Raw genomic sequence first — 115,343 nt, forward strand, 5'->3', positions numbered from 1 at the left:
GCTCTCCTCGATTCCCAGGTTGTATTTCTCGTTGAGATACTTCACCTCCAGACGGCACGAAAGCACATACTCGTCGGGCCCGACCTGTTTTTCCGTAAGGTCCGGAATGTCGTGTTCGTCCTCGATCTCGCCGAATATCTGCTCCAGCACGTCCTCCAGCGAGATGACGCCCGCCGTACCGCCGAACTCGTCGATCACGACGGCGATGTTCGAGCGGTGCTTGATGAAATTTTCGAGCATCGATTGCAGAGGCATGGTCTCGGGCACGAAGTTGACCTCCATCATCACGTCGGCGATCTGCGCCGGGCGCGTGAAAAGGCTCTTCGAATTGACATAACCGATGATGTTGTCAACCGACTTGCGCCAGACGAAGATGCGCGAATATTTCGAATCGACGAACCGTGCCGTCAACTGTTCGATCGTGGTGTCGTCAACGTCCACCGACTCGATGTCCACGCGCGGGACCATGCAGTCCCTCACCCGCAGGTCGGCGAAATCCAGCGCGTTCTGGAACAGTTTCAGTTCGTTGTCGGGCTCGGAGTGCGGCTCCGAATTGTTCGTGTCGAGCAGCGCCGCAAGGTCCTCGCGGTCGAAACTCGGCGTGATGTCCTTCTCCTCGACGCGGCGCCCCATCAGGCGCAGGATGCCGTGCGAAAGCAGCGTCGTAAAACGCGCGACCGGGTAAAGCAGGATGTAGAAAAAGTAGATCACCGGCGCCAGCGCCCGGTAATAGAAGTTGGGGTTGTTGCGGAAGACCGATTTGGGCAGGAACTCGGCGCAGAAGATGATGATGACGGTCGATATGGCGGTATCCGCCACCACCGAACCGCTCTGCGCGAGCCGGTCCCAGCCCAGGGCGCCGTAAAGGGTGCGCAGAAGCAGCGACATTGCGAGCGAATAGACGACCAGCGCGATGTTGTTGCCCACGAGGATCGTGGTGATGTACTGTCCCGGGTGGCGGGCGAAAACCGCGGCGATCCGGTCGAACAGGCGGCTCTGCTTGCGGTCGATCTCCAGCTTGAGGCGGTTCTTGCTCGTAAAGGCAATCTCCATCCCCGAGAAAAAGGCCGACAGCAGGAGCATCACGACGATCAGGATGACAGTGGATAGCATCGTTTCTGATTTAGGGTTTTCCGGACCGCCCGTTCTCCGGGAGCGGTTCCTTGCGAGGTTTCGGCAGGGAGTCCGCGGGCAGGGGTTCATGCCGTTCCCGCTCCCCCGCCGGCCGCGCGGCCGCGGAATCCGTCGCCGCGGAATCGGCGCGCTGCTTCATTTCGACCTCCATGCGGCCCTTCATCCGGCGGAAACGCCAGTCCTTGAACTCCTCGTCCGACTCGAAGCCTTCGCCGATAAAGACATCGCGGCCGTTGTTCTGCACGATCTTCGAATCGACGTTCGAATAAATCTTCTTGGTCCGCGAGTTCCAGAACAGCTGCTGGGTATAAAGGGTCTTGCCGTCGGATTTCTCGACCACGACATTTCCCTTGGCCTCCCACAGTTCGCGGTTGACGTAATAAATGGCGTAATTGGCCGTCAGCACGGCATCGACCTCCGACAGCGAATCGTTCTGGTAGGTGGTGATCTTCACCCCCTTGCGGAATTCACGATAGGGTTCGCGGGCCTGCGAATAGCCTTCGAGCAGCGGCGTGACGAAATGGTACGAACGCCGTCCGTTCTGCGACATGACCACCGAGAGATTCTCGCTGTATTCGGTCATCATCGTCTCCCCGGAACCCGAAGCGCCCTCGCCCTGCCGCTCCCCGCACGAGAATAGCAAGATAGCACTCCCCGCTGCGGAGAGTGCTACCCTGAGATATCTTGCAGTGCGTTTTCCCATCGGAAACCCGTCGGAAAGATTTTAGCGGGCACGTACGGTGGTCGAGATACCGGCGGCGGTACCGCAGTTCACCGTGTAGCGTGCGCCCTCCTGAAGCTCGTTGAAGAAGCACTCCTCCGAGCTCGGGAAACGGCTGCGGAAAGCGCTGAGCGAAGTCTTGGCGTGTTCGAGGTATTCCGAATCGCTCGGCAGCAGCTCGATGGCCTTGGCCATCGTGTCGTAAGCGGCCCAGTAGGTGGCCTGTCCGGCGAACCCGCCGCAAGCTCCGGCCGACGAAGCGTAGCACTGTCCCAGCACGAAATAGGGAACGCCGTCCTCGGGATTCAGGTCACGGGCCTGACGCGCAGCGGCGGCAGCGCCCTGGATGTCGTTGGAAACGAGACCCACCAGCGCAATGCGCACGAGCAGTTTCTGACGCTCGGCGGGGTCCTGCTCAACGGCCAGCGCCTCGTTCAGATAGGTCTTGGCCTTCGGATAGTCGCCCTTGTTCTGGAAAGCCTGCGCCAGGAACATCGCGGTCTCCGACGAGGGTTTCACCTGATAGTATTTCTCGGCGATCGAGAAGTAGAATTCGCCGTCGCACTTGGCGCGCGACATCAGTGCCACGGCCTGTGCCAACAGAGCCTCGTCGTTGGGAGCGGCCTCCAGCTTGCCGCGGAAGAGCTTTTCGAGGTTCTCGCAGCTGGCGGCGCCGCTCAGTCCGAACGCAGCGTCGAACTGGCCCTTGTACTCGCCGGCCTCGGGATTCTTCTCGAAGAACGGCGTCAGACGGTCGTACTCGGCGATGATCTCGTCGGGCATCACCTCGTCGGTGTTCTTGTAGTCGTCGCAAAGATTCGAGAAATAAGCCACGACGGTCTCGGGATCGGTGTTGTCGCCGCCGGCCTCGATAGCCGCGCGGAACGCCTCCCGGATGCCCTTGCGGTCCGAAGGCTTGTAGGTCAGGTACTCGCGGGCCTTCCGGTCGAGGATATAGGCCGTACCGCGCTTCGGATGGTCTCCGAAATACTCGTTGCGCAGGTCGTAGAGCAGCATCAGCGAGTCGATGTACACGTTTTTCTCGGCGAGACTTTTGGCCCGGTTGATCTTGTTCTTATAGAGCGTGGTGCCGCGCACGAAGGTGTTCTCCGAAGCCTTCGGGCACTTGTCGAGCAGCTCTTTGAGGTAGTGAGCGGCGGCGTTGTAATCCTTGTTGTCGCACGACTCCTTCAGGAAGTTGCTGTTCAGGATGTTCTGCTGACGCGCCTCAGGCGTATCGCCCCAGACCGCATACTTCGGGTCGCTGAAATCTTGTTGAGCCATCGCCGCGACTGCAAAAAGCGCGCAGGCAGCGGAAAGCAGGAATTTAACGTTTTTCATCGGTCAGATTAATTTTTGTTTTGTGTTGTTTGCCTGTCTTATTCGTATTTGGGACGCATGAACCAGTATTCGCCGTTCTCCTGGCCCGCGAAGAGCGTGAAGCCGACCGCGAATTTGAAATACTGCTGCCGGACCAGTCCCAGCCGGTCGGCCACGTTGTAGCCGCGGCGTCCGTACTCGACGCCCACGTCGATTCCGGAGACGGCCCACAGCTTCACCGGAATCCCGATGCCCGCCGTCACGGCGTACTGCGCGAGCCGGTCGCCGTTGAACGTCTGGTTGTAGCTGCCGTAGCGGAAGCCCGCACGGTAGGACCAGCGTTTCAGGAAATGGCGGATGTCGTATCGGTTCGGGGTGTACTCCACGCCCACCTTGAACGTGCTCGTATTGGTGTATTCGACCTTGTAGGAGGTCTTGTCCTTGCCGCTCACGCCCGTCATCTCATAGCCCTTGTTGCGGCCGCCCCAGTTCTGGTAGACGTAATCCGCGCTGATGATCAGTTTCGGGGTCTCGTAGGTGACGCCCACGGCCAGCTGGCTCGGCAGCACCAGCTTGAGGTGCGTCGTGTCGCCCTTGACGATGGTGTTGTAGAGGTCGCCGATGTAGAGCCGCTTGGTCACCTCCGGATTCAGGTCCCCGCCGAAATCGTAGGCGGCGCCGAACGTCAGCAGGCGTTTTTGGTTCTGGATCGCCCTCCACTGCACTCCGACCTGTCCCTTGACGCTCGAAATGCTGTAATTGTCCGCTCCCACCGTCGAGGTAAAGTTTCCTTCGCCCGTGATCGCCGTCGGGGTCATCACGAACGTGCGGTCGATGTCGCCCCAGTAGTACTGGGCGGCCACGCCGATCGAGAAGTTCTTGAAGACCTCCCAGCCGATGCCCAGCTTGACCTCCGTCACGTCGCCCTCGCCCTGATAGTTGTACTGGACGTTACCCACGTTGCCGTACACGGGGTCCGTCGGATCGTACTCGTGATAGTACTTGGTCCGGTACCCCACCGAACTGTAAGGCGTCAGGCTGAAACCCAGTCCCAGTTTCCTGGCCAGCGGCATCTGAAAGGCGATGTCGTGGAAGTTGAACGTATTGTAGGCCGTGTTCTTGGACTCTCCGGCGACTTTCTGCGAATTGTAGTAGTTCTGTCCCTCCAGCCCGAAGTTGAAGAGGAAGGTCTTTTGCTGGGCCGCGCTGTAAGCCGCGGGATTGAGCAGGTTGAGCGTCCCCGGCGAACGCATGGCCACACCCGCACCGCCCATCGAGCGCATCGACAGCGTACCGGGTGTGTTCTGTTCGCCGATGCCGTACATCGTATAGGGCGAGAATGCGTTAATACTGCTTGTCTGGGCTGCGACGGCAGTCGGGACCATCGCCACGGCCGCGACAATCAGTTTAATCAAGGTGTTCTTCACTTGCATTATACTCTAATATTCTATCCAATCCGCAAAAGACGAGATTACAATTTGCAAATATCGTGTTTTTAATTCTTTTCGCAAAGTATTTCGCATCCCCGCCGGTAAAAATTACGCATAAATCGTCGATTTTTTCCCGCATGCGGGCGATATACCCCTCGATTTCGAAGGTCAGCGAGTTCATCACCCCCAGCCGGACGGCATCTTCGGTGGCGAGTCCCTGCAACCGCTCGTCTTCGGCGGGCCCGCACAGCGGCAGTGCGGCCGTGTAGTCGTGCAGCGCCCTGAAACGCATCGTCATCCCCGGCGAGATACATCCCCCGCGGAAGGTGTTGTCGGCCGTCACCAGGTCGATCGTCACCGCCGTCCCGAAGTCCACGATCAGCACATTGCGTCCCGGGTAGAGCGTCGCGGCGCCCACGGCGGCGGCCAGCCGGTCGCGGCCCAGCGTCTCGGGCGTGCGGTAGGCGTTGCCGATCGGCACGGGGGTCTGCGGGGTGAACTCCAGCAGGTAATCCGCGAAGGGCCTCACCGTCTCCGCCGCATCGCCGGTCGCGCCGCGCGTCGAAGCCACCACGGCTTTCGCGGCCCTGCGGCCCGACAGCAGATCGTCGAGCATGGACGGCAGCAGCCGTTCCGCGCAACGCTGTGCAACGAGCCGTCCGTCGTCGAAAACGGCGAGTTTGACAAGGGTATTGCCTATGTCCACGACCAGGTTCAAAGTTGTTGCAGCGTTTTATAAGCGTCCTCAACGTCTTTGACATTCCTAACGGTCATCGCCAGCCGATTATTGTGCTGTTTGAGCACAAATCGGTCGGGGTGCCGGGTAACCCGCTGCAACAACGCCATGAAGGTCTCGCTCTTGTAATAGGGCGAATTCTCCTCGCCCACGAAATGCACGATCATCAGCCCGTTTTTGACCTTCACGCGCTCCATGCCCAGGCGGATGGCCTCCCAGCGGAGCCGCACGACGTTCAGCAGCTCCTTCGCGGCGCGCGGCAGGGGTCCGAAACGGTCCGCCAGACGGCTTTCGAAAGCCTGCAAAGCCTCCTCGTCCTTCGTCGAGTCGAGTTCGCGGTAGAGCTTCAGACGCTCGGCCTGCTGGGAGACGTAGTCGTCCGGCAGCGCCGCTTCGACCTCGATGTCGATGTGCGCGTCGTCGATGAAGCGCATCTGTTCGACCACCCCCTGCTCGCCGTCGCTCAGGCCCGGGACGTTCAGCCCCTCGGCGCGCAGTTCGGCGACGGCCTCGTTCATGATCTTCTGGTAGGTCTCGAAACCGATGTCGGCGACGAACCCGCTCTGCTCGGCTCCCAGCAGGTTGCCCGCACCGCGGATGTCGAGGTCCTGCATGGCGATATTGAACCCCGAGCCCAGGTCGGAGAACTCCTCGATGGCCCGCAGACGCCGCCGTGCGTCGGCCGACAGCAGCTCGTCGGGCGGCGAGAGCAGGTAGCAGTATGCTTTCTGGTTCGAACGCCCCACGCGGCCGCGCAGCTGGTGGAGGTCGCTCAAACCGAAGTTCTGGGCATTATTGACGATGATCGTATTGGCGTTGGGAATGTCGATGCCGTTCTCGACGATGGTCGTCGAGACCAGCACGTCGAACTCCCCGTAGATGAAGTCCATGATGAGTTTTTCCAACTGCTCGGCGGGCATCTTGCCGTGCCCCACGGCCACCCGGGCCTTCGGGCAGAGGCGCGTGATGAGCCCTTGCAGGACCGGCAGGTCCTCGACGCGGTTGTGGACGAAATAGACCTGCCCGCCGCGCGCGAGCTCCGCCTCGACGGCGTCGCGGACGATCTCCTCCGAGAAGACGTGCGACTCGGTGAGGATCGGCTGGCGGTTGGGCGGCGGCGTCGAGATGACCGACAGGTCGCGGGAACCCATCAGGGAGAATTGCAGCGTGCGGGGAATGGGCGTGGCGGTGAGCGTCAGCGTATCGACCGAGACGCTCATCTGCGTCAGCTTCTCCTTGGCCGCGACGCCGAATTTCTGCTCCTCGTCGATGATGAGCAGCCCCAGGTCGCGGAACACGATCTGCTTGCCCAGGATCTTGTGCGTGCCGATCAGAATGTCGATCTTGCCCGCCGCGAGGTCCTCGCGGATCTGGCCGACCTCTTTGGCCGACTTCGTGCGGTTCAGATACTCCACACGCACCGGGAAGTTGCGCAGACGCTCGGTGAACGAACGGTAGTGCTGCAAGGCGAGGATCGTCGTCGGCACCAGCACGGCGACCTGCTTGCCATCGACGGCCGCCTTGAACGCCGCACGGATCGCCACCTCGGTCTTGCCGAAGCCCACGTCGCCACACACCAGCCGGTCCATCGGCTGATCCGACTCCATGTCCTTCTTGACGGCGGCCGTCGCCGACTGCTGGTCGGGCGTGTCCTCCCATTTGAACGAAGCCTCCAACTCGTGCTGCAAATAGCTGTCCGGCGAGAAGGCGAATCCCTTCGAAGCCTTGCGCTTGGCGTAGAGGGCGATCAGCTCGCGCGAAATATCCTTAACGGCCTTCTTGGTGGCGTTTTTCAGCTTTTGCCAGGCGCCGTTGCCCAGTTTGTAGACTTTCGGCGGCTCGCCGTCGCCCGACTTGTAACGCGAGATGCGGTGCAGCGAGTGGACGTTGACGAAGAGCACGTCGCCGTCCTTGTAGACCAGCTTGATCGCCTCCTGCATGCGTCCGTCGCCCGCGGCGATCTTCACCAGCCCGTCGAAACGCCCTACGCCGTGGTCGATGTGCACCACGTAGTCGCCCGGGCGGAGCTGGTTCAGCTCGGCGACGGTCATCTGTTCGTCGCGCCGGATCTCGCCGTTGATGCGGTAACGCTGGTAGCGGTCGAAAATCTGATGGTCGGTGTAGAGGCACAGCTTCAGGTCGTTGTCCACGAAACCCTCGTGCAGGGTCACCGACAGCGACCGCACGACGGCCTGCCCGCGGCCGATCTGGTGGAAGATGTTCTCCAGACGCTCGACCTGCGCCTTGTTCTCCGAAAGAATATAGGTGTCGTATCCCCGCAGGGCGTTGCGGATCATATCGTCCGCCAGCATCTCGAAGTTCTTGTTGAATTTCGGCTGGGGAGCCGTCGAGAACTTCACGCTCGCCTCCGCCGGACGCTCGGGCAGATTGTCCCGCAGAGCGAAAATCCGGCATCCGGCCAGATCGGCCAGCAGCCCGTTGCGGCTCGTCAGCAGCGAGTCGATCTCCTCGGGACGCTCCATGTCCGCCAGCGTCTTGCGGCGCACGTCGTTGACCCGCCGGAACACGAAATCGGCGTCGTAGAACCACCAGGCGGCATCCGCACCGGCGAAACGCGCCAGCGAAACCTTCGCCGCGGCCGGCACCCCGGCATTCAGGTCGGGGATGATCTCCACGCGGTCCAGCTTGTCCGATGACAACTGGCTCGAAATGTTGAACCGCCGGATCGAATCGACCTCGTCGCCGAAGAAATCCAGTCGGTAGGGCTTGCTCTCGGAGTAGGAAAAGACATCTACGATGCCGCCGCGCACCGAATACTGCCCCGGCTCGTAGACGAAATCCACCCGCGTGAAGGCGGCATCGACAAGCTCCTGCTCCAGCACCTCGATCGAGATTTTGTCGCCCACGCGCACGGAGATCGTCCCCTTGCGGAGCGTATCGGCATCGGCGACCCGCTCGGCGAGAGCCTCCGGATAGGTGCAGACGACCAGGTAACCCTTTCCCGGGAATCCCCGCAGGGCGTTCATCGTCGCCGTGCGCTGCACCACGCCCTGCGCGTCCTCGGCGCCGTAGACCGCCGAACGCTTCCACGACGAGGGAAAGAAGCATACCCGCTCCTCGTCGAGCAGGTTGTAGAAGTCGTTCATCAGGTAGGCCGCGGCGTCGCGGTCCTCGGCCACGAAGAGGTGCACCCCGCCGCTCTTCGCCACGGCAGCCGCGGCATAAAACGAAAGAGCACCGCCGACCAGCTCTTCGAGGTGGACGGTAGCACTCTTGTTCTTATACTCGCGGCACAGCTTGCCGAGGGTCTTCGACCCGCCGGCGAACTGCGCCAGCTGCTCGCGGGCAGTTGCCATACCTTATTTCTGAATCAGGTCGTTATCCTTTTTGTCGTGGTAATGCACCTCCACGATGCCGACGCTCTGGTCCTCGGCGATTTCGAGGCGCACCTTGTATTTCCACTCCCAGCGGCGGCGCAGCGACCAGAATCCCTTCCGGAGGAATGCCGCCACATAAGGGCTCACGGCCAGCTTGATGAATTTGTGCCCGCGGTCCTGCGTGAGGAACGAGATCTGATTCTCGATCTTCTTGTCCAACAGCACCGTAGGCTCGATCTTGCCCGATCCGTTGCACGTCGGACAAACGTCCGAGACGCTCTCCACGGCCACCGGACGCACCCGCTGGCGGGTGATCTGCATCAGTCCGAATTTCGTCAGCGGCAGCACCGTGTGCTTGGCCTTGTCGGTGGCCATCAGCTTGACCATCTCGTCGAACAACGCCTGCTTGTTCTGCGCCTTGTGCAGGTCGATGAAGTCGATGATGACGATTCCCCCGAGGTCGCGCAGGCGCAGCTGCCGGGCGATCTCCTTCGCCGCCGCGAGGTTCACGTCCATCGCGGTCTGCTCCTGGTTGTCCTCGGCCTTGGTGCGGTTGCCCGAATTGACGTCGATGACGTTCATGGCCTCCGTGCGCTCGATGATGAGGTAGGCGCCGCGTTTCAGCGACACGTACTTGGCGAACAGCGACTTGATCTGCTTCGAGATGTCGAAGTTGTCGAAGATGGGCACGTTGCCCTTGTACAGTTTGACGATCTTCTCCTTCTCGGGCTCGATCTGCCGGATGTAGTTGCGGATCTCGTTGAACATCGCCTCGTCATCGACGGCGATCTGCGAAAAGGAGCCGTTCAGCGAGTCGCGGATGATCGTATTGGCGCGGTTCATCTCGCTCATCAGCTGCGCCGGAGCCGACGCCACGTTCTTCTTGATCGCCGCGCAGGTCTTGCGCCAGCGGTCGATCTGGGTCTGGATGTCGTGCTCGATATCCTCGTCCCGGGCCTCCATGGCCGCCGTGCGGATAATGACGCCGAAGTTCTTCGGCAGCACCGCCGCGGCGATGCGTTTCAGACGCTTCTTCTCGTCCGCCGAACGGATCTTCTGCGAGAGGAACACCTTCGAGGTAAAGGGCACCAGCACCACGTTGCGGCCGGCCAGCGAAATGTCGGCCGTCAGGCGGGGTCCCTTGGTCGAAATGGCCTCCTTGGCCACCTGGACCATGATCTGCTGTCCCACCTGGAGGTATTCGCCGATTTTCCCGGTCTTCTCGACGGGCGGTTCGAGTTTCATTCCCTCGACCCGCAGGCCCCGTTTTCCGGGCTGCTGCGAGGCGACGAGCTTTTGCAGCGAGGGGAACTGCGGCCCCAGATCGAGGTAGTGGATGAAAGCATCCTTTTCGTGTCCTATGTTGACGAATGCCGCGTTCAGACCCGGCATGATCTTGCGCACCTTCCCGAGGTAGATGTCCCCCACGGCGAATCCCGTCTGACACTGCTCCTTGTTGAGCTCGACGAGGACCTTGTCCTCGCACAGCGCAATGGATATCTCGGTCGGGTTTACGTTGACGATTAATTCTCTGTTCATCTATCTTGTGTCGCGCACCGGGAGTCCGGGCGCGGAGTGTGAAATTAGTACTGGACCGCATTTTGGCATGAAGTGGCGGCGAACTCCAATGGGGAAAAACGGATGCCGGGAATCCCGGCCGAGGCGGGTATCGGAGAGCGTCCGGCGGAGGGCGCGGACGCGGTAAAACACCCTGAAAATTGAAAATCCCGAAAAAACAGGTAAAGCTAAAAGAACCCCTGGGTCCCTTTAGCTTTATCTATCGTCTAGCACAAAGGTGCTACCCTGCTACTTTTTCTTATGGCGGTTCTTGCGAAGACGTTTTTTCCGCTTGTGGGTAGCCATCTTGTGACGCTTATGCTTCTTTCCGTTTGGCATAGTCCTTTAGTTTTTAGAGGTTCTTTATTTATCGTGAATTATTTCACCTTCGCTGCGAAGCTCTTGGCGGGCTTGAAAGCGGGGATGTTGTGCTCGGGGATGGTGATGGTCGTGTTCTTCGAGATGTTGCGGGCGACCTTCTTGGCGCGTTTCTTCACGATGAAGCTGCCGAATCCGCGGAGATACACGTTGTTCTTCTGTGTGAGCGATGTCTTGATGCTGTCCATGAAAGCCTCGACGATAGCCTGTACCTGCACCTTCTCAACACCGGTGCTCTTAGCGATTTCGCTTACGATATCTGCCTTTGTCATATCTTTGATTAGTTAAATTAATTAAGTTCAACCCAATTCGGACTGCAAATATACGTTTTATTTGCATATCCGCCAACAAACCGCATTATTTTTTCATTTTTTTTGCGGCACCGTAGTCCGCACGCTTACAACACGATAACAAATACCGGGCAAATCCCGGACCAAAATCGAAAGATTCTGCATCGGCGGTTGATCCGAAGTCCCGGCGCAAGCGCCCGTCCGAGGCTAAACAGCTGTATTACAGAAGCATATTAAACACATACCCCGACAGAATAAAAAACGAGGTCATCACGGCGAAGAAGATCCCGATCAGCCGCCATGTCATCACTTTTTTCAGCATCGCGGCTTCCGGAAGCGACAGCCCGACGACACCCATCATAAAGGCGACGGCCGTTCCCAGCGGAATGCCTTTGGCCACGAAAACCTGAATCACCGGGACGATTCCGGCGGCGTTGGCATACATCGGCACGGCGCAGATGACCGCCAGCGGCACGGCGAACCAATTATCTTTCGCCATATATCGCTCGAAGAAACCTTCGGGCACATACCCGTGCATCGCCGCACCCACGCCGATGCCGGCCAGCACGTACGGCAGCACGCTCCGCACGACGCCCCACGCATCGCGCACGATGACGGGAAACCGATCCGCAAAGGGCGTGCGTCTTTCCGCCCACGCTTCGGATTCCGTATCGGACTGCGTCTGCAACCGCCGCACCCACGGCGAGAGGTAACGTTCCAATTCGAAGCGGCCGAGGAGGAACCCGCCGGCCGTGCCGAGCAGGATGCCGCTCACGACATAGATCATCGTCGCCCGCAGTCCGAACGAACCGAGGAACATCGCCACGGCGACTTCGTTCACGAGCGGCGAGGTGATCAGAAATGCCAATGTCACCCCCAGCGGAATGCCGCCCTTGACGAACCCGATGAACAGCGGGATCGACGAGCAGGAGCAGAAGGGCGTGACCGCCCCGAACAACGAGGCGAGGAGATATTGAAACCCGTACAATTTCCGGGCGGCAAGGCAGCGGCGCAGTTCGTCGATGGGAAAATAGGCATTGACAACGCCCATGATCAGACTGATCGAAAACAGCAGGAGCAGAATTTTGACGCTGTCGTAGACAAAGAAATCGACGGCGTTTCCCGCATGCGTTCCGGCGCTCATCCCGAACACGCCGTAGACGAGCCAATCGGCAAATCGTTGAATCATCGTTTTAACAGAAATAAATTACACCATAATAAATACCTACGGCTATAAAAAGCAGGCCCACGATCCGTGCAAGCCATTTTTGAACGGTCTGCATCCGGTTGCAGAATGCGCCCAGCCCGGCGACGCCGTATGCCAAGATCCATGCGACGACCGCCACGGGGAGCCCCGTGGCGACAGCGAATACAGCAGGCAGGAGATAGCCGCCCGTTTCGGCGGCCGACATCGGAATCAGCATCCCGAAATAGAAAACCCCGCTCGTCGGACAGAACGCCAGCGAAAAAAGAACCCCGAGCAGAAACGCACCCCATCCGCCGCGCCGTCCCACCTGCCCGCCGCGACCCGAAAACCCGAATTTCGGCAGGTCGAGCCGATGTCCGAAGAGCATGAACGATCCGATCAGAACAAGCACCGGGCCGATCAGCATTTCGCCCCATTTGCCGATTGCCTTCTGAATGGCGAAAACACCCGCCCCTCCACGCAGCACGGCAATCAGCACCGCACCCAGCAAGGTGTAGGCAGCGACACGCCCGAGCGTGTAAAGCAAGCCGTTGAAGAAGACGCGGCGACGGTTTTCCAGATCCTTCGAGATATAACCCACCGCAGCGATGTTGGTCGCCAGCGGACAGGGGCTCAGGGCGGTCAGCAGCCCGAGCAGAAAGGCCGTCAGAATCGGAACGGCCGAACCGTCCGACAGGTTTTGCAAATACTCCATAGCTACATGTCCAGTTGTTTCCGGATTTCGGCGCAGAGCTCCGCCTTGAATCTCTCCGGGTTCGTGCGGGCGTTGGCGAAGGCGAACCGCGTCAGATCGGTCACGGTTTCTTTTCCGTCCCGCCATTTATTCAGCAACAGCGCCGACCACGCCACCTCATACTTATCGGCCAACGCTCCGTTCTCCAGCTTTGCAACGTCGATAATGCGAAAGCGCACCTCCCCGGCCCCGATCTGTCCGGCGAAATCGGTTTCGAGGACCTCTTTCACACCGGTTTCAATCGCCATGCAAGTCGCGCAGCGTTTTGCCCCGTGGAAACAAAGCACTTCGACACAATCGTCCTGCGGCCTGTCGGCAGCGGTTTTTCCCGCAGGCCCTTGCCCGCAGGCGACAAACGCGGCCGCCGCCGCAAACAACAATAATCTTTTCATGGCGGATCATTTCGTCAGCAATCCCCGAACCTCTGCAAGCGACAATTTCCGGCCTTGGGCCACGACCCGCCCGTCCACGACCAACGCGGGCAGAGTCATCACATCATAGGACATGATTTTCACGATGTCCTCTTCCTTTACGACCGTTGCATCCAATCCCGATTCGGCCACGGCCTGTCTCACCGTTTCGCAGAGCGCCTTACATCCGGCGCACCCCGTTCCCAATACTTTGATCTCCATATTCATTCATTTTTATTAGATGTAGTTCGGCGAACAACGAACAATATCCGTAAAAAAAAGCCGCTCACCCGCAGCAGGAATCCTTCTCCCGGCAATCGCGGAAGAAATCGGCAAAGAGGTCGCGCGCAACCGCCCAATTCGCCCGGTCGATGCAGTAGCGGACTTTCGGGGTCTCGATCTCGCCCTGTATCAATCCGGCATCCTTCAGCTCCTTGAGGTGCTGCGACACGGTCGCCTTTGCGATCGGCAGCACTTCGTGAATGTCCCCGAAAAAGCAACTCTCCTGCGCGGCAAGGAAGCGCAGGATGGCCATTCGCGCCGGATGCCCCATCGCTTTGGCAAAACGGGCGATCCGCTCCTCCCGGTCCGTATAGGCTCTCTTCGTCATATCCGTCATTGTTGTTCGCAAATATACGAACAAATTCCGTTCAAGCAAAAAAACAACCGCAATATTCACAAAAATCGGAACCGACCCAATAAACCGTACGCATTTTGCGTTTGATAATAAAATCGTTAATTTTGCAATTCTAATTCCGACAACCGTATGGTCAAAATATTATGGGTCGATGACGAAGTCGAACTGCTGAAGCCCCACGTGCTGTTCCTGCAAGGGAAAGGGTACGAGGTGGACACCTGCAACAACGGATACGACGCGATCGACATGGCCGCCGAAGGCTCCTACGACCTGATCATCCTCGACGAGATGATGCCCGGCATGACGGGACTCGAAACCCTCCCCCAGATCAAGGAGGTGCGCCCCACGACCCCCGTGATCATGGTCACCAAGAGCGAGGAGGAGAACATCATGGACAAGGCCGTGGGCTCGAAGATCGCCGACTACCTCATCAAACCCGTCAACCCCAACCAGGTGCTGCTGTCGATCAAGAAGAACGTCCACCAGCAGCAGCTCGTGACCGAGCAGACCACCGCCGACTACCGTTCGGAGTTCGGACGCATCTCCTCGTCGCTGCAAATGGCCGACACGTTCCAGGACTGGTGCTCGCTCTACCGCAAGCTGGCCAACTGGGAGATCGAATTGGGGGAATCCACCGACCAGAGCATCAAGGAGGTGCTGGCCTACCAGAAGACCGAGGCCAACCAGGAGTTCTGCAAGTTCGTGCGCCGCAACTACTACAACTGGATCAACAAACGCGCGGACGACACCCCCGTGATGTCGCATACGCTCATGCGCACCAAGATCTTCCCCGTCGTAGACGAGAACCCCAAGACCACGCTGCTGCTGATCGACAATTTCCGCTACGACCAGTGGCGGTCGATCTCGTCGCTGCTGCGGGGCTATTACGACGTTGCGCAGGACGATTTCTACTGCGCCATCCTGCCCACGGCCACGCAGTACGCCCGCAACGCGGTCTTCGCGGGGCTGATGCCGCTGGCCATCGACAAGCTGATGCCCAACAAGTGGCTCAACGACAACGAGGAGGGCGGCAAGAACCAATACGAGGAGGAGTTCCTGAAGCGGCTGATGAGCCAGAACGGCAAGTCGTGGAAATTCTCCTTCGACAAGCTCGTGCGCCCGGAGCAGGGCCGCAAGCTGGTGGACAATATACAAAAGGTCTACGACGCCGACTTCTCGGTGATCGTCTACAACTTCCTCGACATCCTCTCGCACGCGCGCACCGAGACCGACATCATCCGCGAGCTGACCGAGGACGAGGCGGCGTTCCGTTCGCTGACGCGCTCGTGGTTCGAGCATTCGGACCTCTACACCATCCTGCGCCTCCTGTCCGAGCGGGGCCATACGGTGGTCATCACCTCGGACCACGGCACCATCCGCGTAGACAATCCCGTGAAGGTCACGGGCGACCGCGAGACCTCGGCCAACCTGCGCTACAAGACGGGCCGCAATCTGGCGTACAACTCCCGCGAGGTGTACGAAATCCTCAAGCCCGAGGACGTGCAGCTGCCGTCGAGCAACCTCACGTCGAGCTACATCTTCGCCTACAACACGGATTTCCTGGTTTACAACAACGACGCCAACCGCCACATCCGCTACTACCGCAACACGTTCCAGCACGGCGGCATCTCGATGGAGGAGATGATCGTTCCGTATATCGTTCTAAAGCCCAAGAAATAAATGAGAACCATCCACATCACCTCGCAGGACGAGCTTCCGCAGGTCGCCGAGGCGGTCATCCGCTCGCTGGGCCGCCGCACGGTGGTCGCCTTCCGCGGCGAAATGGGCGCCGGCAAGACCACGCTCATCCGCGAAATCGCGGCCGAACTCGGAGCCAAAGACACCGTCACCAGCCCCACGTTCGCCATCGTCAACCAATACAAGGGCGACGGCAACCGCCGCATCCACCATTTCGACTTCTACCGCATCGACGACCTGCGCGAGGCGTTCGACTTCGGGTACGAGGAGTACTTTTATTCGGGCGACCTCTGCCTGGTGGAGTGGCCCGAGAAGATCGAACCGCTGCTGCCCGACAATGTGATGACGGTGCGCATCACCGTTGACAGCGACACAGCCCGCACGTTCGAAATAGACTGACACCCAACCGTCACAATCCTTGAAAATGCAAGAGTACATATCGAAACAACACCGGATTCTGCGTCCCGCAGAACAGATTTACGCCGTCATCAGCCGCTTCGACAACCTCACGCCGGCCCTCGCCGACCGGGTCGAGGAGTGGCAGGCCACCGAGGAGACCTGCTCGTTCAAAGCCAAGGGCTTCACCGTCAAACTCCGCATGGCGGAGCGCGAGGAGCCCAAACACGTCAAGATCGTGGGCGACGACGGGGGAATTCCGATGGACTTCGCCTTCTGGATTCAGCTGCACAAAGTTTCGGAGACCGACACGCGCATGCGGCTGGTCCTGCACATCGAGCTGAACATGATGATGAAGATGATGGTCGGCGGCAAATTGCAGGGCGCCATCAACCAGATCGCCGAAGGTATCGCCCAAGCCATGCAGGCGTAAGACGCCTGTCTTAGGGGCAACCCCAGGTCTGCCGGCTTCCGATCTCCATCCGTGCTCCCAGGCGTAAGACGCCTGTTTCAGAAGCAATCAAAGGTCAAAAACGCTTCCGGACCCAACTGCCGCGGGCTCAGCGTAAGACGCCTGTTTCAAGAACACCCGCAGGCCGGACCGCGACGCAGCCCCATACTGAAAACGCCCCGCCCCGGTTTGTCCGGGGCGGGGCGTATCGCGTCAGGCGCCCTCGCGCCTCTCCCCGGGCGCCGTGCGGTATTCCGAGGGCGTACAGCCGTAGCGCGCCTTGAACAATTTGCCGAAATATTGCAGCGAATTGATCCCCACCCTATCGGCGATCTCGGCGATTTTCAGCTCGGGACACTCGGCCAGCATCCGCGCGGCTTCGCGCAGGCGGATGCCCTGGATCAGTTCCGTGGGGGTCTGCCCGAAGACGCCCTTGATCTTGGCGAACAGCGCCGTGCGGCTCAGGGCCAGTTCGCGGCTCAGCATCCCGACTCCCAGCGATTCGCTGTCGAGATGGCCGCCGATCAGCGCCAGCGTCTTGCGCACGAAAGCCTCGTCCATCGGATTGCCCGAAAGCACCTCCGACGCGGGTTCGGAGCTCCCTTCGAGGAACTTGCGCTGCAACAGCCGGCGGTTGCGCACCATGCCGTTGCACTTGGCCATCAGCACGTCCATGTCGAAGGGCTTCGAAACGTAGTCGTCGGCGCCGCTTTCGAGTCCCGAGATGCGCTGTTCGGGCGACGAGAGGGCCGTGAGCAGGATCACCGGGATATGGCACGTCCCGAATTCGCGCTTGACCGCCGCGCACAGCTCCGTTCCCGACATCCCGGGCATCAGCACGTCGCTCACGATCAGGTCGGGCTGCTCCTCGCGCGCCAGCCGCAGCCCCTCGGTGCCGTCCGCAGCCAGCGTCACCCGGTAATGCTGCGCGAAGATGGTGCCGAACATGCTCCGCAGCTCGTCGTCGTCCTCGACGACCAGCAGGCGCGGCAGCTCCTCCGATCCCGGAATCCGTTCGGGCGCGGGCAGGTAATCGGCCACGGGCGCCGGACGGACATGCTCCTGCGTCCCGACCACCTCGACGTTGGCATTGCCGCTGAAATCGGGATTCAGCAGGAGCGTCACCGTGAAGGTCGAACCCACTCCCACCTCGCTCTCGACGCCGATCCGCCCGCCGTGCAGTTCGACGATGCCTTTCGAAAGGGCCAGTCCGATGCCGACCCCGGCGTCCTGCGTGTCGGCCTCGTGGTGGTAGAAGCGTTCGAAAATCGTCGTGAAGAATTTCTCCTCGATGCCGTGGCCCGTATCGGCCACCTTCACCACGGCCTGCGCATCGTCCGCCGAGAGCGTCACCGTGATCCGCCCGCCCCGGTCGGTATGCTTGAAAGCGTTGCTTATCAGATTGTAGAAGACTTTCTGCAACTGCACCGAGTCGAACGGCACTTCCAGCCGCTCCATCCCGGGTTCGTAGCGCAGCTCCACCTCGCGGATGCGGCCGTACTCCTCGAAGGTGCCGCACACGTCGGCCAGATAGGCCACCAGATCCTGCCGGCTCACTTTCAGGGACATGTATCCCTGCTCCTGCTTGCGGAAGTCGATCAGTTCGTTGACCAGATCGCGCAGCCGCAGGGCGTTGCGGCGGACGCTCATCAGATAGCCTTTGAGCACCCCCGGCATCTCCTGCCGCGCCAGCAGGTCCAGCTGGCCCTGAATAAGCGTCAGCGGCGTGCGGAATTCGTGCGAGATGTTGGTGAAGAAGACCAGCTTCCACTGCGTGATGCGCTCCTGCTGTTCGCGGGCCATGCGCTCCATCGCCAGCGACTGTTCCAGCTGCTTTTTCGTATAGTAGTAGCGGACGACCCACGCCGTGATGAGCATGATCAGCAGCACGTAGAGAATGTAGGCCGGGATGCTGGCATAGAACGGCGGATAGACCCGGATGCCGAGTTCGATACGCCCTCCGCCGTCGAGCAGTTTGGTCGGACGGCTCTGCACGGCCAGCCGGTAGTGCCCCGGCGGGAGGTTCATGTAGCGGATGATGCTCCCCGGCAGCGGACGCCACGCCTCGTCGTAGCCGATCAGTTTGTACTGATAGTCGCCGAGGTTGAAATCCACGGCGTTGTCGGTCCCGAAAGCGATGTCCACGATGCTGTATCTGTGCCCCAGCGAGATCGACTTCGCGTAGGGCATCGCCCGGTCCAGAATACCGGTCCGGTCGCCGGCCCGCACGGGCCGCTCGTTCACCGAGAGCGCCGCGAAGAAGAGCTGCGGCGCACGTCCGGTACGGATCAGGTCCCGCCCGGCGAACGACACGATGCCATCGACGCCGCCCGCCAGCATCTCGTCGCCCCCGCCGCGCCACAGGCAGCCGTTTTCGAGCGACAGCAGCGGGAATCCGTTGCGGATGTTGAAATTCTCGCTGCGGAGGCTGTCCGCATCGACGACCGACAATCCGGCGTTGGTTCCGAAGACCATCAGCCCCGAAGGGGTCTGCGAAATGGCGCTCACGTAGTCGCTCGCAATGCCGCACGCGGCCCGGTCGTAGGCCACGAACTCCTTCCGCTCGCGGTCGAACAGCAGCGCCCCGCTGCGGGTCGTTCCGACCCACGCCCGCCCGCGGTCGTCGCGGAACAGCGAGGTCACCATGTCCTGCTGCACCACGCGGTTGAAATAGAGCTGGTAAACGCCCGCTTCGTCGCGGCGGTAAACCCGGAAATTCACCTGCCCCGTCACCACGTAGAGCCATCCGTCGCCGCCGCTCAGCACGTTGAACACCCGCTGCTGGTTCAGGATGCGTTCCGCGCGGCGCGTCCGCATGTCGATCCGGTAAACTCCGGCGTAAGTCCCGGCATAGATCGCATCGCCCTCGCGCGAAAGGCTGTGGACGATCTCGATGTTCTCCGATCCGCCGCCCTGGTCGGCGATTTTCAGCCGTTCGAAACGCCCCGAAGGGATGTCGTAGACGCAGACGCCGCCCATGAACATCCCCAGCCACAACTGATCGCGTCCGGCGTCGTAGCGGATGCTCTTGACGTTGTTGCTCGGGATGCCGCTGTTGCCCATGTTGAAGAAGCGGCCCCGGCGGCGCGTGCGGTCGTAGAAATAGAGCCCCTTGTCCGAGGTCCCGGCCCAAACGTCGCCGCGGCGGTCGAGCGTCACGTCGGCGACGATGGTCCACGTCGTGTCCCCGCCCTCGATCGGGACCACGCGGAACAGCGCTTCGTGGGGATGGAAATAGGAGATTCCCGTATAGAACGACCCGAACCAGATCGCACCCCGGCGGTCGCGCATGATGCACTCCACCGTGAGGTTGCGCATGCCGTAAAGCGGGTTGTCCGAACGTCCGAAGTGGTAGAAGCGGTCCGACGCGGGGTCGTAGCAGTCCAGCCCGAACATCATGCCGATCCACAACCGGCCCTCGTCGTCCTCGCAAATACAGCGCACGTAGTTGTCAGCCAGCCCCTCGGGGTGCCGGGGATCGTGGACGAAACGCCGCACGCCGCCCCCGGCGTCGAGACGGTAGAGCCCCTCGCTGCGGGTGCAGACCCACAAATCGCCGCGGCTGTCCTCGAACAGGCTGCTGATCTTCGAAGCCGTCGGCAGGATGCACTCCGCCGCACCGCGTTCGTCGAGGCGGTAGAGCCCCGAATGAAGCGTCCCGACATAGAGCACGCCCCCGGCCGTGCAGGCCAGCGCCGAAACCTCGCTCATCGGGGGCAGCAGCAGCTGGCTGCACTTCCCGTCGGGCGCGGCGATCACGATGCGGTCCCCGGCAGCAGCATAGACCCGGCCTCCGCGGACCGTCGCGGCCGAGATCGAACGGCTGTCGAGCAAAGAATCGGTGAAAAGCGGCCGGAAAGTCTCCCGCCGCAGGTCGTATTCGACGATGTTGCGAAGCTGGTAGAAATAGATCAGGCCGTTCTGCTCGCCGTAGATGCCCTTGACGTTCATCGGGCGGAAGAGTTCCGCGGCACGCTCCGGCATGAGCGGCTCCTCGGTCTGCAATCCGCGGTAACGGACCACGCCGCCGACGCCCGCGGCCCATATCGTGCCGTTTTCGTCCTGATAAAGCGTGGTCACGTTGGTCTGGTTGAATCCCTCGCTGATGCCTAAGTGTTTGAACACCATCTGGGCGGGAGGTGCGGCGCCGACTGCCGGGGGGGGGGTAATTCCAGCCCAGAAACAGCAAAAAGAGAATCAATTTACGCATACTCGGTTTCTCTATCCATCCGACAAGATACGAAATTTCGGGAGAATTCCGCAACCGGAACCGAAAAAAACCGCCCGGCAATCACCGGGCGGCGAAGCGTATTTTCCGGCAAAATCCCGCTACCGATACCGTTTTTCCAGCTCGTCATACCAACGCTGCATGACGAAATAGGCTTTCTTCTTGCCGCCCTGGTCCGAGATGAGACCCTTGCGGTTGAAATCGTCCTGAATGCCGACCATCTGGCGGCGCGGCGAGCGGAAATCCTTCAGCACCCAGGGCGTCGTCCCGGCCAGCCCGGGCATCCGCCTGAACATGTTGACGCTGCGTTCGTAGAGGTCCTCCATGTACTCCTCGGTGAAACGCTCCGTCCGCGCGCCGTGACGGCCGTAGACCGCCCCGCCGCCGAACTCCGAGATGAAAACCGGCTTTTCGAGATCGAAGGTCCAGTTCACGCGGTCGCACTTCTCCGACTCGCCGTCGTACCAGCCGACGTACTGGTTGAAACTGATGAGGTCCACCAGATCGGCCAAATCATCTTTCACCGTCAGCAGGTCGGGCTTCAGCCGGGTCTTCTCCATAGCGGCGCTCACCAGCCGGGTGCCGTCCATGCTGCGGGCCTTGGCGATGAGCGACCGCAGGAATTTCAGGCGCGCTTCGCCGTGCGGGGTCTCGTTGGCCACGGACCAGACCACCACGTTGGCGCGGTTCCTGTCGCGCGTGATCATGTCCGCCAGCTGCGCTTCGGCATTGGCATAGGTCGCGGGATTCTCCCACTGGATCGTCCAGTAGACCGGAATCTCCGACCACACCATCAACCCCATCTCCTCGGCCGCGCGGACCATCGCCTCGTTGTGGGGATAGTGCGCCAGCCGCACGAAATTGCATCCCATCTCCTTGGCCCACCCCAGCAGAATGCGGGCATGCTCCGCGGAAAAGGCGCGGCCGCTCATGCCGTAGGGCATCTCCTCGTGGATCGACACGCCGCGGCAGAAGACCTCCCGGCCGTTGAGCAGGATTTTCGTGCCCCGGGTCTCGATCGTGCGGAAGCCGATGCGGTCCTCCACCGAGTCGGTCTCGGCGGCGATCCGCACGGCGTAGAGCTTCGGATTCTCGGGCGACCAATAGACCGGTTTGGCTTTCACCTCGAATGCGGCATAGCCGTCGGCGTCGGTCGTGACCTTTTTCGATATTTTCAGTTCGGGAATCTCCACCGTCACGGTCTGTTCGGCCTCGGCGCCGTCCAGCTGCACCCAGCCGGCGATCACCTGCGGCTCGCCCTTCTTCAGCTGCACCGAGTAGTCGCGGATGAAGGTCAGCGGCGTTTCGACGATCATAACGCTGCGCGTCAGCCCGCCGTAGTTCCACCAGTCGGAATTGAGCGTCGGTACGCCCTCGGCCAACCGTTTGTTATCGACCTTCACCACCAGCGAGTTCCGCCCCTCGCGCACCTTGCCGGTGATCTCGAAGTTGAAGGGCGTGTAGCCGCCGACGTGTTTGCCGATCTTGCGGCCGTTCAGCCCCACGATCGTTTCGTAGTTCGCAGCCCCGAAGTAGAGGAACGTGCGGCGGTCGGCCCGGGGCTCGTAGTCGAACAGATTGCGGTACCAGACCGTACCCTCGTAATAGTACAACTGGGGCCGCTGGGTGTTCCAGTCGCCCGGCACCAGCAGCGTGCGGTCGGTGTTGAAATTGTACTCGAAGAGCTTCGTGCGGTCCTTGTCGAAATCGTCGTCCGCAAAGTAGGACATATTGTCCTTCAACGGTTTGCGGCGATAATCGTAGTAACCGTTCTCGTAAGGATCGACGATCGTCTTCCAGAGCCCGTCGAGCGACACGGTCTTCCGGCCGGCGACGTTGACGATCTGCGGTGCGGGAGCCTCCTCCCCCGCCGCCGCGGACAGCGCCGCACAGCATCCCGCCAGCGCCAGTATGAATCGTATGTTCTTCATAAAAATCCAATCAAATCAGTTCGAATTTCACTTTCTGGCCGTTCACGTGCAGATAGAACGCGCCGTTCTCCAACAGCCGCTTTCCCGTGTGGTCGGGGAACGACAGATCGCGCACGGGATCGATCTCGAAGCGGAACACGCGGCTTTCGCCCGCCGGAATGAACTGCTTCTCGAAATGCTTCAGCTCGCGCACCGGACGCGAAATGGAAGCTGTCGGGTCCGAGACGAACCACATCACGGTTTCCTTGCCGTCCATCGCCCCGCAGTTCGACACCTCCACCTCGGCCGTCAGCCGTTCGCCGCGGCGCAGGGTCTCGCGGTCGAGCCGCACCGTCCCGTATTCGAAGGTCGTGTAGCTCAGCCCGTAGCCGAACGGATACATCGGCTCGTGCCGGAGATTCTGGTAACGCCCCGACTTGGGACGCGCGGCCTGCCGCTGGTTGTAGTAGACGGGCTGCTGCTCGGCGCAGATCGGAAAGGTGATGGCCAGACGCCCCGAGGGGTTGACCTTTCCCGAAAGCAGCTGCGCGACGGCGCTGCCGCCCTCGGTTCCCGGCTGCCAGATCTCGACCAGCGCGTCGGCCGCGGGCTCGATGCCGCGCACGTCCACGGGACGCCCCGACGAGAGCAGCACCACGACGGGCCGCCCCGTGCGGGCCATTTCGCGCACGAACTCCTCCTGGATCGACGGCAGCGCGAGACTGGCCCGCGAAGCGTTCTCGCCGCTCCAGCCGCGCTTCTCGCCCACGCAGAGCACCACCAGATCGGCGGCACGCGCAACAGCCGCGGCACGTGCGAACTCCGAACGGTCCTCGCCGTCGAAATCGCACCCTTTCACATAGTCGATCCGGGCCTTTCCGGCGAACTCGGCCTTCACGCCTTCGAGGATCGTCACCACGTCGCCGGCCTCGCCCTGACCCCACCACGAACCCATCAGGTCCGCGCGGTTGTCGGCCATCGGCCCCATCAGCGCGATGCGCCGCACGTCACCGGCGACAGGCAGCGTCGCACCACTGTTTTTCAGCAATACCATGCTCTCGGCCGCCAGCTCCCGCGCCGCGGCACGCGCCTCGATCGACAGGTAGCGCTGCTCGTCGGGCAGCTCCTCGATATAGGGGTTTTCGAACAGCCCGAGGCGGAATTTCACACGCAGGATGCGCCGCACGGCTTCGTCCAGCACCTTTTCCGGCACCCGTCCGCTTTCGACCAGCGCTTCCAGATTCTCCCGGTAAACGTCGTCCACCATATCCATGTCCAGCCCCGCCGTGATCGCCTTGGCCGCAGCCTCGGCCCGGTCGGCGGCCACGCCCTGCGCGACGAGCTGTTTCACGGCGTCCCAGTCCGAGACCACCAGACCGTCGAATCCCCACATCCCGCGCAGGATGTCGGTCATCGTATAGCGGTTGGCCGAAGCGGGTACGCCCGAAATGTCGTTGAAGGCGCTCATCACCGTCGCAGCGCCGGCCTTCACGCCCATTTCGAACGGCGGAAGCGCCGTATCCCACAGCGTCTGCGGAGAGATTTCGGTGTAGTGGTAATCGCGGCCGCCGTCGGAATAGGCATAGCCCACGAAATGTTTCAGACAGGCGGCGATCGCACCGTCCGCCGTCAGGTCGTCGCCCTGATAGCCCTTCACCGCGGCGACGCCCATCATTCCGTTCAGATAGGGGTCTTCGCCGTAACCTTCGGACACGCGGCCCCAGCGGGCGTCGCGCGCCACATCGACCATCGGCGAGAAGGTCCAGTGCACGCCCGAAAGCCGCGACTCGCGCGCCGCGATGCGGCACGACTCCCCGACCAGCGCCTCGTTCCACGAACAAGCCTGTCCCAGCGGAATCGGGAAAATCGTGCGGTAGCCGTGGATCACGTCGAAACCGCACAGGATCGGAATCCCGAGCCGCGACTCCTCGACGGCCTTGCGCTGAATCCGGTTGTAATACGCCGGACTGGTGCTGCGGTAGAGCAGCGAACCGATCATCGGGCTCACGGCCTTCGTCTCGCTTTCGACGTTGTTGACGTTCATGTTCTTTCCATAGGTCCACTGCGTGACCTGCATCACCTTCTCTTCGAGCGTCATGCGTCCCAACAGGTCCTCCACGCGGTCTTCCACCTCCGCCGCGGGGTCCTTGTAGACCTCCCGGCCGGAACATCCCGCCAGACCCGCCGCCACGAGCAGCCACAGGGCGATTGCTTTTCTGTTCATCGTAACCAATATGCTTTTTTTGTTGAGTCATAAAACGGCCTCCGCCCGTCGCAGGACGGAGGCCGCAGGGTATGTCTGCGTTCCCGGTTATTCGAGGAACTCGAAATCGTCGTAATAGACCGTTCGGTTGTTGGTCTCCTCGTCACGGCCGCTCATGCTGCCGCCGGTGAAATTCGAGAGCGGACGGAATTGCACGGCCGTAATATCCCCGAAATTCGTCACGGCACTGCCGTCGGCATTCTGGTATCCGCAGTCGATCAGGTCGTAAACGAAGACATTCCAGTCATCGGTCTTGATCAGCGCTTTCCAATCGGCTTCCTTCATCGAGCTCGTGAACGGCTGCCCGTTGATTTTGCTCGGCAGCTTGTTCTTCTTACCGTCAGGCAGGACATTGATCTGCATCCGCGGATAGTAAAGGTTCTTTCCGAGATAAACCTTCACACGAATGGCACGGTATTTCGACCGGTCGGTCAGATGCGAGAAGCCCATATCGAAGTATCCGGAAGTACCGCTCTCCTTCAACAGCAGATCCCTGAGCACCTTGTTGCTGGGGTTGACCGCCGTTTTGTAGGGATTCTCCTGCAAGGTCGTACCTTCGATCGCGGCATTTCCGTTGATAAAATGCCCGGGCAGGGCATCGCGCGATTCGAAATTCTCGAACATGTACCCCACGGCATCCTCGCTCACCTCGACCGTCCACGAAGCGTTCTTCTTCTCGCCCTTGGCGTTGACGCCCTCGTAGGTCACCGCATAGGTTCCGGCAGCATCGAACGTATGCCGGAACTCCGCGGCCGCCGACACCGCGTCGCCGCCGACCTTCCATGCGTGCACGAGACCCGTGGCGCCGCCCTTCACCGTCGCCGTGATGACCACCTCGTCACCCGCGGCACTCCGGAGCGTCGAGCCGTCGGCTTTCGAAAACTCGATCTCCAACGGTTTCTCCTCGACCCCGACCGTCCACGACGAGGTCTTTTCCTCGCCCTTGCCGTTGACGCCTCGATACGAAACCGTGAAAGTCCCCGCTTCGTCGAACGTGCGCTTGAACTCCGCGGTCGTCGAAACCACCTCGTCGCCGACCTTCCATGCGTGCACGAGGCCCGTTCCGCCGTTCTTCACCGTCGCCGTGATGGCCACCTCGTTCCCCTGCACGCAGGAAATCGTCGCATCGGTCACCGAGAATTCGATCTCCAGCGGCAGTTCGTCTACCGTCACGGTCCACGTGCGGTTCACCGACACTTCGTCGGCATTCACGCCGCGGTAAGTCACCGTATAGGAGCCCATCTCGTCGAAGGTATGCTTGAACTCCGCGGTGGTCGAAACCACCTCGTCGCCGACTTTCCATTCGTGCACGACCTCCTTGTCGCCGGCCACGACCGTCGCCGTGATGAGCACCTCCTCGCCCGGCAGGCAGGAGACGGTCTCCTCCTCGGTCGAGAACTCCACTTTCAGGGGCGATCCCTCGACCGTCACCGAATAGTCCTTTCCGACCTTTCCGGCCGTGTTCGAAGCCTCGAAACGCACGTCATAGGTGCCTTTGGCCTTGAAAACATAGGTCATCGAAGCTGTCGAGGCCGCCAGTTTCCCATCGACGAACCAGCCGCAGCTGAGCGGTCCGGGGCTCTCGATCACCGCCTCGAAACGCACGGCATCGTCAACATAGGCCGACACGGCGGATTCCGTGACGGGGAATGTCACCTGCGGCATGACGGCCGGCTGTTCGTCCGTCGTGTCGTCGCCGCCGCATCCCCACATCGCAGCCAGTCCCGTCAGCAGGACCGCCTGCATCCAAATTATCTTTTTCATCGTCATTCGCATTTCAGTTTACTCCAAAAACTCGATATCGTCGATATACACCGTGCGGGTGTTGGTTTCGGTCACAGGCCCTTTGTCGATATTATTGCCGTTCTCTTTCAGCAACGGACGGAATGTCAGATTCTTCGTCGCGTCGAGGTTCGCACCGAACCGGTACTCCAGCACCTCCCACTCGTCCTTGAACTGCGGCTTGCTTACCGAAGCATACTTGGTTCCGGCATACTCCACACGAGGGTAATACTTGTTCTTGCCCAAGTAGATTTTGAACCGGATGCCCGTGTACTTCGTCACGTCGATCTTATCGGCCGGAATATCCTTCAGCTTCAGGTTAAAATAACCGGACGTACTATGCTCGCCGGAAACATTGTCCCGAAGCACTTTCCGACTGGTGTTGATCCCCTCGGGCTTGGGGTTGTCGGCCAGTTCGATTCCCGGCTGATTTTCCTTCAGGGTCCACCACTTGGGCAACTCGGTGTAGTCCTCGAAATGCTCGAAGAGCGCTCCCGACGGAACCATCGTCACGGTCCACGTGCGGTCCACGGTCTCCTGCTTGGAATTCACGGCGTGGTAGGCGATCGTATAGGGTCCCTTGCCGTCGAAAGCGCGGCTGAACACGGCGTCGGTCGAGACCGTCTCGCCGTCCACCTTCCATTCGTGCTGCACGCCCGTGCCGCCGTACTTCACCGTGGCGATGATCTCCACGACGGCGCCGTCCTTGCAGGCGATCGTCGCGTCGTTGTTCGAGAAACCGATCTCCAGCGGACGCTCCGTGGCCTGCACCTCGAAACTCTTCCGGAAAGTCCCGGCGGCATTCGTCCCCGCATAGGCCACGGTGTAGACCCGGGCTTCGGGCAGGTCGAACGTGTCGAAATAGGCTTTATCCGACTTCACCTCGCCGTCCACCTTCCATTCGTGGACGACATCCGACCCGGCATCGACGACGGCCATCACTTTCAGGACATCCAGCTGACGGCGCACGATGCGCGTCGAGTCGCCCACCGAAAGGTGCATTTTCAGCACGTCGGCGACCTTCACGGCATAGCTTTTCTCCACTTTTCCGGCGCCGTTGCGGGCTTCGAAGCGCACTTCGTAGTCGCCCGGAGCGCTGAACGTATAGGTCATCTCTGCGGTCGAGGCTTCGAGCGTTCCATCGACATACCATCCGCAAGTGAGTTTGTCGCCGCTCTCGATGTCGGCCCGGAACTCCACCGGATCGCCGACGACGGCCGTCAGCGAGGTTTCCTGCACCGGGAACGTCACCTGCGGCGCCGTATGCTGCAACGGGGTCACATCCTCCTCGCAGCCCCACAGCGCCACGATCCCCAGCAGCAGAATCACGTTTATCTTCAATAGGGTTTTCATAATCGGTCGGTTTTATTGCGCATCGTAAAAGCGGGTCAGCTGATAGACGTTGCCGTTCAGCGCCTCCATATTGTCCAGCAGGGGCGCATAGTACTGGAAATCCCAGGTCACCATGCCCTTGTTCGAATCGCGGTTCGAGGGGTCGGTGTTCTCGTTCTCGGGGTCGTTGTCCTGATAGGTGAACCAATGCCAGCCGACGCACACCTTGCTCTCGATGAGTTTCAGCGCGAAATTCTGGTAGAAATAGCCGCGCTCGGCCTGCGTGCGGACGTTCCATCCGGCCCCGGTGTTGTTCGGCAGCTCCGAATCCTCGCCCTTGGTGTAGAACTCCGTCACGAAGAACGGCTTTCCGGACCACGCGCCCCAGTTCTGCACGGCCTGCGCGTCGGGCTCCCATTTCTGATAGTGGTTGATCGAAACGATGTCCATGTACTTGCCGGCGGTCTTGAATATCTCGTCGTTCACCAGCTCGTAGTTCCATTGGTTGAAGCGGCAGCCCAGATAAAGGTGATTGGGATCGTATTTTTCAATCGCCGCGGTCACCTTCTCCAGATAGATGTCCAGACAGTAGGCGATGAAGGCGCGGCGGTCGGCGTCCGTGGCCTCGGAGAGCTTCGCTCCGGTCTTGCCCTTGCGCAGGTCGAGCCACTCCTGGGCTTTCCGGTGATTGATGTGCGTCTCGGGCCACTTCTCCAGACAGCGGTCCAGCGCGTAGTCCTTCCACGGAATCTCGTTGTCGGTGAAATAACCGATGCAGTAGGGATCGTCCTTGTACTTGGAGATGGTCTTGATCTCGCTCTCGACGTACTCGTCGAACTTGGGGTGGAAGACCATAGCGAAGTCGTTGGGATAGCCCTCCCAGCCCGACCAGCTCGCGTCGGCCTCCTCGCCCGAGGACTTGATGTAGCTGTTGAGCTTGCCCATCGGGCTGACGATCACCGTGTAGGGCATCGGCTCGGTGAGCTTGCGCACGGTCTCGACGTTCGACCACGCCCCCAGCCCGTTGAACCCGCGGGCCTTGAGCATCGAGGTCTCCTGACGGGCCCACTCCGAGGTCGATCCGAACTTCTCCTGCAACTTGGCCTGCTGGCGGTCCGAACCGCCGGCGCTGAACACGGCCACGCCCTTGCAGATGTAGAGGTTGCCTTCGGGAGTTATCATCCACCAGCGTCCGCCGATCTGCTGCGTGCGGAAGAATCCGGTCGCCGTCAGCGACGAGACCTTCCAGCCGCCGTACTTGTCGGTGGCGGGGTCCTCGCCGGGCGTGAAGCCGTGGATGCGATCGACCGTGTAGGCGAGATAGTCGCCCCACGCCGAGGTCTTGTTCTTGCGGGCGCGCACCTGATGCGGCGGCTCCACGTCCGAGGGCGTGTCGCCGCCGGAGGGATAGACCTCGGGCAACGCATAGGTCTTGTCTTCCGCACATCCGGCGGCCAGAAGCGCGGCGGAGGCGGTCAAAAGCAGGTATTTCAGCGATTTATTCATGGTTATCGGTCGTTTTTCGGTTTGCTTCGGACTTCTCCGCATCCAGATGGCGGATCAGCCGGTAGGTGCAGTCGTTCAATTGCTTCATCTCGTCCAACAGTACGGTGTAGGGCTCGAAGTTCCAGGCCACGACGCCCTTGTTCGAATCGCGGTTCGAGGGGTCGGTTTTCAGATTCTGGGGATCGTTGTCCATGTAGGTGAACCAATGCCATCCCACGCAGTTGCCGCTGCGCAGCAGCTCCGTCACGAAATTCTGGTAGAACCAGCCGCGGTCGGCCTGCGTCCGCACGTTCCATCCGGCGCCGGTGTTGTTCGGCAGCCCCGAGTCCTCGCCCTTGGTGTAGAACTCGGTGATGATGAAGGGCTTGCCCGACCACTTTTCCCAGTTCGCCATCCACGCGGCGTCGGGTTCCCACAGCCGGTAGTGGTTGATCGAGATCACGTCCATATACCTGCCGGCCACGGCGAAGATCTCCGGACTGGCCATCTCCTGATGATGCTGGTTGAAACGGCAGCCCAGATAGAGGTGGTTGGGATCGTACTTGCGGAGCGCCTCGGTGACCTTGCGCATGTAGGTGTCGAAATAGAAGGTCTGGAATGCCTTGCGGTCGGCGTCGGTGATCTCCGCCGCCGGAGCGTCTTTCACGCCCTTGCGCTCGTCGTACCACTTGCGGACGGCGATGTAGGCATCCTCGTCGTGCGCCAGCAGCGTCAGGTGACGGTCCAGCGCATCGTTGACCCACGGCAGCTCGTTGTCGGTGAAATAGCCCAGCAGGTATTTGTCGTCGCGGTATTTGGCGATGGGCGCGACAGCCCGGTCGATCACGGCGTCGAACCCCGGATCGAAGACCATCGCCAGGTCGAAGCGGTAGCCCTGCCATCCGGCCTGCTTGTACTTGCCGCCGAAATGCCTGCGGTGCTGCGAGCGGTACATGCCCATCGGACTCACGATCACGGTGTAGGGCATCGGACGCTCCGACTCGCGGACCGTCTTCACGTCCGACCAGGCGCCCAGCCCGTTGAACCCGTAGCGGCGCAGCATCTCCTGTTGGTCGGCGGCCCATGCGGCACGTGTCCCGAACTTCTCTTCGAGGGCCTTCTTCTGACGGTCCGAACCGCCCGTCGTGAAGACAGCCACGGCCTTGTGGATGAAAGGCCATCCCTCGGGGTCGATCAGCCACCAGCGGCCGCCGATCTTCTGCGTGCGGAAGAATCCGGTGGCCTCCTGCCGGTCAACCATCCAGCCGCCGTAGACGCTCTGTTTGGGATCGCTTTTCCGGCAGTTGAAACCCGGAAGGCGATCGACAGTCTTCGCCTCGTAGCTCTTCCATTCGGGTTTCTGCGCGTTCTCCCGGGCCTCGACCCGGCGGTACTCCGGGGCCTTGGCCGCGAGGCTCCCGGCGGCCAGCACGGCGGCCGCCAGAAGCGTCAGTCTGTTCAAAAGTCGTTTCATGCGGCTATTCGTAGTTAGCGGGATTCTCGTCCTGCCACTCGTTCACGCCGTCGCGCACGCGGTTGCGGAACGTCAGCGTATCGGTGGCGTGATAGATCAACCCATCCTTCTCGTACTTGTATTTGAGATAGATCCGGCGGTTCTGCAACAGCTTCGCACGGTTGAACGAGCACTCGCCGTCGGCCTCGACCGCATAGTCGGCACCGTCCGCGGCGCTCACCGTAATCGCCCCGTCCGCGCCCTGCGTCAGCTTGAGCTGGGCCTTCGAACCGTTCAGCTCGCCGCCCACGGCGTTGGCCGTCAGCGAGAACGGCGCGACGGTGGTCAGCGTCCAGACGCGCGTTTCGGACTGCGGGACGGTCGTATAATAGGCGATGCGGTTGACCTCGGCGCCCGAAGCGTCCGTCACGACGGTCTCGCCGCCGTGCCAGTAGTTGCCGAAGAGCATATTCTCATAGCGCACGCCGATCACCGAAGTCTCCTTGCCGGCGATCAGATCGGTGCCGTTGCCGTCGGTCAGACGCAGGGGGATCACAAACTTGGGCAGCGTGCGCGAAGCGTCGGCGAGGAACTTCGCGGAGTCGATCTTGATAACGATCTGCCCCAGGTGCGAACCCCGGCGGATCGTCACACGGCCGTCGGTGCCGCCCTCGGGCAGCAGCTTATACTCCTCGGCCGACAGCGCTTCGAGCGAGCCGAGCGGTCTGGTGAGGTTCTGGATGTAGGAGAAAACGTGAGTCTTCATCGCCTGCAACGTAGCGTCGCTGACCAGCGAATAGTCGATCTCGAAGCTGATCGGACGGTCCACGGAGTTCTCGATCGTGCCTCCCAGCGCCACGCCCGTGGAGAACTTCATGCCCTCGCCCACGATGACCGACCGGACATCGGTCTGATTGGCGAAACCCACGGCCTGCGTGTCGTTGTCCTTCACATAATCGTCGTAGCACGATGTCAGCGCGGCGGTTGCGGCCAATATGAACAGGTATTTTTTCATGTTTTTGCGGTTTTTCCGGGTTATGATTTACTGCCAGTTCTCCCAGCCTTCGTTCTGCACGAGGCCCTCGACGTTGAGCATCTCCTTGTAGGGGATCGGGAGGTAAGCCGACGTGAACGAGCGCTTTTCGACCACGTGGTCGAAGTCGTACTCGAAGTCGCCGTTCTGTTTGCGGGTCACCTGCACGCCGTGCACCTCGCGGTTCAGCTCGCCGAGCGTCGTCGTCCAGCGGCGCAGGTCGAAGAACCACGTGCCCTCGAAGCAGGTTTCGATGCGGCGCTCGTTGCGCAGGAACTTGTCGAAAGCCTCCTTGCCGGCCAGCGACACCTGCTCCAGATAGGGGTCCGACTTGATGCCCTCGGCACCGTCGTAGGTCGTGCGGCTGCGCAGCCAGGCGATAGCCTCGCGGGCCGTCAGGCCGTCGATCGGGGCGTTGGGGCCGCCGACGCGGTTGGCCGCCTCGGCGAAGGCCAGCACCATGTGGGCCCAGCGGATGAAGAATTTCGAATGCGGCATCTTGTTGACCGAGGTCTCGGACCAGTTGAGGCCCATGTAGACGAACTTTTTGATGTGGTAGTTCGTCAGCGAGTTCTTCGAACTGGTTCCGGCCGCATCCTTGCCGCCGTTGGACCAGTTCTCGAAAGTGTAGGTCTTGCTCGTCTGCCCCGTAACCACCGAACGGCCGTTGTAGAAAATCACGCTGTAAAAGCGCGGGTCCCGGTTGAGGTAGGGATTCGCGGGGTCGTAGGCGTACTCGGGCGACTCGCCGATCGGATAGCCGTCGGCCATGCCAAAAGCATCGACCAGCTCCTGCGTGGCGCCCATCGTGCCGTTGCCCTGGAAGCCGCCCGGATAGAAGGCGCGTTCCATGTCGTCGTTCGAGGATTTGTAGCGCGAGGCGTAGACGATTTCGGGGTTGTTGGGGTCGCACCAATCGACCTGCCGTCCGACAGAGAAGCCTCCGGAGACGTTGTCCACCGTCATCTTGAAATCCATCACCTCCTTGGCGCATTCGGCGGCCTTGCGCCAGCGCTCCACGTCGCCGTCGGGATTGAACCGCGGGCTGGCCCACGTGAGGTAGACCAGCGCCTTGATGGCCACGGCGCTGATGCCGTCGAGACGACCCCAGTTCTGGGCCCCCAGCACGCGGCGGTCGTCGGCGTTCGGCACCAGGAAGTCGCGGTGCGCGATCGGCAGGTACTTGTAGGCCGAATCGCAGTCGCGCAGGATCTGCGCCACGCACTCGTCATAGGTGTTGCGCTCGAAGCGCAAGCCGCGCATCTCCTCGGGCGACATCTCCCAGACGCGCACGGGTTCGAGCAGGATGGGATACCCCAACAGGCGGCCGTCCGTGCCGCGTCCGCCGAACTTTTGCAGCAGGTCCCACTGGAACCAGGCGCGCAGGGCGTAGGCTTCGCCCCAGAGGCGGTTGCGGAGCAGCTCGTCGAGGTGCTCGTCGAGCATATAGCGCATGTTCAGGCCGCGGTCGTCCTTGAGGAACATATTGACGTTGTAGATGCCCTTGTAGTCGCGGTCCCAGTAGGTTTCGAACGGGTCGTTCGTGGGGCTCGTGACGCCGACGGCGAAACGCCGCAGGACATCGGTCGTCGAGGTGCGCACGGCGTTGTCCGTGGCGCAGTCGAGGTAGGCGCCCTCGTTGTCGTTGTAGTTCTGGGCCATGTAGTCGTAGCACTTGCCGATGAGGCCCTGCATCGTCGTCGGGTTGGTCAGGATGTACTCCTCCGAGCGGATCGCGCTGGGATAGGGATCGAGGAAATCGCTGCACGAACACATCGCACCGACTGCGGCCACGGCCAATATCTGAAATAAGGTTCTTTTCATCGTCGTCTCAATTAGAAGGTTAACTTAACGCCTGCCACGAAGGTGCGCATCAGCGGATAGTTCGTGAGTCCGGAGCCGATGGCCTCGGGATCGACATCCTTGATCTTCGAAACGGTGCAGAGGTTGTTGCCGCGCACATAGACCCGCATGCGGCGGATCGAGGTGATGCCCAGCCGGTGCACGGGCAGTTCGTAGCCCAGTTCGACGGTCTGGATCTTGAAGAACCCGCCGTCCTCCAGCCAGAAGGTCGAGGTCTTGTAGTTGTTGTTGACCTTGTTGTAGGTCAGGCGCGGATGGTCGGGATTGCCGGCGTTGCGAAGCGTGTACTTCGAATAGTTGCCGTCGCCCCAGCCGTTCCAGAAGTAGTCGTTCGTCAGCGCCAGGTCGTAGAAGGCGCGCCCGGTGCCCACCACCGTCAGGTCGAAATCGCGGTAGCGGAGGTTGACGTTCACGCCGTAGATCATCTTGGGCGTCGAGTTGCCGATGACGCAGAAGTCGTTGTCGTCGATCTGTCCGTCGCCGTTCATGTCCTCGTATTTGAGATCACCCTTTTGCAGCTTGTCGTCGAAGAGCTGCGGCACGGCGAGCGTCTCCTCGTCGCTCTGGAACTGCCCGATGCAGCGCAGGCCCCAGATCGAGGAGGCCGAATAGCCGACTTTCGAACGGTAGGCGTCCTTGTAGTCGAGCTCGTCGGCGCGGAGCACCTTCGAAGCCTGGAACGTCGCCCAGCCGTTGACCGAGTAGGAGAAATCGCCGGCACGGTCGCGCCAGCCCAGCGCCAGTTCATAGCCCTGATAGCGGGTCTTCTCGTAATTCATCCAGAGCGATCCCGACGAGATGCCGGCCAGCAGAGGCAGGACGTTCTTCATCTCGGCGACGGGACCGTCGGAGAGCGTGTTGTAGTAGTTGAGTTCGAAACTCAGCCGGCGGCGGAGGGCAAGCCCCTCGATGCCGACCGTGAATTCGCGGCGCTTCTCGAAACGCAGATTCGGGTTGCCCAGCATCTGCGCGTAGAGCCGATCGACGGCGTTGCTCGTGGTGCTTCCGAACCACTGGTTGTTCGTATGAGGGCCGAATTTCTGGCCGCTGTTGTCCCACTTGTAGTTATCGACATCGCGGTTGGCCGACATCGAACCGTCGAAATAGAGGATGCCGCCCTCGGCGCGCAGTTTCAGGAAGTCGATGCCGCGGAGGTTCTTCATGAAATTCTCCTCGGAGACGATCCAGCCCAGACCCACCGACGGCGACGCCGACCAGCGGTTGTTCAGCAGCGCATAGGTTCCCTGATAGCTGCAAGCCGCCTGCACGAGGTAACGGCCGTCGTAGGCATAGCGGGCGCCGAAGCCGAAGGTCATCTCGCGGCGGTGCTCGGTGATGAACTTCTGCGAACGCTTGGTGATCATATAGGAGGCCGACGCGGCGACGGCATGGCGGCCGAAGGTACGGTCGTAGGCGAACTTCTGCACGAAATAGAAGCGGTTGGAGAAGTAGTCGAGCAACCGGGTCTTGTTGGCCATCGCCTTCACGCTGTGGCTGCTGCTCTGCTCGGGGATCATCGCATCGTAGCCGTTCTCGTCGATGCCCTTGTTCAGGATGTAGGCCGCATAGTCCTCGGCCGTGCCCAGCCGCACGAGATTCGTGGCGTCGTAGGCCCCGTAGGTCATCGACGTGAGACCCGGCGTGAGGAACGAGAAGTCGATGTCAACGCCCACGTTGATCAGGCCCTTGCGGATGGTCTCGGTATAGGCGCCGTTTTCGAGGATGTTGGCCACGGGGTTCTGCTTGTAGAGCGACGAGACGGCATACCACGGCGATTCCAGATCGGGATCGTTGTTGGCGTAGATCGGGAACGAGATGCCCGGCGTGGTGTTGATGTCGCTGATGATGTCGGGGAACTCGGTCACGCCGAGCGTGGTGTTCGACGAGGCGTCCTCGCTCGAATAGTTCGAGCTGTAACCGTAGTTGGACGACTTGCGGATGCCCATGGTCGAGACCAGCCCGAAGCGCGCCCGGATGTAGCGGTGCAGCTTGATGTCGAGATTGGCGTTGATGTTCACGCGGTTGTAGTTCGCCGCGGGACCGATCTTGTAGATGTCGTCCTCGCCGGCGTACCCCAGGAAGGCGAAGTAGCGCACCAGGTCGTTGCCGCCGCCCGACGAAACGTTGGCCTTGGTGTAATACATCGTATTCTTGAGCATCATGTCGCGGAAATCGACGCTCGGATGCCACATGTCGTAGGGATCGTTCTTGGCATAGGCCGCCACGTCGTCGCGCGAATAGAGCATCTCCAGACCGCTGTTGTTGCGGGCGATGTTGTTCAGCCGGGCATAATCGGCGCCGCTGACATACTCGGGCATGCGATCGACGGTGTTCACGCCGCCCTCAACGTCCACCGTGAGGTAACGGTCGTTGTAGCGGCCGCGCTTGGTCCGGATGTAGACGATGCCGTTGGCGGCCGAGGGGCCGTAGAGGCTCTTTTCGAGTACGTCGCGGACGATGGTGATCGACTCGATCTGCTGGGGATCGAGCGGCGTCTCGTCGATCTGCACGGGGATGTCATCGACCATGTACATCATCTGCCTGCCGCGGGCGGTGACGCTGATGCGCGTCGAGGCGCCGTACTGGCCGATGTGCTCCAGCGGATTGACGCCGGGACCGCCGAACTTCTCGGCAACCTCGACACCGCCGGCCAGCCCCGTCAGGGCGTTGCGGATGTCGGTCGAGGAGTATTTTTCGAGCTCCTCGCCGCGGATGACGACCGAACTGCCCACCGACCAGCGTTTCTTGAGCGAGGTATAGGGCAGCGGAACGTCGTCGCCCTCGCCGGCCAGCAGGACCGCAGGGGTCAGCGTCACCTGCGACGATTCGGCCAGGGCGCTGCCCAGAGCCCGGACGGGCGTGAAGCCCTCGGCCGAAACCGTCACCAGATCGCGGGGTGCGACGGAAAAGACGATGCGGCCCGCTTCGTCGGCTCTCAGGTGCCGCGCACCCTCGCCCACGGTGAGATCGGCGTTCGGGACCGGCTTCCCGTCGGGCGTGACCACCGCGACGGAGACATCGACCCGCCGGGGCTGCGCCTTGCGCGCCTGCGCCGCAGCCGGGCTGAACCACGCCGGAAGGATCAGCAGCATGCACAGCAGCGCAGCGTATTTGGACTGTGAAAACAGAGTATGTTTCATGGATTTTCTCATTATGCGATTAACACTACCACGCCTCGTTGGGTACGTAGTTCTTCATTTTGAGCAGGTCGCTCGTCTGGAACTGCACGTAGTACATGCCGTCGTTCTTCCAGGCGATCTGACGGTTCGAAGGCAGCTCGAACCTCTCGTAGCGGAAGCCCGTGGGATACTGCGCCGTGGCACCCGCCTTGAGTTTGGTGACGCGCATGCCCGTCAGCCGCGTGCGGTGGATCGAGGGGGCGTCCTTCCAGCGGCGGATGTCGCAGTAATAGTGGTAGCCTTCGAAGCAGAGCTCGACCGCGCGCTCGTTCTTGATGCGCGGGCGCAGGGCGTCCCTGTCGGTCGTGTAGGCGTCGAGCACGGCGGGCATCCCCACCCGGCTGCGGACCGTGTTCAGCGCCTCAAGGGCCGTCATCGCAGCACCGGGAGCCTGTCCGTCGGGACCGTAAGCCTCGTTGGCCGCCTCGGCGTAGTTGAGGTAGAGCTCCGCCAGGCGGATGATCGGGTCGGTCAGCAGCAGGTTCTGCACACCCTTGTTCGAGAGGGCCCCCGTGCGCTTCTGCTCGTAGTAGAAGGTCTCGGAGACTCCGTCCTCGCTGCCGCTGCGCTTCTGGATCAGCGACCCCGAAGGCAGGCTGCCGTCCTCGTTGACATAGATCGAGGCGTTGCCGTAGCCCTGCACGGGCTTCTGGTTGTAGATCACCACGACATCGAAACGCGGGTCGCGGTTGACATAGGGGTTCTGCTCGTCGTACTGCCCGGCAGCGGTCGCCGCGGCGCGCTCCTCGGGGGTGTTGAGCGGATAGCCGCCGGCGGTCTCGAACTTATCGACGAAATTCTGCGTCGGGCACTGTCCCGAGCTGAAAGCGTTGTTCGAGAAGCAATAGGGCACGAAAGCCTGCACGCGGTCGTTGTTGTAGTTGGTCGTGCTGCCGCTCGTATAGGCCCACAGCTGCTCGTTGGTGTATTTCGTGCCGTAGAAGTTATCGGTGTACTTCTCCTTGGCGAGCAGAAGATAGCCGTGGTCGAGGGCACTCTTCAGCGCCGTCCAGTTGGCCTCGGCAGCCTCCTCCCAGCGGGAGATGTCGTTTCCGGGATTGCTCAGCGGACTGGCGGAGTAGAGCAGCGCGCGGCCCTTCATGGCCAGCGCCGTCACGCCGTTGGGTTTGTCCTGATCCGTGGCCGCGAGGTGCCCCGAACCCGAAGCCGGGTCGCGGCGCATCAACCCCGCCTGATCGAAAATATCGGCCGCGGTCTGGAAATCGGCGGCGATGCGCTGCAACATGTCGTAATCCGACAGTCGCGGCAGGTCCCATTCGTCCTCGGAACCCATCACCTTGTCGATGTAGGGCAGCGATCCGTAGAGGCGGAAGAGTTCGAAATGGCAGTAGGCGCGCACGAAATAAGCCTGTGCCAGCAGGTCCTTCTTCTCACGGTCGGTGGCGTCCTGCAACATGTCGATGTTGCGGATGGTCATGTTGGCCACGCGGATCGACTTCCACGAATAGGGCACCTTCGCGGTCTTCGACGAAGCGTCGGAGTTGTAGCCCACGGCGTAGATCACCGTCGAACCGTCGCCCTGCTTGCCGGGCTGGCAGCGCTGGATGCGGGTCATGTCGCACATGTCCGTAAGCCCCTCCATCGTGAATTTCTGGTTGTTGCCCGCGAACCACTGCGGATAGTGCGCCTTGATGTTGAAGTTGGCCCCGTTGTAGACTGCGTAGAAATAACTCTTGAAGTTGGCGTACTTCGAGAAAACCTCCTTTTCGTCCAGTCCTGCGTCGGGCGCCTTGTCGAGATATTCGTTCAGGCACGAAGTGCTGCCTGCGGCGGCCGCCGCCAGCACCGCCCAGCTCAATACCCTTGTCAATATATGTTTCATGGTCTGTTTGCGTTTTTGGGATCAGAACGACACCTGAATGCCCAGTTTGACGGTCATCATCTGCGGATACTGCCCCCACACGAGGTACTTGTTTTCGGGATCGCCCTCCAGCAGGTCGGTGAAGGTCAGCAGGTTGTTACCCGTGGCGTACACCTTCAGGGCACGCACGCCCAGCGCCTGCCTGATCTTCGGGCCGCTCCACGTGTAGCCGACCGAAACCTCTTTCAGACGCAGGTAATCGGCGCGGCGCCACGAACGGCCGGCGATCTTGGCGTTGTAACCGCCCGTCGTGGCGCTCTCGTTGTAGCCCGACCAGTTCATGTTGACCTGCGACGAGGCGGTGTAGTGCACGGCTCCGTGGTTGCCGCCCGGATTCGACGGCGACCAGTAGTCGAGCGACGAGAGGTGCGTGCGGTAGTTGCCCTTGTAGAACTCCCACTCGTACATCTGGTCGAAATTGACCCATTTCTTGGCATAGCCCTGGAAGAGGACGTTCACGTCGAGGCCCTTCCACTTGAAGCCCGCGTTGAAGGCGTAGGCGATCGGAGGATTGAGCGAACCCTCCATGCGTGCGAGGTCGTCCTTGTCGATCACGCCGTCGCCCGTGAAGTCGAGGAACTTGTAGTCGCCGACCACCACGTCGCTGACCTTGACGGGCAGGAAGTTGCTGTGGATGTCATCCACCGAGGTCAGATAGCCGTTGCCCACGAGGTAGGCGCCGCTGAGCTGCGCGCCGAGGGCCGTGCCGACCTTGCGCTGATGCGCGAGGGCGTAGAGGGCGTCGTCGGCGTAGAGAATGCGGTTCTCGTTGAACGAGAAGTTGCCGCCCAGGAAGACCGTCCAGTCCTTGTTCAGCTGCTTGCGGTAAGAGAGCTCCAGCTCGATGCCGTGTTTCTTGATCTTACCCTTGTTGAGCTCCTTCGAGGTGTTGCCGATCCACATCGGGGTCGTGTTGTCCACCGAAATCAGCATCTTGTCGCGCTTCTCGTCGAAGAGGTCCACGCTCAGGTGGAGTTCGTCGTTCAGAAAACCCATCTCGATACCGAGGTCGCGCTTCATGGCCTGCTCCCACTGCACCGAACTGTTGGCGATCTTGTCCTCGACGATGTGTCCGTTGCCGTCCTTCGAGAATTCGCTCATGTAGAGCCAGCGGTTGTTGGCGTAGTCGCTGCCGACCAGACCCTGCGAATAGCGGAGTTTCAGCTTGCTGAACCACGGTTTCAGCGGCTCGAAGAAACGCTCCTCCGAGACCACCCACCCCACGGCGCCCGAAGGGAAGAACCCGAAGCGGTTGCCCGGGGCGAAGCGCTCCGAACCGGTGTAACCCATGTTGACCTCGACGAGGTACTTGTGGGCGAAATCGTAGGTGGCGCGCGCCACGATCGCTTCGTTGTAGTAGGGGAAATCCGACCCCTTGTCCTGCTCCTGCCGGTTGAAGAGCACCAGACCCGTCACGTTGTGGCGGCCGAAGGTGCGGTTGTAGTTGAGCGAAAGATCGTAGTAGAGGTCGAGGTAGTAGCCGTCCTGCAATGCGTTGCCGGCCGTCGTGTAGACCGGATTGGGCACGTAGAGATAACCGTTGTCGCCCGTCCGGCGCCACGGATTCTCGCCGGAGCCGATCTTCGAGAAATCGAGGTACCACGCCGGACGGTCGTACTCGGTGCGCAGGGTCGTATATTTATAATAGGTGCTCAGCGACACCTTGCCCTGCACCGAAAGTCCCTTGGTGATGAAGTCGAGCTTCTGGTTGAGGATGATGTCCGAGAAGAGTTTGGAATCGGTGAGCTGGATGAAGCGGCCGCGCATCATCTGGTAATAGGGGTTTCCCGTGGTCTGGTCGGCCTCGCTGATAAGGCGGTCCTCCACGACGCCCGGATAGTCCAGGTCGGGAACCTCTTCGAGCACCCACGAGGGGTAATACATCGGATATTTGGCCGTCGAGCTGCCGAAGATGTATTTCCACATGCCGTCGTCGCCGTCCTGCGGCTGGGGCTTGTTCTTGATGCCGACGTTGCCGCCCAGCTTGAACGACACGACGGTCGTCGGGGTGACGTTGAAATCGACGTTGGTGCGGAAATTGAAGCGGTTGTAATAGTAGCGCGAATCGATCTTGCCGTCGTTCACGCCTTTGAATATGGAGCCTTCGTGCGCATAGCCCACCGAGGCGAAATACTTCACGAAGCGCGTACCGCCCTGGATGTTGAAGTTGGCGTTGATCGTCGAGGCGAACGAGTCGGTCATCTCGTCGAGCCAGTTCACGTCGGGATAGCGCAGCGCGTTAAGGCGCGACGAGGGGCGGCGGTACTCGGCGAGGTCCGCCTGCGAGGTGAGCGAATCGAAGAGCTGGTCGTTCATCTTGGCCACGTTCATCAGCGACATCGTCCGGTAGGAGTCGATATGCTTCGGGGTGTTGATCGGCATGGCGAAACCCGTCGAGAACGAAAAGTCCATCTTCGGCTTGCCCTCCTGACCGCTCTTGGTCGTGACGATGATGACGCCGTTGGCACCCTTGGCGCCGAACACGGCCGTCGCCGAAGCGTCTTTCAGGACCGAGATGTTGGCCACCTCGTTGGGGTCGATGGTCGAGAAATCGCGCTCCACGCCGTCCACCAGCACCAGCGGGTTGGAGTTGCTGAAGCTCGACACGCCGCGGATCAGGATTTCGGCGTCGTTCTGACCCGGCTGTCCCGAGGTCTGGAGCGTCGTGACGCCCGAGAGCTTGCCCGCGAGGGCGTTGGTGATGTTCGACACGCCCGAATCCACGAGGGCGTCGCCCTTGACCTGCGAGATGGCGCCCACGACGCTCTCCTTGCGCTGCACGCCGTAGCCCACGACCACGACATCGGCAATGGCCGCCGTATTCTCCCGCAGCGTCACCATATACTGTGTCTGCGAGGTCAGCGTCACCTGCTGGGTTTCATAGCCCAGGTAGGAGATCAGCAAGCGGCCCTTGGCGGGAACCTCCAGCGAGAAGGCGCCCTTCGCATCGGTCGTCGTGCCGGTCGTCGTGCCCTCGACGATCACGTTGGCTCCGATCACCGGCGCACCGGCCTGATCGACCACCGTACCCTGAACACGGTGTTTCGCGGCGGCATTCCCGGCCTGCGCCGCCGCAGCGGGCGCAGCGAGAATTCCCGGCGCATGCAGCAGACACAGCGCCAGAACCAACACGGCGAAGCGCAGCGCGCCCCATCGCCCGGTTCCGGAAATTGCATACTTTGTAGATTTACTCATGTTGATTGGTTTAGGTTATTCGTCTTGTGTTAGCTCGTCATTATTCGATTTTTTTAATAACTGCAACCTCCTGGTAGTGCAAATTTAGAATGAGGCATCGGGGAAGACTGAAACTTGCGTACATCTGATTGAAACAATCATACATTTTTACAGGATGTGTGCGCACACATCCCGCCCGAAGCGACAGGAGCGACGAAAAAAGGGACGGATCGAAAAATCCGTCCCCGAGGGGCAGGCGTAAGACGCCTGTTTTAGAAACAACAGCAGGTCAGGAGGCTTTTCCGCCCCGTCCGTGCCACCGGCGCAAGACGCCTTACAAGAAGAGTACGGCGAGCACCGAGACGGCGAAACCGCCGCAGAATCCGGCCAGCACCTGCCGTCCGTTGTGGCACCCCAGATAGAGGCGCGCCGAAGCCAGCGCCCCGGCGCAGAGGACAGCCGCCACGAGCGGCACCATCATATTGCCCACGCCCACGACGTTCATCACCACCAGCAGCGCCACGACGGCGCCCATGCCCGTCAGATGAAGGCTTATTTTCCAGTAGAACGACACCCCGAGGCACAGCAGCTCGCAGCAGGCCGCGGCGAGCATGAACTTGCGCAGGAACACCGCCGAAGGGATCTTCGCAACGGTGACGGCGCAAAGGATGTAGCAGAGCGCCCCGATCAGCAGCGGCAGCATCCGTTCGCGCCGGTCATCGACACGGTAGTCCGAAATGCGGCCCAGCGACCGCAGCACCCCGAGCGACAACACAGGGATGATGACGGCATAAAGCGCCACCACCCACAGCAGATAGAACTTCACGTTCGGGGAGTAATGGGCGAAGGTCGTCATCGTCAGCAGCAGGGCCATCATATAGATCGGCAGCAGAAACGGGTGCAGGACCCAAGAGATGCCGGTGGAGATTTTTTTATAGTTCATTTCCAGTTCTTTAATGCCCGCCGTTCGGACGGGTGTCGTTGCGAGGAGGACTTTCAGTCCGACGCGGCGATCTGCGGATCATGTCGGAACCTCCCGGCTATCCATCGGATCGCCACGCGCATTGCATTCGCTCGCAATGACCCGCCCGCCTAAAAAAACGTTTTTCAAGGCAGGCAGCGCAGACCCGAATCCGATATCCGAAAGCCTGCCGCCGCCCTTAAATCCCGCTTCTCATGCGGGTTATATCTGTTTCCGCAGCCTCGCCACCGGAATGCCGAGCATTTCGCGGTACTTGGCCACGGTGCGGCGGGCGATGCGGTAGCCTTTCGAATTGAGGATGTCCATCAGCGTCTCGTCGGTCAGCGGACGGCGCTTGTCCTCCTCGTCGATGCACTCCTGAAGGATGTTCTTGATCTCGTAACTCGACACCTCCTCGCCCGAATCGGTCTGCATGGCCTCCGAGAAGAGCGATTTCAGGAGGATGATCCCGAACTGCGTCTGCACGTATTTGCTGTTCACCACGCGCGAGATGGTCGAAACGTCGAGCCCCGTGCGGTCGGCGATGTCCTTGAGGATCATCGGCCGGAGCTTCGACTTGTCGCCGTCCTTGAAATACTCCTCCTGATAGTCCAGAATGGTCTGCATCGTGCGCATCAGCGTATCGTGGCGCTGCTTGATGGCCGAGATGAACCATTTCGCCGAGTCGATCTTGCTCTTCACGAACTGGATCGCCTCCTTGTCCTTCTCCCGGACGCGGCCGTCCGAACCCACCATCTCGCGGATCATCTCCATATAGCGGCGGTTGACGCGCACCTCGGGAACGTTGTAGGAGTTCAGCGACAGGGTGAAACGCCCGTCCTGATAATCGAGGAGGAAATCCGGAATGATGTAGGGCGTGGTGTCCGTACCGCCCTCGGCGTAGAGGTTGCCGGGTTTGGGCGACAGCCGGCGGATCTCGGCGATCGCCTCGCGGAAATCGTCCTCGGAGATCTGCAAGCGCGCCATCAGCTTCTCGTAGTGCTTCTTGACGAACTCGTCGAAATAGTTGGTCAGAATCTTGCGGGCCAGCCGCCGCGGGCGGGTGTTGATCGGCATCTGCGCCATCTGCAACAACAGGCATTCCCGCAGGTCGCGGGCGCCGATGCCGGCAGGCTCCAGCTCATGGATGACGTTCAACAGGCGTTCCAACTCTCCGGCCGTGGTCTCGACCCCCACCGTGAAGGCGATGTCGTCGGCCACGGACTCCAGATCGCGGCGCAGGTAACCGTCCTCGTCGATGCTCCCGACCAGGTAGACGGCCAGCCGCATATCCCGCTCGGGAAGATTCCGGTAGCGCAGCTGTTCGATCAGATACTCCTGCAACGAACGCCCCTCGGTCAGATAGACCGGGCGCTGTTTGTCGTCTTTCGAAAAGTTGTTGATGCGGCTTTTGTACGACGGCGTGTCGTCGTCGTGCAGGTATTCGTCAACGGAGATCTGCTGGGGCTGCTCGTCGTCCTCGGAAGAGCGTTCCTCCTCTTCCAGAACGATGTTGTCCTCGATCTCCTGTTTGATGCGCTGTTCGAGCTGCACGGCGGGGAGCTCCAGCAACTTGATCATCTGAATCTGCTGCGGAGAGAGCTTCTGCTGAAGCGAAAGTACCTGTTTCTGATTGATAGCCATATAGGGTCCAAATTAAGAATTTATCAGCATTCCGAATTTGGTCTCTTCATTTATTAATATCGGGTTCGGGTGTTGCGAAAGTCGTTCAGGACGGCTTCCGGTGTAAAACGGGCGGGAGCGCAGACGGGATTCAGCAGCCCGAAAGCCTGCCATCGCCCCTGAAAGCCGCTTCTCAAGCGGTCAGAAGTCGGCGTGCTGCGGCGTCCGGGGGAACGGCTGCACGTCGCGGATGTTCGTCATGCCGGTCACGAAGAGCAGCAGACGGTCGAAGCCCAGCCCGAAGCCCGAGTGGGGCGCCGACCCCCAGCGGCGGGTGTCGAGGTACCACCACAGCTCGCGTTCGCTCATGCCGAGCTCGGTCACGCGGTTGTGCAGCTTCGTATAGTCGGCCTCGCGCTCCGAACCGCCGATGATCTCGCCGATGCCGGGGAACAGCACGTCCATCGCGCGCACGGTCTTGCCGTCGTCGTTCTGCTTCATGTAGAACGCCTTGATGTCCTTCGGGTAGTTGATCAGGATGACCGGGCGCTTGAAATGCTCCTCCACGAGGTAACGCTCGTGCTCCGACTGCAAGTCGCAGCCCCAGTCGCAGGGGAATTCGAACTTGCGGCCCGAGGCTTTCAGAATCTCGATGCCCTCGGTGTAGTCCAGGCGTTTGAAATCGTGCTCCAGGACGAAATGCAGCCGCTCCAACAGCCCCTTGTCCCACATCTTGTTCATGAATTCGAGGTCCTCCATGCAATGATCCAGCGCATAGCGGATGAGGTATTTGAGGAAGTCCTCGGCCAGTTCCATGTTGTCTTCCAGATCGTAGAACGCCGCTTCGGGCTCGATCATCCAGAACTCCGACGCATGGCGCGGAGTATTGGAGTTTTCGGCACGGAACGTGGGGCCGAACGTGTAGATGCGGCCCAGCGACAGCGCGCCCAGCTCGCCTTCGAGCTGGCCCGACACGGTGAGGTTGCACGATTTGCCGAAGAAATCCTGCGAATAATCGACCGCGCCCTCCTCGGTCCGCGGCAGGTCGTTCAGGTCGAGCGTCGTCACCTGGAACATCGCACCGGCGCCCTCGCAGTCCGAAGCCGTGATGATCGGAGTATGGAAATAGTAGAAACCGTGGTTGTTGAAATACTCGTGGATGGCATAGGCCATGGCGTGACGGATGCGGAGCACCGCGCCGAACGTGTTCGTGCGCGGACGCAGGTAGGCGATGTCGCGCAGGAACTCCAGCGAATGTCCCTTCTTTTGCAGGGGATAGCTCTCGGGATCGGCCGTGCCGTAGATCTCGAGCTTTTCGGCCTGCACCTCGACGCCCTGCCCCGCGCCCGGCGATGCGACCAGACGGCCATCGACGCGGATGCAGGCACCCGTGGTGACGGGTTTGAGCTCCTCCTCGACGATCTTCGCCAGATCGACCACCACCTGTATATTATTTACGCACGACCCGTCGTTCAGGGCGATGAACGCCACGTTCTTGTTTCCGCGCTTGGTGCGCACCCAACCTTTGACGACGATGTCGGTGTCCACGACGCCCGACTTCAAAATCTCTACGATTCTTTGCGTTTTCATAGTTTGTTCTTCACTCGTTTTCCTAATTGACAAAGTTAGCTATTATTTGCGATTTGGCAAAAAAAATTACCTCCGGTGTCGTAACGGCACTTCCATAAGTCGGAATGTATTACCGGAGCGCATGCGATTCGGTCCATTCGTACTTCGGATACTCCCGCCCGGCAATGTTCAAATAAATTTGACATTGCCCTCGCTTATTCGTACTTTGGCTACGCCTTAGATACTCCCGCCCGGCAATGTTCAAATAAATTTGACATTGCCCTCGCTTATTCGTATCTTTGGCTGCGCCGAAGATACTCCGCCTCGGAAAAAATGCAAGCGAGCTTGCTTTTTTCTCTCGGCTTATTCGTATCTTTGTCCGAATCATATTCCGTATACGATGAAACGAACGATACTGACGGCTGCGCTGGCAGCCTGCACGCTGGCGGCCCTGGCCCAGGAAGAACGGAACCCCGTTCCGATGACCTCGCGCGGAGGCCGCATCTACCGCACGGAGGTCGTACCCTACGACGCCCGTCACGACGCCGATGCCCGCAACCGCGAAGCCGGAGGCTACTGGAAAGCCTTCAGCCCCGAGGTGACGATTACGACCGAAGGTCCTCTTTATGCCGTTCTCGGACAGGAGATCGAAATCCCGTTCGCCTGGACCGACGGCGTGGTCTACCTGCACGCGGAGAACCCCGGTTCGGCCTACTCGCTCTGGCTCAACGACCGTCAGGTAGCCGAGGTCAGCGATCCGCTGACGCCCGCGGAATTCGACCTGACCCCCTATATCCGCGAGGGCGTCAACGACTTCAAACTGCTGATGCGCAGCGACAACCCCGCCCGGCAACTCGACGCCGAGGCCCCCGCCGCCCGCAAACCGTTCGAAAACAGCTACCTCTATTATCAGAACAAGCGTTCGATCGCCGATTTCGAGATCGGGCTTGTGCCCGACACGCTGGGGCGCAACTTCGGAATGCTGGACCTGCGGATCGTGGCGCAGAACGCGTTCAATTACGACGAGCCCGTCACCGTGGGCTACGACATCTACTCGCCGCAGGGCAAGCTGCTCGAATTCAACATGACCGAGATCACCATTCCGGGCCGCTCGACCGACACAGTGCGCTTCTCACCGTTCATCTACCACACCTACGACAACAAGTGGGAGGCCGGAAGCAAGACGCCGCCGCTCTACAAGGTGATGCTTTTCACGCGCCGCAACGGTGTCTACAAGGAGTACATGCCGATGAAGATCGGGTTCGGCAAGACCGAACTCATCGACGGACACATCATGCGGCTGGGCAAGGAGCTCGAACTCGAAAAGGCCCGCTACAACGCCGCGGCCGACCGCAAGACCGCCCTCGCAGAGCTCAAAGCACTGAAAGCCAAAGGCAAGAACACCGTCTGCCCGGACTATCCGCAGCCGGCGTGGTTCTACGAACTGTGCGACGAGCTGGGACTCTACGTCATCGACCGGGCAAACATCGACGCCCCGGAGCGCAGCGGCGACCGCACGGTCGGGGGCACGCCGTCGAACGACCCGGCGTTCGCGGACGAATATCTGGAACGCGTGAAGGCGATGTATTACCGTTCGCGCAACTTCACCTGCGTCGTCGCCTACTCGCTGGGAGGCCCCTCGGGCAACGGATACAACATGTACAAAGCCTACCAATGGCTGAAATCGGTCGAAAAGTCCCGTCCGGTGATCTACGCCGATGCCGACGGGGAGTGGAATACGGATCTGTAACGGATGACCCTCGAACTGATCGTCATAGGCAAGACCGATTCGAAGGAGGTCGCCGCGCTGGTGGAACTGTATGCCCGGCGCGTGAATTTCTATTGCAAATTCGCGGTCACGACCCTGCCCGACGTGCGCAACACCAAGAGCATGACCGTCAAGCAGCAGCGCACGGCCGAGGGAGAAGCCATCCTGCGCCAGCTGACCGACGGCGATTTCGTGGCGCTGCTCGACGAACGGGGCACGGAGTTCCGCTCGGTGGAATTCGCGCTGTGGGTCCAGAAACGCCTGAACAGCGGCGTGAAGCGTCTCGTCATGGTGATCGGCGGGCCCTACGGATTCTCGGAGGAGGTCTACGCCCGAGCCAACGCAAAACTGTCGCTCTCGCGCATGACCTTCTCGCACCAGATCGTGCGGGCGATCTTCGCCGAACAGATCTACCGCGCCTTCACCATCCTCAACAACGAACCCTACCACCACGAATAATGCAGCAGCGCCCCGCCATAGCCGTCCTGACCCCCAACATCCTCGTAGGCGCGGGGCTCCGCTCCATTCTGGAAAAGGTGATTCCGCACGCCTCCATCGAGCTGTTCCGCGATTTCCAGGAGTTCGCCGAGGCGGAGCCGGAGCGGTTCATCCACTACTTCGTCGCGGCGCAGACCTTCGCGGCCCACAACGCCTACTTCCGCGCCCGGCAGCACAAGACCATCCTGCTCACCGCCGGACAGTCCCATGCCGGAATGCACTGCATCGACGTACAGACCGACGAGGAGGAATTCGTGCGCGCACTGGTGCAGATGCAGCACAGCGTCCGCCGTCCGGAACACACCCTGCCCGCCCCGCCGCCGACCGGGCAGCCGCTCTCGGACCGCGAGGCCGAGGTGCTGGCGCTCGTCGCCCGGGGGCTCATCAACAAGCAGATCGCCGACCGGCTGGGCATCGGGCTGACGACGGTCATCTCCCACCGCCGCAACATCATGGAAAAACTCGGCATCCGCTCGGTGGCGGGACTGGTGGTCTACGCGCTGGCCGCAGGCTATGCCGATCCGGACGGGATGTAGGCCGCTCCTCATAAATTAGGATTGCACCGTTCGAAATAAATCCGTTACTTTGCACTCTTGACAAATTCCCGTTCAGCCATGCACCGTAAACTGATAGCCATACCGCTCCTGCTGCTGGCCTCCGCGGCCGCGGGCCGCACCGCCGGCGGGGAGGAGAACGAGGCGGCCGATACGGTGATCGTGGTGGACAAGGTGCAGGTGACAGCCATCAAGCAGGGGCTCGTCCTGCGGTCGCAGCCCGTCGCGGCGTCGATCGTCGGCAGCCGCGCCATCGGGCGCAGCCGCATCGGGGCGCTGAAGGAGCTCTCGCAGACGGTTCCCAATTTCCACGCCCCGGACTACGGGTCGCGCATGACCTCGTCGATCTACGTGCGGGGCCTCGGGGCGCGCATCGACCAGCCGGTGATCGGCCTCAACATCGACAACGTACCCGTGCTCAACAAGGACAATTTCGACACGGAGCTGGCCGACGCCGAACGCATCGAGGTGCTGCGCGGTCCCCAATCGACGCTTTACGGCCGCAACACGATGGGCGGCGTGGTGAACGTCTACACCCTCTCGCCGCTGGCGTATCAGGGGGTGCGGCTGACGGCCGAATACGGCAGCGGGGATTCCTACCGCTTCCGGGCGTCGTCCTACTGCAAGCTATCGCCCGACCTCGGGATGGCCGTGACGGGCTACTACACCCGCACGGGCGGCTTTTTCGACAATCTGTACACGGGTGAAAAATGCGACCGGGAGCAGCTGGGCGGGGGCCGCTGGAAACTCCAATGGCGCAACCGCAAAGGACTGCGCATCGACAACACCCTTTCGTTCTCGGTCCTGGACCAGGGCGGCTATCCCTACGCCTACGTCGGCGAAGAGATCGTGCACGACGGGCAGGTCGTCATCCGCAAGGGGGAGATCAGCTACAACGATCCCTGCTCCTACCGCCGGACGACCGTCAGCGACGGACTCACGGTGCGCTACGACGCCGAAAAATTCGCCGTTTCGTCGATCACCTCCTACCAATACTCCGACGACGCGATGATCCTCGATCAGGATTTCACGCCCCTGAGCTATTTCACGCTCAAACAGGCCCGGCGCGAACACACCGTCACCGAAGACGTGGTGTTCCGCTCGCGCGACGGACGCCGCTACGGATGGCTGTTCGGGGCGTTCGGGTTCTACCGCCGCGGCACGATGGAGGCGCCGGTGCATTTCAAACGCACGGGCATCGAGAAGCTGATCCTCGAAAATGCCAACATCAGCCCGGACTTAGTCTATACGATGGATGCGGACGAACTGCCGCTCTGTTCCGATTTCCGCATGCCCTCGTACGGCGCGGCGCTCTACCACGAATCCCGCTTCACGCTGGGGCATTGGCGGATCACGGCCGGCATCCGCGCCGATTACGAGTGCACCCGGCTGCGCTACCACAGCAAGGCCGGCATGGACTGCTCCCTGAGCGTCAACGGCGGAGCGCCGGCCCCCATCCGGATCGACATCGACGAGACGAATGAAATCGCCCATTCCTACACCGAGATACTCCCGAAATTCTCGGTCATGTACTGCTTCGACGAGGTGCGCAATCTCTACGTCTCCGTGGCCCGGGGCTACAAGGCCGGAGGATTCAACACGCAGATGTTCTCGGACATCCTCCAGGAAAAGATCAAATGGCAAATGGCCTCGGGAATCCCCTATGAGGAACCCGACCTGATGTCCTACGAACCCGAATACAGCTGGAACTACGAACTGGGCGGCCATTTCTCGTGCATGGACGGCGCCGTGCGGGGCGATTTCGCGGTGTTCTGGATCGACGTCCGCGACCAGCAGCTCACGGTCTTTCCCGCAGGGACGGCCACGGGGCGCATGATGACCAACGCGGGCCGCACGCGCAGCGTCGGGGCCGAAGCCGCCCTGCAATTCGCGCCGTGGCGGTCGCTGGAGATCAACGCCGCCTACGGATACACCGACGCCCGTTTCGTGCATTACGACAACGGCATCGGGGATTTCAAGGACAACCATATCCCCTACGCTCCGCAGCACACCTTTTCGGCCGGGGTCGCATGGACCCTCCCGACGGGCGTGAAGTGGCTCGGCGACCTGGTGCTGCAAGCCGGGGTCCGCTGCGCCGGGCGCATCTGGTGGAACGAGGAGAACACGCTCTCGCAGCCGTTCTACGCGCTGACGGATGCCTCGGTGCGGATCGAACACAAACACTACTCGCTCGACTTCTGGGGCCGCAACCTCGCAGGAACGGGCTACGACGTATTCTATTTCAAGTCGATCGGCAACGAGTTCGTCCAGCGCGGACGCCCCCGGACCTTCGGCATCACCCTGAACATAAACATATAACAATACCGACACATGAAAAAACTCCTCTTCCTCCTGTTCGCCGCCGCGGCTTTCGCGGCCTGCAACGATGACGACGGCGCACCCAAGATCCGCTACGCCTCGGCCAACGACGGCATCATCGACGGACATCTCCAGGGTATCAACATGTTCTTTTACGGCAGCGCGGTCGCTACGGACGACGCGGGCAACGCCTACACCGACGACGAAGCGCTGTTCGAATTCGCCGGAGGCCCCTCGGGCGATTCGGAATACTTCTCCCTCTACATGCACAAGACCCGCTTCGCAGCCGGCATGCCGCCCTTCGAAATGAAAATACCGCACACGCGCTACACCGGCATGGACAATTCGATCGCTTTCTCCGAGGAAAGCATCGTTCCCGAAGCGATCCTGCCCGGTCAGGACGGCTACCAGCCCCTGCCCTCCTACACGCTCACCGAGGTCGAAGGGTCGATCGACGGCGTCAACTGCCGCGTCAGCTTCACCTGCAACGTCCCCAGACTGGGAACCTACCGGATGGAATACGAAGGCCGGCTGATCATCAAAAAATAACAACCAAATATCCACAAGCCATGAAACCCGAATACAAACCTTTCGTAGACGAACTGATCGAACTCTGCATCAAAGAGGACATCGGCGACGGCGACCACACGTCGCTGGCGTGCATCCCCGCCGACGAACACGGACGCATGCGCCTGCTGTGCAAGCAGGAGGGCACGATCGCCGGCATCGAGATCGCCCAACTGGTGCTGCAACGCCTCGATCCCGAAATGAAATTCGAACAGGTGCTCCGCGACGGCGACCGCGTCGCGCCCGGAGACGTGGCGTTCTATGTCTCGGGACGCCTGCGCTCGCTGTTGCAGGCCGAACGCATCCTGCTGAACATCATGCAGCGCATGAGCGGCGTGGCGACCCAGACCGCCGTCTATGTCAAACGCCTCGAAGGACTGCACACCAAGGTCCTCGACACCCGCAAGACCACGCCCGGCATGCGTGTGCTGGACAAGATGGCCGTGAAGATCGGCGGCGGCGAGAACCACCGCATGGGGCTCTTCGACATGGTTCTGCTGAAGGACAACCACATCGACTTCGCGGGCGGCATCCGTCCGGCGATCGCAGGCGTGCGCGAATACCTCGCGGCCAAGGGCAAGAACATCCCGATCGAATGCGAGGTCCGCTCGCTGGAGGACATCGACGAGGTGTTCGCCGCGGGAGGCGTCGATCGCATCATGTTCGACAACTTCACCCCCGAGATGACCCGCAAGGCGGTCGAGAAGGTCGCCGGACGCTGCGAAACCGAGTCGAGCGGCGGCATCACCCTCGAAACGATGCGCGACTATGCCGAGTGCGGCGTCGATTTCATCTCGGTGGGCGCGCTGACGCACCAGATCAAGTCGCTCGACATGTCGCTCAAAGCCTGCGAATAACCCGTTCCGGATGAAACGTCTGCTCCATACCCCGTTGGCGCTGCTCGTGTGGCGCATCGTGCTGCTCTACGCGGTGCTGATGCTCTGCCGCACGGCGTTCTACCTCTACAACGCCGCCGTGCTCGGTTCCCTGACGTGGGCCGAGGCGTGGCCGCTGCTGGCCGGAGCGCTGAAATTCGACACCGCCTCGGTCGTCTACGCCGACGGGGTGTTCATCCTGCTGTCGCTGCTGCCCCTGCCCCTGCGCGAACGGCGCTGGTACCGGGCCGTGCTGTTCTGGTACTACGTCGCGGTCAACGCCGTGCTGGTCGTGGCGACGAACCTCGCCGACACGGTCTATTTCCGCTACACGCAGAAACGTTTCACGGCCGACGAAATCTTCTTCGCCGACAACGACAACTCGTTGCAGCTGGTCGGGAAATTCATGGCCGAGAACTGGTATCTGGTGCTTCTGTGGATCGCCCTGACCGCCCTGCTGGCGTGGGGCTACCGCCGCAGGGTGCGGGAAGAGAGCATTTTCAGCCGCGGATGGGCCTATTACATCGGCAACACGGTGATCTTCGCGGCGGCCGCGGGGCTGAGCGTCGCCGGGATGCGCGGCGGCATGACCCGCATGACGCGCCCGATCACCCTGTCGAACGCCACGCTCTACACCGCCGACAGCGGCAAGGCCAACCTCATCCTGAGCAATCCGTTCTGCATCCTGCGCACCATCGGCAGCGCGGGGAGCGTCAAATACAAGAAACACTTCGCCCCGGAGGAGCTGGCGCGGCGCTTCACGCCCGTGCACCAGCCTGCGGACAGCACGGTCGTGAACCTCGCGGGCCGCAACGTCGTGGTCTTCATCATGGAGAGCATGTCGGCCGAACACTCGGCCTACCTCTGTCCGGAGGTCTACGCCGACCGGGAGGTGAAAGGATTCACGCCCTTCCTCGACTCGCTGATGCAGAACGGACTGGTGTTCAAACGGATGTATGCCAACGGCACGCGGTCGATCCAGGCCATGCCCTCGGTGTTGGGCAGCCTCCCGTCGTTCCGCACGCCCTTCGTGCTGATGCCCCAGTCGCTGGGCGAGAGCCGCCAACTGCCCGCCATGCTGGCGGACAAGGGATATGCGACGCTCTTCTTCTGCGGTTCGGAACACGGCTCGATGGGATTCGGCGCCTACGCCCGCTCGGCGGGCGTCGAGCGGCTGGTGAGCCGCGAGGACTACGAAGCCCGCCACGGCACGGGAGATTTCGACGGGTACTGGGGCATCTGGGACGAACCGTTCCTGCAATTCATGGGCGAGGAGCTCGCGGCGACGCCCGAACCCTTCTTCGCCACGCTGTTCACCCTCTCGTCGCACCATCCGTTCGTCGTACCCGAGCAGTACGCCGCCACGCTGCCCGACGGATACACCCGGATTCACAAGGGCGTGGCCTACGACGATCAGGCGTTCCGCCGCTTCTTCCACCGCTTCGGCGGCGAGGAGTGGTTCCGCCGCACGATCTTCGTATTCGTCGCCGACCACGTTTCGTCGGAGAAATTCGCCGAAAAAACACGCTCCTACCCGGGGAACATGCACATCGTGGGATTCATCCACACCCCCGACGGCGCCCTGCAAGGCGAGGTGCGGGAGGTCACGCAGCAGCTGGACATCATGCCCACCGTGCTGGGCCTCACGGGCAACACGGAACCCTACTTCGCCTTCGGACGCGACGTGCTGAACGAGCCGCAGCGGCCCCGCTGGTCGGTGTCGTACGACGGGAAATTCCGCGCGCTGACGGACGACGGAGCCGTCGTGCTCGACGATTCGGGCACCGAGGTGCAGGAGTGCCCGGCGACGCCCGCCGCCGACAGCCTGACGCAGTCGTTCCGGGCGCTGATCCAGCAATATTACAGCCATATCGAACGCAAGAGTTACACCCCCAATGATTGAATTCAAACCCGTGCGCCTCGAGGACCGGGCGGTCATCGAGCGCTATACCATGCCGTCGGGCATCTGCAACTGCGACCTCGCCTTCGCCAACATGTACTGCTGGCAGGAGGTGTTCCACAGCGCGTGGGCCGAGATCGACGGATTCCTCGTCATCCGCTTCCAGATCGACGGCGGCGAGCGCATCGGCTACATGCAGCCCGTCGGAACGGGCGACCTGGGAGCCATCATCCCCAGCCTGCGCGAGGACGCCCACGCCCACGGGCAGCGGCTGCGGATCATCGGACTGACGGACGAGGGCCGCGAAACGATCGCCCGGGTGCACCCCTGCCGCTTCGCCTTCGAATCGGACCGCGCGCTGGAAGATTACGTCTACAACGCCGACGACCTGCGCAACCTCGCCGGACGCCGCTACCAGCCCAAGCGCAACCACATCAACCGTTTCGAGGCCGAATACCCCGACTATCGCTACGAGGAGCTGACACCCGACCGTTTCGAAGCCTGCATGGCCCTGGAACGCGCCTGGCGGCGGGAACACGAGGGGCACACCTCGGAGCTGTGCGCCGAACAGCGGGCCATGCAGCGGGCCTTCAGGCATTTCGGGGAACTGGGACTGATCGGCGGCTGCATCTACGTCGGCGACCGGCTGGCGGCCTTCACCTACGGCTCGGCGGTCAACGACCACACCTTCGACACCCATGTCGAAAAGGCCGACACGGAGTTCGACGGCGCCTTCACGATCATCAACAAGCTCTTCGCCCAGCACCTCCCCGAGCGTTTCACGCTCATCAACCGCGAGGAGGACCTCGGACTGGAGGGCCTGCGGCAAGCCAAACTCTCCTACCACCCAGCATTCCTCCAGCACAAGTTCACGGCGATCTGCCTGCACCCCGACGAGCTGGCCTGCAAGGATCTGTGGTTGAAATCTTTCGGCGACGAAGAGCAGTTCGCCGACTCGTTCATCATGCGTTACTATTCGCGGGAACGGATGCTGACGGCAGAGGTCGAAGGCCGCACGGCGGCGATGCTCCACCTCGTGCCGTTCGACACGGAGCTGGGGCGCACGACCTATATCTACGCCGTGGCGACGGACCCCGCATTCCGGGGCCGCGGGCTGGCGTTGCAGCTGATGCGCGAAGCGATGCAGGCCGTCGCGGAGCGCGGCGACGACGCGGCGTTCCTCATCCCGACGCCCGGCCAGGAGTGGCTGCACGGATTTTACGGCCGTTTCGGATTCGACGGGGCCGTGCCGACGGAGTTCGTCACCCCGGACGGGTTCGACTTCGGGACGGGCGACACGGCGACCGACCTGGCGATGGTCTGGCGGCGCGACCCGTCGGCCCCGCTGCCCGGGAAACTGACGGCGACCTACCGCAAATAAAAAAGAACCGGAGCTTAACTCCGGTTCTTTTTATTTAAGAAGCACTCGATCGTGTTCTCCATCAGGCAGCAGATCGTCATCGGCCCGACACCGCCCGGAACGGGGGTGATGACCGAAGCCTTGGGCTCGACGGCCGCGAAATCGACATCGCCGCACAACTTGCCCGTCTCCGGGTCACGGTTGACACCCACGTCGATCACCACAGTGCCCTCGGAGACCATGTCGGCGGTGACGAATTTCGGACGCCCGATGGCCACCACCAGAATCTCCGCCCCGCGCGTCACTTCGGCCAGGTCGCGCGTGCGGCTGTGGGCCATCGTCACCGTGGCATTCGCGTCGAGCAGCAGCTTCGAGACGGGAAGCCCCACGATATTGCTGCGGCCGATCACCACGGCGCGCTTGCCGGCGATCTCCACCCCGGCGGTCCGCAGCATCTTGAGGATGCCTTTCGGGGTGCAGGGAAGCGTGCAGGGCTGTTTCTGCCACAGCGCCGCGACGTTCAGGGGGTGGAAGCCGTCAACGTCCTTCGACTTGTCTATGGCGGCGATCACCTTGTCCTCGTCGATGTGCTTGGGCAGGGGCAGCTGGACCAGAATGCCGTCCACCTCGTCGTCGAGGTTCAGCGCCGCGATGATGTCCAGCAATTCGGCCTCGGTGACCGACTCCGGCTTGCGGATCGTGGTGTTGCGGATGCCCACCTCGGCCGAAGCCTTGGCCTTGCCCGTCACATAGCTCACGCTGCCGGGGTCCTCGCCCACGAGGATCACCACCAGATGGGGCACACGTCCGTATTTCGCGGGGAAGGTCTTCACCTCGTCCGCCATTTCGAGTTTCAGTTTCGCTGAGAGTTCTTTTCCGCTAATGATTTTTGCCATATATCGCTCGTATTATCTTTTCGAAAGGTATATAAAAATGCAGGGTGCAGAATCCGACAAGCCACAATCCGCCCATACTCAAGGCTTGATTGGGAACTGCGAGCGTCGGTCCCTCTTCGATGCAGAGATCCTCCGCACCGATATGGAACGACGAAGCGCACATTGCCAATCCGGCCAGAATCCCGCAGGGAGCCAGCCACCACTTCCGGCGCCACCGGTCATTCAACCGATAGACGAACCGCAAAGGCAACCCCACGATCCCCAGCACGCCGACCGTCACGACGGTCAGCAACAGCATCCACGCCGTATTGAGCGCGAAAGCAAATGCTCCCTCCACGCCGCTCCAATCCCACCAGACCGTCACAGCGAGATTCAACGCGGTAATCAGCCCCACGGCCAACGGAAACTGATAAACGACGTGCCACTCGCGGCGGACAAGGCTCGGAAGAGGCATCAATCGTCGAGGGCCCAGTGACCGATGTCGGTGCGGTGGAACAGATTGTCGCAGTCGATGCGGGCTACGTCGGCCAGCGCATTCTTCCGCGCCTCGGCCAGATCGCGGCCCGTGCCCACGACGAACAACACACGGCCCCCGTTGGTGAGAATCCGTCCGCCGTCAGCCTTGGTGCCCATGTGGTAAACGGTCCCCCCGACGCGGTCGAGGCCCTCGATCTCGTGTCCCTTTTCGTAGTCGCCCGGATAGCCTTTCGAGGCCAGCACGATGCCCAGCGCCGCGAAGTCGTGCCACTCCAACTGCGTGTCGCGGCCCTCGGCCACGGCGCAGAAGATGTCAACGATGTCGCTCTTCAGACGCGGCAGCACCACTTCGGTCTCGGGATCGCCGAAACGGGCGTTGAACTCGATGACCTCGATGCCCCGTGCAGTCTTCATCAGCCCGCCGTAAAGCACCCCTTCGAAGGGACACCCCTCGGCGACCATCGCGTCGGCAACGGGCTGCATGATCCGCTCCAAGGCATACCGCTCGTCCTCGGCCGTGATGAACGGCAGGGGCGAATAGGCGCCCATACCGCCCGTATTGGGACCTTCGTCGCCGTCGTAGGCCCGCTTGTGGTCCTGCGCCAGCACCATCGGCCACACCTGGTGTCCCGAGACGAAGCACATGAACGAAAACTCGGGGCCTTCGAGGTAATCCTCGACGACCACCTTGCCCTCGCCGAACTTGTCGTCGAGCAGCATGTCCCGCAGCGCCGCTTCGGCCTCGGCCATCGTCCGGGCGATCACCACGCCCTTGCCGGCGGCCAGTCCGTCGTATTTCAGCACCGCGGGCAGGGGACGCCCCTGCACGTAGGCCAACGCCCCGGCGTAATCGGTGAACGCGCGGAACCCCGCCGTCGGAACGCCGTATTTGGCCATCAGCTCCTTGGCGAACTCCTTCGAGGACTCGATGCGTGCCGCAGCCTTCGTGGGGCCGAAGATGCGCAGTCCGGCCGCCTTGAAGCAATCGACGACTCCCGCCGCCAACGCCACCTCGGGTCCCACGACCGTAAGTCCGACGCCCTGCTCCGCGGCGAAATCGCGCAGGCGCTCCACCTCGGTCTCGCGGATCGACACGCACTCGGCCTGCCGGGCAATGCCCGCGTTGCCGGGAGCGCAGTAGATCTTTTCGACCTGCGGCGAGCACGTCAGCGCATCGACAATGGCGTGTTCGCGGCCGCCGCCGCCGATAACCAATACTTTCATAGGTCTAATGTTTGAAGTGACGTTCACCGGTGAATACCATCGCAATGCCTTTCTCGTCGGCCTTGCGGATCGAATCCTCGTCGCGGACCGATCCGCCGGGCTGCACGATCGCCGTCACGCCGTATTCGGCGGCCAGCGTCACGCAGTCGTCGAAGGGGAAGAAACCGTCCGATGCCAGCACCAGACCCTCGGTGACGCCTGCGGCATGCGCCTGTTTCAGGGCGATCTCCGCAGAGCCGATGCGGTTCATCTGCCCGGCGCCGACGCCCAGCGTCCGGCCGTCCTTCACCGCCACGATGGCGTTCGACTTCACGTGCTTGACGATGTGCCAGCCGAAATTCAGGTCCGCCATCTGCTCCGGGGCGGGCTTCGCCTTCGTCACGCACATATCCGCCGTCACGGCCTTCGTCGCCACGTCGAGGTCCTGCACCAGCAGACCGCCGTTGACGCTCACATACTGTTTGGGATCGACGGCGCCCTTCTCCATGTTGACTTCGAGCAGACGCAGGTTCTTTTTCGTCGTAAGCACTTCGAGAGCGCCTTCGTCGAATTTCGGGGCCATGATGATTTCGAGGAAGATCGGCTTCATCAGCTCGGCGGCCTCCTTCGTCACCGTGCGGTTCGTGGCCACGATACCGCCGAAGATCGACACCTTGTCGGCCTCGTAAGCCTTGGTCCACGCCTCCACGACATCCTTGCCCGTAGCCGCGCCGCAGGGATTCATGTGTTTCAGACCCACGCAGAACGGCTCGTCGAACTCGCGCACGATGCACAGCGCGGCGTTGGCGTCCTGAATATTGTTGTACGACAGCTCCTTGCCGTTGAGCTGTTTGGCGAACGCCAGCGAGTAGGACACCTCCTTCTCCTCGCGGTAGAACTTGGCCGACTGGTGGGGGTTCTCACCGTAGCGCAGCGACTGCACGAGGTCGAACTCGAGGAACAGCTTTTCATTCAGACCCGCCTGAGCGCGCATGTAGGTGGCGATCATCGCATCATATTCGGCGGTGTGCGTGTAGGCTTTCGCCGAGAGTTTCAGGCGCGTGGCCTTTTCGGTGTTGCCGCCGGCCCCGATCTCGGCGAGGATCTGCGCATAGTCCGCGGGGTCGCACACGACCGTCACGTCGGCCCAGTTCTTGGCCGCCGAACGCAGCATCGAAGGACCGCCGATGTCAATGTTCTCGATGGCGTCCTCCATCTTCACGCCGGGCTTCTCGATCGTCTGACGGAACGGATAGAGGTTCACGCAGACCATGTCGATGAACTCGATATGATTGTCTTTCAAGGCTTTCAGGTGCTCCGGGTCGTCGCGGCGGGCCAGCAGGCCGCCGTGCACGTTCGGGTGCAGGGTCTTCACACGGCCGTCGCAGATCTCGGGAAATCCCGTAACGTCGCTGATGTTGATCACCTCCACGCCGCTGTCGGCCAGCAGCTTCATCGTGCCGCCCGTGGCGATCACCTCCCAGCCCAGGGCCCGCAGCCCCTTGGCGAACTCCACGACACCGGTTTTGTCGCTTACGCTTATTAATGCTCGCATTATTCGATCAGTTTTTTAATAGTTTCAATGTATAACGGATATTCCACGGCGTGAATCATCGGTTCCAGCTCCTCGATGTCGCTGCCCTCGTAGGGGAAGGCCCTCTGGGCGATGATGCGCCCGCCGTCGAGTTCGGAATCGACGTAATGGATCGTCACGCCGAAGACCTTGACGCCGTATTCCAGCGCCTGTTCGATGGCATGCGCCCCCCGGAAGGCCGGCAGCAGCGACGGATGGATGTTGATGATCCGTCCCCCGTAGGCCCCCAGCAGTTCGTCGCCGATGATGCGCATGTAGCCCGCCAGGCAGACCAGTTCCACGCCCGCGGCATCCAACCGTGCGACGATCTCCCGTTCGTATGCGGCCTTCGAAGCGTACTCCTTCGGGGCGAATACGAATGCCTCGACCCCGTGCTCCGCGGCCCTTTCGACCACCTTCGCACCGGGCTTGTCGCAGACCATCAGCACCACTTCGGCATCCAGTACGCCCTGTTCGCAGGCCCGGACGATGGCTTCGAAATTGGTGCCGCTGCCGCTGGCGAAAACCGCAAGGCGCCGCATCGCGCTATCGGATGACGACACCCTCGGTGTCGGTTACGCGTCCGATGACCGAAGCCCGCTCGCCCTGCTTCGTGAGGATGTCGATGGCCTTCTGCGCCTCGCCCGCATCGAGGGCGATGACCATGCCGATACCCATGTTGAAGATGTTGAACATCTCGCGGTGAGCCACCCGGCCGTACTTTTCGAGGAAGCGGAACACGGGCAGAATCTCCCACGTACCCTCCTCGATCTCGATGCCCTGCCCCTCGTGCAGGATGCGGGGGATGTTCTCGTCGAAACCGCCGCCCGTGATGTGGCTGATGCCGTGCACGTCGCAGTTGCGGATCACCTCCAACACCTGCTTCACGTAGATTTTCGTCGGCGTGAGCAGCACCTCGCCGAGCAGCTTGTTCGACAGCTCGGGATAGGATTCGCGCAGGTTCAGGCAGTTGTCCGCGACGATCTTGCGCACGAGGCTGAAGCCGTTGGAGTGCACGCCGCTCGAAGCGATGCCCACGAGCACGTCGCCCGCCTTGACCTTCGAGCCGTCGATCAACTGCGACTTCTCCACGACGCCCACCGTGAATCCGGCGATGTCGTACTCGCCCTCGGCGTACATGCCCGGCATCTCGGCGGTCTCGCCGCCCACCAGCGCACAACCGGCCTGCCGGCAGCCGTCGGCGACACCGGCGACGATGGCCTCGACCTTCTGGGGTTCGTTGCGGCCCACGGCCACGTAGTCGAGGAACTCCAGCGGCTCGGCGCCCTGCGCCAGCACGTCGTTGACGCACATGGCCACGGCGTCGATGCCGATCGTATCGTGCTTGTCCATCTCGAAGGCCAGCTTGAGCTTGGTGCCCACGCCGTCGGTGCCGCTTACGAGCACCGGCTCCTTCACATTCAGGGCCGAGAGGTCGAACATCCCGCCGAAAGCGCCGATGTTGCCCATCACACCCGGACGCGAGGTCGAAGCCACGTGCTTCTTGATGCGCCGCACCACTTCATACCCGGCTTCGAGATTCACGCCGGCCTTTTCATAACTTTGAGCCATAGTAATATATGGTTTAAAATAATTTAAATTCCCTGTTTTTATCCCCATTCTCCGGGCCCGTCATTGCGAGGCATCGCCAGATGCCGTGGCAATCCGGGAAAAATGCCGTAACGTCACAACTCCGGTTCAGATTGCCGCGTCGGACCTGCGTCCTCCTCGCAATGACCGCTTCGCGTCCCCTAACATTTTACATCTTTGTTGGCCTCCTCGGGCGACTGGTACAGCGCCGTGGGATAGCGTCCCGTGAAGCAGGCCATGCAAAGCTCCTTGCAGCCGCCGGCCTCCAGCAACGACGCGGGCGAGAGGAATACCAGCGAATCGGCGCCGATCTCCCGGCACACGCCCTCGGGATTCTTGCGGGCCGAGATCAGTTCGTCATAGGTCGAGGTGTCCACGCCGTAGAAACAGGGGCTGATCATCGGAGGGCTGGCGATGCGCACGTGCACCTCGGTGGCTCCCGCCTCCTTGAGCATCGTGACGATGCGCCGCGAAGTCGTGCCGCGCACGATCGAGTCATCGACCAGCACCACGCGCTTGCCCCTGACGATCGAACGCACGGCCGAGAGTTTCATCCGCACACCCTTCTCGCGCAACTCCTGAGTCGGCTGGATGAAGGTGCGGCCGATATACTTGTTCTTGATAAGTCCCATTTCATAGGGCAGGCCGCTCGCCTCGGCATAACCCATCGCGGCGCTGAGGCTCGAATCGGGCACGCCGACCACGATGTCCGCCTCGGCGGGCGCCTCCTTGTAGAGCAGGCGTCCCGACTCCTTGCGGTAGGCGTGGACGTTGCGGCCGTCGATGTCGCTGTCCGGACGGGCGAAGTAGATGTACTCCATCGCACACATCTCGTGACGCTTGTACATCGAGTAGTCGCGGCTGCGGATGCCCTGCCTGTCGATCGTCACGATCTCGCCCGGCTCCACGTCGCGCACGAACTCCGCACCCAGCACGTCGAAGGCGCAGGTCTCGCTCGACACCACCCAGCCGTCGCCCAGCCGTCCGATCGCCAGCGGACGCAATCCGTACTTGTCGCGGCAGGCGTAGATGCGGTTGGCCGTCATGATGAGGAACGCGAAAGCCCCTTCGAGCATGTTCAGCGCGTCGATGATCGAGAAGATGCGCGGCCGGTCGTGGTAGCGCGTCTCCTTCTTGATCAGGTGGGCCAGGATCTCGCTGTCGGAGGTCGATTGGAACAGGCTGCCTTTGTTTTCGAGGTGGCGGCGCAGCAGCTCCGAATTGACGATGTTGCCGTTGTGCGCCAGCGCGAAATCGCCCGTGTTGTGACGGAAAAGGAACGGCTGGACGTTCTCAACGCCGCCGCCTCCGGCCGTGGTGTAACGCACGTGGCCGATGGCCATCGAACCTTTCAGGGTCGCCAGCTTCTCTTCGTTGAAAACCTCGGTCACCAATCCCTCGCCCTTGATGCGGCGGAAAGCGCCGTTCTCATCCACCGAAACGATGCCGGCACCCTCCTGCCCGCGGTGTTGCAGGGCGTGGAGGCCGTAGTAAGTCAGCGACGCGGCGTCCGGCACCCCGTAGATGCCGAACACCCCGCACTCCTCGTGCAATTCGCGGTCGCGGATCACTTCCATCATCTTAGGCGGTAATTTTTTTCAGACGTGCCAGAATCTCTTCGTAAGCCTCGCGGACCTTGCCCAGATCGCGGCGGAAACGGTCCTTGTCGAGTTTCTCGTTGGTCGTGGCGTCCCACAGGCGGCAGGTGTCGGGCGACACCTCGTCGGCCAGCACGATTTCGCCGTCGAGCGTCTTGCCGAACTCGATCTTGAAGTCCACCAACTTGATGTTCATCTTCAGGAACAGCCCTTTCAGCACCTCGTTGATCTTGGCCGTCATGGCGTACATCTCGTTCAGCTCCTCGTAGGTGGCGGCGCCGAGCGCCACGGCGTGATGGTCGTTGATCAGCGGGTCGCCCAGCTCGTCCTTCTTGTAGCAGATGTCGAAAATGACGTTCGAAGGCTGCGTGCCCTCCTCGATGCCGAGGCGCTGGGCCATCGAACCGGCGATGACGTTGCGCACGATCACCTCCAGCGGAATGATCGTCACCTTGCGGCAGATCTGGTCGCGGTCGTTGATCGTTTTGACGTAGTGGGTCTTGACGCCCGCCTTCTGGAGCTCCTTGAAAATAATCGTCGAAATGGCATTGTTCAGCACGCCCTTTCCCTCGATCGTGGCCTTCTTGATGTTGTTGAAAGCCGTAGCCGCATCCTTGTAGTGGATGATGATCTTATCGGGATCGTCGGTGCGGAAAACCTGTTTTGCCTTGCCCTCGTAGAGCATTTCGAGCTGTTTCATGGTGTGTTTGGTGTTTTGAGTTTATATTGTATTACTTTTTCCGGAAATAAGCGACGGCGTTGCCGAACAGCGACTGTTCCTTCTCGCCGGCGATGTTCTTGAACAGATTCGGTTCGTAACGCTCCGTGTGGCCCATCTTGCCCAGAATCTGTCCGTTGCGCGAGACGAGGCCCTCGATGGCATACTGCGAACCGTTGGGATTGAACGGCGCCTCGGCCGTCGGGTTGCCCGCGGCGTCGGCGTACTGGAAGGCCACCTGCCCGTTGGCGAAGAGCTCTTCGGCCAGCTCCTCGCTCACCACGAACTTGCCCTCGCCGTGGCTGACGGCGATCGAATGCAGGTCGCCCAGCCGGAATCCCGCGAGCCACGGCGACGCCGTCGTGGCGACGCGCGTCGTGACGATCTGCGAGATATGGCGGTTGATGTCGTTGCGGAACAACGTCGGCGAATCCTTGGTCACCATGCCCAAACGTCCGTAGGGCAACAGTCCCGATTTCACCAGCGCCTGGAAACCGTTGCAGATGCCCAGGATCAGGCCCCCGCGGTCGATCAGCGCATGGATCTCCTCACGAATATCCTTGTTGTTCAACACGTTCACGATGAACTTCGCGCTTCCGTCGGGTTCGTCGCCCGACGAAAAGCCGCCGCTCAGCACGAAGATATGCGCCCGGCGGATATGCTCCTTCATCTCGGCGATCGAACGCAGGATGTCGTCGCCGCCGATGTTGCACAGCACGCTCATTTCGACCTCGGCGCCCGCCTTGCGGAACGCCTTGGCGGTGTCGTAGTCGCAGTTCGTGCCGGGGAACACCGGAATGTAGACCAACGGATGCTCCACCGCCTCGCCCGGATAGACGAACGTCTTCGGAGCGGGTGCGGAGGTCATCACCGTCGCGGTGTTCCGGCCCTTGTCCGGGTAGACCGCCGCGAATTTCTCCGTATTGGCCTTATAAAGTTCGTCGAGCGGCATTCTGACTCCGTTGACCGTCAGCGCCTCGTCGGCGACGGTGAAGCCCAGCAGCTCGGCGTGCGGATATTCCAACGTGCCCTCGCACTCGACGAGAATCGAACCGTAGGCGTATTCGTAGAGCTTCGCCTCGTCCATCGTCACTTCGGCGCCGATGCCGTTGCCGAAAGCCATCTTGGCCAGACCCTCTCCGACGCCGCCGAAACCGACGGACCACGCCGAGAGAATCTTTCCGGCCTCGATCTGCCCGCTGACGAACGTGAAATTCTCCTTCAGCTGCGCCGTGTCGGGCATCCGGCTCTCCAGCGGCGTATGGCGAACGAGGTAGATGCGGTGTCCGGCGCCTTTGAGGTCGGTCGAGATGACCGTCCGCGCATCGACCGTGGTGATGCCGAAAGCCATCAGCATCGGCGGCACGTCGATCTCCTGGAAAGTTCCCGACATCGAGTCCTTGCCGCCGATCGAGGGAAGCCCCAGCTCGACCTGCATCTTCAGGGCGCCCAGCAGCGCGCTCAGCGGTTTGCCCCACGACTCGGGATTCTTGGTCATGCGCTCGAAATACTCTTGATAGGAGTAGCGCATCCGGTCATACCGCGCACCGGCGGCCACGACCTTCGCGGCGGCCTCCACGACGGCATAAGCCGCCCCGTGATAGGGGCTCCACGAAGCCAGATAGGGGTTGTAACCGAAGGCCATGACGCTGGCCGTGTCGGTATATCCGTCGGTCGGGAGCTTCTGCACCGAGACCTGCGTCTCGCTGCGCTGCGTGCGGCCGCCGAAGGGCATCAGCACCGTGGAACGGCCGATCGTCGAGTCGAACATCTCGATCAGCCCCCGCTGCGAGAGGACGTTATTGTCTTTCAGATTATTGGCGAAACGCTCGGCGAGTGTCTCCCCCGCCACCTCGCGGAGGAAAGGATTGCGGTTCTCGACCTCGCCGATCTTCGCCTCGGCATAGTGCTTCGCGCCGGCGCTGTCGATGAATTCGCGGCTGAGGTCCACGACCTTCCGGTCGCCGTTGAACATCCGCATCCGCGCCGTGTCCGTCACGTCGGCCACGTGCACCGCCTCGATGTTCTCCTCACGGCAGTAACCCATGAACTCCTCCATGTCCTTGGCCTCGATGACCACCGACATGCGCTCCTGCGACTCGCTGATAGCCAGTTCCGTGGAGTTCAGACCGCTGTACTTGGTCTTCACGCGGTCGAGGTAGATGTCCAGTCCGTCGGCCAGCTCGCCGATGGCGACGCTGACGCCGCCGGCGCCGAAGTCGTTCGATTTCTTGATGAGGCGCGTCACCTCGGGACGGCGGAACAGCCGTTCGAGCTTGCGTTCCTCGGGGGCGTTGCCCTTCTGCACCTCGCTGCCACACGTTTCGAGCGACTTGGCGTTGTGCTCCTTCGACGAACCCGTGGCCCCGCCGATGCCGTCGCGGCCCGTGCGGCCGCCGAACATGATGATCCTGTCGCCCGGGGCGGGACGCTCGCGGCGCACGTTCGCCGCCTTCACGGCACCCACCACGGCACCCACCTCGAGGCGCTTGGCCACGTAGTCGTCGTGGTAAATCTCCCGCACGTGGGTCGTGGCCAGACCGATCTGGTTGCCGTAGCTCGAATAACCGGCCGCGGCCTTCTTCGAAATGACGCTCTGGGGCAGTTTGCCCGGAAGAGTCTCGGAAACAGGCAGGTAGATATTTCCGGCACCCGTCACACGCATCGCCTGATAGACGTAGCTGCGGCCCGACAGCGGGTCGCGGATGGCGCCGCCCAGACAGGTCGAAGCCCCGCCGAAAGGTTCGATCTCCGTGGGGTGGTTATGGGTTTCGTTCTTGAATTGCAGGAGCCATTTCTCGGTCTGCCCATCGACATCCACGTCGATATAGACCGAGCAGGCGTTGTTCTCCTCCGAGACCTCCATGTCGTCCAACAGCCCCTTCTGCTTCAGGTAGCGGGCGCCGATCGTCGCCATGTCCATCAGGCAAAGGCTCTTGTGCTCGCGGCCCAGTTCGCGGCGGATGCGCAGGTAGAGCGCCAGCGAATCTTCGATCTCCTCCTTGACGAACGATTCCTCGACGGTGATGCCCTCCAGCTCGGTCGTGAAGGTCGTGTGGCGGCAATGGTCGCTCCAATAGGTGTCGAGGATGCGCAGTTCGGTTTCATAGGGATCGCGGCCCTCGGCGCGGAAGTATTTCACCACCTCGCGCAGGTCGTCGTCGTTCATCGCCAGCCCCATCTTCTTGCAATAGGGCTCCAAATCGGAATCCGTCATTTCCCGGAAACCGTCGAGCACCTCCACGGGTTTCACCTCGGCCTGCTCCATGTCGCTCAGCACCGCGAGGTTCTTCTCGCGCGACTCCACGGCATTGATGTAGTAATGGCGGATTTTGGCCAGCTCGGCGTCGGTCACCTTGTCGTCGAACAGCAGCAGTTTCGACGAACGGATGTTGACCTGCGCCTGCGGGTCGATCAGCCGCACGCAATCGACGGCCGACGCGGCGCGCTGGTCGAACTGTCCGGGCAGATACTCCACGGCGATATATTTGCGTCCCACGAGGTCGCAGGCATCGGTTACGGAGTCGGTCACCACCTCGCCGAAAACCGAATAACGGCTCTTTTCCAGCAGCTCCGGCGTGAAGCCGAACAGGTCGTAGACGTTCAGCAGGCGCACTTCGCCCAATGCGAGATTCAGGTTTGCGTTCAGCTCGCGGCGCAGGCTCTCGGCCTCGACCCGGAAGCGGGGTAATTTCTCGACAAAAATACGGTAATTCTTCATTATCTTTTTCATTCCTTTTTACACAAATCTTGCGGCCCAGTCGCGTTCATACTCCCCGGCGGTCATCCCGACGAACGTGATGTGGCCCATCTTGCGTTTGGGCCGGCACTCCGTCTTGCCGTAAAGATGCACGTAAACGCCCGGCAGGTTCTCCGCAGCGACCTTTTCGGCCGCCCCGAGGTCCTGTCCGAGGATGTTCTTCATCACCGTGGGCGCCACCGGCCGCGGTTCCTGCAAGGGCTCCCCGACGAGGTAACGCACCAGCTCGCGGAACTGGTTCGTGGTCGAACCCTCGATGGTGTAGTGTCCCGAATTGTGGGGCCGCGGAGCCATCTCGTTGAAATAGATCTCACCGCCCCGGATGAAATACTCGATGGCCAGAATCCCCCGGTAGCCGCAGTCGCGCATGAAGCGTTCGCTCTCGGCTTTCATCCGTTCCAACACCTGCGGATCGGTCTCGGCAGGCACGATGCAGAGGTCGAGGATTCCGTCGCGGTGGATGTTGCGCCCCACCGGAAAGCTCACCACCCGTTCGGCATCGGCGACCATCACGATGCTGGCCTCAAAGTCGAAACGCACGAACTCCTCCAGGATGCAGGGCACCGCCAGCAGCGGCAGGGCCCGTTCGATGTCGGCCTCGGTCTTCAGCACCAGCTGTCCGTGTCCGTCGTACCCCAGCGTGCGGGTTTTCAGCACGGCGGGCAATCCCAGTTCCTTCACGGCGGCCCGCAGCGACGCTTCGTCGTCCACGGCGGCGAAACCGGGCGTGCGAAGCCCGTGGTCGCGGGCGTTGGTCTTCTCGCGCAGGCGGTCCTGCGAATCGTACAGGGGTTTGTAACCCTGCGGGATGTTGTATTTCTCGCACAGCGGGATCAGAATCTCTCCCGGCACGTTCTCGAATTCGTAAGTCACCGCGTCGCTGCGGCGGCACAGCTCCTCGAGCGCCGCGGCATCGTCGTAGGCCGCCACGATATGATCGTCGCAGACCCTGAACGCCGGAGCGTCCGGCGCCGGGTCGAGGCTTATGGTGCGCACGCCCAACTCCCGCGCCTGCTCCGCGATCATCAGCCCCAGCTGGCCGCCCCCGATAATGCCCACCGTCTTCATTACAACTCGGCTTTGAGTACGTCGGCGGTCTGTTTGGCGCGGAAAGCGTCGAGTTTCGCGGCCAGCCCGGCATCCTGCAACGCGAGGATCGACACGGCGATCAGCGCGGCGTTCTTCGCCCCGTTGATGGCCGTCGTGGCCACGGGAACGCCTGCGGGCATCTGCACGATCGACAGCAGCGAGTCCAGTCCGTTCAGGGCCCGCGACTTCACGGGAACGCCCACCACGGGCAGCGGGGTCATCGAGGCCACCATGCCCGGCAGGTGCGCGGCGCCTCCGGCCCCGGCGATGATCACGCCGATGCCGCGTTCGCGGGCCGTCTTGGCGTATTCGCACAGCAGATCGGGCGTACGGTGGGCGCTGACCACCCGTTTCTCGAAATCCACGCCGAATGCTTCGAGCGTCGAAACCGCCTCGGACATCACCTCGTAATCGCTCACAGAGCCCATAATCACGCCTACTTTCATATAAATTCGTTTTAATTCATATCGTTCAAAACCCGCCTCAAACGGACGGGAGCGAAGAGCCGGTCCCCAAACGCCTACGCCGACCATCGCCCCTAAAACCCGCCTCTTAGGCGGGCGGCTCTTAGACGGGAAACCGCCACGACATTCCTGCCGTGGCGGTCTTGTATCTATCCGAGCAGTCCACGAGCAGGCATCTGCCGCTTCGGGGAGTGTGCGGGCTGCATTTGCCGACACGCCGACGAATGGAAGACAGCGGCCTGCCCCTGTCGTTTCTTTCGTTCGCGCTGGTCGATATTGCAAATGGGAATCATCGGAATTAACCTAAACTGTCGTTAAAACAACGTTACAAAAGTAACGCTTTCCGGCGGACTTTCAAAATTCCCGGACAGATTCTATCGACAATTTATCCACATTCGCGGCATCACTCCTGCCGGGCCTTCGCCTCGCAGTAGGCGCAGCGGCAGGTCCCGTCGGACTGGCGGCGGAAAAGCCGGTCCACATCCTCCGTGGCGGATATGCAGCGGCGGTTCGTGCACTCGTACTCGTTCACGATGTACTCCTCGCCGAAAACCGGGGTCCGCTCGAAGGGCTTGTTCTCGTCGGCCCAGCGCAGCAGCGTGTAGATCAGTGCCATGCGCACGAACTTGCCGTTCTCGACCTGCCGGAAATAGGCCGCGCGGGGATCGTTGTCCACGGCCCGCGTGATCTCGTTGACGCGCGGCAGCGGGTGGAGGATGATCATATCCTTCTTGGCCGTCGTCAGCTTGCCGGGATCGAGCACGAAGCTGTTCTTCACGCGGTCGAACTCCTCCTCGTCGAGGAAACGCTCCTTCTGCACGCGCGTCATGTAGAGGATGTCCAGCTCGGGCATCACCTCCTCCATCGTGCGCACCTCGCGGAATTCGAGTTTCGAATTGGCGCTCATCTCGTGCAGCATGTAGTCCGGAAGGCGCAGCTCCTCGGGCGAGATGAGGATCACCTTGATCCCCGAATAACGCGACAGGGCCTTGATGAGCGAATGCACCGTGCGGCCGAATTTCAGGTCGCCGCAGAAGCCGATGGTCATGTTGTCGAAACGCCCCTTCTCGCGCTTGATCGTCAGCAGGTCCGTGAGGGTCTGCGTCGGGTGCGAATGGCTGCCGTCGCCGGCGTTGATGACCGGAACGCCCGCATACTGCGAAGCCACGAGCGGCGCCCCCTCCTTGAAGTGGCGCATGGCGATGATGTCCGCGAAACAGCGGATCACGCGCACGGTGTCGGCCACGGTCTCGCCCTTGGAGACCGACGAGGAGTTGGCGTCGGAGAAGCCGATGACCTGCCCGCCCAGTTCGAGCATCGCCGCCGTGAAACTCAGCCGCGTGCGGGTCGAAGGTTCGTAGAACAGCGTGGCCAGCTTCTTGCCCTTGCACGACTCGCTGTACTTGGCGCGGTTGGCGATGATGTCCTCCGCCAGGGCTACGATCTGCTCGGTCTCCCGGACCGTGAGGTCGGTAGGATCAATCAAATGTCTCATAATCCGGATTATTTATTCATCCAGCTCTCGTCCGACGGATTATCGCGGAATTTCAGCAGCCGCGCCTTGTCCCCGGGTTCGATATACCCCTCCTCGGCGGCCACCTCCACGAGTGCGTCGAGGTTCGAAAGGCTGTAATTCACGACGTTCGCCTCCTTCATGCGGTCGAGGCCCTTCTTCATCCCGTAGGTGAAGATCGAAGCCACGCCCAGCACCTCGGCGCCCGCCTCGCGCAGGGCGTTCACCACCTCGATGCACGAACCGCCCGTCGAGATGAGGTCCTCGATCACCACGACCTTCTGACCCTTTTCCAATTTGCCCTCGATCTGGTTGCCGCGTCCGTGGTCTTTCGACCCCGAGCGCACGTAGCCCATCGGCAGGTCGAGGATCGTGGCCGTGATGGCCGCATGGGCGATGCCGGCCGTCGAGGTCCCCATCAGCACCTCGGCTTCGGGGAATTTCGTGCGGACGATCTCGGCCAGCCCCGCCTCGACGTGTCCGCGGACGACGGGGGCCGTGAGCGTCAGCCGGTTGTCGCAGTAGATCGGGCTTTTGATACCGCTCGCCCAGGTAAAAGGCTGTTCGGGGCGCAGGAACACCGCGCCGATCGACAGCAAGTCTTTTGCGATTGATTTCTCCATTTTTATCGTGTTTTCCGTTTTTCGGGTTATTCGAGGGCCCGCCGCAAAATCTTCTCCACCTCCTCGGGATAGATGCCGCCCTCGTGGACCTTCACGCCGTCCACATAGAACGTCGGCACATAGTAGTAGTCGAACGCGTCGGCCACGTCGGGCCGCTCCGACTCTTCGATCATCTCGATCTCCACGGCGGCCAGCTCCGGGTGGGCGGCCTTCGCCTCTTCGATATAGCGCAACGCCTTCTTGCAGAAGGGGCACATGCGCAGGTAGAAAAGTTTTACAGGTTTCATATTCTCCTCGTTCCTATAAGTTTTGTCCGTTATCCGACGAACTCGGCCACGCACCGGCGGTAAGCCGCCACGGGGTCCTCCGCAGCCGTGATCGGGCGTCCCACGACGATGAAGTCGGAGCCGATCTCCCGGGCACGGGCAGGGGTCGTGACGCGCACCTGGTCCGCTACGTCCCCGTCTGCAAATCGCACGCCGGGCGTGATCGTGAGGAACCCTGCGCCGCACGCCTCGTGCACCATGCCGGCCTCCAGCGGCGAGCAGACCACGCCGTCCAGCCCGGCTTCGCGGGTGTTCTGCGCATATTTCACGATCGTGTCGTTGATCGAAGCGTCGATCAGCAACTCGCGGCGCATGCGCTCCTCGCTCGTCGAGGTCAGCTGCGTCACAGCGATCAGCAGCGGCCGCGTGCCGTCGGCACGGGTGAGCCCTTCGAGGGCGGCCTTCATCATCTCGATCGTACCCGCCGCATGGACGTTGCACATGTCCACGTCCAGCCGCGACAGCACGGCCATCGCCTTCTTGACGGTGTTGGGAATGTCGTGGAGCTTCAGATCGAGGAAGATCTTGTGTCCCCGGCGTTTGATCTCGCGCACGATCGAGGGTCCCTCGGCGTAGAAGAGCTCCATGCCGATCTTCAAAAAAGGTTTGCGTTCCTCGTCTTTGAAAAGGTCGAGGAAGCGGAAAGTGTCCTCTGCCGACTTGAAGTCGCAGGCTATGATTACATCGCGTTGCATATTTTTCTTAATTCTGCATCGTATCAGCGTATGGCAGGTTCGGGGCTTCGTGAAGCCGGCAAAGCAGGAGCATACTCGACGTATGCGACTGCCGAAGCCGGCGAGGGAAGTGCCGAAGATGCCATGCGATCATACAATGCCGATTATATCTGACAATTTTTCAATACCCAGCCGCTCCATCTCGCCGGGCAGGGCCTCGACGATCTCTTTCGAAGCGTAGGGATTCACCAGATTGGCGGCCCCGACCTGCACGGCCGTGGCCCCGGCCATCATCATCTCGATCACGTCGCGGGCCGTCGTGACGCCGCCGCATCCCATGACGGGAATCCGGCACGCTTTGGCGACCTGATAAACCATCCGCACGGCCACGGGGAAGACCGCGGCGCCCGAGAATCCGCCCATCGTATTGGCGATGACCGGACGGCGGCGGGCAATGTCAATGCGCATGCCCAGCAGGGTGTTTATCAGGCAGATGCCGTCGGCCCCCGCCTCCTCGCACGCCCGGGCGATCGAAACGATGTCCGTGACATTGGGCGAAAGTTTGATGAACACGGGCTTCGTCGTCACCGCCTTCACGGCGCGCGTCACCTCGGCGGCGGCATCCGGGCAGGTGCCGAACGACATGCCGCCGTGCCGCACATTGGGGCACGAGACGTTGACCTCGATCAGTCCGACCTGCTCCTGCTTGTCGATCCGCTCGCAGCAGTAGGCGTACTCCTCGACCGAGAATCCCGAGATATTGGCGATGACGGGTTTCCGGAAAAAGGTTTTCAGCCGCGGCAGCTCCTCGCGGATCACGGCGTCGATACCGGGGTTCTGCAACCCCACGGCGTTGATCATCCCGGCTTCGCACTCGGCGATACGGGGCGTGGGGTTGCCGAAGCGCGGCTCCCGCGTGGTGCCTTTGAACGAGAACGATCCGAGGACGTTGATGTCGTAGAACTCCCGGAATTCGTTGCCGTAGCCGAAAGTCCCGCTGGCCGGAACGACCGGATTGTCCAGCCCGAGGCCGCACAGTTCAACCGATGTGTCTACCATATGATCTCTCCTTTCTCCAATACCGGCCCCTCCTTGCAGATGCGCTTGTTGCCGTATTTGGTTTTGCACGAACAGCCCATGCAGGCGCCGAATCCGCACCCCATGCGCTCCTCGAACGACAGCTGCCCGTCGCACTCCGTGGCGCTGTACAGCGCATGGAGCATCGGCAGCGGGCCGCAGGCGTAAAAGTAATCGAAATCCAGCCCCCGTTCGGCGATGGCCGTGGTGACGAACCCTTCGACACCCCGCGAACCATCGACCGTCGAGACGGTGACCTCGCATCCCAGCGCGCAAAACTCCTCCTCGTAGAAGACCTCCGCGGCAGTGTTGAAGCCCAGCACCACCTGCACCGGTTTGCCTTCGGCCAAGAGCCGCTTCGCCAGGTTGTAGAGCGGCGGCACGCCCACGCCGCCCCCGACCAACAGAGGCCGCCGGGCGTCGTTCTTCGTCGAGAAGCCGTTGCCCAGACCCGTCAACAGGTCGAGCTCCCCGCCCGCCCGCATCCGGCTCATCTGTTCGGTGCCTCCGCCCACGACCTTGTAGATCAGCGTGATCGAACGTTCGTCGAAATCGCAGACCGAGATGGGACGGCGCAAATACCGGCCCTCCAGCGCGATGTTGACGAACTGCCCGGGCGCCGTGATCCACTGCGTGTCGCCGGCGAGCGTCATCCGCCACACCGCGTCGGTCAGCGGCTCGTTCGTGAGAATCCTATATATACCTTTCTTATACATAAATTTTCCTTTCCGTACTTTTGAGGGCAAAAGTACCAAAACCCTCCGCATGTCGTTCTCCGCGGGATCGCCGCCGGCATTTCGCTGAACGGGCAGAGTAAGATCGGACCTTTACTCTTTCCCGTTCCGGGCGCTCGATGCCGCCGCCGCTCCTTTTCCGCTCCGAACGATAATGCGGAACTCAGATGCCACAATCTGTGGATAACTTCGGCGTTTTGCCGGAATTATAAGAGCACTTCACCCGGAATTTTGATTTCAGGCGAGCAGATTTCGGCCTGACCGAAGGTTGACGCGGATGGGCTGTACACGAGGTACTGCCCATTCGCGGCAAGCAAGGAAGGACGAAAGGTGCCGCATGAAATCGAAATTATTTTGAATCTATGGTCGAAACGCGCAGCGTGATCTCCTCCAGCACGTCGAGCAGCACCTTCACCGTTTCCAGCGCCGTGAAGACCGTCACGTTGTTCTCGACGGCCGTGCGGCGGATTTCGTAACCGTCGAGGCGCGTGTTGTGCTGGTTGATGTCGATCGTGTTGATGACGTAGCTGACATGTCCCTGACGCAATGCGTCGATGATCTCGTTGCTGCCCTCGTTGAGCTTGCGGCGCGTGCGGGTGCGGATGCCGTGCGCACGCAGGAACTCCGCCGTACCGGTGGTCGCCTCGATGTTGAAGCCCAGGTCGTAGAACCGCTTCACCAGCGGCAGCGCCTGCGGCTTGTCGTCGTCGGCGATGGTGACGAAGATCGTTCCGTAGTTCGAGACGTGCATGCCCGTAGCTTGCAGGGCCTTGTAGAGCGCCCGCGTGATCTTGTCGTCGTAGCCGATCGCCTCGCCCGTCGATTTCATCTCCGGCGAGAGGTAGGAATCCATGCCGCGGATCTTGGCGAACGAGAAGGCCGGGGCCTTGACGTACCAGCGCTCCTTCTCCTTGCCGCAAACCTCGGTGATGCCCTGCTCGCGCAGCGACTTGCCCAGGATGACCTGCGTGGCGATGTGCGCCATCGGCACGCCCGTCGATTTCGAGAGGAAGGGTACCGTGCGCGACGAACGCGGGTTGACCTCGATGACATAAACGTCGTCGTCGCCGGCGACGATGAACTGGATGTTGTACAGACCGACGATGCCGATGCGCAGACCCAGTTTCACCGTATAGTCGATGATCTTGTCCTTGGCTTTCTGGCTCACGCTGAAGGTCGGATAGACGCTGATCGAGTCGCCCGAGTGGATACCCGTGTGCTCGACATGCTCCATGATGCCGGGGATGAAGACATCCTTGCCGTCGCAGATGGCGTCCACCTCCAGCTCCTTGCCCATGATGTAGCGATCGACCAGCACCGGCTGGTCCACGTCGATCTCCACGGCGGTTTGCAGGTAGTGGCGCAGGCGCTCTTCGTTCGAGACGATCTGCATGGCGCGGCCGCCCAGCACGTAGCTCGGACGCACCAGCACCGGATAACCGATGCGGGCCGCGGCCTTCACGCCCGCCTCGATGTTCGTCACGGCCTCGGCTTCGGGCTGCGGAATCTGCAACTCCTCCATGATCTTCTCGAAGCAGCCGCGGTCCTCGGCGTTCCTAATCGCCTCGGTGTCGGTGCCGATGATGGGCACGCCCAGCTTCGAAAGGGGCTCGGCGAGGTTGATGGCGGTCTGTCCGCCGAGCGACACGACGATGGCCTTCGGCTTTTCGAGGTGCACGACGTTCATCACGTCCTCCACCGTCAGCGGCTCGAAGTAGAGCTTGTCGCTGGTGGTGTAGTCCGTCGAAACGGTTTCGGGGTTGTTGTTGATGATGATCGCCTCGTAGCCCGCGGCGCGGATCGACCAGATGGCGTGCACCGTCGAGTAGTCGAACTCGACGCCCTGTCCGATGCGGATCGGGCCCGAACCCAGCACGATAATCTTCTCCTTCGGGCTCACCACCGATTCGTTCTCCTCCTCGTAGGTCGAGTAGAAATAGGGCACGTAGGAGGCGAACTCGCTGGCGCAGGTGTCGATCATCTTGTAGACCGGGAAGATGCCGTTCTTCTCGCGCAGAAGATACATGTCGTGCTGCGAGACGCCCCACAGCTGGCCGATGAACTTGTCGCTGAATCCCATGCGCTTGGCGGCGCGGAGCGTCTCGACATCCATCGGATTGGCGCGGACGACCGCCTCGAATTCGATGATGTTCTTGAACTTTTCGAGGAAGAACATGTCGATCTTCGTGTTGTTATAGATCAGCGCCAGATCGACGCCGTTGCGGATCAGCTGCGCGATGGCGTAAAGCCGGTCGTCGGTGCCCTCCTTGATATAGGCCAGCAGGTCGTCGTTCGACCAGTTGTCGAATTTCTTGTGGTAGATATGGCAGACGCCCGTTTCGAGCGAACGCACGGCTTTCAGCAGCGACTCCTCCATCGTACGGCCGATCGACATCACCTCGCCCGTGGCCTTCATCTGCGTGCCGAGCTTGTTCGAAGCGTCGGAGAACTTGTCGAAGGGGAAGCGGGCGACCTTCGTCACCACGTAGTCCAGCGTCGGTTCGAACGATGCCGGCGTGTTGGCGATGCGGATCTCGTCGAGCGTCAGACCCACGGCGATCTTCGCGCTGACGCGGGCGATCGGATAGCCCGAAGCCTTCGACGCCAGGGCCGAGGAGCGCGACACGCGGGGGTTGACCTCGATCAGGTAATATTTGAACGAGAGAGGGTCCAGTGCGAACTGCACGTTGCAGCCGCCCTCGATCTTCAATGCGCGGATGAGTTTCAGCGCCGAGTCGCGCAGCATCTGGAACTCCTTGTTGGTGAGCGTCTGGCTCGGAGCCACGACGATCGAGTCGCCGGTATGGACGCCCACGGGGTCGATGTTCTCCATGCAGCAGATGCAGATGGCCGTGTCGTTGTGGTCGCGCATCACCTCGAACTCGATCTCCTTGTAGCCCTTGATGCTTTTTTCGATGAGCACCTGATGCACGGGCGAAACGGCGAGTGCGTTGCGCATCAGCTCGCGCAGCTCGGCTTCGTCGTCGGCGAAGCCGCCGCCCGTGCCGCCCAGCGTGAAGGCCGGACGCAGCACCACCGGATAACCGATCCGGTGAGCCACCTCGGCCGCCTCTTCGACCGACATGGCGATCTGCGACTCGATGACCGGCTCGCCCAGCGATTCGCACAACTCCTTGAACAGCTCGCGGTCCTCGGCGCGCTCGATCGACTCGAACGAGGTGCCCAGAATCTCGACCTGGCACTCCTGGAGAATCCCCTTCTTGGCCAGCTGCACGGCGAGGTTCAGGCCCGTCTGTCCGCCCAGTCCCGGAACGATGGCGTCGGGGCGCTCGTAGCGGATGATCTTGGCGACGTACTCCAGCGTCAGGGGCTCCATGTAGACCTTGTCGGCGATATGCGTATCGGTCATGATCGTGGCGGGGTTCGAGTTGACGAGGATCACCTCGTATCCCTCCTCTTTGAGCGCCAGACACGCCTGCGTGCCCGCGTAGTCGAACTCTGCGGCCTGTCCGATGACGATCGGACCCGACCCGATGACCATTACCTTCTTGATATCCTTTCTCTTAGGCATTTTTGTGATCCTCCATTATTTTAGTGAACTTCTTGAACAAATAGGCGCTGTCCTGCGGTCCCGAAGCGCTCTCGGGGTGGTACTGCATCGAGAAGACCCGGTCGGCGACGCACTCCACGCCCTCGGCCGTGCCGTCGAGCAGATTGACGTGCGTCAGCGTAAGCCCCGTGCCCTCCAGCGAATCGATATCCACGGCATAGCTGTGGTTCTGGCTCGTGATTTCGAGCTTGCCCGTCAGGAGGTTCTTCACCGGATGGTTGGCGCCGCGGTGGCCGAACTTCATCTTGAAGGTCTTGGCGCCGTAGGCCAGCGAAATCAACTGATGTCCCATGCAGATACCGAAGATCGGCAGCTTGCCCCGGAGCTGTTTCACCAGCTCGATCACCGGAGCCACGTCCTCCGGGTTGCCGGGGCCGTTCGACAGCACGAGGCCGTCGGGATGGAAGGCCATGATCTCCTCCACGGTGGAGTTGTAGGGCATGACCGTCACGTTGCAGCCCACGCGGTTCAGCAGACGGATGATATTGTACTTGATGCCGCAGTCAACGGCCACCACGTCGTATTTGTGGTTGGGAACACGCGACATCCAGCGCTTCTTGCAGCTCACGCGCGCAACCATGTCGTGCGGCATGACGTACTCCTGCAATTTGCGCAGGGCCTCTTCGCGGGGCGTCGCGGCGTCGGTGACGATCACCTTCTGGGTCCCCTCGTCGCGGATGATGCGCGTCAGGGCACGGGTATCGACGCCCCAGATGGCCGGAATGTCGTGCTCCTCGAAGACCTCGTTCAGCGTCTTCGTGTAGCGGAAGTTCGACGGCGAGTCGTTGTACTCGCGGACGATCATGCCGCCGATGGTCGGCGTTTTGGTCTCGTAATCCTCGTCGGCCATACCGTAGTTGCCGATCAGCGGGTAGGTCATCACCACCATCTGATCGGTGTACGACGGGTCGGACATGATCTCCTGATACCCCACCATCGAGGTGTTGAAGACGATCTCGTTGATGGCCTCGCGGTCGGCTCCGAAACCGTATCCGTAGAATTCACGGCCGTTCTCCAAGACAATTTTTTTCGTAAATGCTTTCATCCTTATCTGTTTGATTTCGTAGTTGCGTGTTTATCGGGCAGGAAATCCATCCACCATTCCATTTCATCCTTCAACCCTCCCCCGTCATTGCGAGGAGCGTAGCGACGTGGCAATCTGCCCGGAAGTTGTAACCTTACAGCGTCTCCATCAGATTCCCGCGCTCACTTTCGTTCGCTCGGAATGACGGGAAAAACTTTTAGTCTTCAACTTTCATCTCATCGTAAACCTCTTTGCCGCCCACCACCGTCAGCACGGCGCGGCCCTGCACCTCCCATCCGGCGAAGGGCGTGGCGCGGCCCTTCGAAAGGAACGTTTCGGGATCGACCCGGTACTGCGCCCCGAGGTCCAGCACCGTGAAATCGGCCGGGTCGCCCGCCTCCACGCCTCCCTCGAGCCCGAAGATGCGCCGGGGATTCTTCGACATCAGGTCGAAGAGCCGTTCGAGGGAGATCGTTCCCGGAAGCACCAGATACTTGTACAGCAGCGGGAAAGCGGTTTCCAGCCCCACGATGCCCATAGCGCTGCCGGCCAGCCCGCGCGACTTCTCCTCGGCGGTGTGGGGCGCGTGGTCCGTAGCCACGACCTCGATCGTGCCGTCCGCGATGCCTGCGACAAGCGCCTCGCGGTCGGCGCGGCTCCGGAGCGGCGGATTCATCTTGAAGCGCCCCTCCTCCTGCAAATCCTCGTCGCACAGCAGCAGGTAGTGCGGCGCCGTCTCGCAGCTCACCCGCAGTCCCCGCGCCTTCGCCCGCCGCACCAGCTCGACGCTCTCCTTCGTGGAGACGTGGCAGACGTGGTACTGGCAGCCGGTCTTTTCGGCCAGCGCGATGTCGCGCTCCACCTGCCGCCACTCGCTCTCGGAGCAGATGCCCCGGTGTCCGTGCTCGCGGCAGTAGTCCCCGTCGTGGATATACCCCCCGCGCAGCAGTTCATCGACCTCGCAGTGGGCCACGATGGGTTTGCCGACGGCCGCCGCACGGCGCATCGCCTCCTCCATCAGCTCGTCCGACTGCACGCCGCGGCCATCGTCGGAGAATCCGACCACCTCCGGGGCCAGGGCCGCGAAATCGACCAGCTCGCCGCAGCCGCGCTGCCCCATCGTGATCGTGCCGTAAGGCTTCACGCGCACCGCGGCGTCGCGGCGGATGATCGCCAGCTGCTCGCCGAGCGTCGCCGGCGTATCGGGTGCGGGGCAGAGGTTGGGCATCGAACAGACCGTGGTGTAACCCCCGCGGGCCGCCGCGGCCGTACCGGTGGCTATGGTCTCCTTCTGCGGGAAACCCGGCTCGCGCAGGTGGACGTGGACATCGACCAGCCCCGGCACGAGGCACAGCCCCCCGAGGTCCACGATCCGGTCGCCCGGCCGAGGCTCCCCGGCCGTCACCACACGACCGTGCTCGACGGCGAGACAGCCCGTTTCGAACCGTCCCCCGCGGTAGATCGTCGCGTTGGTATAATACGTTTTCATCTTGTCAGGGACACAAAAAAATAGGGCAACCGAAACAGTTACCCTAATAAAACAATAATGCCCGAATCCGTCGGAGACTGGAAACCCGACCAGTAATCCTGCTGCCAGAATGCTTGCGCCGATGCTATGTTGGGTTTACAATTCATAGGACTCAGGTGTCGCTGTAATTGTGTACAAAGATAGAGGTTTTTCGCCGCCCCTGCAAAACTTTTCCGGAAAAATTTTTCAACAATCCGTCCACAGCCATTCGCCCTGCCCCGACAGGGAACAACGCGAAAGAGAGTTCCAAAAGCGAACAGGGGTTTGAGGTGGGGTCCGATTCGCAAACGCGGCGGAATGCCGCGACTGCGGACATCGAAAACGCCGAAAGGGGCGACAGGCGAGTCCGGCGGACAACCCTCCCCTACTTCGCAATGATCAGATCGACGCCCGCCTCCTCGATGATCGAAACCATCTGCTCGGGAATGCGCTCGTCGGTGACGATCACGTCGATGTCCTCCAGCGCGCAGATGCGGCCGAAGCCCCGCTGCCCGAACTTCGACGAGTCGGCCAGCACGACCACCTGCGACGCCGCGCGCATCATCCGCCGCGTGAGCTTCGCCTCGTCGATCGTCGAGGTCGTGATGCCGTGTTCGAGGTCGATGCCGTCCACCCCGAAGAAGACCTTCGAGCAGATGCAGTCGTCCAGCTCGCGCGCGGCCTCCTCGCCCAGCACCGAAAGCGACTTCTTGTGGACCGTGCCGCCCAGCTGCACGACGGCGACGTTCTCCGCCTCGTTGAGCAGCACGCCCAGCCGCAGGAACGGCGTGACGATGTTCAGGTGGTGCCACGCGCGCATCTTGATCTCCTCGGCGAAGGCGTAGACCGTGGAGCCCGAGGCCACGATGATCGAATCGGCGTCGCCGAGCATCTCCACCGCCCGCTGCGCGATGAGCCGCTTGGCGTCGCGGTTGATGTTGTCCTTCACGTGCACGTCGAGGTCCGCGACATGGGGATTGGCCGGGCGGGCGCTGCCGTGCACCTTATATAATAAGCCCTTGCTTTCGAGAATCTTGATGTCCTTGCGGATCGTCACCTTCGTAACGCCCAGTTCATTGGCCACGTCCGTGATCCGGACGAACCCGTATTTGTTCAGGTTGTCGAGGATGTATTTGTGCCGTTCGGCGATGCTCAGCATATCGGTCGAATATTTAATGTATCACAAAAGCAAAGATAAAAAAACTTTTCATATATCGCAAAAAAGGGTCCGCAACCCGCCGCGGGCCGGACCCTTCCGGACCGCAGTCCGTATCATCTGAAAACAAAACATTTTCCGTTATTCGGTCCCGGCCTCGTAGCCGTCGGCCCGGGCGCCCCACATCAGCAGGAAGACCAGCATGCCCACGACGGCCATGCCGATGATGCCGACATAGGCCCAGTTCCAGCCGTAGTGCTGGGCGACAAAGCCCAAGCCCACGCCCGAAACGAGCGTCGAGGCGTAGCCGAACAACCCCGTGAGGCCGTTGGCCGTAGCGGCGGCCCGCTTCGTGGCCTGGTTCGCCGCGGCGATGCCGATGAGCGCCTGCGGACCGTAGATGCAGAACCCTGCGGCGCAGAGCGTGGCGAAGAGCAGCCAAATAGGCGCGTCGGCGGGAAGCTGCCAGAAGAGGAAGACGAAGAGCGCGGAGCCGGCCATGCAGAAGACGCAGGTGCGGTGGGCGCGGCCTTTGAGCCACTTGTCGGTCGCCCATCCGGCGAAGAGCATGCCGAGGATTCCGGCGATCTCGAACATCGCCACGAGCCATCCGGCGTGCGACATCGAGACGCCTTTCGACTGGCTCAGCAGCGACGGCCCCCAGTCGAGCACCGAGAAGCGGACGATGTAGACGAAGAAATTGGCGAAACCCAGAATCCAGATCAGCGGGTTCTTGAAGACGTATTTCATCAGGAACGCCTTGTGTTCGGCGCCCTTCTTCCCGGTTTTCACCTTGGCGGTCTCGGTGCCCTCCAGCTCGGGAAGCCCCACCGAGGTCGGCGTGTCGCGCAGGAAGACGACCAGCCCGATGGCTCCGGCGAAAGCGATGGCCGAAGGAATCCAGAAACACCATTTCCACGCGCCGACGTGCGCGGCGGAGACCATCACCCGCTCCATCCCCGCGGCATCGTCGGGCGCCACGCCCAGGTTGGCGGCGATGGACGCCACGGCGTCGGGATCGGCCGTCATATCGGTTCCCAGCGTCCCCATGACATAGCCGCAGAGGATCACCACGAGGCCCGCACCGATCGAATGCGAGGTATTCCACACCGACATCTTGGTCGCCAGCTCCGTGGGCGGAATCCAGTGGGTCAGCAGACGCGCGCAGGGCGGAAATCCCGTTCCCTGCAACAGGCCGTTGACGACCCACATGACGCCCATGAAGAGAATCAACGTGTTGGTGAACTGGCTGCCGTCGTGCTGTCCCGTGATCCAGTAGGAGATGTCCTCGCCGAAGCCGAACGCGAAGTTGGCCAGGGCGCACAGCGCAAGACCCACGGCCATGTACCAGCGGGCGTTCATCCGGTCGGCCAGAATGCCGTTGGCGAAGCGCGAGAAGCCGTAGATCAGGCCGTTCAGGGTGAGGAAGACGCCGAGGCTCGTCTTCGAAATGCCGAGGTCGGCTTCGAGGCCGGGCATGGCCAGCGAGAAGTTTTTGCGCACGAAATAGAAGAGCGCATAGCCGATCATCGTGGCGATGATCGTGCGCATCTGCCAATACTTGAAGCGCTTGGATTGTTCAGAGGTCATTTCGAAATGAAAGTTAGCAGTTTCAGATTCCAAAGATACGACTTTCGGAGAGATAACCTACATTATTCCGGTGAAATTTTCGTTTCACCCCCGGAAATCGCACCGTCACATGCCCGAAGCGGCCGGAACGACCAGCCCCGGCCGTTCCGCTACCGGTCTTCGACCTGCCAGACGCCGCCTTTGCCGAACAGCCGGTCGAGCCACTCCTCCATCCAGCCGCAGCGGAAAGCCACATCGACGACCGTATAACGGCTGCGCATGTAAGGAATCTTCTCGAACGAAGCCCGGAAATGCGCGCGCGACACGCCGATCTGCTCCGGTTCGCAGGGAGCCCCGACCAGTTCCAGCCGGCGGTGAACCTCGCCGAAGGGGATGATCTGGTCGCGTATTCGGCCGCGCAGCCCGGGCCACGCCTGCTTCAGCCGCACGAGCTGTTCGCGCAGCCCCTCCTTATCGACGTATTTGCCGCGGGTCTCCGTCAAGCCGCGGGCCACGAACTCGGGATCATTGTCGAAAACGGCACGGATGTCCCGTTCGGTCTCCTCCCACGATTTCCACGCGGCGACGCATTTTTCGACATCCAGCTGCTCCACGGGAGCGCCGAGCAACATCTCCAGGAAGGCCGTCGAGGCGAGCGTGCCGATGCCGACCTTGAAGCCGTGCGACACCGAAGCGCCCTGGAACCGCAGGTGTTCCATATCCCACAGATGGCTGAACTGATGCTCGGCGCCCGAAGCCGGGCGGCTCGACTGCGTGGCCTGCATGGCGAAACCGCTCAGCAGCAGCCCCTCGGCCAGCTGTTCGACCTTCGCCACATTGCCGGCATGCACCCCTGCGGGATCGCAAAGAGCCTCTTTCAGCCCCTCCTGCACCAGCCCGAAGGCGAAGTCGTCCATCTTGTCAGCCCCCACGGCGTCGGCCAGCATCCAGTCGGCGCCGGCGGGGATCTTGGCGATCAGATCGGCGTATCCCGAAGCGGACATGCAGGCGGGCGCCGCGGCGGAGATCGACGGGTCGAGCACCATGCCCAGCGGCGCGGGGCAGTCGAAGGTCTGCTTGTTGCCGTCCTTGGTGATCGAGGCGCCGTAGGCCGTATAGCCGTCCATCGAAGCGGCCGTGCCGACCACCATGTAACGGCGGCCGTTGTGGTGGGAACAGAGTTTCGTCAGGTCGTTGATAACGCCCGAACCCACGGCGACGGGCACGGCGTCGGTCGCAGCCAGCACGCCGTCCAGCTCCTCGACGAACGTCCACTCGGCATAGAGTTTCGGATCGGTGAAAATGTGCGGTTCGTCCTGCGCGATGCCCGCTTCGGCGAGGATGCGGTGCACCTCCTCCCCGGCCACCCGCCACGTATTGAGGTCCGCGACCACGAGGGCGCGGCGGGCGGGGAACAGGCTTTTGAACATCTCCGCGGTCTGCGGAAGGGTATCGACGCCGATCACCAGCGCTTTGGTGTCGGTCGTGCGCCGAAGGGCGCTCTCTACTTTATTCATAATAGCATATTACATAAACGGAACATCGCCGGAACAACCGGAGTGTTTACAAAGCAAAGGCAAATATAGGAATTATTTTCCTTTTAACAATAAAAAGCAATAAAATTTATTTCTTTTCGACATCTATTTCGTTTCTATTTCGGGTTTTTCGAATTCATAATTGGAAAAAAGAAAATAAAAACATACCTTTGAACCCCGAACGAAACCTCTTTCGCTATGAAACGAACGATCCTGCTGCTGAGCCTCCTCCTGACGACGGCCGCAGCTGCCGCACAGCCCCGCATCCGCGTGGAGCACGGCCCCTATCTGCTGAACGTGACCGACGAAGGCTTCACCGTCGTATGGAGTTCGACGGCGGACGCCGCCGGATGGGTGGAACTGGCCCCGGACGACGGTTCGCACTTCTACGCCGCCGAACGTCCGAAATTCCGCGATTCGCACCTCGGACGCCAGCGCATCGGGCGCATGCACAGCGTGCGCGTCAGCGGACTGAAACCCGGCACGACCTACCGTTACCGCATCATGCAGCGGGGCGTCGTCCTCAACGAAGGCAACAAGCGCGTCATCCTCGACGAGGGATTCGGCAGCGACATCCTCAAACACAAGCCCTACACCGTCACGACACTCGATCCGGCGCAGGAGAAGGTCGATTTCTGGGTCGTCAACGACATCCATTCGCGCGACTCGGTCTTCCGCCTGCTGATCCGCAGCGCTCCGAAGGAGAAGCCCGATTTCGTCTGTCTGAACGGCGACCTGGCCACCCAGATCGAGACCCCGGAGACGCTCTGGGACGCCTGCCTCGCGTCGGCGTCGGAGATTCTCACCCCCGCGGGCATCCCGCTGGCCGCCGTGCGCGGCAACCACGAGAACCGCGGCGTCTGCTCGGGATGCTGGTCCGACTTCTTCCCCTCGCCGACCGGAGAGACCTACTACACGTTCCGCCGGGGCCCGGTTTTCTTCCTCGTGCTCGACGGCTGCGAGGACAAGCCCGACAGCGACATCCGCTACTACGGGCTGGGCGACTGGGACGCCTACCGCCAGCGGGAGGCCGCATGGCTGAAAGAGGTCGTCCGGAGCGAGGAGTTCCGCACGGCGCCTGTGCGCATCGTCCTGATCCACATGATTCCCGGAGGCGAAGCGAGCTGGTACGGCGAACAGCAGATCCGCCGGCTGTTCGTCCCGGAGCTGGTCGGGAAAGGCATCGACCTGATGCTCTGCGGCCATTATCACCGCTACCAATGGATCGACGACGGCAGCCGCGGGGTCGATTTCCCGATCCTCGTCAACTCGAACAACGACTGTCTCCGCGTGTCGGCCGACCCGAAAGGCATCGACCTGAAAGTGATCGACACCTCGGGCGCCGTCATCGAACGACACCGCATCGACAAAAAATAACGACAATGGAAAACTTTCACGAATACCGCTCCGTCTGGGAGCACGGCGAACTGATGGAGCGCCTGCGCCGCATCCGCCACGTGGCGCTCGACATGGACGGCACGATCTACATGGGCATGTCGCTCTTCCCCTACACGCAGGCTTTCCTGCGCGGACTCCGCGAACAGGGCATCGGCTACTCGTTCCTGACGAACAACCCCTCGAAGTGCATCGACGACTACCTGCACAAACTCGCCAAGCTGGGCATCGAGGCCACGCGCGACGAGATGTACACCACGGCGCTGGCCACGATCGACTACATCAAGGCCCGCTACCCCGCCGCCCGCAGGCTCTTTCTGCTGGGAACGCCCTCGATGATCTCGGAGTTCGAGGCCGCGGGCTTCGAGTCCTGCGCCGACTCGGCGGACGACGTGCCCGACGTTGTCGTGGCGGCGTTCGACATGACGCTGCAATACGACCGGCTGTGCCGCGCGGCGTGGTGGGTCAAGCAGGGCGTGCCCTACATCGCCACCAACCCCGACCGGGTGTGCCCCACCGACCTGCCGACGGTGCTCGTAGACTGCGGTTCGATCTGCGCCTGCATCGAGCACGCCACCGGACGCCGTCCGGACATCACGCTCGGGAAACCCGACCCCAACATGCTCTCGGGCATCCTCGCGCGCCACGGACTGCAACCGTCCGAAATCGTCATGGTCGGCGATCGCATCTACACCGACGTGCAGATGGCCCACAATGCCGGAGCGATGGGCGTGCTGGTCCTCTCGGGCGAGACGACGCTCGACGTGGCGGACAAGGCCGACCCGCAGCCCCACATCACGGCCGACAGCATCGAGATCCTGGGACGTCTGCTCCGCGAAGCGCACGCATGACTACGCACAAAAGTCCGATAAGTCATACCGATAGTCCTATCGAAAAATACCGAATCCTTGCGGGTTCGGTATTTCGTTTTATACACTATCTTTGCGGAAGACGAACCTCCGCTTAGAAGGCTGCGCCTCGGCATAGTCGAATAAATTCGCCTCTGCTCTCGGCTTGCACCGTCTTTGGTGTCGTAACGACACTTTTAGAGGTCGGAAGGTTTTACCGGACTGCACGCAATCCGGTTTTGGCCCCATCCGGCTTTTTCGTACCTTTGTTAATAATATATGATCGTATGGAAGAACCCAATATCCTGATCCCCCTGCTGCTGACGCTCGGCGCAGGTCTTGCGACGGGCATCGGAAGCGCCATCGCATTCTTCGCCAAACGAACCAACAAACGGCTGCTGTCGTTCTCGCTGGGACTGTCGGGCGGCGTGATGATCTACGTCTCGTTCGTCGAACTGTTCCAGCAGGCCGACGCCACCCTCTCGGCGGAGTGGGGAGCGTATCTCGGCACGGTCGTCACCGTGGCGAGCTTCTTCGCCGGCATCCTGCTGATCGGCGTCATCGACCGGCTGGTGCCCTCGGTCGAAAACCCCCACGAAGCCCACAGCGTCGAAGAGATGGACCATCAGCCCCGCAATCCCAAGCTGATGCGCATGGGCGTGATGACGGCGCTGGCCATCGGCATCCACAACTTCCCCGAAGGAATCGCCACCTTCACCTCGGCCGTGGATAACATGGCCCTCGGTGTGGCCATCGCCGTGGCCATCGCCATCCACAACATTCCCGAGGGAATCGCCGTGTCGATTCCGGTCTACTACGCCACGGGCGACCGCAGGAAGGCTTTCCGGCTTTCGCTGCTGTCGGGCCTCGCCGAGCCGGTGGGCGCCCTGCTGGCCTATCTGGTGCTGATGCCCTTCATGTCGCCGACGCTGATGGGGTGCATCCTCGCGGGCGTGGCGGGCATCATGGTCTTCATCTCGATCGACGAACTGCTTCCCGCGGCCCGCGAATACGGCGAGGCGCATATCTCCATCTACGGCGTGGTGGCCGGCATGGCCCTGATGGCCGTAAGTCTGATTATGCTGGCATAATCAGACAATTAAAAATGAAAAATTAAGAATTAAAAATTTACGTTTTTGGATATTCTTCTGTTGATTGTCGGGCTGGGGCTGATCCTCGCCGGCGCGAATTTTCTCACGGACGGCTCCGCGGCGCTGGCCCAGCGCTTCCGGGTGCCGGAATTCATCATCGGACTGACGGTGGTGGCCGTCGGCACCTCGACGCCCGAACTGGTCGTGTCGGTGCTCTCGGCCATCGGAGGCCAGAGCGACGTGGCGATCGGCAACGTCGTGGGATCGAACATTTTCAACGTCTTCGTCATCCTCGGCGTCTGCGCCCTGATACGCCCCGTGCCGCTGACGGCGGGAAACATCCGCCGCGACATCCCGTTCGGGGTGCTCGTGTCGCTGCTCCTGCTGGCGCTGGCCCAGGATTCGTTACTCTGCAAAGGGGCGGCGGACCGCATCGGGCGTCTCGACGGCGCGGCGATGCTCGCGCTCTACATCCTGCTGATGTGGTACACGATCCGGAAGACGAAGCGTCCCGAAGCGACGGCCCCGACGGAAGGGTCCAAAGCGCCGATGGCCGCGTGGCTGACGGCGGTGATGATCGTCGGGGGCCTCGCGGGGCTGGTGTTCGGCGGCGAGATGTTCCTCCGCAGCGCCACGTCGATAGCCCGCAGTCTGGGGGTCAGCGAATCGGTGATCGCCATCACGCTCGTGGCCGGCGGCACGTCGCTGCCCGAACTGGCCTCGTCGCTCGTGTCGCTGTTCAAAGGCAAGGCGGAGATGGCGTTGGGCAATGTGATCGGATCGAACATCGCCAACATCCTGCTGATCCTGGGCGTGAGCGCCACGATCCACCCACTCTCGATGGGCGGTATCACGGTTTGGGACTTGTTGATGGTCCTGCTGAGTTCGGTCGTGGTGTTCCTCGCGGCCTTCACGTTCAAACGCAAGGCCATCGACCGCTGGGAGGGAGCGTTGTTCGTGGCAATCTACGCCGTCTATATCTGGTATTTGATCAGGTAGCGGTCGATCAGCCGCGGCACGGCATAGTCACCCAGCGCAGCGGTCGGAACGGCCATCGCAGCAGCGGCAGGCGTCAGCGAGAGGGTTTCGATGCGGTGGACGACCGCATGGAGCGTCTGGTGGGAAAGCTGATGTTTCGGCAGCGGGATGCTGCGCACGAGATGCCACGGAGCGTCGCCCAACAGTTCGCGGAACTGCGGCAGGCGCACGAGCTCCGGCAGTTCGGCGGGCCCTTCGGTTTCGATGAGCGGAAATTCGTAGAGCCCTTGCCAGATGTCGCGTCCCTCGCGGCGGCGCAGTAGGGTCCGGTCGCCTGACGAAACGTGCAAGTAGTTGAACCAGCGGTCGCGGACGCGGGTCTTTCCCTGCTTCACGGGACGCGCGGCGACGGTTCCGGCAGCAAGGGCGAGGCATCGTCCGGCCAGCGGGCACGCCTCGCAACGGGGCGACGAAGGGATGCATCGAAGCGCCCCGAAATCCATGATCGCCTGATTGTAGCGTCCCGGATGCGCGGTGTCCAGCTGCGACTGCGCCAGTTCGGCGAAAGCGCGCTTTCCGGCCGTGGAGTCGATCGGCGCATCGAGGTCGAAGAGCCGCGCGAGAACCCGGTAGACATTGCCATCGACCACGGCGCACGGAGCGTCGTAGGCCGCCGAACAGATGGCCGCGGCGGTATAATCGCCCACGCCGCGCAGGGAGCGAACCTCCTCCAACGCGACGGGGAACCGTCCGCCGAAGCGTTCGACGACCTGCCGGGCGGCGGCATGGAGATTGCGGGCACGGCTGTAATAGCCGAGTCCCTGCCAGAGTTTCAGCACCTCGTCCTCGGGAGCGGCGGCGAGCGACGCGACATCGGGAAACCGCTCCGTGAAGCGGAGATAGTACTCCGTTCCCTGCGCCACGCGGGTCTGCTGGAGAATCACCTCCGAGAGCCAGATGCGGTAGGGATCGCGCGTGCGGCGCCACGGCAGGTCGCGCCCTTCGCGGGCGTACCAGTCGAGGAGTATGTCGGCGACGGAGTTCATAACCGGGGACAAAAGTACGATAAATCGCAATACGTTCAACCAAAAACACCGACGTTATGGAAAAGAAACACGCAGTGATCGACAACGCCGCCGAGAAACGCTACGAACTCGATCTCGGGAAGGGCGACATGGCGCTGATCGAATACGCGACGGGCGACGGATTCGTCGTCCTGACCCACACCGAAGTTCCGCCCGCATACGAGGGTCAGGGCATCGGCAAGGAATTGGTGTTGGCCGCCTTGGAGGACATCCGCAGCAAGGGGTTGCGGGTCGTGCCGCAGTGTTCGTTCGTCGAGGTCTACATCCGGCGCCATCCCGAATGGGCGGACCTGGTGCGGACCGCGGAATCGGCAAAGCGCTGACAAACGCATGAAGGGGCCCTGCACAGGGTCCCTTCAACTTTTCAGTATGCCGGGCCTCAGGGCCGGGGCTGGAAGTCGTCCGTACGGAACGGAATGACGGGCAGCCCCCAGCTGTTGGCGAGGTTGCCGATCTGAAAATTGCGGAAGCAGTAGCGCACAGCCGAGGGTTCCGGAACCTCCTTCGACGAAACGACCAGCCTCAACTGTGCATCGACAGCTACATCGGCCGGACGGAACACCCCGTCGGAGCCGCAGATCTCGAAGCCCTCGATACCCACCAGACGGTTGAACCCGTATTCGGCATTGTCCAGCGAAACGAGCGCCTTGCCGTCAGCGATCTCCATAGAACGGAAACGGGGACTGTCGCAATGGACGGCCTTCTTTCCGTAGGTCCGGTTCAGAGCCATGCAGGCCAGCCGGTAGCCGATGTCGTGCTTGTTCGCCGGATGGATATTGCACCACTCGTAGGGCTCGACCAAATCGTTCGTCGAAACCATGCCGCTGTTCGGGATCACATCCTGAGCCCGGCACTGCGCTTCGCGCAGAAAGGCCGAAAGGTCGCTGCCCCAGTAGTTGAACGGAGCGATCTCGACGAAATAGAACGGCAGTTCACCCTACCCCCACAGGCCGCGCCACAATTTCACCATGTTGGCCAGCCGTTCGGCATAGACCGCGTGGGCTCCGACATTGGATTCGCCCTGATACCAAAGGTATCCGCGAACGGTGTAGCCCGCCACGGGGTGCAGCATGCCGTTATACATCACCAACGGCCGCAGCCACTCGTCGGTCGCCGCAATGCCCTTTTCCGAAATGTCGATATCGGGATAGGTCTCCAGAATCTCCCGCGAGGTCCAGCTCTCGACGCGGCTGCCGCCCCACGAGCAGTCGATGACGCCCACGGGAACACCGAGCACGTCGTTGAGCATTTCGGCGAAGAAATAGCCGACAGCTGTGCACAACGGCGCCGTCTCGGTCGAAAACTCGTTCCAGCGGCCGGCGACACGTTCTTCGGGGGCATAGGAAGCCGTTTTCGGAATCTTCACATAGCGGATTTTACCGCGCCGGGCATCGGCCCGGGCGATGACCTCGTTGGAGCGGGCTACGGGACAGTTGTGGAATCCCTGCACACCCATCTCCATATTGCTCTGCCCGGCGGCGAACCACACTTCGCCGATCAGAATGTCGTTCAGTTCGACCCTGCCGTCCCCGGCAATCGTGATCCGCTGCGGGTCGTAGCCTCCCGCAGGAGTTTTCAGCATCACCTCCCAGCGGCCGTCGGCGCCGCTCCGGGCGGTGGCCTTAGCACCCCACGAAGCAGCGACTTTCACCGCTGTATGCGGCTCGGCCCAGCCCCAGAGTTTGGCCTCGGCATTTTGTTGCAACACCATATTGTCGCCGATGATCTCCGGAAGGGTGATCTTCGCGGCGGCGGTCCATGCCGCGGCAAGCGCAACGGCTAACAGCAATATTCGTTTCATAGAATTCGGGTTGATGGTTTCAGGTTAAAAGTCGTCGGTGCGGAACGGTACGAGGGGAAGTTCGCGGGTGTTGACGACATTGCCCGGCTGGAAATCGCGGAATCCATAACGCACGGCCACCGGTTCGGGAATGTCGGGAAGAAAAACGATCAGCCGTTCGTTGCCTTCGAAATGCACCTGCGCGGGGCGGAACACCCGGTCGGCGCCGCAGATCTCGAAACCCCTCAGATCGAACGCCCGGCCGAAACCGCCGAAAGTGTTGTCGAACGAAAGGCAGGCTTTGCCGTCTTTGATTTCCATCGATCGGAACTGCATGTTTTCGCAGGCCACGTCCTTCCTGCCGTAAGTACGGTTCAGAGCCCAGAATGCCAGCCGACGGCCCACGCTGCGCTTGTCGCGGGGATGAATGTTACCCTCTTCGCAGGGAAGGACCAGATCGTTGGTCGAAACCATACCGCTGCCGGGGATCAGCTTCTGCGCCCGGCACTGCGCCTCGCGCAAATAGGGCGACAGCCCGTTGCCGTAACCGAAAGGCGCGATCTCGACGAAATAGAACGGCAGTTCACCCAGCCCCCACTGCGCACGCCACCCGGCCACCATATCAGCCATCCGTGCAGCATACTCCGTGTGACGGCCGATGTTCGACTCGCCCTGATACCAAAGGAATCCGCGGACGGTATAGCGGGTCAGAGGGTACACCATGGCGTTGTACATCGCCATCGGACGCATGTAGTCGGGCAGTTCGGCAATGGCTTTCTCCGAAAGGTCGATGTCGGGATAGGTCTCCAGCGCCTCGCGCGGGGTCCAGCACTCGATGCGGCTGCCGCCCCACGAACTGTCGATGACCCCGACCGGGACATCCAGCGCCCGCGAGAGCATTTCGGCGAAGAAATAGGCCGTGGCGCTGCACCGCGCGGCGGTAGCCGTCGTGAATTCGTTCCAGGCGCCCGGAACACGCTCCTGCGGCGTATAGCCCTGCGAATAGGCCACCTTCAGGAAGCGGATGCGGCCGCGCTGCGCATCGGCGCAGGCGATAGCTTCGTTGCCACCCTCGACCAGACCGTTCCAATAGCCGCCGAGAGGCATGTCCATATTGCTCTGACCGCTGCAAAACCACACCTCGCCGATCAGCACGTTGTCCAACACCCGCTTGTCGCCGCTCGCAACGGTGATCCGCTGCGGCTCGTAACTACCGGCGGGAGTTTTCAGCGTCACCTCCCAGCGGCCTTCCCCGTCGCTTTTCACAGAGGCTTTCGCGCCCCACGAGGCCACGACTTTCACCGCCGCATGCGGATCGGCCCAGCCCCAGAGTTTCACATTCGTATTCTGCTGCAACACCATGTTGCTGCCGATGGCATCGGGAAGGGAGACCTTCGCCGCAACGCTCCACGCCGCCGCAAGGCCGAAGAGGAGCAAAAGCATTTTTTTCATAGTCGGTTTTCGTTCGGGTTTCTGCAAATTTAGCATTTTCTCACCGAAGTAGCACCTTACTTAAACGATAAAATAAGCCATCGAAAGCCAAGTCGATCAAAAAACGCAATCGCAGATCAAAATACGGCATTCAACCCGACCCACTCCTTCATAAATAAAATGTATCCGATTTTTCTGAAAAATTTCCGGCTCGAAATTTGGTTTATATTATAAACTACTTTATATTTGCAACATATTTAAGAACCGGCCCGGCCGCAAAACCGAAAACAATGGAAATCACCTCTGTCAACACCAACAAACGCCGCCTTTTCGCGCGCCGGTTCAGCCGCCGCGTCACGACCTGTTTCGCGGTTTGCGGCTTCTTAGCTTTCGTCAACTGGTACACATCGCCCCACTACTGGTGGGTGGTCTGGGTTATCGCCGGGTGGGGACTGAGCATCCTGCTCTCGCTCATCCGCTACCTGTTCGACCAGGACGACGAGGACGATTGCCGAAACCGTTAAAAAATTACACCTATGGAAGACCGTAAACTGGAGGCCGCCGAAAGCCTGGAGCTCATCGGCCGCATGATCGAAAACACCCGTAGCCGCATCGTTCGCAACTCGGGACGCCCGCTACTGGCGTGGGGCTATGCCACCGTCATCACGACAATCATCGTATGGGCCGCCGTAGTCGGATTCCGGGACCCGCGCTGGAACTACCTGTGGCTGCTGCTGCCCGTGCTGGGATGGCTGTTGATGTGGCTCACACGCGGAAAACCCACCGAGGGCGAGGTCCGCACGTTCGTTGACCGCGTGATCGGAAATGTCTGGTTCGTCATGGGGTCCACAGCCCTCTTCGTCAGCCTGCTGACGCTCTTCACGCCCATGCGTCTGCCGATACTCTTCATCATCCTGCTCATCATGGGCATGGGGACCGCCGTCACGGGACTCATCATCCGCTTCACACCCACCATCGTCGGAGGTATCGCGGCCATCATCCTCGCCCCGTGCACGCTGCTTGCCGGCAATATGTGGCAGCCGTTGCTCTTCATCGCGGGATTCGTGGTTATGATGATCATCCCGGGCCACATCCTCAACCATACGTCGAACCGCCCGCAACGATAATGCGATGTTCAAAGAACTGAATCCTCTGTTGCACTCCGAACTGAGGCTGGCTGTCGTCTCGATCCTGATCGGAGTCGAGAGCGCCGATTTCGTCTTCATCCGGCAACAGACCGGAGCCACGGCGGGAAACCTCTCGGTGCAACTGGACAAACTCGCCAAAGCCGGTTATATCGAGGTCGAAAAGACCTTTCGGGGAAAGAAGCCCTGCACGGTATGCCGCATCACCACGGTCGGGCGCGATGCCTTTGCCGAATACGTCGAAGCCCTGCAATCCTACATAAAAAAATAAGCGTCCCTCAGGGCGCTTATTCTTTCAGACGGTACAGAAGAACGTCACCAGGAACGGGACGCTGAAATCGAGCACGCAGCCGTGAAAGACCGACACCACGGCATAGGGACGGCCTGCGGCCTGCGTGATGATCGGAAGCGTCGTGTCGAAAGTCGTCGCACCGCCGATCGACACGGCGGCCAGCGGCCCGCACCAGCGTGCGACGAGCGGTGCGGCCAGCAGGGTGAAGATCTCGCGCATGACGTTGCACAACAAGGCGATAGTGGCCAGCTCGGGCCCCCGGAAATCGGCGATGAAGATGCTCGACAACGAATAATAACCGAAACCCGCGCCCACGGCCAGCGAATCGGTCAGCGACCATTCGGCGAGCAGCGGAGCCGCCAAAGCGGCCCCGGCCAACGTTCCGACAGCTGTGGCGACGGGCAGCAACGCCAGCCGCGGATCGAGCCTCCGGACCCGTCCGGCCAGCGTGCGGTCGTTGCCCAACGTGATCCCCACGCAGAACATCAGCGCATAGAGCACGTAGGCGCTGACCCGCGAGCCGGCCAGGTCGAACGGCGCGAAAAGTCCCACGACACATCCCGCCACGAAGAAGGCGACGATCACGAGACTGCCGCAAAGGGCCGACCATGCGGAGACCGGGATATCTGCGGCGGCCTCCCCGTCGTCGGCAGGCACGGCGCGTCCGCGAATCCGCCGCCACAACAGCCACGCGGCGAAGATGCTCCCCGCAACGGAGAGGGCGAAGATCGCCAGCGCCGCCCCTCCGAGCGTCGCCAGCGAGCCCACGACCGCAGGATCGGAGCCCACCTCAACCCCCAGCAGGAACAACAGGGCCCAGATGATAACGGTGATGAGGCGCGGTACGAAAGCGAGGCGCCGCCCGATAAGCAGGCGCCCCGTTGCAATGCCTCCGATGATGACGGCAAAGATTACGAGCATTCCGGTCACTCCTTTTTCGCCGTGAGTTTTTCGATCTGCCGCTCGGCCTCGGCTTCGAGGTTCGCGGCCTGCTTCTCGGCCTCGGAGACCAGTTTGTCCCCGGCCTTTTCGGCGGCGAGCTTGGCCAGAGCGCCCTTCTTCGAAGCCTCCTCGACGAGTTTCGCCCGCTGGCTCTCGGCCGCCTCGACGAGCTTCTCCCCGGTCCGCTTCGCCTCCGCACGCAGGTTCTCGGCCTGTTTCTGAATCTCCTCGGAGAGCGACTCGCTGCCGGTAAGCTTCTGAATCTGCTCATCGACGATATTCTTCACGGCCTCTTCGGCAGCCTCCTTCACGCCGAGCGTGATCTTGGGCGACGAGAAGGTGCCGCCGATGCCCACGCCGATAGATTGCAGCGTCTTGCCACCCGGAATGGCCACCTTGGCCGTATAGTCGATGGTCTGATCGAGCCCTGTGGAGCCCGAAAGGTTGATGCCGACGCTGCCCAGTTTCAGGTCGAAAGGCTGCGTGGTGATGCGGCCGTCCCGGATGGCGAAACGGATCGTGACATCCTTGGCTTCGATCTTCCGCAGGTCGTCGTTGTTCAGCGCCTTGGCCAGCGCGTCGAACGCCTCGATATTCTGCACACGGATATTGGCCGACCTGATCTCGCCCGTGGCGGTGAGGGTTTGCAGGTCGGGCGACATCTGAGAGTCGAGCGACGTGCGCATGTCGAGCGCCAGCGAATAATCGCCGCCGGTCTTGGCGAAGATCGGCACGAGTTTCTGCACCATCTCCAGCTCCTCGAAAGTCTTCTGGAACGAGGCGCCCACAATGTCGGCATTGAGTTTCAGCGCGGGTTTCGCCGGATCGGCCGCCGTCGAGTAGCTGCCCGAAGCGGTGGCCTTGCCGCCGAAGACGCCCAGCCCCAGCCGGTCGAGCGACAGCACGCCGCCGGCAACGCTCATCTCGCCCGAAATGTCGCTGACCGTCATTTTCCCGAAGAGCACTTTGCGCAGATCGGTGTTGAGCGAGAGATTCAGGTTGCGCGGCACCTCGACGGCCTGCATCGGCTCGGCGGCAACCACCTCACCTTCAGCCGGCTCGGACGACGCGGGCATGGCTTCCATGATCTCGTTCAGGTCGAGCAGTTCGGACTTCACGTACAGACGGCCCGAAAGCATGTCGCCCCGCAGCAGATAGCCGATGTAACCCGTCAGCTGACCGTTGGCCGCGAGGTCGCTCTTGCCGACCGTCACCCCGAATTCGCCGAGGGTCATCGCGGCGGGCGTAATGGTGGCCGCGGCGCGGCGGATGTACACCGCCGGCAGACTCGGAAGCGTCAGCCCCAGCTCCTCGACGGTGAAGGTGCCCTGCGCACCGAGTTTTTCGTAGCGGTTTTTCTCAATGTCGGACATGCGGCCCGAGACTTTGAGATCCGCGGTGATCTGGCCGCCCAGCTCGACGCCCTTCTCCAACGGGTAAACCTCCTTCACGGCCCCCAGATCGACACGCCCGGCAGCCGTGGCGCGGAATACGGGGTCGCTGACGAGATTCGTAGCGTAGAAGGTTGCCGAAACGGAGTTCCCGGCCATCTTAAGGCCGAATTTCGAAAGATCGACGACCGTTTTGTCCATCACGCCCCCGGGATTCGCCACCTTGGCGGCGATGTTGATGCCGGTCACGGCCTTCGGGAGCGAGGAGTACTGGAAGCTGCCGTCGCGGACCTCGGTTTTCAGTTCGAAGGCCGGAAGCGCCGAACCGCGCATCTCGCCCTTGGCCCAAAGCGCCATCGAGAGCTCGCCGCCCGCCGTGAGGTTTTTGAACTCCCGGGTGTAGAACGCCGGGATGAGCGACAGCACGTCTTTGAACTGCACCTTGTCGCAGCCGGCCGTGAGGTCCATGACCACGGCATCGTCGTCCAGCTCAACCCAGCCGTCGAGACCCACCGAAATGGCGTTCAGCCGCAGCGTGTTGCGCGAGAAGGTGAAGCGGTTGTTCGCCAGGTCGGCGTCGATCACCGCGACGAGTTCCGCCTCGGCGCCGCTCAGCAGCGGAATGCCGCCCGAGACGAAGCGCATCTCCTGCGCCGTGAGCCGCAGATCGAGGTCGGTGCGGTCGGCCGACATATTGCCCCGGAGCCGCAGCGAAAGGGGCGCGGTCGAGAAACGCATGTTCGTCGAATCGTCCTCGTAGCGGATCGCAGCGTCCGAAATCCGGAAATCGCGCACCGACATCCGGAACGACGAGGGTTCGGACGACTCTTCGGCGGGAGTCTCCTCCGCGACTTCGTCCGAAGGCTTCATCACGTCCCAGTTGACGGCCCCGTCGGCCAGCTTGTGCGCATGCACGGCCGGCGACGAGAGGATCACCTTGGTCACCTCGAACCCGCTGTCGCCGAACAGCGACATCAGGTTGACGACCACCGAAATCCGCTGCGCGGCGACGATCGTGTCGCCCTCGAAGCGGTCCACGCCCACCAGCGTGAGCCCTTTCAAATCCAGCGAAGCGTTCGGGAAATGGCGCAGCAGGCTGATGTCGAGCTTCTCGAAATCGAGCTTCGCCGCGAGCATTTCATTGGCTTCGCGCTTCACGATGTCGGCGATCTTGCCCCGCAGCGCAAACGGCACGATCAGGGCGACCGCCAGAATAACGGCCACCACGATGGCCGCGATCTTCACGAACTTTTTCATTCCGCATCTGTTTTAATAGCAAAGACCGTCGTTGCGGCCTCTTCGAATCCCATTTTACGATAGAGCGCCCGCGCGGCCTCCCGCGCAGGGTTCGAGGTCAGCAGGACTTCGCCCGCCCCGACAACCGCCGCATGTTCCAGTGCGGCGGCCACGAGGGCCCGCCCCGCCCCCGTTCCGCGGACTTCGGCATCGACCACGACATCCTCGATCCACGCCTTGCGGCCCGACGGCACGTCGTACCACACGAGGGTGAGCAATCCCCGGACGCATCCTCTGGCCTCCGCGGCGAAGAGCGCCGCCGAAGGGGACGCCGCGATCTCCCGCAGCCGTGCGGCCGAGGGGGCGGCGAGCCGCGGCGAAAGCTGCGGCATGAGCCGCGCAAACGCATCGAGCAGCGGACCGGTGACTTCCCGCACCTGTTTCACACGAAGTTCCATATCCGCAAAGATAACCTTTTTTATGCGAAACGTTAGGGCGATCCGTGAAAAAAGCGTACTTTTGCCCGTCGCCGCCGCCGGAAACCGGCGTTCCGCGCCCGAACGGACGATGAGCCGCCGCGCAAAACAACGGTTTTGCATCCGGCCGTTTTTTTGTTACCTTTGTTTTTTGTAAAAACATTCACACCATGCGCAAACTCGTAATCATTCCGACCTACAACGAAAAGGAGAACATATCGGCGATGATCGACAAGGTCTTCTCGCTGCCCGAACCCTTCGAAATGCTCGTCATCGACGACGGATCGCCCGACGGCACCGCCGCGATCGTCCGGGAACGCCAGAAGGAGTTCCCCGCGACGCTTCACCTGCTGGAACGCTCGGGCAAGCAGGGGCTCGGAACGGCCTACCTCACGGGATTCCGCTGGGGGCTGGAGCAGGGGTTCGACTACATCTGCGAGATGGACTGCGACTTTTCGCACAACCCCGACGACCTGGTGCGGCTGTACGAAGCGGCCGCCGAGGGCAACGACGTGGTGGTGGGTTCGCGCTACGTGCAGGGCGTCAACGTCGTCAACTGGCCGATGTCGCGCCTGCTGATGTCCTACTTCGCCTCGATGTACGTGCGCATCGTCACGCGCCTGCCGCTGCGCGACGCCACGGCAGGATTCGTCTGCTACTCGCGGCGGGCGCTGGAGACCATCGACCTCGACGCCATCCGGATGAAGGGCTACGGCTTCCAAATCGAGATGAAATACACGGCCTGGCGGCTCGGGATGAAGCTCAAAGAGGTGTCGATCATCTTCGTCGAACGCCGCGAGGGAGTGTCGAAAATGAGCGGCGGCATTTTCCGCGAAGCCTTCTTCGGCGTGCTGGGCCTCCCGTTCCGCAAAATCCGCAAACGCCGGTAAACGAACATGGAGCAGGGAATGCTGAACACACGGCCGGGGACGGAGGGTTCCGTCTGGCGGCGCATCGGGGCGTTTTTCCTCAACCCCCGCAACCTCTACGTCATCGGACTGCTGCTGGTGCTGGCGCTCTCGGTTTCGGAGGTCACGCGCGGCAGGCACAAAAACTTCATGATCTTCGCCGAATCGACGAAGCTCTTCTGGCAGCAGATCGCCCCCTACGGCGCCAACTGGCCGCCCGCGGGATTCCCCGTCCGGCTCGACTATTTCCTCTACGGGCCGCTTTTCAACATCCTCTTCGCACCGTTCGCCTACCTGCCCGCATGGCTGGGGCCGATCGTGTGGAATGTCTTCAACTTCACGCTGTGGTTCGCGGCGATCTTCACCCTGCCCGGAAAGTTCACCCGTGAGGAGAAGTGCAAATCGTTCCTCTTCACGTTCCTGATTCTGGCCTGCACGCAGCTGTCGTTCCAGTACAACGTCGCCGTGGGCTACATGTTCCTGTTCGCCTACTCGCTGTTGGAACGCGACAAGGGTTTCTGGGCCGTGCTGCTGATTATGGTCTCGGGATTCACGAAGATATACGGCATCTTCCAGCTGGCGATGCTGCTGTTCTATCCGCATTTCTGGCGTAACATGGGCTACGCCGTGCTGATCGGCATCGCATGCCTGCTGGCTCCGGCCGTCAACATGCCGCTGGCGGAACTGCCGGATTACTACGGCCAATGGGTCGGCGCCCTGACGGAACACCCCGACACCCGGACGTGGATGAACGTCTTCTACCTGCGTCCGCTCGGACTGCTGCCCTACCGGACGTACGTGCAGATCGGCGTACTGGCGCTGCTGGCCGTCGGCGTGCTGGCGAACTGGCGCAGTTGGCGGCTGCCCTTCTTCCGGATCGCCTGCCTGGCCATCCTGATGGGCTACGTCATTCTGTTCAGCAATTCGAGCGAGGGGCACACCTACGTGATCATGCTGATCGGCTACCAGATGTGGTACTGGACGATGCGCCGGGGGGGGGGAAATCCGTCTTGCCGACAAGATCGCCTACTGGGCGACCTTCGTAATCGTGGTCGTGATGCCGGTGGACGTGCTGTGCCCGCCGAAAGTCATGCAGCTTTTCTACGGATGGCAGCTTAACCTGTGGCTGCTGCTGGCCTTGTGGCTGCGGATGTGCTGGACGGCATTCATCCGCATTCCGGAACCGATGAAGCGGGTCGAAGCCGCTTAAAACGTGAAGAAATAGTTCATAAAGAAGTTCCAGAACGTCACCACGCCCGTGGCGAAGAGTTTCGCCAGGTAGAAATTCAGCCGGAACCGGTTGTGCAGAAGGTAGATCGTGGCGTTGTTGATGACCAGCCCGATCGCCGCGATGCCCAGGAAACGCAAGTACTGGCCCGCGATGTCGGGATTTTCGTTGTGGAACGTCCAGACACGGTTCAGTATATAATTCGTGGTCGATGCGCAGAGGAATCCCAGCGAGTTGGCCACGTATTTGTTCAGCCGCAGGAACTCCTTGCAGAGATAGGTGACACCGAAATCGACGAAGACGCCCGAACCGCCGACCACGCAGAATTTTATAAATTGTTCTATCATAAGTTTCCGACCACTCTCGTCGGGACGGCTTTTCCGTTAAACCAATTCGTATATCCTTCGCGGCGCAGGGCGAACCCCACGTCGAATCGCTCCCCGGCCAGCTGCGGCGACACGGTGAAGGTCACCTCCCGGGTCAGCTCGTCGTCCGCCGGGATCTTGAAATGCGCTTCGATCGGGAACTCCTCGACCCGGAAACGCCCGTGTTTCCACAGCATCGTCAGCTGCAAGCCCTTTTCACCGACCGCAATGACGTAGGGATAGGGATTCGTGATCGTCAGTTCCAGATGCAGTTCCTCACCCGCGGCCACCTCCTCAGGCAACCCCGCGACGGCTATGTCCACCAGCCGCACCGGATGGAAACTCCGGTCTACGAACCACGTGAACCGCCGGCCGTTGGCCATCGTGAGGCTCCGGACCTCCCGGGTCGTGTCGGCCATATCGGCCGGACACTCGACGAGCACCTCGCGCCCCGTGAAGCGGGAGTCGTCGTCCCGGAACTGCCACTGATGCGTGCGGTAGCGGATATTGGGCTGGCAATAAGCCTCGCCGCCGGTATAGAAAGCATATTTGGCCGCCACGGCATAGCCCTGCCGGAAGATCACCGGACGGCCGTCAGCCGCTTCGGCGATGGCGCCGTAGCTCGCGCGGTTGTCGAACACCTCGAAGCGGACGCCCAGCGGATTGAAGATCATCTCGATACGTACCAGCGCGACCAGCGCAATGGTCACGCCGCCCGCCCGCATCACGTAACGCCGCGTGCGGGGATGGCGCCGCGCATAGTCGAACAGCACGTAAACGAGTCCGAAACAGGAGACGATCACCCATTGGGGCTGCACGTATCCCCGCAGGGACGAGAGCAGGAAGAAGCCGATGAAGGCCACGGGCAGCAGTTTCAGGGCCCGTCCGACCGTCGTCTGCGGCTTCACCTTCCGCCACGCCTGCACGTACAGCGGCACGAAGAAGGGGTTGAAGACGACCAGCATGTTGCCCAGAAACTCGACGACGTAGCCGGGTTTGAAGACCGAGTTGCGGCCCGAGAGGTGATAGGCGAACGACGCCCAGTCGTGGTCGTACTGCCACACGAGGTGCGGCACGAGCAGCAGCAGGGCCACGGCCCCGCTCAGGTATAGCGACGGACGCAGTAATTGGCGGGGGGGGGCTGCCGCCAGCGCGAAAAGGACCACCAGCGCCCCGTGGTACTTGCTGTAAGCCATCAGCGCCATAGCGACGCCCATCCACAGCCACGCCATGCGGCGGCCTTCGGTGAATCGCTTGAACGTCAGCAGGAACAGCGCCGCGGTGAGCATCAGCGGACCGTCGGGCACGGCGATGAAGCCGTAGAGCTGGAGCATCAGCGTCGAAGCCGAAACGACCGTGAACAGCGCGGCGTCCCTGCGGTCGGCGTCCGCGGGACGGACGAGGCGCCACAGTATCCAAAGGTAGAGGGGCTGGAGCACGGTGAAAAAGAACCGCACGCCCAGTTCGCCGCCGAAGAGGCGTTCCCCGGCCCAGACCAGCAGGGCCGTCACGGGCGGATGGTCGAAATAGCCCCATACGAGCCGTTCGGCGAACATGTGGTAATAGGCTTCGTCGTTGGCGAGTTCCGTCAGGCCGGCCTGCAAGAGGTTGCACACCCACCACACGGCAAGCCACAGGAGCACCAGCCGGTCGGCATCCAGCGAGGCGTATGTCTTTTTGAAAGATGCTTTCATTCCAGCGGACAAAGGTATAAAAAAACCGGGCAGGAGCAAAACCGAATCGCAGCCGGCCGGCAAAACTTTCCGCCCCGCCGACAGAAAAAATCCCCGGAATCGTTGCAAATCGGAAAAACGATCGTATATTTGCGACTGACAAAATTGTTAAATCAAATTGTTAACACAGCGCGACGCCATGACCAAACCGGCCAAGAACAAGGAGCAGACGATTCTGGAAGCCGCCGAACGGGAATTCCTCAACAAGGGGTTCGCAGGAGCGCGGACGACCTCGATCGCCGAGGCGGCGGGTGTGACGCACGCCATGCTGCACTACTATTTCCGGACCAAGGAACAACTTTTCGAACGCATCCTCGACGAGAAGATGCGCCTGATGAGCCAATCGGTGCTGACCGCATTCGGACAACCGGGGCTCCCGCTGGCGGAACGCCTGCGAAACGGGGTCGAACGCCATTTCGACTTCATCGCGGCCAACCCCGACCTGCCGCGCTTCATCGTCAACGAGGTCTTCTCGCGGCCCGAGCGCTACGAGACGATGCGCACGCGCATCCGGGAGATCGCAGAGGTCCTGATGCACGACATCCAGCAGGAGCTGGACGCATCGGCGGCCCGCGGCGAGACGGACCGGATCGACGTGCGGATGCTGATGCTCGACATCATCTCGCTCAACGTCTTCCCGTTCATCGCCTTTCCGGTCGTCGAGCCCATCCTCGGAGACCTCTCCGGCGACCGGAGCCGCTTCTTCGAACTGCGCAGGAGCGAAAACGTGGAAATCGTCCTGCGCCGACTCAAAAAATCGTAGCCCATGAAACGAATCGCCCTTCTGTGCGGATGCCTGCTGGCCGGACTTTCGGCCGGCGCACAAGTGACGCTCGACGAGTGCCGCCGGCTGGCCCGCGAGCACTACCCCGAAATCCGGCAATACGACCTCGTGCACCGGACCGAGGAATACACCCTGTCGAACGCCCGCCGGGCATGGCTGCCGCAGCTCTCGTTCGCGGCGCAGGCCACCTGGCAGACCGAAGTCCCCTCGTTCCCGAACGCCCTCGCGGGCATGCTCGCCCAGCAGGGAATCGATATGCCGGGGATGAACAAAGACCAATACAAAGCAGCCCTGGAACTGAACCAGACCCTCTGGGACGGCGGCAAGTCGGAGGCCGACAAACGCATCGCCCGGGCCGAGGCCGCCGAACAGGCGCGCTCGGCGGACGTGGACCTCTATGCGCTGCAAGGACGTGTGGACAACCTCTTCTTCGGCATCCTGCTCCTCGACGAGCGGATCGCGCAGACCCGGCTGACGCTCGACCTGCTGCGCAGCAACCTCGAAAAGGTCCGGGCCCTGCAACGGAACGGCGTGGCGATGCAGAGCGACGCCGACGCCGTGGAAGCCGAACTGCTGACCGTGAACCAGCAGCTGACGCAGGTCACGGCCTCGCGCGACAGCTACCGCCGGATGCTGGAGATCTTCACCGGCCGTCCGCTGGACGGCGAACGGCTGGAGCGTCCCGACGCCTCGGAGCCCCGCTCGATGGAGTCGTCACGCCCCGAACTGGCGCTGTTCGACGCCACGGCCGACAAACTCACGGCGCAGGAACGGCTGGTCAAAGCGGCGACCCGCCCGCGTTTCGGACTCTTCGCGCAGGGGTATTACGGCTATCCGGGGATGGACTATTTCCAAAGCATGATGTCGCCGGACTGGTCGTGGAACGCGATGGCGGGCGTGAAGATGTCGTGGAATTTCGGGGCCTATTACACCCGGAAAAATTCGCTCGCCAAACTGCGCACGGCCAAAGAACAGGTCGAAGTGCAGCGGGAGATATTCCTTTTCAACACGCGGTTGCAGACGGCCGAGGAGAGCGGCGACATCGCCCGTCTGCGCAAAGCCCTCGCCGACGACGACCGCATCGTGGCCCTGCGCCGCTCGGTGCGCGAAGCCGCCGAGTCGAAGCTCCGCAACGGCGTGATCGACACCGACGATCTGTTGCGGAAGATCACCGACGAGGCGGCGGCCGCCACGGCGCGCTCGGCCCGCGAGATCGAACTTCTGAAAACCATCTATGAACTCAAACACACGATAAACCGATAAAAACAGAGCTCTTATGAAACGGATATTCATCTACTGCGCCCTGCCGCTCCTGACAGCCGCCTGCGGCCGCAACAGGGATTTCGACGCCACGGGAACGTTCGAGGCCACGGAGGTGGTCGTGTCGGCCGAGGCCGCGGGGCGCATCCTCCGGTTCGACGCCGAAGAGGGCGACGTGCTGGAAGCCGGCCGGCAGGTCGGCGCGATCGACACCGTGCAGCTCTACCTGCAAAAACTGCAACTGGAGCGCCAGCGGGCCTCGGTCGTCAGCAACCGCCCCGACATCGCCAAGCAGGCGGCATCGCTGCGCGAGCAGATCGCCAAGCAGCAGACCGAACGCCGCCGCGTCGAAAACCTCCTCCGGGACGGCGCCGCCACGACCAAGCAGCTGGACGACATCGACGCCCAGATCAAGGTGCTGAACGGACAGTTGGAGGCCCAGCTCTCGACGCTCCGCAACAACGCTGCGTCGATCGACGAAAACTCCTCGTCCATCGACCTGCAAATCGCCCGGATCGAGGACCAGCTGGCGAAGTGCCGCATCGCGTCGCCCGTCGCGGGGACGGTGCTGGCCAAATACAGCGAAGCCGGGGAACTGGCGTCGGTGGGGCGTCCGCTGATGAAGGTCGCCGACCTCGACCGCATCTACCTGCGGGCCTACTTCACCTCGGACCAGCTGGCCGGGCTGAAACTCGGGCAGGAGGTGACCGTCACGGCCGATTTCGGCGGCGACAGCCGCATCGACTACCCGGGGCGCATCGTGTGGATCGCCTCGGAGAGCGAATTCACCCCCAAGACGATCCAGACGCGCGATTCGCGGGCCAACCTGGTCTATGCCGCGAAGATCGCCGTCGAGAACGACGGACGGCTGAAAATCGGCCTTTACGGCGAAGTCAGGCTCCGCAATTAAAAATGAAAAATCAAATGGCGGCTGCACGAAACGCAATAGAAACGAACGGTCTGACCAAGCATTACGGCGCGCTGACGGCGCTCGACAGCGTGACATTCGAAGTCGCGCGGGGCGAACTGTTCGGGCTGATCGGTCCCGACGGCGCGGGCAAAACCACGCTGTTCCGCCTGCTCACGACGCTGATAAACCCCGACGGAGGCACGGCGTCGGTCGATGGCTGCGACATCGTGCGGGAGTACCGCGAAATCCGCAGGCGGGTGGGTTACATGCCCGGGAGGTTCTCGTTCTACCCCGACCTCTCGGTCGAGGAGAACCTCGACTTCTTCGCCGCGCTGTTCGGCGTCGATGCCGCGGCCAACCGCGACCTGATCGCCCCGATCTACCGCCAGATCGAACCCTTCCGCACGCGCCGCGCCGGGAAACTCTCGGGCGGCATGAAACAGAAGCTGGCGCTGTGCTGCGCGCTGATCCACCGCCCCTCGGTGCTGCTGCTCGACGAACCCACGACGGGAGTCGATGCCGTGTCGCGCAGCGAATTCTGGGACATGCTCTCCGAGTTGAAGTCGAAAGGCATTTCGATGCTCGTCTCGACGCCCTACATGGACGAGGCGCGCCGCTGCGACCGCATCGCACTCTGCAACGAAGGGAAGATCCTCGGCATCGACACCCCGCAGGGGATCGTCGGACGGTTCGACGGACCGCTCTACGCCCTCTCGGGCCGAGACATGTACGGCCTGCTGCTGGCGGCCCGCCATTCGGCGGGGGTCCGCGAATGCTACCCTTTCGGCGAGGCGCACCACCTGATCCCCGCCGACGGGTTCGATGCCGCGGCGTTCGCCCGCGAGCTGGCCGGGCAGGGCTTCCCCGACGCCGTGATCCGCCCCGCCGAAGCGGGAATAGAAGACGTATTCATCAAACTGATGTACCATGAACCATGACCCGATCATATCCGTCCGGGAGCTGAGCAAGCGGTTCGGCGACTTCGTGGCCGTAGATCGCATCACCTTCGACGTGGCCCGCGGGGAGATCTTCGGATTCCTCGGGGCCAACGGCGCCGGGAAGACCACGGCGATGCGAATGCTCTGCGGGCTGAGCTATCCCACGTCGGGAAGCGGCACCGTCGCCGGATTCGACGTGATGCGCCAGGGCGAGCAGATCAAACGCCGCATCGGCTACATGAGCCAGCGGTTTTCGCTCTACGACGATCTGACCGTGCTCGAAAACATCCGCCTCTATGCGGGAATCTACGGACTGAGACGCCGCGAGATGCTGCGGCGCACCGTGACGCTGCTCGACCGGTTGCAGTTCCGCCGCGAAGCCGGCACGTTGGTAGGCTCCCTGCCGTTAGGATGGAAACAGAAGCTGGCCTTTTCGGTGGCGACGCTCCACCGGCCCGAAGTGGTGTTCCTCGACGAGCCGACGGGAGGCGTCGATCCCGTGACGCGCCGCCAGTTCTGGGAGCTGATCTACGAAGCCGCCGCCGGAGGCACCACCGTCTTCGTCACGACGCACTACATGGACGAGGCCGAATACTGCTCGCGCGTGTCGATCATGGTCGATGGACAGGTGCGGGCGCTGGGCGCCCCGGCCGAACTGAAAAGACAATTCGCCGCAGGGTCGATGGACGAGGTGTTCCGCACGCTGGCCCGCGGCGCCAAACGGACCGAATAATATGGGTGGTTTCCTGTCATTCGTCAAAAAAGAGGCGCTCCACATCGTGCGCGACCCGCGGACGATGCTGATCGTGCTGCTGATGCCCGTGGTGCAGGTGCTGCTGTTCGGCTTCGCCATGAACACCGAGGTCACCGACATCGAAGTGGCCGTGGTGGCCCCGCATCCGACCGAGGCCGTCCGCCGGGCCGTCGAGCGGATCGCGGCCAACCCCTATTTCACGTTCCGGGGCTGCATTGCGGCAACGGAGATCGACCGGACGCTGCGCCGGGGCGACGCCGACGCCGTGGTGGTCTTCGCCGAAGACTACGACCGGCGGACGAAGGCGCTGAAACAGGGCCTCGCGGCGGAACCGGCCGTGCAGCTGGTCTTCGACGCCTCGAACACCAACACGGCGTCGGCCGGAGCGGGCTATCTGACCAGCGTCCTGCTGTCCGGCGAACCGGGCGTGTCAGCCGCCGGGACCCGCCTGCTGTTCAACCCGCAGATGAAGAGTTCGTACAACTTCGTGCCGGGCATCATGGGCATGATCTTCATCCTAATCTGCGCCATGATGACCTCGGTGTCGATCGTCCGCGAAAAGGAGACCGGAACGATGGAGGTGCTGCTCGTGTCGCCCGTGCGGCCGCTGAAGGTCGTGCTGGCCAAGATGATCCCCTACTTCGCTCTCTCGTGCTTCAACCTCGCGTCGATCCTGCTGCTGGCGCGGTTCGTTCTCGACGTGCCTCTGTCGGGCAACCTCGGGGCGATCATCGGAGTGTCGATGCTCTACCTCGCCCTCTCGCTCGCCTTCGGGCTGCTGATCTCCACCTTCGCCGACCGGCAGGCCACGGCCCTGATCATCTCGGGCATGCTGATCCTGCTCCCGATCATCATGTTCTCGGGGCTGGCGTTCCCGATCGAGAACATGCCGAAGGTGTTGCAGCCGATCTCCTGCATCATCCCGACCCGCTGGTACATCGACGCCGTGCGGAAGCTGATGATCGAGGGACTGCCGTTCGGAGGCGTGCTGCGGGAGTTCTCGATCCTCGCGGCGATGACCGCCCTGCTGATCGCCGCGGCGCTCCGGAAGTTCAACGACAAACTCGAATAACGACCGACCGCGCGAAACGCATGCCATCACCCTCCCGAGAGCCGTTCAAGAAACGGCTTTTAGAAGCGCAAAATCGTGACCAAGCCCCGATGGCTTTTAGCCGGGTGACGCCGCAGGCGGCAAAGACAGCGGCCGAAAGCGGCAGACACAGTAAACAGCTATAATTACCTGACAATGCGTACCCTTTTTTACCTGTTGGACAAGGAATGGCGGCAGTTCCTCCGCAACCCGTTTCTGCCGAAGATGGCCGTGATGTTCCCGCTGATGGTGATGCTCGTCATCCCGTGGGTGACGACGATGGACGTGCGCCACGTCAACGTCGCGGTGATCGACGGCGACCGCTCGCCCGCATCGCGGAGGCTGATCCAGAAGATCGGCGCCTCGGACTATTTCACCCTCCGGAGTATCCCGAAACGCTACGACGATGCGCTCGAAGCCCTCGAAGCGGGCGATGCGGATGTCATCGTCGGGATTCCCGCCGATTTCGAACGCTCGCTGGCCTCCGGGAAGCCCGAACGGATCGACATCGCGGCCAACGGCGTGAACGCCGTGAAGGGCAGCCTCGGAATGCAGTATCTCGTGCAGACCGTCACGCAGACCCTCGCGGAACTGCGCAGCGAGCAGGGACAGCCGCCGGCCGCCGATCCCGTCGTCGTCGAGAACCGCTACAACCCGACGCTCGACTACCGCCACTACATGATCCCGGCGCTGATGATCATGCTGCTGGTGATGCTCTGCGGCTTCCTGCCGGCGCTGAACCTCGTAAGCGAGAAGGAGACCGGAACCATCGAGCAGATCAACGTCACGCCCGTCAGCCGGCTGACCTTCACGCTGGCCAAGCTGATCCCCTACTGGGTGATCGGAACGGCCGTGCTGGGTGCGGCCATGCTGCTGGCATGGATCGTCTACGGACTGGCTCCGGCCGGAAGCATCGGGGCCATCTTCCTGGCCGCGGGGCTCTTCGTCCTCACCATGTCGGGGCTCGGCGTGGCGATCGCCAACCGTTCGGAAACCATGCAGCAGACGATGTTCGTGATGTTCTTCTTCGTGATGATCTTCATCCTGATGAGCGGCCTGATCACCCCCGTCGAGTCGATGCCCGCATGGGCGCAGTGGATCACCCGCCTGCTGCCGCCCCGCTACTTCGTCGAGATCATGCGCGCCGTCTACCTCAAAGGTTCGCTGATCGGCGACCTGTGGTCCGACTACGTCCTGCTGGCCGTCTTCGCCGCCGCCTTCAACACGCTCGCCGCCGCGACCTACCGCAAACGGGCATAACACTTAAAAAAACATACGACCATGAACCGAGAAGAGATGCTGAAAGCCGCCTGCGGGCTTTTCCTGCACGAAGGTATCCGAAACCTGAGCCTCAACAAAATCGCCGACAGACTCGGCGTCACCCGGCACGACCTGCACGCCAGTTTCGGCGACAAGCGCGAACTGGCGGAACTGAGCGTCGAATACGGACTGCGACAACTCGACGAGACGCTGCAAGCCGCCGAGGCATCGTCGGCAAGCCCCGTCGAGGCGCTGATCCGCACGTCGGTCGCAGTCTGCGACGCCTTCGGGCAGATGAGCTGGATGTTCTCCGAGGACGCCCCCTCCTATCCCGCCGTGATCGACGCCATCGGCCAGAGCCGCCGGAAACTGCAAGAGCGGCAGCAGAGGCTATTCCTGCAAGGCGTCGGACAGGGCTACCTGCTCGGCGAGGTCTATTACGAAGTGTTCGAACAGCTCTTCTGGCAGAACGCCATGACCGAAAGCCGGTACCGCGAATCCACCCTGCGGGTGCTCTTCACCGTGGTGCGCGGCTCCGCCACCGAGCGGGGCCGGCAGGAGGCGGAACGGGTCCGCGAAGCGATGGGCCTGACGGACTGACGCGCTGTCCGACGAACGGTCCGGGCGATGTCCGCCCGTCCCGAAAAACGCCGCCCGATCGGTCGGGCGGCGTTTCGTATACGGCAGCGTTCGTCTATCGCACCGGGAACTCCGTAACACGCAGGGTCGTACAGCCGTAAGGAATCAGTTCGATCCACTCCGCTTCGGGCGTCATGTACATCTGCTGCGAGGAGACGAAGGCGATCGGCCCCGCCGATCCGCCGTGCAGCGTCCAGTCGCCGATGCGGTGGGCCTGGGTACGGATCTTCACCGGAGAGCCGTCGGGCGTCCAGGGATAAGGCGCCATTTCTCCCGCATCCTCCACCACGAAGCTCTCCGCGACCTTCTCGGGCCGGACATTCGCTTTCGGGAGGCAGTAATTCCACGGGGAATCCGAGGTCACCTCGTAATAATACGGACCGTAGAGGGTCTGTTTCTCCGGTTCCATCGCGTGACGCTCCCACTTCTCGTTCATGCGCAGGGCGTAGACCAGCGGTCCGCGCTCGACGACGGCCGCCTCGTTGTACCAGCGGCTCACGGCGACCTGCGCCGGGAAGGTGAGGTTCAGACAGTCGCCCGAACGCCACTCGCGCTCCACGACGACGATCCCTTCGCCCGCGCTGCGGAAAGCCACCTTCTCGCCATTGAGCGTGATCTCGGGCTCGGCACACCAGCCGGGAATGCGCAGGTGGAGCGGAAAAGCCGCCGTGGCCCGTTTCCCAGCCCCGGGCAGCGTCACGCAGAAAGCGATCCGCTCGCGGAAAGGATAGTCGGTGCGCTCCTCGATCACGACGCTCCGGCCGCCGACCGTGGTCTCGACCTTCGAAGGGGCGTAGACCAAAGCGGCCAGACCGCCGTCGCGGGTCGCATACCAGAGGTTCTGCACCAGTTTGGGCCACCCCTGATGGAGATTCGACGTACAGCACGGATAACCCGTGTAAAGACCGAAAACGATGTCGGTATCCTCATGGGGCGTCGAGAAAGGCCGCACCTTACGCGTGACTTCCACCTGATTGACCTGCTGGTAATACTGCCGGGCGTCCTGCGCGTCGGTCGTCTGGGTCGGCAGGGCATTGTAGGCCACACGTTCGAGATAATCGCCCCACTCGCGGCCTCCCGTGATCTGGAGGATCTGCTCCAGCGAGAACATCATCTCGACCGCCGTGCACAGCTCCGAACCGAGCGTCGGATCGCCGAAACGGAGCTTCTCGTCGCCCGCCCAAAGCCCGGTCGGAAGCCCGATGGTATGGCGCATCTTCTCCACGGCACGGCCCACGGCCTCGATGTGGCGCGAATCGCCGCTCTGCTGCCAGTAGACCACCGGTTCCTTGAAACCCTGGCCGAGATCGACGCAATGGAGGCTGTACGGGCGGCTCAGGTGGTCGCCGTGCAGGAAAGCCCCCCGTCCAGTCGAACGTCTGCTTATGGATCAGCTCGCCCAGTTCGAGCAGGAATTTCTCCCCCGTAAGGTTGTAGAGCCAATAGACCACCGCGAGGTTGTCGCCGCCGCGGACGCGCCCCCATTTGGTCCAGTTGTCGAGGGGCGTCCGGGGAAGCTGCGCCAGCTGGTAGCGGAAATAGCGGCCCATGAAATCCAAGACGCGCGGATCGCCCGTCGCCGAATGGTATTGCTGCAACACTTTGAGGACCACCATACGGGGCCACCAGTCACGAGCCTTGTCGCGCTGCAACCCCGGTTCGGCCGGACGGTCGGTCACGGGTCCGAAATTGCCGTCGGCCGTCTGCGACGCCAGCGCCCATTCGATCCACGGCTGCACCTTGGCGATCAGCCGCCGGTCTTCGAGAATGTAGGCCAGCGGCAGCAGGCCGTCGATCCAGTAGGGACCGCGCTCCCACACGTCGCCGTCGCCTCCGAGCCAGCCGTTGCGCGGGCCCATGACCTGCGGGTAGAGCGAATCGAGGTGTCCGGTCATGCCGTCGCGCATCCGCACGAGCTGTTCGTTGAGCCAGCCCGCAGGCTTCACGGCGCCGATCGGCAGTTCGGCATAGGGCCGCGGCTGAAGCGGCGCCCGGTTGAATCGCGTGTCGGGCTGAGCGGATACCGCCGCCGCAACCGCGAGACTGCACAAAGCAAAGATAAGTCGAATCGGTTTCATATTGGTTTTGAATCGGATTTTACACATGCGATTTCTTCGAAACGAACAGCGCGAGGATGAACGACAGCGCCGAAGCCGCGATCCAGAAGACGATCGCCGTATCGAAATCGTAGGTCGTGACACCGTCGGTGACCGTCTTGCCCGAATTGATCAGCCAGCCGCTGACGATGTCCTGCAACCCGGCGCCGACATAGCTGGCCATTCCGACGATCCCGAGGGCCGCGCCCGTGGCTTCGCGCGGCACGATGTCGATGGCCATCAGTCCACCGAGGAAGCAGATCAGCACCCCGATGGCCATACCGAATAACACCATGCTCAGCAGGTTGACGAACATGCTGTCGCCCGAGTAGAGGAACAGGCACAGGGCGACGGTGTTCAGCACGCCGAAGCCGAAAGCCAGCACGTTGCGGCGGCCGTGGAACAGCGTGTCGGACAACCATCCCGAAAAGACCGTTCCGACGATCCCCAACAGGGCGTTGACCGAAATGACCTGCGTGGCCGTGGCCAGCGAATATCCCTTGACCTCTTGCAGGAACAGCACGCCCCAGCCGTTGATGGCGTAGCGCGAGACGTACATGAAGGCGCTCGACAACGCCAGCACCCAGACGAAGGGGTTGCGGATGACCGAACGCTGGAGTTCGGAGGTGGACCCGTGGTCGTGGCTTTGCTCGGGGGACTCCTCGCCGGTCAGCACCTCGATCGGAGGCAGGCCCTTCGATTCGGGGGTGTCGTGCAACAGGAAAACGATCACCAGCACTCCCAACACCCCGGCCACCGACGACCCGACGAAGCCCCACTGCCAGCCGAAGATGCCGACGACGGCCCCGACGAAGAGGAACGAAAGGAACTCGCCGAGGTTGTGGCTGGCGCTGAAAAATCCGTAGTAGGTGCCGCGCTTGCTCAGAGGGTACCAGCGCGAGAGGGCGATGATCGCCGGGGGCGCGCCCATCGACTGCGACCACCCGTTGACACCCCACATCACGGCGAAGGCGATGAAGAGCGTCATATTGCCGACCATGCCTCCGCCGTTGGCGAAGCCCAGCGCCCCGACCAACAGGTTGGCGACGGCCGAGACGCACAGTCCCGCGGCCATGAAACGCTTGATGTTGCTGTGGTCGGAGAGGAATCCGTTGACGAACTTGCCGATGGCGTAGGCGAACAGCAGCGCCGAGCCGATGATGCCCAGCTGCGTGGCGTCGAGAGCCCCGCTTTCGAGGATCGGCTTCTTGACCACATTGAGGCTCGTGCGGCAGACGTAATAGAGGCTGTAACCGACCGTGCCGGCGATGAAGCTCTGGAAACGCAGCTTCTTGTAGAGTTTCATGCGCGCTGCGTCGTCGCCCGTGAAGGGCTCCGACGGCTCGCTTTTGCGGAAGAAAGAGAGTATGCTCATTCGTTTGTTCGGGAATAGTTTCAGGTTACGGTGAATTTCACTCGGCGAAAGCCAGCTCGACCAGCACCGGGAAGTGGTCCGAAGGCGTGCGGGCACGGAAAGGTTTCGCGCTGCCCCCGGGCTCCTCCGAACGGTAGGTGTCGGTCAGAATGCCGTAGCGCAGGACCCGGAAGCCGGGTGTCACGAAGACGTAGTCGATATGGCGGAAGGTCTTGCGGTCGGGATCGAAGCCGTTTTCCGTCCCGGTCCAGGCGTATTTGATCTCAGCCAGATCGTAGGTGTCGGAGAGCAGCCCCGAGTCGCGCAGCACGGCATAGCTCTCGCTCGTCTCGCCGACGTTGAAATCGCCCGTGAGCACGGCGCGTTCGCCGCGGCACATCGTCCGGATCTTGTCCAGCACCAGCCGGCAGCTCTCGACCTGGGCCCGTTCGCCCTTGTGGTCGGTGTGCAGGGTGAAGAACCAGAACCGCTCCCGGGTCTCGCGGTCGAGGAAACGCCCCCAGCAGCAGATGCGGACATATTTGGCGTCCCAGCCCTTGTTCGGGCGCGAGGGGTCCTCGGCGAGCCAGAAATGGCCCGAGTCGAGCAGTTCGAAACGGTCGCGCTTGTAGAACACGACCGAGTATTCGCCCGCCTCGGCGCCGTCGTCGCGCCCGACGCCGGTGTATCCGTAGCCGGGCAACGCCCCTAAAAGGTCCTCCAACTGGCTGTGGAACACCTCCTGAGCCCCGAAAATGTCGAAATCGTGGAAGCAGATGAGCGACGCGATCACCGGCAGACGTCGTTGCCAGCCGTTGCCTTTCGCGTCGTCCCCGGCGTTGAGCTGCCGCACGTTGTAGGTTCCCGTCGAGAAGGTCTGCGCAACGGCGGGGAAGGCCGTTGCGGACGCAGCGGCGCAAAAAAGGATGAACAGTTTCTTCATATCAGTTTTTTTCGTTTTGTCAGTCGTTTCATTCCGAATCCGGCCAGCGGTCCTTGAACTGCGGCGAGCGGCGGAACCAGCGGATCGAAAGGGAAATATGCTTTTCGACCGTGCGCTGCGCGATGTGCAGCCGTTCGGCGATCTCCCGGTTGGTCAGACCGTCGATGCGGCTCATCCGGAAAATCCGCGCGGTCCGGGGCGGCAGGCGGTCGCACAGCGCCAGCACCTCTTCGATCAGCAGCGTCGCCAGCGGAGAGTCGTTGGGCGCGTCGAGAAAATCGCACAGGGCAAGCGTCTCCC

88 protein-coding genes and 3 pseudogenes (2 of these 91 running past the window's edge) are annotated in these 115,343 nt (G+C 61.8%); 28 read left to right on the top strand and 63 right to left on the bottom strand.

Going from position 1 to position 115,343, the window contains the following annotated elements; translation table 11 throughout:
* From WMO46_RS06090 to WMO46_RS06150, 13 genes are all read right to left on the bottom strand, one after another.
* A protein-coding gene (locus WMO46_RS06090; protein ID WP_026076322.1) for a hemolysin family protein crosses the window boundary here: on the bottom strand, window positions 1–1,113 show its 5' portion. It extends 150 nt beyond the left edge of the window; the window shows 1,113 of its 1,263 coding nt (coding positions 1–1,113); it begins with the start codon at window positions 1,111–1,113; the stop codon falls past the left edge of the window.
* 10 nt (window positions 1,114–1,123) lie between these two features.
* The gene (gene lptC, locus WMO46_RS06095) at window positions 1,124–1,837 is read right to left on the bottom strand and encodes an LPS export ABC transporter periplasmic protein LptC (protein WP_349094011.1); all 714 of its coding nucleotides are present in this window, start codon (window positions 1,835–1,837) and stop codon (window positions 1,124–1,126) included.
* A gap of 21 nt (window positions 1,838–1,858) precedes the next feature.
* Complete coding sequence (locus WMO46_RS06100; RefSeq protein WP_026076321.1) at window positions 1,859–3,196, bottom strand: tetratricopeptide repeat protein; 1,338 nt, start codon at window positions 3,194–3,196, stop codon at window positions 1,859–1,861.
* A 38-nt stretch (window positions 3,197–3,234) separates the two neighbouring features.
* Complete coding sequence (locus WMO46_RS06105) at window positions 3,235–4,560, bottom strand: OmpP1/FadL family transporter (protein WP_195496744.1); 1,326 nt, start codon at window positions 4,558–4,560, stop codon at window positions 3,235–3,237.
* A 22-nt stretch (window positions 4,561–4,582) separates the two neighbouring features.
* Window positions 4,583–5,323 carry a type III pantothenate kinase gene (locus WMO46_RS06110; RefSeq protein WP_195496644.1) on the bottom strand — a complete coding sequence of 247 codons (741 nt, stop codon included), beginning with the start codon at window positions 5,321–5,323 and terminating at the stop codon, window positions 4,583–4,585.
* Complete coding sequence (gene mfd, locus WMO46_RS06115) at window positions 5,320–8,658, bottom strand: transcription-repair coupling factor (protein ID WP_349094012.1); 3,339 nt, start codon at window positions 8,656–8,658, stop codon at window positions 5,320–5,322. The genes WMO46_RS06110 and mfd overlap by 4 nt, the downstream gene beginning before the upstream one ends.
* A 3-nt stretch (window positions 8,659–8,661) precedes the next feature.
* The gene (locus WMO46_RS06120; protein WP_302588244.1) at window positions 8,662–10,218 is read right to left on the bottom strand and encodes an Rne/Rng family ribonuclease; all 1,557 of its coding nucleotides are present in this window, start codon (window positions 10,216–10,218) and stop codon (window positions 8,662–8,664) included.
* Window positions 10,219–10,613: 395 nt separating this feature from the next.
* On the bottom strand, window positions 10,614–10,886 hold the full coding sequence (locus WMO46_RS06125) for an HU family DNA-binding protein (protein ID WP_019149670.1): 273 nt from the start codon (window positions 10,884–10,886) through the stop codon (window positions 10,614–10,616).
* A gap of 238 nt (window positions 10,887–11,124) precedes the next feature.
* The gene (locus WMO46_RS06130) at window positions 11,125–12,093 is read right to left on the bottom strand and encodes a permease (protein ID WP_302588245.1); all 969 of its coding nucleotides are present in this window, start codon (window positions 12,091–12,093) and stop codon (window positions 11,125–11,127) included.
* Window positions 12,094–12,097: 4 nt separating this feature from the next.
* Window positions 12,098–12,805, bottom strand: coding sequence for an aromatic aminobenezylarsenical efflux permease ArsG family transporter (locus tag WMO46_RS06135; RefSeq protein WP_302588246.1), 708 nt, complete (start codon window positions 12,803–12,805; stop codon window positions 12,098–12,100).
* A gap of 2 nt (window positions 12,806–12,807) precedes the next feature.
* Window positions 12,808–13,236: a nitrophenyl compound nitroreductase subunit ArsF family protein gene (locus tag WMO46_RS06140; protein ID WP_302588247.1), complete on the bottom strand. Its 429-nt coding sequence runs from the start codon at window positions 13,234–13,236 to the stop codon at window positions 12,808–12,810.
* Between the two features lie 6 nt (window positions 13,237–13,242).
* Window positions 13,243–13,476 carry a thioredoxin family protein gene (locus WMO46_RS06145; RefSeq protein WP_026076319.1) on the bottom strand — a complete coding sequence of 78 codons (234 nt, stop codon included), beginning with the start codon at window positions 13,474–13,476 and terminating at the stop codon, window positions 13,243–13,245.
* Window positions 13,477–13,540: 64 nt separating this feature from the next.
* A complete protein-coding gene (locus WMO46_RS06150) occupies window positions 13,541–13,864 on the bottom strand; it encodes an ArsR/SmtB family transcription factor (protein WP_026076318.1) in 324 nt (107 codons plus the stop codon).
* 156 nt (window positions 13,865–14,020) lie between these two features.
* Here WMO46_RS06150 and porX point away from each other — a divergent pair, with 156 nt between their 5' ends.
* The 3 genes from porX to WMO46_RS06165 are packed head-to-tail and all read left to right on the top strand — an operon-like array spanning window position 14,021 to window position 16,418.
* Complete coding sequence (porX, locus tag WMO46_RS06155; RefSeq protein ID WP_196016353.1) at window positions 14,021–15,571, top strand: T9SS response regulator signal transducer PorX; 1,551 nt, start codon at window positions 14,021–14,023, stop codon at window positions 15,569–15,571.
* Window positions 15,572–15,988: a tRNA (adenosine(37)-N6)-threonylcarbamoyltransferase complex ATPase subunit type 1 TsaE gene (gene tsaE, locus WMO46_RS06160; protein WP_019149663.1), complete on the top strand. Its 417-nt coding sequence runs from the start codon at window positions 15,572–15,574 to the stop codon at window positions 15,986–15,988.
* A gap of 25 nt (window positions 15,989–16,013) precedes the next feature.
* Entirely contained in the window at window positions 16,014–16,418 is a 405-nt protein-coding gene (locus WMO46_RS06165) for an SRPBCC domain-containing protein (protein ID WP_349094013.1), read from the top strand.
* A gap of 231 nt (window positions 16,419–16,649) precedes the next feature.
* On the opposite strand, the gene WMO46_RS06170 is transcribed toward WMO46_RS06165, so the two are convergent.
* The 15 genes from WMO46_RS06170 to asnS all read right to left on the bottom strand — a co-directional run bounded on the left by WMO46_RS06170 (window position 16,650) and on the right by asnS (window position 46,194).
* Window positions 16,650–20,564, bottom strand: coding sequence for a two-component regulator propeller domain-containing protein (locus tag WMO46_RS06170; protein WP_349094014.1), 3,915 nt, complete (start codon window positions 20,562–20,564; stop codon window positions 16,650–16,652).
* Between the two features lie 201 nt (window positions 20,565–20,765).
* Complete coding sequence (locus WMO46_RS06175; protein ID WP_349094015.1) at window positions 20,766–22,595, bottom strand: glycoside hydrolase family 2 protein; 1,830 nt, start codon at window positions 22,593–22,595, stop codon at window positions 20,766–20,768.
* A gap of 10 nt (window positions 22,596–22,605) precedes the next feature.
* Window positions 22,606–24,798: a glycoside hydrolase family 3 N-terminal domain-containing protein gene (locus tag WMO46_RS06180; RefSeq protein WP_349094016.1), complete on the bottom strand. Its 2,193-nt coding sequence runs from the start codon at window positions 24,796–24,798 to the stop codon at window positions 22,606–22,608.
* Between the two features lie 87 nt (window positions 24,799–24,885).
* Window positions 24,886–26,601 (bottom strand): PKD-like domain-containing protein, encoded by a 1,716-nt coding sequence (locus tag WMO46_RS06185; protein ID WP_302588252.1) that lies wholly within the window; start codon window positions 26,599–26,601, stop codon window positions 24,886–24,888.
* 18 nt (window positions 26,602–26,619) lie between these two features.
* Window positions 26,620–27,972 carry a PKD-like domain-containing protein gene (locus WMO46_RS06190; protein WP_349094017.1) on the bottom strand — a complete coding sequence of 451 codons (1,353 nt, stop codon included), beginning with the start codon at window positions 27,970–27,972 and terminating at the stop codon, window positions 26,620–26,622.
* A gap of 12 nt (window positions 27,973–27,984) precedes the next feature.
* A complete protein-coding gene (locus WMO46_RS06195) occupies window positions 27,985–29,457 on the bottom strand; it encodes a hypothetical protein (protein WP_302588254.1) in 1,473 nt (490 codons plus the stop codon).
* A complete protein-coding gene (locus WMO46_RS06200; RefSeq protein ID WP_349094018.1) occupies window positions 29,450–30,910 on the bottom strand; it encodes a hypothetical protein in 1,461 nt (486 codons plus the stop codon). Before WMO46_RS06200 ends, WMO46_RS06195 begins: the two co-directional genes overlap by 8 nt.
* 4 nt (window positions 30,911–30,914) lie before the next feature.
* On the bottom strand, window positions 30,915–31,904 hold the full coding sequence (locus WMO46_RS06205) for a DUF1735 domain-containing protein (RefSeq protein ID WP_196016347.1): 990 nt from the start codon (window positions 31,902–31,904) through the stop codon (window positions 30,915–30,917).
* 27 nt (window positions 31,905–31,931) lie between these two features.
* A complete protein-coding gene (locus tag WMO46_RS06210) occupies window positions 31,932–33,746 on the bottom strand; it encodes a RagB/SusD family nutrient uptake outer membrane protein (protein ID WP_229091770.1) in 1,815 nt (604 codons plus the stop codon).
* An 11-nt stretch (window positions 33,747–33,757) separates the two neighbouring features.
* Window positions 33,758–36,925, bottom strand: coding sequence for a SusC/RagA family TonB-linked outer membrane protein (locus WMO46_RS06215; protein WP_349094019.1), 3,168 nt, complete (start codon window positions 36,923–36,925; stop codon window positions 33,758–33,760).
* Window positions 36,926–36,950: 25 nt separating this feature from the next.
* Window positions 36,951–38,807 carry a RagB/SusD family nutrient uptake outer membrane protein gene (locus WMO46_RS06220; RefSeq protein WP_227901042.1) on the bottom strand — a complete coding sequence of 619 codons (1,857 nt, stop codon included), beginning with the start codon at window positions 38,805–38,807 and terminating at the stop codon, window positions 36,951–36,953.
* Between the two features lie 21 nt (window positions 38,808–38,828).
* The gene (locus tag WMO46_RS06225) at window positions 38,829–42,041 is read right to left on the bottom strand and encodes a SusC/RagA family TonB-linked outer membrane protein (RefSeq protein ID WP_278817421.1); all 3,213 of its coding nucleotides are present in this window, start codon (window positions 42,039–42,041) and stop codon (window positions 38,829–38,831) included.
* Window positions 42,042–42,354: 313 nt separating this feature from the next.
* On the bottom strand, window positions 42,355–42,963 hold the full coding sequence (locus tag WMO46_RS06230) for a hypothetical protein (protein ID WP_019149649.1): 609 nt from the start codon (window positions 42,961–42,963) through the stop codon (window positions 42,355–42,357).
* Between the two features lie 240 nt (window positions 42,964–43,203).
* Entirely contained in the window at window positions 43,204–44,625 is a 1,422-nt protein-coding gene (gene rpoN / locus WMO46_RS06235; RefSeq protein WP_129650548.1) for an RNA polymerase factor sigma-54, read from the bottom strand.
* A 180-nt stretch (window positions 44,626–44,805) separates the two neighbouring features.
* Complete coding sequence (asnS, locus tag WMO46_RS06240) at window positions 44,806–46,194, bottom strand: asparagine--tRNA ligase (protein ID WP_302588260.1); 1,389 nt, start codon at window positions 46,192–46,194, stop codon at window positions 44,806–44,808.
* A 379-nt stretch (window positions 46,195–46,573) separates the two neighbouring features.
* Between asnS and WMO46_RS06245 the strand changes: the two genes are divergently transcribed.
* The 8 genes from WMO46_RS06245 to WMO46_RS06280 all read left to right on the top strand — a co-directional run bounded on the left by WMO46_RS06245 (window position 46,574) and on the right by WMO46_RS06280 (window position 56,035).
* Entirely contained in the window at window positions 46,574–47,923 is a 1,350-nt protein-coding gene (locus tag WMO46_RS06245) for a glycoside hydrolase family 2 TIM barrel-domain containing protein (protein WP_302588261.1), read from the top strand.
* A 3-nt stretch (window positions 47,924–47,926) separates the two neighbouring features.
* Window positions 47,927–48,400, top strand: a complete 474-nt coding sequence (rlmH, locus tag WMO46_RS06250; protein WP_302588262.1) for a 23S rRNA (pseudouridine(1915)-N(3))-methyltransferase RlmH — start codon at window positions 47,927–47,929, stop codon at window positions 48,398–48,400.
* The gene (locus WMO46_RS06255) at window positions 48,400–48,975 is read left to right on the top strand and encodes a helix-turn-helix transcriptional regulator (protein ID WP_019149643.1); all 576 of its coding nucleotides are present in this window, start codon (window positions 48,400–48,402) and stop codon (window positions 48,973–48,975) included. Before rlmH ends, WMO46_RS06255 begins: the two co-directional genes overlap by 1 nt.
* 78 nt (window positions 48,976–49,053) lie before the next feature.
* A complete protein-coding gene (locus WMO46_RS06260) occupies window positions 49,054–51,312 on the top strand; it encodes a TonB-dependent receptor (protein ID WP_302588263.1) in 2,259 nt (752 codons plus the stop codon).
* A gap of 12 nt (window positions 51,313–51,324) precedes the next feature.
* The gene (locus tag WMO46_RS06265; protein WP_196016331.1) at window positions 51,325–51,861 is read left to right on the top strand and encodes a hypothetical protein; all 537 of its coding nucleotides are present in this window, start codon (window positions 51,325–51,327) and stop codon (window positions 51,859–51,861) included.
* Between the two features lie 20 nt (window positions 51,862–51,881).
* Window positions 51,882–52,736, top strand: coding sequence for a carboxylating nicotinate-nucleotide diphosphorylase (gene nadC / locus WMO46_RS06270; protein WP_129650553.1), 855 nt, complete (start codon window positions 51,882–51,884; stop codon window positions 52,734–52,736).
* Between the two features lie 10 nt (window positions 52,737–52,746).
* Entirely contained in the window at window positions 52,747–54,657 is a 1,911-nt protein-coding gene (locus tag WMO46_RS06275; protein ID WP_349094020.1) for an LTA synthase family protein, read from the top strand.
* Entirely contained in the window at window positions 54,650–56,035 is a 1,386-nt protein-coding gene (locus WMO46_RS06280; protein WP_278817448.1) for a GNAT family N-acetyltransferase, read from the top strand. Before WMO46_RS06275 ends, WMO46_RS06280 begins: the two co-directional genes overlap by 8 nt.
* Window positions 56,036–56,049: 14 nt before the next feature.
* Here WMO46_RS06280 and folD read toward each other — a convergent pair whose 3' ends face one another.
* From folD to WMO46_RS06395, 23 genes are all read right to left on the bottom strand, one after another.
* Window positions 56,050–56,910 carry a bifunctional methylenetetrahydrofolate dehydrogenase/methenyltetrahydrofolate cyclohydrolase FolD gene (gene folD, locus WMO46_RS06285; protein ID WP_129650556.1) on the bottom strand — a complete coding sequence of 287 codons (861 nt, stop codon included), beginning with the start codon at window positions 56,908–56,910 and terminating at the stop codon, window positions 56,050–56,052.
* Entirely contained in the window at window positions 56,894–57,364 is a 471-nt protein-coding gene (locus WMO46_RS06290; RefSeq protein WP_129650557.1) for a hypothetical protein, read from the bottom strand. The genes folD and WMO46_RS06290 overlap by 17 nt, the downstream gene beginning before the upstream one ends.
* Window positions 57,364–58,611 carry a phosphoribosylamine--glycine ligase gene (gene purD, locus WMO46_RS06295; protein ID WP_278817449.1) on the bottom strand — a complete coding sequence of 416 codons (1,248 nt, stop codon included), beginning with the start codon at window positions 58,609–58,611 and terminating at the stop codon, window positions 57,364–57,366. The genes WMO46_RS06290 and purD overlap by 1 nt, the downstream gene beginning before the upstream one ends.
* A gap of 4 nt (window positions 58,612–58,615) precedes the next feature.
* Window positions 58,616–60,145, bottom strand: a complete 1,530-nt coding sequence (purH, locus tag WMO46_RS06300; protein ID WP_349094021.1) for a bifunctional phosphoribosylaminoimidazolecarboxamide formyltransferase/IMP cyclohydrolase — start codon at window positions 60,143–60,145, stop codon at window positions 58,616–58,618.
* Window positions 60,145–60,705, bottom strand: coding sequence for a phosphoribosylglycinamide formyltransferase (gene purN, locus WMO46_RS06305; protein WP_019149633.1), 561 nt, complete (start codon window positions 60,703–60,705; stop codon window positions 60,145–60,147). The genes purH and purN overlap by 1 nt, the downstream gene beginning before the upstream one ends.
* A 4-nt stretch (window positions 60,706–60,709) precedes the next feature.
* Window positions 60,710–61,735, bottom strand: a complete 1,026-nt coding sequence (gene purM / locus WMO46_RS06310) for a phosphoribosylformylglycinamidine cyclo-ligase (protein WP_019149632.1) — start codon at window positions 61,733–61,735, stop codon at window positions 60,710–60,712.
* Between the two features lie 179 nt (window positions 61,736–61,914).
* Complete coding sequence (gene purF / locus WMO46_RS06315; RefSeq protein ID WP_019149631.1) at window positions 61,915–63,333, bottom strand: amidophosphoribosyltransferase; 1,419 nt, start codon at window positions 63,331–63,333, stop codon at window positions 61,915–61,917.
* 1 nt (window position 63,334) lies between these two features.
* The gene (gene purC, locus WMO46_RS06320) at window positions 63,335–64,051 is read right to left on the bottom strand and encodes a phosphoribosylaminoimidazolesuccinocarboxamide synthase (protein ID WP_349094022.1); all 717 of its coding nucleotides are present in this window, start codon (window positions 64,049–64,051) and stop codon (window positions 63,335–63,337) included.
* Between the two features lie 31 nt (window positions 64,052–64,082).
* The gene (locus WMO46_RS06325; RefSeq protein ID WP_349094039.1) at window positions 64,083–67,790 is read right to left on the bottom strand and encodes a phosphoribosylformylglycinamidine synthase; all 3,708 of its coding nucleotides are present in this window, start codon (window positions 67,788–67,790) and stop codon (window positions 64,083–64,085) included.
* 18 nt (window positions 67,791–67,808) lie between these two features.
* On the bottom strand, window positions 67,809–68,897 hold the full coding sequence (purK, locus tag WMO46_RS06330; protein WP_019149628.1) for a 5-(carboxyamino)imidazole ribonucleotide synthase: 1,089 nt from the start codon (window positions 68,895–68,897) through the stop codon (window positions 67,809–67,811).
* The gene (gene purE, locus WMO46_RS06335; RefSeq protein ID WP_010263014.1) at window positions 68,897–69,364 is read right to left on the bottom strand and encodes a 5-(carboxyamino)imidazole ribonucleotide mutase; all 468 of its coding nucleotides are present in this window, start codon (window positions 69,362–69,364) and stop codon (window positions 68,897–68,899) included. Before purE ends, purK begins: the two co-directional genes overlap by 1 nt.
* 421 nt (window positions 69,365–69,785) lie before the next feature.
* Complete coding sequence (pyrB, locus tag WMO46_RS06340) at window positions 69,786–70,877, bottom strand: aspartate carbamoyltransferase (protein ID WP_026076312.1); 1,092 nt, start codon at window positions 70,875–70,877, stop codon at window positions 69,786–69,788.
* A gap of 8 nt (window positions 70,878–70,885) precedes the next feature.
* On the bottom strand, window positions 70,886–71,518 hold the full coding sequence (pyrE, locus tag WMO46_RS06345; RefSeq protein ID WP_026076311.1) for an orotate phosphoribosyltransferase: 633 nt from the start codon (window positions 71,516–71,518) through the stop codon (window positions 70,886–70,888).
* Window positions 71,519–71,544: 26 nt separating this feature from the next.
* Window positions 71,545–71,805 (bottom strand): glutaredoxin domain-containing protein, encoded by a 261-nt coding sequence (locus WMO46_RS06350; RefSeq protein ID WP_349094023.1) that lies wholly within the window; start codon window positions 71,803–71,805, stop codon window positions 71,545–71,547.
* A gap of 29 nt (window positions 71,806–71,834) precedes the next feature.
* Window positions 71,835–72,539, bottom strand: a complete 705-nt coding sequence (gene pyrF / locus WMO46_RS06355) for an orotidine-5'-phosphate decarboxylase (protein WP_129650562.1) — start codon at window positions 72,537–72,539, stop codon at window positions 71,835–71,837.
* A gap of 129 nt (window positions 72,540–72,668) precedes the next feature.
* Window positions 72,669–73,577, bottom strand: a complete 909-nt coding sequence (locus WMO46_RS06360; protein ID WP_349094024.1) for a dihydroorotate dehydrogenase — start codon at window positions 73,575–73,577, stop codon at window positions 72,669–72,671.
* The gene (locus WMO46_RS06365) at window positions 73,571–74,311 is read right to left on the bottom strand and encodes a dihydroorotate dehydrogenase electron transfer subunit (RefSeq protein WP_302588270.1); all 741 of its coding nucleotides are present in this window, start codon (window positions 74,309–74,311) and stop codon (window positions 73,571–73,573) included. Before WMO46_RS06365 ends, WMO46_RS06360 begins: the two co-directional genes overlap by 7 nt.
* A 367-nt stretch (window positions 74,312–74,678) precedes the next feature.
* Window positions 74,679–77,861, bottom strand: coding sequence for a carbamoyl-phosphate synthase large subunit (carB, locus tag WMO46_RS06370; protein WP_026076310.1), 3,183 nt, complete (start codon window positions 77,859–77,861; stop codon window positions 74,679–74,681).
* On the bottom strand, window positions 77,854–78,945 hold the full coding sequence (gene carA / locus WMO46_RS06375) for a glutamine-hydrolyzing carbamoyl-phosphate synthase small subunit (RefSeq protein ID WP_026076309.1): 1,092 nt from the start codon (window positions 78,943–78,945) through the stop codon (window positions 77,854–77,856). Before carA ends, carB begins: the two co-directional genes overlap by 8 nt.
* Before the next feature lie 196 nt (window positions 78,946–79,141).
* On the bottom strand, window positions 79,142–80,413 hold the full coding sequence (locus WMO46_RS06380; RefSeq protein ID WP_302588271.1) for a dihydroorotase: 1,272 nt from the start codon (window positions 80,411–80,413) through the stop codon (window positions 79,142–79,144).
* Between the two features lie 403 nt (window positions 80,414–80,816).
* Window positions 80,817–81,590 carry a DeoR/GlpR family DNA-binding transcription regulator gene (locus WMO46_RS06385; RefSeq protein ID WP_019149618.1) on the bottom strand — a complete coding sequence of 258 codons (774 nt, stop codon included), beginning with the start codon at window positions 81,588–81,590 and terminating at the stop codon, window positions 80,817–80,819.
* A 138-nt stretch (window positions 81,591–81,728) separates the two neighbouring features.
* Window positions 81,729–83,177, bottom strand: coding sequence for an MFS transporter (locus WMO46_RS06390; protein ID WP_302588273.1), 1,449 nt, complete (start codon window positions 83,175–83,177; stop codon window positions 81,729–81,731).
* A 149-nt stretch (window positions 83,178–83,326) separates the two neighbouring features.
* A complete protein-coding gene (locus WMO46_RS06395) occupies window positions 83,327–84,673 on the bottom strand; it encodes a sn-glycerol-1-phosphate dehydrogenase (protein WP_302588275.1) in 1,347 nt (448 codons plus the stop codon).
* Between the two features lie 216 nt (window positions 84,674–84,889).
* On the opposite strand from WMO46_RS06395, the gene WMO46_RS06400 reads away from it, so the two are divergent.
* The 4 genes from WMO46_RS06400 to WMO46_RS06415 all read left to right on the top strand — a co-directional run bounded on the left by WMO46_RS06400 (window position 84,890) and on the right by WMO46_RS06415 (window position 89,024).
* A complete protein-coding gene (locus WMO46_RS06400) occupies window positions 84,890–86,068 on the top strand; it encodes a purple acid phosphatase family protein (RefSeq protein WP_302588277.1) in 1,179 nt (392 codons plus the stop codon).
* A 5-nt stretch (window positions 86,069–86,073) separates the two neighbouring features.
* Window positions 86,074–86,937 (top strand): HAD-IIA family hydrolase, encoded by an 864-nt coding sequence (locus WMO46_RS06405; RefSeq protein ID WP_196016317.1) that lies wholly within the window; start codon window positions 86,074–86,076, stop codon window positions 86,935–86,937.
* 284 nt (window positions 86,938–87,221) lie between these two features.
* Window positions 87,222–88,025 (top strand): zinc transporter ZupT, encoded by an 804-nt coding sequence (zupT, locus tag WMO46_RS06410; protein ID WP_196016316.1) that lies wholly within the window; start codon window positions 87,222–87,224, stop codon window positions 88,023–88,025.
* 45 nt (window positions 88,026–88,070) lie between these two features.
* Window positions 88,071–89,024 carry a calcium/sodium antiporter gene (locus WMO46_RS06415; RefSeq protein WP_019149601.1) on the top strand — a complete coding sequence of 318 codons (954 nt, stop codon included), beginning with the start codon at window positions 88,071–88,073 and terminating at the stop codon, window positions 89,022–89,024.
* Here the strand turns inward: WMO46_RS06415 and mutY are convergent.
* Complete coding sequence (gene mutY / locus WMO46_RS06420; protein WP_276760575.1) at window positions 89,000–90,049, bottom strand: A/G-specific adenine glycosylase; 1,050 nt, start codon at window positions 90,047–90,049, stop codon at window positions 89,000–89,002. The genes WMO46_RS06415 and mutY overlap by 25 nt on opposite strands.
* A 56-nt stretch (window positions 90,050–90,105) precedes the next feature.
* On the opposite strand from mutY, the gene WMO46_RS06425 reads away from it, so the two are divergent.
* Window positions 90,106–90,411, top strand: a complete 306-nt coding sequence (locus WMO46_RS06425) for a GNAT family N-acetyltransferase (protein WP_019149599.1) — start codon at window positions 90,106–90,108, stop codon at window positions 90,409–90,411.
* Between the two features lie 56 nt (window positions 90,412–90,467).
* Here WMO46_RS06425 and WMO46_RS06430 read toward each other — a convergent pair.
* Together WMO46_RS06430 and WMO46_RS06435 are read right to left on the bottom strand one after the other, a co-directional pair.
* Window positions 90,468–91,889: pseudogene (locus WMO46_RS06430) on the bottom strand (sialate O-acetylesterase).
* Between the two features lie 24 nt (window positions 91,890–91,913).
* Window positions 91,914–93,320 carry a sialate O-acetylesterase gene (locus WMO46_RS06435; RefSeq protein ID WP_349094025.1) on the bottom strand — a complete coding sequence of 469 codons (1,407 nt, stop codon included), beginning with the start codon at window positions 93,318–93,320 and terminating at the stop codon, window positions 91,914–91,916.
* Between the two features lie 269 nt (window positions 93,321–93,589).
* On the opposite strand from WMO46_RS06435, the gene WMO46_RS06440 reads away from it, so the two are divergent.
* From WMO46_RS06440 to WMO46_RS06450, 3 genes are read left to right on the top strand one after another with little or no spacing between them, the layout of a single operon-like run.
* Entirely contained in the window at window positions 93,590–93,823 is a 234-nt protein-coding gene (locus tag WMO46_RS06440; protein WP_129650572.1) for a 2TM domain-containing protein, read from the top strand.
* 12 nt (window positions 93,824–93,835) lie between these two features.
* Entirely contained in the window at window positions 93,836–94,426 is a 591-nt protein-coding gene (locus WMO46_RS06445; protein WP_129650573.1) for a hypothetical protein, read from the top strand.
* A 4-nt stretch (window positions 94,427–94,430) separates the two neighbouring features.
* Complete coding sequence (locus tag WMO46_RS06450) at window positions 94,431–94,715, top strand: winged helix-turn-helix domain-containing protein (RefSeq protein WP_129650574.1); 285 nt, start codon at window positions 94,431–94,433, stop codon at window positions 94,713–94,715.
* Window positions 94,716–94,739: 24 nt separating this feature from the next.
* Here WMO46_RS06450 and WMO46_RS06455 read toward each other — a convergent pair whose 3' ends face one another.
* From WMO46_RS06455 to WMO46_RS06465, 3 genes are read right to left on the bottom strand one after another with little or no spacing between them, the layout of a single operon-like run.
* Window positions 94,740–95,657 carry a LysO family transporter gene (locus WMO46_RS06455; RefSeq protein ID WP_276714204.1) on the bottom strand — a complete coding sequence of 306 codons (918 nt, stop codon included), beginning with the start codon at window positions 95,655–95,657 and terminating at the stop codon, window positions 94,740–94,742.
* 5 nt (window positions 95,658–95,662) lie between these two features.
* Window positions 95,663–98,326, bottom strand: a complete 2,664-nt coding sequence (locus WMO46_RS06460) for an AsmA family protein (RefSeq protein WP_276714206.1) — start codon at window positions 98,324–98,326, stop codon at window positions 95,663–95,665.
* Window positions 98,323–98,763, bottom strand: coding sequence for a GNAT family N-acetyltransferase (locus tag WMO46_RS06465; RefSeq protein WP_349094026.1), 441 nt, complete (start codon window positions 98,761–98,763; stop codon window positions 98,323–98,325). Before WMO46_RS06465 ends, WMO46_RS06460 begins: the two co-directional genes overlap by 4 nt.
* A gap of 188 nt (window positions 98,764–98,951) precedes the next feature.
* Here WMO46_RS06465 and WMO46_RS06470 point away from each other — a divergent pair, with 188 nt between their 5' ends.
* A complete protein-coding gene (locus WMO46_RS06470) occupies window positions 98,952–99,671 on the top strand; it encodes a polyprenol monophosphomannose synthase (protein WP_019149590.1) in 720 nt (239 codons plus the stop codon).
* Window positions 99,672–99,689: 18 nt separating this feature from the next.
* The gene (locus WMO46_RS06475; protein ID WP_349094027.1) at window positions 99,690–100,808 is read left to right on the top strand and encodes a glycosyltransferase family 87 protein; all 1,119 of its coding nucleotides are present in this window, start codon (window positions 99,690–99,692) and stop codon (window positions 100,806–100,808) included.
* 87 nt (window positions 100,809–100,895) lie between these two features.
* Here the strand turns inward: WMO46_RS06475 and WMO46_RS06480 are convergent, their stop codons facing one another.
* Together WMO46_RS06480 and WMO46_RS06485 are read right to left on the bottom strand one after the other, a co-directional pair.
* Window positions 100,896–101,264, bottom strand: a complete 369-nt coding sequence (locus WMO46_RS06480; RefSeq protein ID WP_129650579.1) for a GtrA family protein — start codon at window positions 101,262–101,264, stop codon at window positions 100,896–100,898.
* Window positions 101,261–102,976: an ArnT family glycosyltransferase gene (locus tag WMO46_RS06485; protein ID WP_349094028.1), complete on the bottom strand. Its 1,716-nt coding sequence runs from the start codon at window positions 102,974–102,976 to the stop codon at window positions 101,261–101,263. The genes WMO46_RS06480 and WMO46_RS06485 overlap by 4 nt, the downstream gene beginning before the upstream one ends.
* 157 nt (window positions 102,977–103,133) lie before the next feature.
* On the opposite strand from WMO46_RS06485, the gene WMO46_RS06490 reads away from it, so the two are divergent.
* The 7 genes and pseudogenes from WMO46_RS06490 to WMO46_RS06525 all read left to right on the top strand — a co-directional run bounded on the left by WMO46_RS06490 (window position 103,134) and on the right by WMO46_RS06525 (window position 110,611).
* A complete protein-coding gene (locus tag WMO46_RS06490; RefSeq protein ID WP_276760604.1) occupies window positions 103,134–103,778 on the top strand; it encodes a TetR/AcrR family transcriptional regulator in 645 nt (214 codons plus the stop codon).
* A gap of 3 nt (window positions 103,779–103,781) precedes the next feature.
* Window positions 103,782–105,062 (top strand): TolC family protein, encoded by a 1,281-nt coding sequence (locus WMO46_RS06495; protein ID WP_349094029.1) that lies wholly within the window; start codon window positions 103,782–103,784, stop codon window positions 105,060–105,062.
* Window positions 105,063–105,075: 13 nt separating this feature from the next.
* Window positions 105,076–105,969 (top strand): HlyD family secretion protein, encoded by an 894-nt coding sequence (locus WMO46_RS06500; RefSeq protein ID WP_302588285.1) that lies wholly within the window; start codon window positions 105,076–105,078, stop codon window positions 105,967–105,969.
* Window positions 105,970–105,983: 14 nt separating this feature from the next.
* A pseudogene (locus tag WMO46_RS15635) lies at window positions 105,984–107,640 on the top strand (ATP-binding cassette domain-containing protein).
* A gap of 1 nt (window position 107,641) precedes the next feature.
* On the top strand, window positions 107,642–108,733 hold the full coding sequence (locus WMO46_RS06515) for an ABC transporter permease (RefSeq protein WP_302588288.1): 1,092 nt from the start codon (window positions 107,642–107,644) through the stop codon (window positions 108,731–108,733).
* Window positions 108,734–108,907: 174 nt separating this feature from the next.
* Entirely contained in the window at window positions 108,908–110,011 is a 1,104-nt protein-coding gene (locus tag WMO46_RS06520; RefSeq protein WP_129650585.1) for an ABC transporter permease, read from the top strand.
* A gap of 21 nt (window positions 110,012–110,032) precedes the next feature.
* Window positions 110,033–110,611, top strand: a complete 579-nt coding sequence (locus WMO46_RS06525; protein WP_129650586.1) for a TetR/AcrR family transcriptional regulator — start codon at window positions 110,033–110,035, stop codon at window positions 110,609–110,611.
* A 94-nt stretch (window positions 110,612–110,705) separates the two neighbouring features.
* Here WMO46_RS06525 and WMO46_RS06530 read toward each other — a convergent pair.
* The 4 genes and pseudogenes from WMO46_RS06530 to WMO46_RS06545 all read right to left on the bottom strand — a co-directional run.
* Window positions 110,706–112,728: pseudogene (locus WMO46_RS06530) on the bottom strand (beta-L-arabinofuranosidase domain-containing protein).
* Between the two features lie 19 nt (window positions 112,729–112,747).
* A complete protein-coding gene (locus WMO46_RS06535) occupies window positions 112,748–114,121 on the bottom strand; it encodes an MFS transporter (protein ID WP_349094030.1) in 1,374 nt (457 codons plus the stop codon).
* 37 nt (window positions 114,122–114,158) lie between these two features.
* Window positions 114,159–115,043, bottom strand: a complete 885-nt coding sequence (locus WMO46_RS06540; protein WP_349094031.1) for an endonuclease/exonuclease/phosphatase family protein — start codon at window positions 115,041–115,043, stop codon at window positions 114,159–114,161.
* A 28-nt stretch (window positions 115,044–115,071) separates the two neighbouring features.
* Window positions 115,072–115,343: the final stretch of a sigma-70 family RNA polymerase sigma factor gene (locus WMO46_RS06545; protein ID WP_019149575.1), read on the bottom strand. 301 nt of this gene lie beyond the right edge of the window; the window shows 272 of its 573 coding nt (coding positions 302–573); its start codon lies off the right edge, out of view — the gene reads right to left on this strand; it ends in the stop codon at window positions 115,072–115,074.

Source organism: Alistipes intestinihominis, from assembly GCF_040095975.1.
In the GTDB taxonomy this organism is placed as follows: domain Bacteria; phylum Bacteroidota; class Bacteroidia; order Bacteroidales; family Rikenellaceae; genus Alistipes; species Alistipes senegalensis.

What these genes read in the sequence shown, in the direction of transcription:
- lptC (WP_349094011.1), bottom strand. Translation starts at nt 1,837, where the DNA reads ATGGGAAAACGCACTGCAAGATATCTCAGGGTAGCACTCTCCGCAGCG.
- WMO46_RS06100 (WP_026076321.1), bottom strand. Translation starts at nt 3,196, where the DNA reads ATGAAAAACGTTAAATTCCTGCTTTCCGCTGCCTGCGCGCTTTTTGCA.
- WMO46_RS06105 (WP_195496744.1), bottom strand. Translation starts at nt 4,560, where the DNA reads ATGGTCCCGACTGCCGTCGCAGCCCAGACAAGCAGTATTAACGCATTC.
- mfd (WP_349094012.1), bottom strand. Translation starts at nt 8,658, where the DNA reads ATGGCAACTGCCCGCGAGCAGCTGGCGCAGTTCGCCGGCGGGTCGAAG.
- WMO46_RS06120 (WP_302588244.1), bottom strand. Translation starts at nt 10,218, where the DNA reads ATGAACAGAGAATTAATCGTCAACGTAAACCCGACCGAGATATCCATT.
- WMO46_RS06125 (WP_019149670.1), bottom strand. Translation starts at nt 10,886, where the DNA reads ATGACAAAGGCAGATATCGTAAGCGAAATCGCTAAGAGCACCGGTGTT.
- WMO46_RS06130 (WP_302588245.1), bottom strand. Translation starts at nt 12,093, where the DNA reads ATGATTCAACGATTTGCCGATTGGCTCGTCTACGGCGTGTTCGGGATG.
- WMO46_RS06135 (WP_302588246.1), bottom strand. Translation starts at nt 12,805, where the DNA reads ATGGAGTATTTGCAAAACCTGTCGGACGGTTCGGCCGTTCCGATTCTG.
- WMO46_RS06140 (WP_302588247.1), bottom strand. Translation starts at nt 13,236, where the DNA reads ATGAAAAGATTATTGTTGTTTGCGGCGGCGGCCGCGTTTGTCGCCTGC.
- WMO46_RS06145 (WP_026076319.1), bottom strand. Translation starts at nt 13,476, where the DNA reads ATGGAGATCAAAGTATTGGGAACGGGGTGCGCCGGATGTAAGGCGCTC.
- WMO46_RS06150 (WP_026076318.1), bottom strand. Translation starts at nt 13,864, where the DNA reads ATGACGAAGAGAGCCTATACGGACCGGGAGGAGCGGATCGCCCGTTTT.
- porX (WP_196016353.1), top strand. Translation starts at nt 14,021, where the DNA reads ATGGTCAAAATATTATGGGTCGATGACGAAGTCGAACTGCTGAAGCCC.
- tsaE (WP_019149663.1), top strand. Translation starts at nt 15,572, where the DNA reads ATGAGAACCATCCACATCACCTCGCAGGACGAGCTTCCGCAGGTCGCC.
- WMO46_RS06165 (WP_349094013.1), top strand. Translation starts at nt 16,014, where the DNA reads ATGCAAGAGTACATATCGAAACAACACCGGATTCTGCGTCCCGCAGAA.
- WMO46_RS06170 (WP_349094014.1), bottom strand. Translation starts at nt 20,564, where the DNA reads ATGGTGTTCAAACACTTAGGCATCAGCGAGGGATTCAACCAGACCAAC.
- WMO46_RS06175 (WP_349094015.1), bottom strand. Translation starts at nt 22,595, where the DNA reads ATGAAGAACATACGATTCATACTGGCGCTGGCGGGATGCTGTGCGGCG.
- WMO46_RS06180 (WP_349094016.1), bottom strand. Translation starts at nt 24,798, where the DNA reads ATGAACAGAAAAGCAATCGCCCTGTGGCTGCTCGTGGCGGCGGGTCTG.
- WMO46_RS06185 (WP_302588252.1), bottom strand. Translation starts at nt 26,601, where the DNA reads ATGAAAAAGATAATTTGGATGCAGGCGGTCCTGCTGACGGGACTGGCT.
- WMO46_RS06190 (WP_349094017.1), bottom strand. Translation starts at nt 27,972, where the DNA reads ATGAAAACCCTATTGAAGATAAACGTGATTCTGCTGCTGGGGATCGTG.
- WMO46_RS06195 (WP_302588254.1), bottom strand. Translation starts at nt 29,457, where the DNA reads ATGAATAAATCGCTGAAATACCTGCTTTTGACCGCCTCCGCCGCGCTT.
- WMO46_RS06200 (WP_349094018.1), bottom strand. Translation starts at nt 30,910, where the DNA reads ATGAAACGACTTTTGAACAGACTGACGCTTCTGGCGGCCGCCGTGCTG.
- WMO46_RS06205 (WP_196016347.1), bottom strand. Translation starts at nt 31,904, where the DNA reads ATGAAAAAATACCTGTTCATATTGGCCGCAACCGCCGCGCTGACATCG.
- WMO46_RS06210 (WP_229091770.1), bottom strand. Translation starts at nt 33,746, where the DNA reads ATGAAAAGAACCTTATTTCAGATATTGGCCGTGGCCGCAGTCGGTGCG.
- WMO46_RS06215 (WP_349094019.1), bottom strand. Translation starts at nt 36,925, where the DNA reads ATGAAACATACTCTGTTTTCACAGTCCAAATACGCTGCGCTGCTGTGC.
- WMO46_RS06220 (WP_227901042.1), bottom strand. Translation starts at nt 38,807, where the DNA reads ATGAAACATATATTGACAAGGGTATTGAGCTGGGCGGTGCTGGCGGCG.
- WMO46_RS06225 (WP_278817421.1), bottom strand. Translation starts at nt 42,041, where the DNA reads ATGAGTAAATCTACAAAGTATGCAATTTCCGGAACCGGGCGATGGGGC.
- WMO46_RS06230 (WP_019149649.1), bottom strand. Translation starts at nt 42,963, where the DNA reads ATGAACTATAAAAAAATCTCCACCGGCATCTCTTGGGTCCTGCACCCG.
- rpoN (WP_129650548.1), bottom strand. Translation starts at nt 44,625, where the DNA reads ATGGCTATCAATCAGAAACAGGTACTTTCGCTTCAGCAGAAGCTCTCT.
- asnS (WP_302588260.1), bottom strand. Translation starts at nt 46,194, where the DNA reads ATGAAAACGCAAAGAATCGTAGAGATTTTGAAGTCGGGCGTCGTGGAC.
- WMO46_RS06245 (WP_302588261.1), top strand. Translation starts at nt 46,574, where the DNA reads ATGAAACGAACGATACTGACGGCTGCGCTGGCAGCCTGCACGCTGGCG.
- rlmH (WP_302588262.1), top strand. Translation starts at nt 47,927, where the DNA reads ATGACCCTCGAACTGATCGTCATAGGCAAGACCGATTCGAAGGAGGTC.
- WMO46_RS06255 (WP_019149643.1), top strand. Translation starts at nt 48,400, where the DNA reads ATGCAGCAGCGCCCCGCCATAGCCGTCCTGACCCCCAACATCCTCGTA.
- WMO46_RS06260 (WP_302588263.1), top strand. Translation starts at nt 49,054, where the DNA reads ATGCACCGTAAACTGATAGCCATACCGCTCCTGCTGCTGGCCTCCGCG.
- WMO46_RS06265 (WP_196016331.1), top strand. Translation starts at nt 51,325, where the DNA reads ATGAAAAAACTCCTCTTCCTCCTGTTCGCCGCCGCGGCTTTCGCGGCC.
- nadC (WP_129650553.1), top strand. Translation starts at nt 51,882, where the DNA reads ATGAAACCCGAATACAAACCTTTCGTAGACGAACTGATCGAACTCTGC.
- WMO46_RS06275 (WP_349094020.1), top strand. Translation starts at nt 52,747, where the DNA reads ATGAAACGTCTGCTCCATACCCCGTTGGCGCTGCTCGTGTGGCGCATC.
- WMO46_RS06280 (WP_278817448.1), top strand. Translation starts at nt 54,650, where the DNA reads ATGATTGAATTCAAACCCGTGCGCCTCGAGGACCGGGCGGTCATCGAG.
- folD (WP_129650556.1), bottom strand. Translation starts at nt 56,910, where the DNA reads ATGGCAAAAATCATTAGCGGAAAAGAACTCTCAGCGAAACTGAAACTC.
- WMO46_RS06290 (WP_129650557.1), bottom strand. Translation starts at nt 57,364, where the DNA reads ATGCCTCTTCCGAGCCTTGTCCGCCGCGAGTGGCACGTCGTTTATCAG.
- purD (WP_278817449.1), bottom strand. Translation starts at nt 58,611, where the DNA reads ATGAAAGTATTGGTTATCGGCGGCGGCGGCCGCGAACACGCCATTGTC.
- purH (WP_349094021.1), bottom strand. Translation starts at nt 60,145, where the DNA reads ATGCGAGCATTAATAAGCGTAAGCGACAAAACCGGTGTCGTGGAGTTC.
- purN (WP_019149633.1), bottom strand. Translation starts at nt 60,705, where the DNA reads ATGCGGCGCCTTGCGGTTTTCGCCAGCGGCAGCGGCACCAATTTCGAA.
- purM (WP_019149632.1), bottom strand. Translation starts at nt 61,735, where the DNA reads ATGGCTCAAAGTTATGAAAAGGCCGGCGTGAATCTCGAAGCCGGGTAT.
- purF (WP_019149631.1), bottom strand. Translation starts at nt 63,333, where the DNA reads ATGATGGAAGTGATCCGCGACCGCGAATTGCACGAGGAGTGCGGGGTG.
- purC (WP_349094022.1), bottom strand. Translation starts at nt 64,051, where the DNA reads ATGAAACAGCTCGAAATGCTCTACGAGGGCAAGGCAAAACAGGTTTTC.
- WMO46_RS06325 (WP_349094039.1), bottom strand. Translation starts at nt 67,790, where the DNA reads ATGAAGAATTACCGTATTTTTGTCGAGAAATTACCCCGCTTCCGGGTC.
- purK (WP_019149628.1), bottom strand. Translation starts at nt 68,897, where the DNA reads ATGAAGACGGTGGGCATTATCGGGGGCGGCCAGCTGGGGCTGATGATC.
- purE (WP_010263014.1), bottom strand. Translation starts at nt 69,364, where the DNA reads ATGAAAGTAGGCGTGATTATGGGCTCTGTGAGCGATTACGAGGTGATG.
- pyrB (WP_026076312.1), bottom strand. Translation starts at nt 70,877, where the DNA reads ATGAGACATTTGATTGATCCTACCGACCTCACGGTCCGGGAGACCGAG.
- pyrE (WP_026076311.1), bottom strand. Translation starts at nt 71,518, where the DNA reads ATGGAGAAATCAATCGCAAAAGACTTGCTGTCGATCGGCGCGGTGTTC.
- WMO46_RS06350 (WP_349094023.1), bottom strand. Translation starts at nt 71,805, where the DNA reads ATGAAACCTGTAAAACTTTTCTACCTGCGCATGTGCCCCTTCTGCAAG.
- pyrF (WP_129650562.1), bottom strand. Translation starts at nt 72,539, where the DNA reads ATGCAACGCGATGTAATCATAGCCTGCGACTTCAAGTCGGCAGAGGAC.
- WMO46_RS06360 (WP_349094024.1), bottom strand. Translation starts at nt 73,577, where the DNA reads ATGGTAGACACATCGGTTGAACTGTGCGGCCTCGGGCTGGACAATCCG.
- WMO46_RS06365 (WP_302588270.1), bottom strand. Translation starts at nt 74,311, where the DNA reads ATGTATAAGAAAGGTATATATAGGATTCTCACGAACGAGCCGCTGACC.
- carB (WP_026076310.1), bottom strand. Translation starts at nt 77,861, where the DNA reads ATGCCTAAGAGAAAGGATATCAAGAAGGTAATGGTCATCGGGTCGGGT.
- carA (WP_026076309.1), bottom strand. Translation starts at nt 78,945, where the DNA reads ATGAAAGCATTTACGAAAAAAATTGTCTTGGAGAACGGCCGTGAATTC.
- WMO46_RS06380 (WP_302588271.1), bottom strand. Translation starts at nt 80,413, where the DNA reads ATGAAAACGTATTATACCAACGCGACGATCTACCGCGGGGGACGGTTC.
- WMO46_RS06385 (WP_019149618.1), bottom strand. Translation starts at nt 81,590, where the DNA reads ATGCTGAGCATCGCCGAACGGCACAAATACATCCTCGACAACCTGAAC.
- WMO46_RS06390 (WP_302588273.1), bottom strand. Translation starts at nt 83,177, where the DNA reads ATGACCTCTGAACAATCCAAGCGCTTCAAGTATTGGCAGATGCGCACG.
- WMO46_RS06395 (WP_302588275.1), bottom strand. Translation starts at nt 84,673, where the DNA reads ATGAATAAAGTAGAGAGCGCCCTTCGGCGCACGACCGACACCAAAGCG.
- WMO46_RS06400 (WP_302588277.1), top strand. Translation starts at nt 84,890, where the DNA reads ATGAAACGAACGATCCTGCTGCTGAGCCTCCTCCTGACGACGGCCGCA.
- WMO46_RS06405 (WP_196016317.1), top strand. Translation starts at nt 86,074, where the DNA reads ATGGAAAACTTTCACGAATACCGCTCCGTCTGGGAGCACGGCGAACTG.
- zupT (WP_196016316.1), top strand. Translation starts at nt 87,222, where the DNA reads ATGGAAGAACCCAATATCCTGATCCCCCTGCTGCTGACGCTCGGCGCA.
- mutY (WP_276760575.1), bottom strand. Translation starts at nt 90,049, where the DNA reads ATGAACTCCGTCGCCGACATACTCCTCGACTGGTACGCCCGCGAAGGG.
- WMO46_RS06425 (WP_019149599.1), top strand. Translation starts at nt 90,106, where the DNA reads ATGGAAAAGAAACACGCAGTGATCGACAACGCCGCCGAGAAACGCTAC.
- WMO46_RS06435 (WP_349094025.1), bottom strand. Translation starts at nt 93,320, where the DNA reads ATGAAAAAAATGCTTTTGCTCCTCTTCGGCCTTGCGGCGGCGTGGAGC.
- WMO46_RS06440 (WP_129650572.1), top strand. Translation starts at nt 93,590, where the DNA reads ATGGAAATCACCTCTGTCAACACCAACAAACGCCGCCTTTTCGCGCGC.
- WMO46_RS06445 (WP_129650573.1), top strand. Translation starts at nt 93,836, where the DNA reads ATGGAAGACCGTAAACTGGAGGCCGCCGAAAGCCTGGAGCTCATCGGC.
- WMO46_RS06450 (WP_129650574.1), top strand. Translation starts at nt 94,431, where the DNA reads ATGTTCAAAGAACTGAATCCTCTGTTGCACTCCGAACTGAGGCTGGCT.
- WMO46_RS06455 (WP_276714204.1), bottom strand. Translation starts at nt 95,657, where the DNA reads ATGCTCGTAATCTTTGCCGTCATCATCGGAGGCATTGCAACGGGGCGC.
- WMO46_RS06460 (WP_276714206.1), bottom strand. Translation starts at nt 98,326, where the DNA reads ATGAAAAAGTTCGTGAAGATCGCGGCCATCGTGGTGGCCGTTATTCTG.
- WMO46_RS06465 (WP_349094026.1), bottom strand. Translation starts at nt 98,763, where the DNA reads ATGGAACTTCGTGTGAAACAGGTGCGGGAAGTCACCGGTCCGCTGCTC.
- WMO46_RS06470 (WP_019149590.1), top strand. Translation starts at nt 98,952, where the DNA reads ATGCGCAAACTCGTAATCATTCCGACCTACAACGAAAAGGAGAACATA.
- WMO46_RS06475 (WP_349094027.1), top strand. Translation starts at nt 99,690, where the DNA reads ATGCTGAACACACGGCCGGGGACGGAGGGTTCCGTCTGGCGGCGCATC.
- WMO46_RS06480 (WP_129650579.1), bottom strand. Translation starts at nt 101,264, where the DNA reads ATGATAGAACAATTTATAAAATTCTGCGTGGTCGGCGGTTCGGGCGTC.
- WMO46_RS06485 (WP_349094028.1), bottom strand. Translation starts at nt 102,976, where the DNA reads ATGAAAGCATCTTTCAAAAAGACATACGCCTCGCTGGATGCCGACCGG.
- WMO46_RS06495 (WP_349094029.1), top strand. Translation starts at nt 103,782, where the DNA reads ATGAAACGAATCGCCCTTCTGTGCGGATGCCTGCTGGCCGGACTTTCG.
- WMO46_RS06500 (WP_302588285.1), top strand. Translation starts at nt 105,076, where the DNA reads ATGAAACGGATATTCATCTACTGCGCCCTGCCGCTCCTGACAGCCGCC.
- WMO46_RS06515 (WP_302588288.1), top strand. Translation starts at nt 107,642, where the DNA reads ATGGGTGGTTTCCTGTCATTCGTCAAAAAAGAGGCGCTCCACATCGTG.
- WMO46_RS06520 (WP_129650585.1), top strand. Translation starts at nt 108,908, where the DNA reads ATGCGTACCCTTTTTTACCTGTTGGACAAGGAATGGCGGCAGTTCCTC.
- WMO46_RS06525 (WP_129650586.1), top strand. Translation starts at nt 110,033, where the DNA reads ATGAACCGAGAAGAGATGCTGAAAGCCGCCTGCGGGCTTTTCCTGCAC.
- WMO46_RS06535 (WP_349094030.1), bottom strand. Translation starts at nt 114,121, where the DNA reads ATGAGCATACTCTCTTTCTTCCGCAAAAGCGAGCCGTCGGAGCCCTTC.
- WMO46_RS06540 (WP_349094031.1), bottom strand. Translation starts at nt 115,043, where the DNA reads ATGAAGAAACTGTTCATCCTTTTTTGCGCCGCTGCGTCCGCAACGGCC.